We start from the raw sequence: 110,720 nt of genomic DNA, 5'->3' as shown, positions 1-110,720 counted from the left end.
TCCTGTCTTCCCGATACATGGCGGTGTAGCTCAGCTGGCTAGAGCGTCCGGTTCATACCCGGGAGGTCGGGGGTTCGATCCCCTTCGCCGCTATAATGATCTTGTCGGACCTTTAGCTCAGCTGGTTAGAGCTCTCGGCTCATAACCGAGTGGTCGTAGGTTCAAGTCCTACAAGGTCCATTTGAATATTGGAGGATTACCCAAGTCCGGCTGAAGGGAACGGTCTTGAAAACCGTCAGGCGTGTAAAAGCGTGCGTGGGTTCGAATCCCACATCCTCCTTTTATATTAACGCGGGATGGAGCAGCTCGGTAGCTCGTCGGGCTCATAACCCGAAGGTCGTAGGTTCAAATCCTGCTCCCGCAATAAGGCTCGGTAGCTCAGTTGGTAGAGCAATGGATTGAAGCTCCATGTGTCGGCGGTTCGATTCCGTCTCGCGCCATTTTATTGATAGTATTTATGCGGGTGTAGTTTAGTGGTAAAACTACAGCCTTCCAAGCTGTTGTCGCGAGTTCGATTCTCGTCACCCGCTTTGAACTTTGTTCAAATTACCAAGTTTTTAACTTGGGCGCGTAGCTCAGGTGGTTAGAGCGCACGCCTGATAAGCGTGAGGTCGGTGGTTCGAGTCCACTCGTGCCCATTAATTGGAGAATTACTCAAGAGGCTGAAGAGGACGGTTTGCTAAATCGTTAGGTCGGGTAACTGGCGCAAGGGTTCGAATCCCTTATTCTCCGTTTTATTGAGAGTTTGTAACTCTCTTTTTTACTTTTAGAGACAATAAAACTTCAGATCTGTAAAACTTAATTGAATTACTAATCTGAAGTTATTTTTATATCGTTTATATTATAATTGTGTTATTTTACTTCCAACTATTGAGAGAAATTTCTCCGCTATTGAGCCAGATTTCTTTTCCATTATCACATTGAATTAAAAGTTTTCCATTTTCTGAGATGTCTTTAGCAAGTCCCTTGTAGTCTTTTTGCTCTAGTGTGAAAGTGACTTCTTTTCCTAGAACGAATGACTGTTTTTTATATAGGTATAATAACTCCTCTGCTGGTGTTTCGAAGAAAGCACGCCATATTTCGATAATTAATTCATTTCTTGTTATAGGTGCTGATGTTTTAAATAAGCTAGCAGCTTTTTCTTTTAATTCTTGTGGAAAATCATTGATAGTGAAGTTGATTCCTACTCCAATAATAATATCTGTGACTAAGCCTGTTTCTACAGATGTCATTGCTTCAGTGAGAATTCCTCCAATTTTATGATTGTTTAGATAGATATCATTGACCCATTTTATGTCGACATCTATTAAAGTTAGGTTCTTAATGGCTTTGTAGATAGCTCCAGCTACAAGTAGTGTGTAGGATGGTAATTTGTCGTAAGGAAGATTTGGTTTAAGATGGAGTGTCATATAAATGCCACCTTGTGGGGAGTAGAAGGAGCGTTGAAAACGGCCTCGCCCTGCTGTTTGATAGGAAGCTAGATAGAGGGTGTTTGCTTCATGGCCTAAATCAATTGCTTCTTTTGCATCTAGTTGTGTTGATTTTGTTTCGGGTTTAAAGCTGACTTTAATTGGAAGATTTTCTTCTAGAATCTCTGGAAGAATAAGGTCACCATTCATCAGTTTATATCCTTTGTTTTTGATACTATCAATTTCAATGCCTTCTTGTTCTAGCCGCTTGATGGCTTTCCAAATCGATGTTCGACTGAGGGATAGTTCTTCTGCGATTTTTTCTCCGCTGATATAATCGGTTTCTTTTGCTAGAATTTGGTAGACGGCTTGGTAGGATTTCATAGTGTTTCCTTTCTCACTAGTTGGTGTTGGGAATATTCTTTTCTTGTATGACTTGGGGTCTGATTAAAGTATTGTTTATAAGCTTTCGAAAAATGGAGTGGATCTGAAAAACCTACTGAGTATGCAATTACCTTGATAGACTCTTGGGTATTTTCGAGAAGTTGTTTAGCTCGGTGCATTCGAACGTAGAGTAGGTATTCTTTGGGTGATAAGGTGTTAAATTCTTTGAATACGCTTGATAAGTAGCTTCTGTGAACGGATAGTTCTTTTGCTAAATCTTGAATTGTAAGTGATTGAGGATAGTGGCTATCAATTAATCGTTTGCATTCAAGATAGAGTTGGTAGGTTGATGAAATATTCTTTTTTTTCTGATTGGGAGCAATAGTTCCCAGATGAAACATCAGTTCATGGAGTTGTCCCATGATATGGAGTTGAGCTAATTCATTGGATTTTGTAATCTGAGCGAAGCGAACAATGTCTGAGATGAGTTTTGCAGTAGTCTGGGTATGACAAGTTTCAGATTGGATGAGATAGGCTTGGTCAAAAATTTGAGAAAGAGCAAAATAATCAGGAGCTTTCCCTCCAGTGATTCCTAACCAGTAGTAGGACCAAGGTTCTTTACTATCTGCTTGATAAAAGGTTAGTTCCTCTGGTTTTAATAGAAAGAAATCTCCTTCTTTTAAATCAACAATTTTACCCTTGTAATGAAATGTTCCTTGTCCTTTACTAATGTAATGTAGAACGTATGTATCACGAATGGCTGGACCAAAGGAGTAATTAGGTGTGCATTCCTCATATCCATAAAAGCTTAGGGAAAGGTCGATTGTTCCAGTTTGGTATTCTGAAAAAACTAGCATGTGCTACCTCCTACCTAACATTTTACCATATTCTAGAGACATTTTTCTATTTTAGAAAGCGATTTCAGATGATAAAATAGAGTCAATAAAGTGATGAGGTGAAGTAAATGGGAGTTAGGATAGAGAATAATCTATTTTATGTTGAGAGTAAAAATCTAAGTTTGATTATTGAAAATCGAAATGGGTACCTACTTTTGAAACATTTAGGAAAGACTATTAAGAACTATAAAGGTTCCAATAGTGTTTATGAACGAGATCATGCCTTTTCAGGAAATCCAACAGCTACTAATCGAACCTTTAGCTTAGATACTCAACGTCAAATTTTTGGACAACATGGTTTAGGAGATTTTAGGAAACCAACCATACAGATTCAGCATAGTGTAACTGAAGTAACAGACTTTCGATTTGTAGAAGCAAAGATTTTAAAAGATCAGAATGGTCCACAGGGCTTACCTTCTCCACATAGCATGGACGATACAGAGACTCTTGTCTTAATGTTAGAAGATTCTAAGGCTCAACTTAGTCTGAATTTGTATTATACTGCTTTTAATAATGATTCGACAATTGCTAGCTACAGTAAATTAGAGAATAATAGTAATCAGGAAGTTGTCATTCATAAAGACTTTTCTTTTATGGCTGATTTTCCAGCGGCAGCTTACGAAATAGTAACTCTGCAGGGTGCTTATGCTCGTGAAAAGACTGTTCGACGTCAACAGGTAGAACAAGGAATCTTTTCGATTAGTTCAAACCGTGGGGCTTCTGGACATGCTCAAACACCAGCTCTTCTACTATGTGATCAAGGGGTCACAGAGGATGCTGGAAATGTGTTTGCTATTCAACTAATGTATAGTGGCAACTTTGAAGCTTTTGTTGAAAAGAATCAATTGAATGAAGTTCGGCTGGCTATTGGGATTAATCCGGAAAACTTTTCTTGGAAGTTAGACCCTGAGGAATACTTTGAAACACCGGTAGCTTTAGTGACCTATTCAGATGAGGGATTAACTGGTGTTAGTCATGAAAGTCAGAATTTTGTACTGAAGCACATTATGCCAAGTAAATTTTCTAAAAAAGAACGTCCAATTCTAATCAATAACTGGGAAGCTACTTACTTTGACTTTCAGAGAGAAAAGCTGTTAGAGCTAGCTGATGAAGCTAAGAAAGTTGGAATTGAGCTTTTTGTATTAGATGATGGTTGGTTTGGCAATCGTTTTGATGATAATCGTGCTTTAGGTGATTGGGTTGTTAATGAGAAAAAACTGGGTGGAAGTCTTGAAAGTCTGATTTCAGCTATCCACGACAGAGGTTTGCAGTTTGGGCTTTGGTTAGAACCTGAGATGATTTCTGTAGATAGTGATTTGTATCGTAAACATCCTGACTGGGCTATTCAGGTTCCTGGCTATGATCATACCTATTCTCGGAATCAATTAGTACTTAATCTTGCCAATCCTCAGGTAGTAGAATACTTGAAAAATATCTTAGATCAACTCCTATCTTATCATGAGATTGATTACATTAAATGGGATATGAATCGTAATATGACTAAGCTAGGGAATGGATCGAACTATCTAGAGACAAAGATGCAATCTCATCAGTACATGCTGGGGCTTTACGAACTCGTTTTTTATCTGACAGAGAAGCACAGGCATATTCTCTTTGAGTCCTGCTCTGGTGGTGGTGGACGAAATGATCTTGGTATGATGCGTTATTTCCCACAAGTCTGGGCTAGTGATAATACTGATGCTATTGCACGTTTGCCAATTCAATACGGTTCATCCTATCTCTATCCAACCATTTCTATGGGGGCTCATGTGTCAGCAGTACCGAATCATCAGATGGGACGAATGACACCATTAGAAACACGTGGACATGTAGCAATGATGGGAAATTTGGGATATGAGCTTGATTTGACAAGTTTATCAGATGAAGAGAAAGATGAGATTGCTAATCAGGTGAACTTGTATAAAGAATTACGACCAGTAGTTCAGTTAGGACAACAGTATAGGTTAATCAATCCCGAGTCTGCATTCAATGAAGCAGCTGTACAATTTAACTACGGAAATCAAACGATTGTAACCTACGTTCGCGTTTTGTCAGTTGTAGAGACCATGGAAACAACTTTAAAATTAAAAGATTTGGATGAAGAGGGACTGTATGAATTACAGGAAAATGGAGTAGTTTACTCAGGTGCAGAACTCATGTATGCAGGTTTAACTGTTATCTTATCCCAAGGAGATTTTTTGAGTAGACAGTATATTTTTAGAAGACTATAATAAAGGTGTATAAATTTATAAAGGAGGCTTTCTAATGGAATGGTATAAAAAAATCGGACTTCTTGCAACTACAGGTTTAGCTTTGTTTGGGCTCGGCGCTTGCTCCAACTATGGTAAATCTGCGGATGGCACAGTGACCATCGAGTATTTCAACCAGAAAAAAGAAATGACCAAAACCTTGGAAGAAATCACTCGTGATTTTGAGAAGGAAAACCCTAAGATCAAGGTCAAAGTCGTCAATGTACCAAATGCTGGTGAAGTATTGAAGACACGCGTTCTCGCAGGAGATGTGCCTGATGTGGTCAATATTTACCCACAGTCCATCGAACTGCAAGAATGGGCAAAAGCAGGTGTTTTTGAAGATTTGAGCAACAAAGACTACCTGAAACGCGTGAAAAATGGCTACGCCGAAAAATATGCTGTAAACGAAAAAGTTTACAACGTTCCTTTTACAGCTAATGCTTATGGAATTTACTACAACAAAGATAAATTCGAAGAGCTGGGCTTGAAGGTTCCTGAAACCTGGGATGAATTTGAACAGTTAGTCAAAGACATCGTTACTAAAGGACAAACACCATTTGGAATTGCAGGTGCAGATGCTTGGACACTCAATGGTTACAATCAATTAGCCTTTGCGACAGCCACAGGTGGAGGAAAAGAAGCCAATCAATACCTTCGTTATTCTCAACCAAATGCCATTAAATTGTCGGATTCGATTATGAAAGATGACATCAAGGTCATGGACATCCTTCGCATCAATGGCTCTAAGCAAAAGAACTGGGAAGGTGCTGGCTATACCGATGTTATCGGAGCCTTCGCACGTGGGGATGTCCTCATGACACCAAATGGGTCTTGGGCGATCACAGCGATTAATGAACAAAAACCGAACTTTAAGATTGGGACCTTCATGATTCCAGGAAAAGAAAAAGGACAAAGCTTAACCGTTGGTGCGGGAGACTTGGCATGGTCTATCTCAGCCACCACCAAACATCCAAAAGAAGCCAATGCCTTTGTGGAATATATGACCCGTCCAGAAGTCATGCAAAAATACTACGATGTGGACGGATCTCCAACAGCGATTGAAGGGGTCAAACAAGCAGGAGAAGATTCACCGCTTGCTGGTATGACCGAATATGCCTTTACGGATCGTCACTTGGTCTGGTTGCAACAATACTGGACCAGTGAAGCAGACTTCCATACCTTGACCATGAACTATGTCTTGACCGGTGATAAACAAGGCATGGTCAATGATTTGAATGCCTTCTTTAACCCGATGAAAGCGGATGTGGATTAGGAGTAGAGAGACTATGAAAAAAGTATTACAAAAATATTGGGCATGGGCTTTTGTGGTCATTCCCCTCTTGTTACAAGCAATTTTCTTCTATGTGCCGATGTTTCAAGGAGCCTTTTACAGTTTTACTAACTGGACAGGATTGACTTATAACTACAAATTTGTCGGCTTAAACAACTTTAAGCTCCTCTTCATGGATCCAAAATTCATGAATGCGATTGGCTTTACCGCAATCATTACGATTGCCATGGTGGTTGGTGAGATTGCACTCGGGATCTTCATTGCGCGTGTCTTGAACTCTAAAATCAAAGCCCAAACCTTCTTCCGTGCTTGGTTCTTCTTCCCAGCTGTTTTGTCTGGTTTGACAGTGGCTTTGATCTTCAAGCAAGTCTTCAACTACGGTCTTCCAGCGATTGGGCATGCCCTTCATATTGAATTTCTCCAAACCAGTCTTTTAGGGACTAAGTGGGGAGCGATCTTTGCGGCTGTCTTTGTCCTTCTTTGGCAAGGGGTGGCTATGCCCATCATCATCTTCCTAGCTGGTTTGCAATCTATTCCAACTGAGATTACAGAGGCAGCAAGGATTGATGGCGCGACTAGCAAGCAAGTTTTCTGGAACATTGAATTGCCTTACTTGCTACCAAGTGTCTCTATGGTCTTTATCCTATCCCTAAAAGGTGGGCTGACTGCTTTTGACCAAGTCTTTGCCATGACCGGTGGTGGTCCAAACAATGCCACAACCTCACTTGGGCTTTTGGTTTATAACTATGCCTTTAAAAACAACCAATTCGGTTATGCCAATGCCATTGCCGTAATCTTGTTCTTCTTAATTGTAGTGATTTCGATCATCCAATTGAGAGTATCTAAGAAATTTGAAATTTAAGAGGAGAAGCATGATGAAACAAAATGAAAGAAAAGACCTGATTGGCAAATACATTCTATTGATTCTAGGATCGGTTCTGATTTTAGTGCCGCTCCTTGCTACTCTCTTTAGTTCTTTCAAACCCACTAAGGATATTGTAGACAATTTCTTTGGCTTTCCAACCAACTTCATATGGGACAACTTTAGCCGTCTCTTAGCTGATGGGATCGGAGGCTATTATTGGAACTCTGTCGTCATCACTGTCTTGTCTTTACTTGCAGTAATGATCTTTATTCCTATGGCAGCCTACTCCATCGCTCGCAATATGAGTAAAAGAAAAGCCTTTACCATCATGTATACCCTCTTAATCCTCGGAATCTTCGTACCTTTCCAAGTCATCATGATTCCGATTACGGTTATGATGAGTAAACTCGGTTTGGCTAATACCTTTGGTTTGATCTTGCTCTACTTGACCTATGCGATTCCACAGACCCTCTTTCTCTATGTTGGCTATATCAAAATCTCGATCCCAGAAAGTCTGGATGAAGCAGCAGAGATCGATGGGGCTAATAAATTTACAACCTATTTCCGCATCATCTTCCCAATGATGAAACCGATGCATGCGACAACCATGATCATCAATGCCCTTTGGTTCTGGAATGACTTCATGTTGCCACTCCTTGTCTTGAACCGGGATTCCAAAATGTGGACTCTGCCTTTGTTCCAATACAACTACGCAGGCCAATATTTCAACGACTACGGACCAAGCTTTGCCTCATACGTTGTCGGCATTATCAGTATCACCATTGTCTATCTCTTCTTCCAAAAACATATCATTTCAGGAATGAGCAACGGAGCAGTGAAGTAAGAAGAGACTAGAGAAGCTATGATTCCTGATACAGAGGAAGGGTTCAGCTAGTTGACAATTTTATGTGAAAACAAGAAAGTAGTACTTAGTTTATTGAAGTCTATATTTAGTACGAGTTTGATGATAAACAGAGATTTAATACTCAATGAAAATCAAAGAGCAAACTAGGAAGCTAGCCGCAGGCTATACTTGAGTACGGTAAGGCGACGCTGACGTGGTTTGAAGAGATTTTCGAAGAGTATAACATGAATTTGATTTACGAAGCCAAGTCATATGAGACTTGGCTTCAATTAGAAAAAGGAGAGTAATGATGCCAATTCAAAATAAAACCATGTTGATTACCTATTCTGATAGCCTTGGAAATAATCTTAAAGACTTATATGATAATTTGGAAGAGCATTTTGGAGATGCTATTGGAGGAGTTCACCTTTTACCATTTTTCCCATCAACAGGTGATCGTGGATTTGCGCCAGTTGACTACGACGAAGTGGACTCAGCTTTTGGTGATTGGGAGGATGTTAAGCGTTTAGGTGAGAAATATTATCTTATGTTTGATTTTATGATTAATCATATTTCTCGTCAATCCAAGTATTATAAGGACTATCAAGAAAAACATGAAGCCAGTGAATTTAAAGATCTCTTTTTAAACTGGGATAAGTTTTGGCCAGAAAACCGTCCGATACAGTCTGATGTAGATTTAATTTACAAGCGTAAGGATCGTGCACCAAAGCAAGAGATTGTGTTTGAAGATGGTTCAGTGGAACATTTGTGGAATACCTTTGGTGAGGAGCAGATTGATCTTGATGTGACCAAAGAAGTAACTATGGAATTTATCCGTAAGACCATTCAGCACTTGGCAAGTAATGGGTGTGATTTGATTCGTCTAGATGCCTTTGCTTATGCAGTGAAGAAATTGGATACTAATGATTTCTTTGTGGAACCAGATATTTGGGATTTATTGGACAAAGTTCGAGATATCGCTGCTGAGTATGGGACAGAGCTTTTACCTGAGATTCATGAACACTATTCGATTCAGTTTAAAATAGCAGACCATGATTACTATGTTTATGGTTTTGCTCTTCCAATGGTGACACTTTATACTCTTTATAGTTCCAGAACAGAGCGTTTGGCTAAGTGGTTAAAGATGAGCCCGATGAAGCAATTTACAACGCTAGATACCCATGATGGGATTGGAGTAGTAGATGTCAAGGATATCCTGACCGATGAGGAGATTGACTATGCTTCAAATGAACTCTATAAGGTTGGAGCTAATGTCAAACGTAAGTACTCCAGTGCCGAGTATAATAATTTAGATATCTACCAAATCAATTCAACCTACTATTCTGCGCTTGGAGATGATGATGTTAAGTATTTTCTCGCTCGTCTAATTCAAGCTTTTGCTCCAGGTATTCCTCAACTTTACTATGTAGGTCTATTAGCAAGCAAGAATGATTTGAAATTATTAGAAGAAACTAAAGAAGGTCGAAATATTAATCGTCATTACTATAGCAATGAGGAAATAGCAGAAGAAGTCCAACGTCCTGTAGTGAAGGCCCTTCTCAATCTATTTTCTTTCCGTAACCGTTCAGAAGCCTTTGAACTAGAAGGAACTATTGACGTTGAAACACCAACAGCCCACAGCATTGTAATCAAACGTCAAAATAAAGATAAGTCCGTAACAGCAGTAGCAGAAATTGATTTGCAAAATCAGACTTATCGGGTAATTGAGAATGGAGTTGAAGTAACATTTTGAAGCCTTGATATGGTTGATAAAATAGTTTTTTTATTTTAGTAAACGTTTCCCTTGTTTTCAAATTGCTAAAAAAGTGGTACAATATAGGATATCTTACTATTATCTGAATCAGCTGATTTGGAGAGAAAGGATTCATTTTGAAATCAATAGGCTTTATTGAAAAGCTGAGAGGGTTGTCTAGTAAAGAGCTGATTTTATTGGGAATTATCCTGAGTATCTTTTTACCCTTTTATCTTTTTGTAGTTGTATTCTGTTTATATATTATCAGTTTGATTTTTACAGGAGACATGAAAAGTATTCTTCAGAAAATGGGGGAGCATCCGATGCTGCTTCTTTTTCTTGGCTATAGTACTGTTATATCCATTCTTGCACAAAATTGGATGGGTCTTGTGGCTTCAGTAGGAATGTTTCTATTTACTGTTTTCTTTTTGCACTATCAGTCGATTTTATCACATAAATTCTTTCGATTGATTTTGCAGCTCGTCTTGTTTGGTAGCGTCTTGTCAGCTGCTTTTGCGAGTTTAGAACATTTCCAAATTGTGAAGAAATTCAACTATGCTTTTCTTTCACCCAATATGCAGGTGTGGCATCAGAATCGTGCAGAAGTGACCTTCTTTAATCCTAATTATTATGGAATTATTTGTTGTTTCTGTATCATGATTGCCTTCTATCTGTTTACAACGACCAAGTTGAATTGGTTGAAAGTATTCTGTGTGTTTGCAGGCTTTGTGAATCTCTTTGGATTGAACTTTACTCAAAATCGAACAGCCTTTCCTGCTATTATCGCTGGAGCCATTATCTATCTCTTTACGACCATTAAAAACTGGAAGGCCTTTTGGCTTAGTATTGGGGTCTTTGCGATTGGCTTGAGTTTCCTCTTTTCCAGTGATTTGGGAGTTCGGATGGGGACTTTAGACTCTTCTATGGAAGAACGCATTTCTATCTGGGATGCCGGGATGGCCTTGTTTAAGCAAAATCCTTTTTGGGGTGAGGGGCCATTGACCTACATGCACTCTTATCCTCGGATAAATGCTCCATATCATGAACATGCTCACAGTCTATATATCGATACGATTCTGAGTTACGGAATTGTGGGGACTATTTTATTAGTTTTGTCTTCTGTTGCTCCTGTTCGCTTGATGATGGATATGAGTCAGGAGTCGGGGAAACGTCCGATTATCGGTCTTTATCTGTCTTTCCTTACAGTGGTTGCTGTACACGGAATCTTTGACTTGGCCCTCTTTTGGATTCAGTCAGGTTTCATTTTCTTGCTAGTTATGTGCAGTATTCCATTGGAGCATCGAACTTTGGTATCGGACATGACGGATTAAGTCTTATAAGATTGAAATCTTCTACCTTGTGTAGGAGATTTTTTATATACACTGGGCATGTCGTGTATCTGAGGTGTAAGTCCTCTGTAGGGATCCACTATCGGTGAATACAATAGCTCTCCCCAAGCCTGACTATCGTGAGGTAGTGGATTAAAATGGTCTGGGGATAGATCGTTTTAAGTCTGACGCAGGAAATAAGAATTGTCAAAGGAAGGGATAGCGAAATCGTGGCACTACTAACAGGAACGTGATAGCAAGGCGTATATAGTGGATAAGGTAGCGAGAAATTTTAAAGTATAAAAGATAGTCTTAATCTATATGTGTAAATCACGAAAGTAATTGAATTCGGAATAAGGTTGGTGTGAAAAAGATATAGTAAACTGAATCTTGAATACTAGAATGATACTTCTACAATATTGTTATAATTTAGTTTGAATTCCAAAATCACATTGTTCAGTCTGTATTTCGCTTTACTATAGGTCTTCCTAAGCTCCAAAGTTTCTGCGTCAAATTTCCTATTTTCGCTGTAGCCTTTGATACTTCGAACGATAATTTGAATCATATATTCAGAAAAAATGAAAAATTTGTGTTAATAAGCCTAAATATTCTGAAAATTCGTTTACTTTTCTTGAAATATCTTAAAATATATGGTATAATCAATAATAACCTATACTTTATAAGAGGAGTAAATAAATGAAAAAAAGTCAAGTGCTTGCTGTAGCGGGAGCTACCTTATTAGCGTCAGGAGTTCTAGCTGCGTGTTCAAACACTAGTTCAAATAATGCTAAACTAGCAAAAGATTACCAATATGTTTATCAAACAGATCCAGAAACTTTGGATTATATCGTCAGCAATATCGACTCAACATCATTCGTCACAACAAATGCTGTAGATGGTTTGTTGGCTAATGATAAATATGGTAACCTGGTTCCTTCTATTGCTGAATCATGGACAGTTTCAAAAGATGGTTTGACTTATACCTATAAAATCCGTAAGGATGCTAAATGGGTGACAGCAGAGGGAGAAGAGTACGCTCCTGTCACTGCTAAAGACTTCGTTACTGGTTTGAAACACGCCGTAGATGGAAAATCAAAAGGACTTTCAATCGTTAGCTCTTCTATTAAGGGATTAGAAGCCTATATCAAGGGTGAAACAAGCGATTTTTCAACCGTTGGTGTAAAAGCACTTGATGATCAAACACTAGAATATACCTTGAACCAGCCAGAAACTTTCTGGAATGACAAGACCACTAGTGGTGTCATGATGCCGGTTAATGAAGAATTCTTAACTTCAAAAGGGGAAGGTTTTGGTGCCCCAACAGATGCTAACTCTATTCTTTATAACGGTCCATTTGTCTTAAAATCTGTAACTCCAAAATCATCTATCGAGATGGCTAAAAATGATGCTTACTGGGACAAAGAAAATGTAAAAATTGAGAACGTTAAGTTCACTTTCTGGGATGGTAAGGACCAAGATGTGATTGCCAAAGGTTTTGCCGATGGTCAATATAGCAAGGCGCGTATCTTCCCTACAAGTTCTACATATGAAAAATATGCAGCTGACTTCAAAGATAACATTTACTTTAATGAACCAGGTGCGGGTGTTGCAACTGTCAGCTTGAACTATGGCCGTACAACCTATAACCACACTGCCAAAACAAGTGATGCCCAAAAGACATCTACTCAGAAAGCATTGCTAAACAAGGAATTCCGTCAAGCCTTGAACTTTGCAGTCGATCGCAATTCTTACTCAGCTCAAACAAATGGTACTGATGGAGCTTCAGTAGCCATCCGTAATACGTTTGCACCTTATAATCTTCAAGTTGGTAAGAAGACATTTGGTGAATTGGTACAAGATAGCTTGGCTAAGACAAATTCTTCTACTTGGTCAAACGTGTCTCTAGCAGATTCTCAAAATGGACTTTACAATGAAGAAAAAGCTAAAGAAGTCTTTGCTAAAGCAAAATCAAGCCTACAAGCTGAAGGTGTTGAATTCCCAATCCACTTGGATGCCTTGGTTATCCAAGAATCAACAGCGGTTGTAAACCGTGTTCAATCATTGAAACAATCAATTGAAAAGGTATTGGGTTCAGATAATGTTGTTGTAGACTTACAACAAATGACTCAAGCAGAAGCTTTACCAATTTCATTTAGCGCTCCAACAGCTAAAGAACAAGACTGGGATATCCATACCTTGCTAGGATGGAACCCTGACTATCAAGATCCTTCTACTTTCTTGGATCAATTCGTCCTTAAGGGAGGAAGCACTCGCCTCTACCTTGGTATTGACCAAAACACAGATGCATCAGTAGTAAGCAAACTTGGTTTAGCTGACTATGGAAAATTACTTGATGACGCAAACAGCGAAAACCAAGATGTTCAAAAACGTTATGAAAAATACGCGGTGGCACAAGCTTGGTTGACTGATAATGCCTTGACAATTCCAGTAATGGCTTCTCCTAAAGAAACAGCCGTTTCATATGTTTCAAAAGTTCTACCATTTAGCTCTTCATATTCAGTAGCCGGCCTTAAAGGTGAAAATTCAGGATACTTGAAGTACACTGAAGTTGGTGAAAAAGCAATCACCAAAGAAGAGTATGAAAAAGCTCGTGAAAAATGGTTGAAAGAAAAGACTGAGTCAAACGAGAAAGCTCAAAAAGAATTGGCAAGTCATGTGAAATAAATAATTTTCAATAGAACTTTCTCTCCATGAGGAGAAGGTTCTTTTGGGATTTTTAAAGGAAATGATATGAAAAAATATATTTTTATGCGTGTTTTGCGGTCATTGGTTTCTATCTTCTTAGTAACAACCTTGACTTACACGATTATCTATACAATGGTTCCTCGAAAATTGATTTTCAAACAGGATACCAACTATAACAAGATTGCGACAACGGCTGATAAACGTGATAACTATGAAAATACTGTGTTTGAGCGTATGGGCTACATTGAGTATTACGATACTAAAGAGTTGCAAGAAAAGGCAAGTAGCATGGATTCTTCTGTAACAGTAGAGGCAAATGCGACCAATAAAGCTATTTATGAAAAGTACATCAATCAATTAGGTCATGGTTGGACTTTGGGAGAATTTACTGAAAGTGGTCAATTTTATGCTACTCGTGAAATTCCAATTTTTGAACGTGTTTTTCACTTCTATGCTAACTTGATTGACATTGACCATACAAATAAAATTCAAGATCCTGAAAATCCAGACTTGAAACGTTACCTTCGTTTCGAAAATGATCCAGCTATCGGATGGTCATTGGTCGGTTCAGGTACTAAACATAAATATCTCTTGTACTTCAACAGTCAGTTCCCATTTGTGCATCAAAATTTTGTGAATATCAATTTAGGTGACTCTTATCCAACCTATGCTAATACACCAGTTCTTCAGGTTATTACTCAAGGTCAAGGACAGACCAAAACTGCCCAAGTTCAGTTCCCAACAGGTAAGAAAACGTCTTCTGTAAATATTTACTCAAGAACCTACAAGTCACCTAGTCAGGCTGACTCTCGTGAAGTAGCTAGCTATGGGAAAGATGATCCTTATACAGCGACTGAAAGTAATTACCAATATCCATCTATGATTGTCAGCTCTGCTATTGCTGGTTTGATTGGTTTGGTGATTTCTTATGCGATTGCCGTGCCACTTGGTTCAGCCATGGCTCGTTTCAAGAACACTTGGATCGATAGCTTCTCAACAGGGGCTTTGACCTTCTTGATGGCGCTTCCAACAATCGCCCTTGTTTATATTGTTCGATTGATTGGTTCCTCAATTGGTTTACCAGATTCATTCCCTATCTTAGGGGCTGGAGATTGGCGTTCATATGTTTTACCAGCAGTTATTCTTGGTTTGTTGGGTGCTCCTGGTACAGCCATTTGGATTCGTCGTTACATGATTGACTTGCAATCACAAGACTTTGTTCGTTTTGCTCGTGCAAAAGGTTTGTCTGAAAAAGAAATTTCAAACAAACACATCTTTAAAAATGCCATGGTTCCGCTGGTTTCAGGAATTCCTGGTGCCGTTATTGGGGTTATCGGTGGTGCAACTCTTACTGAAACAGTCTTCGCCTTCCCAGGTATGGGTAAAATGTTGATTGACTCTGTAAAAGCATCTAATAACTCTATGGTCGTTGGTCTTGTCTTCATCTTTACATGTATTTCTATCTTCTCACTTCTTTTAGGAGATATTTGGATGACCATTATTGACCCACGTATTAAATTGACTGAGAAAGGAGGCAAATAATGTCTACAATCGATAAAGAAAAATTTCAGTTTGTAAAACGTGACGATTTTGCCTCTGAAACTATTGATGCGCCAGCATATTCTTACTGGAAATCAGTGTTTAGACAATTTATGAAGAAAAAATCAACTGTAGTCATGTTGGGAATCTTGGTAGCCATCATTTTGATGAGTTTCATCTACCCAATGTTTTCTAAGTTTGATTTCAATGATGTCAGCAAGGTAAACGACTTTAGTGCTCGTTATATCAAGCCAAATGCGGAGCATTGGTTCGGTACAGACAGTAATGGTAAATCTCTTTTTGACGGTGTCTGGTTTGGAGCACGTAACTCTATCCTCATTTCTGTGATTGCGACAGTGATTAACTTGGTTATCGGTGTCTTTGTCGGTGGTATTTGGGGTATTTCAAAATCAGTAGACCGTGTGATGATGGAAGTTTATAATGTCATCTCAAACATCCCATCTCTTTTGATTGTCATTGTCTTGACTTACTCAATCGGAGCTGGATTCTGGAATCTGATTTTTGCCATGAGTGTAACGACATGGATTGGGATTGCCTTCATGATTCGTGTGCAAATCTTGCGTTATCGTGATTTGGAATACAACTTGGCATCACGCACTTTGGGAACACCAACCTTGAAGATTGTTGCCAAAAACATTATGCCACAATTGGTATCTGTTATTGTGACAACCATGACTCAAATGCTTCCAAGCTTTATCTCATACGAAGCCTTCTTGTCTTTCTTCGGTCTTGGATTACCAATTACAGTGCCAAGTTTGGGTCGTTTGATTTCAGATTATTCACAAAACGTAACAACCAATGCTTACTTGTTCTGGATTCCATTGACAACTCTTGTCTTGGTATCCTTGTCCCTTTTCGTAGTTGGTCAAAACTTAGCGGATGCTAGTGATCCACGTACACATAGATAGGAGTAGAAATGACAAAAGAAAAAAATGTAATTTTGACTGCTCGCGATATTGTCGTGGAATTTGACGTTCGTGACAAAGTATTGACAGCCATTCGCGGCGTTTCCCTTGAACTAGTTGAAGGAGAAGTATTAGCCTTGGTAGGTGAGTCAGGATCAGGGAAATCTGTTTTGACAAAGACTTTCACAGGTATGCTTGAAGAAAATGGTCGCATTGCCCAAGGAAGTATTGACTACCGTGGTCAGGACTTGACATCCTTGTCTTCTCATAAAGATTGGGAACAAATTCGTGGTGCTAAGATTGCGACGATCTTCCAGGACCCAATGACTAGTTTGGACCCCATTAAAACAATTGGTAGTCAGATTACAGAAGTTATTGTAAAACACCAAGGAAAAACAGCTAAAGAAGCGAAAGAATTGGCGATTGACTACATGAATAAGGTTGGGATTCCAGACGCAGATAGACGTTTTGATGAATACCCATTCCAATATTCTGGAGGAATGCGTCAACGTATCGTTATTGCGATTGCCCTTGCCTGCCGACCTGATGTCTTAATCTGTGATGAGCCAACAACAGCCTTGGATGTGACCATCCAAGCACAGATTATTGATTTGCTCAAATCATTACAAAATGAGTATCATTTCACAACAATCTTTATCACTCACGACCTTGGTGTGGTAGCAAGTATTGCGGATAAGGTAGCGGTTATGTATGCAGGAGAAATCGTTGAATATGGAACGGTTGAGGAAGTCTTCTATGACCCTCGCCATCCATATACATGGAGTCTCTTGTCTAGCTTGCCTCAGCTTGCTGATGATAAAGGGGATCTTTACTCAATCCCAGGAACACCTCCGTCACTTTATACTGACCTGAAAGGGGATGCCTTTGCCTTGCGTTCAGACTATGCAATGCAGATTGACTTTGAACAAAAAGCTCCTCAATTCTCAGTATCAGAGACGCATTGGGCTAAAACTTGGCTTCTTCATGAGGATGCTCCAAAAGTAGAAAAACCAGCTGTGATTGCAAATCTCCACGATAAAATCCGTGAAAAAATGGGATTTGCCCATCTGGAAGACTAGGAGGAAGGAAATGTCTGAAAAATTAGTAGAAATCAAAGATTTAGAAATTTCCTTCGGTGAAGGAAGTAAGAAGTTTGTCGCAGTTAAAAATGCTAACTTCTTTATCAACAAGGGAGAAACTTTCTCGCTTGTAGGTGAGTCAGGTAGTGGGAAAACAACTATTGGTCGTGCGATAATCGGTCTAAATGATACAAGTAATGGAGATATCATTTTTGAGGGTCAAAAGATTAATGGTAAGAAATCGCGTGAACAAGCTGCGGAATTGATTCGTCGAATCCAGATGATTTTCCAAGACCCTGCTGCAAGTTTGAATGAACGTGCGACTGTTGATTATATTATTTCTGAAGGTCTTTACAATCATCATCTGTTCAAAGATGAAGAGGAACGTAAAGAGAAAGTTCAAAATATTATCCGTGAAGTGGGTCTGCTTGCTGAGCACTTGACTCGTTACCCTCATGAATTCTCAGGTGGTCAACGTCAACGTATCGGTATTGCCCGTGCCTTGGTTATGCAACCAGATTTTGTTATTGCGGATGAGCCCATTTCAGCCTTGGACGTTTCTGTGCGTGCCCAAGTCTTGAACTTGCTCAAAAAATTCCAAAAAGAACTTGGTTTGACCTATCTCTTCATCGCCCATGACTTGTCGGTCGTTCGCTTTATTTCAGATCGTATCGCAGTTATTTACAAGGGTGTTATTGTAGAGGTTGCAGAGACAGAAGAATTGTTTAACAATCCAATTCACCCATATACTCAAGCCTTACTTTCAGCGGTACCAATTCCAGATCCAATCTTGGAACGCAAGAAGGCCTTGAAGGTTTACGACCCAAGTCAACACGACTATGAGACTGACAAACCTTCTATGGTTGAAATCCGTCCAGGTCATTATGTTTGGGCGAACCAAGCCGAATTGGCACGTTATCAACAAGGATTAAACTAATAATGGTTTTATAATTTCCATGTCAACTTTTATGGAAATTATAAACCTTTTTTTGTTGGACTGATTTGAAAAAACTTTGAAAGCGGCTTGAAAGAATTTTCGAAAGAAATAGAATTCTTAGAAAATCATTGAATTATAGTGAGATGAAATAAAATCTGAACAACTTTATTAGGAAAGTCAAATTCATTTCTAGAAAAGGTTTAGAAGTCGCGGCGTATTACTCTAGCTTCAATCTACTATAGTCTAATACTCTTCGAAAATCTCTTCAAACCACGTCAGCTCTATCTGCCACCTCAAAACAGTGTTTTGAGCAACCTGAGGTTAGCTTCCTAGTTTGCTTTTTGATTTTCATTGAGTCTAATATCTACAATGTAAAAAACTCTAGCTATCAGTTCATTGATAGTTAGAGTTTTTTCTATTCATATGATTTAAGGAGATTAAATAAGGCTTCTACTTCTGATGACGGTGTAGCTGATTTAAGGTAAGCGTAATAAACTGTAAAAGTTATCTTGTCCTTCGGTATAAGAGGAATTTTTATTAAATCATCATCTTCATCAGAAAGTGCGATATCAGCCAGTAAACTAAGGCCAATCCCTTTCTTTAAAAGTTCTTTAAGGATGGCAATGTCATCAGTCTTAAAGAATATTTCTGCCTTGTTTTGATACTTTTGATTAAGCGTTTCAAAAGCTTTCAGGTGAACAAAGTGTTCGTCTAAGAGTATAAAGGATTGATCTGCTAATTCTTCAAAAGCGAGTGAAGGAGCAGTGGCAAAAGGATGATTCTTAGATAAAACGACATATAGTTCTTTATGAAATAGCTCGTGTGTCTCTATTGAAGGATAGTTGAGAGGTTCAATCAAACCGAGTAGACTTGCATCAAGGTCTCCTTTGATGAGAAGGTTTAATAACTCCACTGAGCCACCACGAATAGGGCGTACCTTTTTTAAAAAATCGAATTTATCTTTTTCGTTTAAGGCAGCCAAGAGATACTGAATGATAATAGGAGGGAATCCGACAGTAGAGTATTGTGCCAAGGAGCGATTAATTTCTTTGCGAGTAGAAATGACCTCAGGTAAAATCAGTTCTGTATGCTTTAGAAGGATTTGTCCTTGAGGAGTTAGCTTGAAGGAACGATGCGAGGGGTCATGGTGAATCAATTTGCAGTTAAAGGATTCCTCTAAGCGCTTGATAGCATAAGAAATAGATGGTTGGCTGACTTTATGTTGTTTTGCTACTTCCGTATAGGATTGAAGCTGGCAGAGGTCATAAAAATATTGTAGATCTTTTAAATTCATATGGGCTCACTTTCATTAGTTGGAGAAGGAAAATAAGTGGAAAACAGCAGATAAATAATTTTTATCCGTATCCTACAATTTGACTATACGAGTATTCACCAGTTAAAATGTAAGTGAGTCAGGGATCTCAAAGATTATCTAAGATACTCTCAAAAATGACCAACATCTTTTCTCGTTTATCAATAGGGAGCTGTTTAATCTTCATGTTGATTCTTTTGAGTGAAAGATTGTCACTCTTATCAGAGGTTGATTCAAGGCTATCAAAATTGAAAAATTCCTCTGGGGTCATTTTTAGTGCGTCAATCACTTTTTCAAGACTGTGAACGGTCAGATTCACATTTTGGTTTTCAAGTTGATTGATATACTTTAGCCCGAGTCCTGCTTGTTCCGAAAGTTCTTCCTGGCTCATTTTATTCTGAGTTCGAAAATATTTCACTTTTTGGGAAATATATTGTTGTAAATAGTTTTTAGTTGTCATATAAATAGAATACAAGTTTTATATGACAAAAAACACCTTAAAAAATACAAAGTATTACACAGCATACTTATATGATATTTATTTTAATTAGGATTGTCAATTTGTATGATTGCTTTATTTTACTCGAAACTTTTAGTAAAGAGTGATCATCGAGAATTTGATGAGTTCAGAAATTTATAAAATATAATAACTTAAAATATCATCAATAATAGTGTTTTGAGTATAAAAGAGTTTATTAGAAATTGTTCTCGTAGACTCATTATAACATATGCGTATACAATTGTATTATTTAAACAACAACGTTTTACGAACAATTCGTTTCATGTGGTATAATATAAATAAAAAGGAGGTTGCACTATGACTGCACATGATATTTTAAACAATCCTTTCCTCAATAAAGGTACTGCCTTTACCTTAGAGGAGCGAAAGGAACTAGGCCTTATTGGTTTACTGCCACCGTATGTTCAAACGATTGAAGAACAAGCGGCGCAAACTTATGCACAAATGCAAACGAAAGCCAATGATTTGGAAAAACGTCTTTTCCTAATGGAAATTTTTAATACCAACAGGACTCTTTTCTATTACCTCTTTTCTCAACATTTGGAAGAATTCAATCCAATTGTATATGATCCAACCATTGCAGATACCATTGAAGGCTATAGTGATCTTTTTGTAGATCCCCAATATGCGGGATATCTTGATATAAATCATCCTGAAAATATTGAAGCCACTTTGAAAAATGCTGCCGGGGGTCGCGAGATTCGTCTCATTGTTGTAACAGATGCAGAAGGAATCCTTGGAATTGGCGACTGGGGAACAAATGGTGTCGATATTTCTGTTGGGAAATTGATGGTCTATACAGGTGCTGCTGGAATCGATCCTTCGATGGTCCTTCCTTTAGTCATTGATGCAGGGACTAACCGTGAAGAACTTCGTAACAATCCTAATTATTTAGGAAATCGTCACGAACGGGTTCGCGGAGATCGTTACTACGATTTCATTGACCAATTTGTTCAAACAGCAGAACGTCTCTTTCCTAAACTCTACCTTCACTGGGAAGATTTTGGTCGCTTGAATGCAGCCAATATTCTTGAAAAATACCGGAAACAAATTCCGACCTTTAATGATGATATTCAAGGTACAGGAATCGTTACCTTGGGTGGTATCTTTGGTTCGCTGGATATTAGTGGTGAAAAATTAACAGATCAAGTTTATCTCTGCTATGGTGGTGGTACTGCGGGTGCAGGAATTGCCTCTCGTGTTCTTCGTGAAATGGTAAGTGAAGGTCTTTCTGAAGAAGAAGCCTATAAACGTTTCTTTATGGTTGATAAACAAGGTCTTCTCTTTGATGACATGGATGACTTGACACCAGAGCAAAAACCATTTGCTAAGAAACGTACTGACTTTAGTAACACAGATAAGTTGACTGACCTGCTTGAAGTAGTGAAGACTGTGAAGCCAACCATTCTTGTAGGAACTTCAACTCAGCCTAATACCTTCACTAAAGAAATAGTAGAAGCTATGTGTGAAAACACAGAACGTCCAATGATCTTCCCTTTGTCAAACCCAACTAAATTGGCAGAAGCTAGTGCCAAAGATTTGATTGAATGGTCAGATGGCAAAGCTTTTGTCGCAACAGGAATTCCTGCTGATACGGTTTCTTATAAAGGTGTAGACTATGTGATTGGTCAAGCAAATAATGCCTTGATTTACCCAGGTCTTGGTCTAGGTATGCTGGCTTCTGAAGCAAGTCTTTTGACTGATGAAATGATTGGAGCGGTGGCGCATTCATTGAGTGGTATTGTCAATCCAGGCCAACCAGGAGCTCCTGTCTTGCCACCATTCAAGTATGTAGCAGATGTTTCTATTAAAGTAGCAGAAGCAGTCGCTAAAAAAGCACAAGAGCAAGGTCTTGCACGCGCTAAGGAAACAGATATGGCCAAAGCAGTTCGTGATTTGAAGTGGTATCCAGAGTATAAATAATTCATTTCTGCTGCTATCCTCGGGATACTTGGCTTATTTTGGATATGTTAGCAATCTACAGAGTTGATAACCGAAAAGTAAAGAGATTGTCGTATTGACTATTGGTGTTAAACAGTATAAAATAACTGTCGATTTTTTGTCCGACTGCTAATAGTCAGTTTAATACTATACTAAAATCAAAACGCATTATATAATAGTGATATGAAATCAACCAAAGAAGAAATACAAGCCATCAAAACACTTTTAAAAGACTCTAGTACAACTAAATACCATAAAAGTCTTCAAATCGTTCTATTTTGTCTAATGGGCAAATTTTTGAAATTATCCTAAAAGAATTTGAAAGCTCTCTGAAAGAATTTTCGAAAAATTTTAAAAAATTCTGAAATATTCTTGACAGGTGATGAAAAAGGTGGTAAGATAGGAAACATCAAAAAAGAAAGCAGAAAAAGAAATGAATAAGAAACAAGCTGTAACGATGAATCAAAACTTTTACTTTAGCTACTTTAGATAGTGTTTGTAGACATGTCACCATGGATGCAAACAGTTCAAGCAATTTGTTTGTATCTATGTGGCTAAGATTTTTGATTGTGGTCCATATAGATGAATATCTAAATGGACTAGCTAAGTTGTAACTTGTTAGATTATTTCAAGCATCCGTTTAGGTATTATCTAGGCGGTTTTTTGTTTTATACTCTTCGAAAATCTCTTCAAACCACGTCAACGTCGCCTTGCCGTACTCAAGTACAGCCTGCGGCTAGTTTCCTAGTTTGCTCTTTGATTTTCATTGAGTTTTATCTTTTCTGAGAAGGAGTTTCATTATGAAAGTTGTTCGAAAATTACTAGCACCCCTCTTGGTAGTGGGGATCCTCTTGACCTCTCTGATCAGTTTGCATCAGTTGAAGGCAGATAAGAAAAAAGATGTGTTTCGTATCGGGATTTCGCAGTTTATTACCCACCAGTCCCTAGACGCTACTAGAGAAGGTTTTGTGGATGAGCTGGCCAAACAAGGCTATGTGGAAGGGAAAAATATTGAGATTGATTTGCAAAATGCACAGGGAGAACAAAGAAATCTAAAAACCATTTCCCAGCAACTAGCAGAATCTAGTGATGTCGTTCTAGCCATCGCAACGCCTTCTGCTCAGAGCTTGGCTAATACAACACAAACGACTCCTGTTATCTTTTCAGCGGTAACAGATCCTGTCAGTGCCAAGTTGGTTAAGTCAAGAGAGCATCCTGGGAGCAATGTAACTGGGACAAGCGATCAGTCATCAGATGCCATTTCAACCCAAATCAATTTGATAAAGAAAGTGTTACCAAGGGCTAAAACGATTGGAATTCTCTATACTCAGAGCGAGCCAAACTCAGTTGTCCAAAAGGATGAAGCTAAGCGCCTTCTGGAGGAAAAAGGCTTTACCGTTGTTGAAAAAACAATCTTGGACAGTAACAACGTCAAGGCGGTTGCAGAAAGCTTGATGGCAGAGGTGGATATGGTTTTTGTACCAACGGATAATATCATTTCATCAACCATGGAAACAGTCAAGCAGGTTTCTATTAAACACAAGGTTCCAGTATTTGGTGGTTCAACAGAAATGGTTGCGGTTGGTGGCTTGTATAACTACGGAACAAATTATGAAGAATTGGGACGTCAGACAGCACGAATGCTGGTTCGTGTTTTAAAAGGTGAGAATCCAGAAAATATAGCAGTTGAGTTGCCTGAAAAACTGGAATTGCATACCAATCAAGAAATGGCAGACGCATTGGGAATTGATATTAGTAAGTTAGAAGGCAAGGAATAAGGAGGTTTGAGATGAATTTTGTATTATCTAGTTTATCAGAAGGTTTGTTGTGGTCGATTATGGCGATTGGGGTCTACTTGACTTTCCGTATTTTGGATATTGCGGATATGACTGCTGAGGGGGCCTTTCCACTGGGGGCGGCTGTCGTCGTATCTCAGATACAGGCAGGGACAAATTCTTGGATTGCGACTTTACTTGCTTTGTTCGCAGGTATGGTAGCAGGTCTAGTATCAGGAATGCTCCACACCAAGATGAAAATTCCAGCTCTCTTGACAGGGATTGTGACCTTGACAGGGCTTTATTCCATCAATATTAAAATCATGGGAAGTGTGCCTAATCTTTCCTTGGGAGATTCTGCAACCATCTTTAAACAATTGGCAAGCTTGGGTCTAACAAATGAAGAAGCTGTTTTCTCTTTCAGTTTAGCTTGTCTCTTCCTTGTTTGTCTAGTCTTGACCCTCTTGATGAAAACAGAGATTGGCTTGGTCTTGCGTTCGACTGGGGACAATATTCCGATGAGTGAGGCCAATGGGGTCAATGTAGACACCATGAAGATTGTTGGTTACATGATTTCAAACGGCTTGATTGCCTTATGTGGTTCCTTGTTTGCCCAAAATGATGGATTTTCAGATGTGACTTCTGGGACAGGAACCATCGTTGTTGGTTTGAGTGCAGTTATTATTGCGGAAGTTTTGATACACGATTTGACCATTGGAGGCCGCTTGTTATCCATCGGAATCGGTGCTATTGTTTACCGTTTGATTATTTTAAATATCTATGAAATTCCAAATCTAGATCAAAATTTGGTACGTCTCTTTAATGCAATTTTGTTAGCCTTGGTTTTATTTGCACCAGAATTACAAAAGAGATTAAAGATTCGTGGTCTGAAATTGAGAAATGAATAGGAGGAGAAAGTTATGGCAAGTTTGTTAACACTTGAAAATATTCACAAAACCTTTGAAGCAGGGACGGTCAATGAGAACCATGTCCTCAAAGGATTAGATTTAGAAGTTGAAGAGGGAGATTTTATCTCTGTGATTGGTGGAAATGGAGCAGGAAAATCCACTTTGATGAATATCTTGGCTGGCAATCTATCGGTGGACGAAGGGGACCTTTTATTGGCAGGGAAATCCATTAAAAATCTGAGTGTAAGAAAGAGAGCCAAGGATATCGCCCGTGTTTTTCAAGATCCTAAGATGGGAACAGCCTCTCGTTTGACGATTGAGGAGAATATGGCTATTGCCTTGAGACGTGGACAAAAAAGAGGACTTGGCTGGGGCGTGAAGGAGAAGGACAGAATCCAGTTCCAAGAGGCCTTGAAGGAGTTGAATATTGGTCTTGAAAACCGCTTGAAAGTGGATACTCAATACCTCTCAGGAGGACAAAGACAGGCCTTGACCCTAGTCATGGCAGCTCTGGTGAAACCCAAACTTTTGCTTTTGGATGAACATACTGCGGCACTTGACCCGAAAACGAGTCAAATGGTGATGGATTTGACGCAAAAGATTGTGGAACACCATCAGTTGACGACTTTGATGATTACCCACGATATGAACCATGCGATTGAGTATGGTAATCGTCTCATTATGCTCTATCAAGGCAAGATAGTGGTAGATGTCAAAGGAGAAGAGAAAAAGCATCTGACAGTTGAAGATCTCATGCATCTTTTCCAGAAAAATAGTGGCCAAAGTCTGGTCAGTGATGAATTAGTTTTGGGATAAAGAAAAAGGCTGAGATGTGGCTCAATAATTTTTATGCCACAGAAGTGGAAATCGATTTACCAGTAGCCTACCAAAATGGACAGATTTTGCTTTCAAACTATGAAGATGCAGAAGTGTCTGAAAAAATTCTACTCAAACCGTATCAAACGCTGGCTATCTATGTAAATTAAACTCAGCAAGGAACCCTCTTTCGCAGAAAAGCAGGGTTTTTTTGCTGTCTATTCCATCTATGAAAGCGTAAAACAAACTAGTCAGGGTGGCTAGTTTGTGGTATAATGAAAGAGACTCAAAAAGAAACAGGAGAAAAATGATGGATTTACTTTTAGCAATTGTATTGATTGTGCTAGCTTTTCTAGGAGGAGCTCTTGGAGGAATGTACTTGGTTCGTAAGCAAATAGAAAAAGAATTTGCTGACAACCCACGTTTGAATGCTGAAGCAGTTCGTACTCTTTTGAGTGCAAATGGTCAAAAACCAAGCGAAGCTAAGGTACAACAAGTTTACCACCAAATCATTCGCCAACAAAAAGCAGCCCTTGCCAACAATAAAAAGAAAAAATAAATAAGGAAAAGTCTGGGATGAAAGTTCCAGACTTCTCACTATGTTGGTTATGTTTAGGGATGAGACTTTTTCCTTGCATTCTATTGATATTTGATTATGATTAAGAGAGATAGTTATTGATTAGACTGTCATTCAGTTCATAAGGATAAATAATCATAATGAACTATCAATCAGAAAAAAGACTAGAAAGAAGACTGTATGGATAATCGACCAATTGGTTTTTTGGATTCGGGTGTCGGGGGCTTGACCGTTGTGCGCGAGCTCATGCGCCAGCTTCCCCATGAAGAAATCGTCTATATTGGAGATTCGGCACGGGCGCCCTATGGTCCCCGTCCTGCTGAGCAAATTCGTGAATATACTTGGCAGTTGGTCAACTTTCTCTTGACCAAGGATGTCAAGATGATTGTCATTGCTTGTAACACTGCGACTGCGGTCGTCTGGGAAGAAATCAAGGCTCAACTAGATATTCCTGTCTTGGGTGTGATTTTGCCAGGAGCTTCAGCAGCCATCAAGTCCAGCCAAGGTGGGAAAATCGGAGTGATTGGAACACCCATGACGGTCCAATCTGGCATTTATCGCCAGAAAATCCATGATCTGGATCCGGACTTACAGGTGGAGAGCTTGGCCTGTCCCAAGTTTGCTCCCTTGGTGGAGTCTGGTGCCCTGTCAACCAGTGTCACCAAGAAAGTGGTCTATGAAACCCTGCGTCCCTTGGTTGGCAAGGTGGATAGCCTGATTTTGGGTTGTACCCATTATCCACTGCTCAGACCTATTATTCAAAATGTCATGGGGCCCAAGGTTCAGCTCATCGATAGTGGAGCAGAGTGTGTACGGGACATCTCAGTCCTACTCAATTATTTTGAAATCAATCGTGGTCGCGATGCCGGACCACTCCATCACCGTTTTTACACAACAGCCAGTAGCCAAAGTTTTGCACAAATTGGTGAAGAATGGCTGGAAAAAGAGATTCATGTGGAGCATGTAGAATTATGACAAATAAAATTTATGAATATAAGGATGAACAGGACTGGTATGTCGGGTCCTATGGTATTTTTGGTGGCGTCCGGACGTTGACGGATGATGACTTGGATTTTCCTCTATTGGAGTTTGCCCAAAGATTTCGAGATGAGGATCGAGGTTTTCCTGTTTCTGTTACTGTTTTACGCTATGGTTCTCTCTACCGTTTATTGTCTTTTGTGGTAGATATCCTCAACCAAGAAATGGGACGAAATGTGGAAGTCATTCAACGTCAGGGGGTTTTTCTCTTAGTTGAAAATGGGCAACTCCTGCATGTAGAATTGCCTAAAGAAGGTGTTGATGTAGAAGCATTCTTTGAGACAAACAAGGTCAGAGAAACCTTATTGATTGCGACTCGTAACGAGGGCAAGACCAAGGAATTCCGAGCTATCTTTGACAAGCTAGGCTACGATGTGGAAAATCTTAATGATTATCCAGACCTGCCTGAAGTAGCAGAAACAGGTATGACCTTTGAAGAAAATGCCCGCCTCAAGGCAGAAACCATTTCCCAATTAACGGGCAAGATGGTTCTGGCAGATGACTCAGGTCTCAAAGTCGATGTCCTTGGTGGCTTGCCAGGTGTCTGGTCAGCTCGTTTCGCAGGAGTGGGAGCTACTGACCGTGAAAACAATGCTAAACTCTTGCACGAATTGGCCATGGTCTTTGAACTCAAGGACCGCTCGGCTCAATTCCATACAACCCTAGTCGTAGCCAGTCCCAACAAGGAAAGTTTGGTTGTTGAAGCAGACTGGCCAGGCTACATTAACTTTGAACCTAAGGGTGAAAATGGCTTCGGCTATGACCCTCTCTTCCTTGTAGGAGAGACAGGCAAGTCCTCAGCTGAATTAACCCTTGAAGAAAAAAATAGTCAATCTCACCGTGCCTTAGCCGTTAAGAAACTTTTGGAGGTATTTCCATCATGGCAAAGCAAACCATCATTGTAATGAGCGATTCCCATGGCGATAGCTTGATTGTGGAAGAAATCCGTGATCGTTATGTGGGCAAAGTTGACGCCGTTTTTCATAACGGCGATTCTGAACTGCGTCCAGATTCTCCCCTTTGGGAAGGCATACGCGTTGTTAAAGGGAACATGGACTTCTACGCCGGCTACCCAGAACGTTTGGTGACTGAGCTTGGTTCGACCAAGATTATCCAAACCCATGGTCACTTGTTTGACATCAATTTCAACTTTCAAAAGTTGGACTACTGGGCTCAGGAAGAAGAGGCCGATATCTGCCTTTATGGTCACTTGCATGTGCCAAGCGCTTGGATGGAAGGCAAGACCCTCTTTCTAAATCCAGGTTCCATCAGTCAACCACGTGGGACCATCAGAGAGTGTCTCTATGCTCGTGTGGAGATTGATGACAGTTATTTTAAAGTGGACTTTTTGACACGAGTCCATGAGGTGTATCCGGGCTTGTCCAAGGAGTTTAGCCGATGATTGCCAAGGAGTTTGAGACTTTCTTGTTGGGGCAGGAGGAAACTTTTTTGACCCCTGCTGAAAATCTAGCCGTGTTGATTGATACTCACAATGCGGATCATGCAACCCTCTTGCTCAGTCAGATGACCTATACCCGTGTTCCCGTTGTGACAGATGAAAAACAGTTTGTTGGGACGATTGGGCTCAGAGATATTATGGCTTATCAGATGGAGCATGATTTGAGTCAAGAAATCATGGCAGATACGGATATCGTTCATATGACGAGAACGGACGTAGCGGTCGTCTCGCCTGATTTTACCATTACGGAGGTCTTGCACAAGCTGGTAGATGAGTCCTTCTTGCCGGTTGTGGATGCGTCTGGTATTTTCCAAGGAATTATCACGCGCAAGTCTATCCTCAAGGCAGTCAATGCCCTCTTGCATGACTTTAGTAAGGAATATGAGATTCGATGCAAATAAAAGACAGGATTTCAGACTTTTTAGAGGAAAAGCAGGGTCTGTCTGCCAATTCCAAGCAGTCCTATAGGTATGATTTGGAGCAATTTTTAGACATTGTAGGCGAGCGGATTTCTGAGACCAGTCTCAAGATTTACCAAGCCCAGCTAGTCAATCTAAAAATCAGCGCTCAGAAGCGAAAGACTTCGACCTGTAACCAATTTCTCTACTTTCTCTATCAAAAAGGAGAAGTGGATAGCTTTTACCGCTTGGAATTAGCTAAACAAGCTGAAAAGAAGACCGAAAAGCCAGAACTGTTAGACTTAGACTCTTTTTGGCAGGAAAGCGACTATCCAGAGGGCCGCTTACTGGCTCTCCTGATTTTGGAAATGGGGCTCTTGCCCAGTGAGATTTTAGCCATCAAGGTTGCAGATATCAATCTGGATTTTCAGGTGTTGCGAATCAAGAAGGCTTCCCAACAGAGGATTGTCACCATTCCCACGACCTTGCTTTCAGAATTAGAACCCTTGATGGGGCAGACTTATCTCTTTGAAAGGGGAGGGAAAGCCTATTCTCGTCAGTGGGCCTTTCGTCAGCTAGAATCCTTTGTCAAGGAGAAAGGTTTTCCGGCCTTATCAGCCCAAGCCTTGCGGGAACAGTTCATTCTACGACAAATAGAAAACAAGGTCGATTTGTACGAAATTGCAAAAAAATTAGGATTAAAAACAGTCCTGACTTTAGAAAAATATAGATAATGGATATTAAACTAAAAGATTTTGAAGGGCCTCTAGACTTGCTCTTGCACCTGGTTTCTAAGTACCAGATGGATATCTACGATGTGCCTATCACAGAAGTCATCGAACAGTATCTAGCCTATGTCTCAACCCTGCAGGCCATGCGTCTGGAAGTGACGGGGGAGTACATGGTCATGGCCAGTCAGCTCATGCTGATCAAGAGTCGCAAACTACTTCCAAAGGTAGCAGAAGTGACAGACTTGGAGGATGACCTAGAGCAGGATCTTCTCTCTCAAATCGAAGAATACCGCAAATTCAAGCTCTTAGGGGAGCGCTTGGAAGCCAAGCACCAAGAACGGGCCCAGTACTATTCCAAAGCACCGACAGAGTTGATTTACGAAGATGCGGAGCTTGTGCATGACAAGACGACCATTGACCTCTTTTTGGCTTTTTCAAATATCCTAGCCAAGAAAAAAGAGGAGTTTACTCAGAACCACACGACCATCTTGCGGGATGAGTATAAGATTGAGGACATGATGATTATCGTGAAAGAGTCCTTGACTGGACGAGACCAGTTGCGCTTGCAGGATTTGTTTAAGGAAGCCCAGAATCTCCAAGAGGTCATTACCCTCTTTTTGGCAACCCTAGAGTTAATCAAAACCCAGGAGCTGATTCTCGTGCAAGAGGAGAGTTTCGGAGATATCTATCTCATGGAAAAGAAGGAAGAAAGTCAAGTGGCCCAAAACTAGACTTGATAGAGAGGAAAGATGAGTACTTTAGCAAAAATAGAAGCGCTCTTGTTTGTAGCGGGTGAGGATGGGATTAGAGTCCGCCAGTTAGCTGAACTCCTCTCTCTGCCACCGACAGGCATCCAACAGAGTTTAGAAAAATTAGCCCAGAAGTATGAAAAGGACCCAGATTCCAGTTTGGATCTGATTGAGACTGGGGGCGCTTATAGATTGGTGACCAAGCCTCAATTTGCAGAGATTTTGAAGGAATACTCTAAAGCACCTATCAACCAGAGTTTATCTCGGGCTGCCCTTGAGACCTTGTCCATCATTGCCTACAAACAGCCCATTACGCGGATAGAAATTGATGCCATCCGTGGGGTCAACTCGAGTGGGGCCTTGGCAAAGTTGCAGGCCTTTGACTTGATACGAGAAGACGGGAAAAAAGAAGTGTTGGGTCGCCCCAACCTCTATGTGACTACAGATTATTTCCTAGATTACATGGGAATTAACCATTTGGAAGAATTACCAGTGATTGATGAGCTTGAGATTCAAGCCCAAGAAAGCCAATTATTTGGTGAAAGGATAGAAGAAGATGAGAATCAATAAGTATATTGCCCACGCAGGTGTGGCCAGTAGGAGAAAAGCAGAAGAGCTGATCAAGCAAGGCTTGGTGACGATTAACGGCCAAGTGGTACGTGAACTAGCAACCACTATCAAGTCAGGCGACAAGGTTGAAGTTGAAGGTCAACCTATCTACAACGAAGAAAAGGTCTACTATCTGCTTAACAAACCACGTGGTGTTATTTCCAGTGTGACAGATGACAAGGGGCGCAAGACGGTTGTCGACCTCTTGCCCAATGTCAAAGAGCGCATCTATCCTGTAGGTCGTTTGGACTGGGATACATCAGGAGTCTTGATTTTGACCAATGACGGGGATTTTACAGATGAGATGATTCACCCACGTAATGAGATTGATAAGGTTTATGTTGCGCGTGTTAAAGGTGTGGCCAATAAGGATAATCTCCGCCCTTTGACCCGTGGAGTTGAGATTGATGGCAAGAAAACCAAGCCGGCTGTCTATGAGATTCTCAAAGTGGACCCAGTTAAAAACCGCTCTGTGGTACAGTTGACCATCCATGAAGGACGTAACCATCAGGTTAAAAAGATGTTTGAAGCTGTTGGTCTCCAAGTGGACAAGTTGTCTCGGACCCGTTTTGGACATCTAGACTTGACAGGACTCCGTCCAGGAGAATCTCGTCGTCTTAATAAAAAAGAAATCAGCCAACTACACACCATGGCTGTAACCAAGAAATAATGAAACGAATTTTAATAGCGCCTGTGCGCTTTTACCAACGTTTTATCTCACCAGCCTTTCCACCCTCTTGTCGCTTTGAGCCTACCTGTTCAAACTATATGATTGAGGCTATTGAAAAACATGGCTTCAAGGGTGTTTTGATGGGTTTGGTTCGGATTTTACGTTGCCATCCCTGGTCGAAAACAGGTAAGGACCCCGTCCCAGACCATTTTTCTTTAAAGAGAAATGCAAAATAATACTCAATGAAAATCAAAGAGCAAACTAGGAAACTAGCCGCAGGCTGCTCAAAACAGTGTTTTGAGGTGGTGGATAGAACTGACGAAGTCAGTAACATCTATACGGCAAGGTGACGTTGACGTGCTTTGAAGAGATTTTCGAAGAGTATAAATTGGATTCTAATGTATAAAACACAGATAGATGATACTTGGTATTTATCAAGTGCCATCTATCTGTGTTTTTATTTATGATTGATGTTTCTGCTATTTATTCTAAAATGTTTTTGCCTTCTTTAACACGCCAATGATAATCCGATAAAATAATATCTTCGAGGGAGTAGCTAGCCTTCCAATCAAGATATTTTTTAGCTTTTGATGCGTCTGCTAGGACGCTGGCTGGGTCCCCAGCACGGCGAGCAACAATTTCGTGTGGTATTTTTTGATTCAGTAGTTCTTCAGCAGTTTTAAAGATTTCTTTGACGGTATAGCCTTTTTCAGTTCCCAAGTTAAAGATTTGAGAAGAACTGTTTTCTTGAAATAGGTAGTTTATTCCTTTAACATGAGCCTGTGCAAGGTCCAAGACATGAATGTAATCCCGAATACATGATCCGTCACGTGTATCGTAGTCATCTCCAAATATTTTTAGGCTATCATTTTGTCCCAATGCGGTCTTGTTGATGTTGGGAATGATGTGAGTTGGATTTTTCACGCGCAGACCGTTTGAAGCATCCATTTCAGCCCCAGCTACATTAAAGTAACGGAAAATGACATATTTCCAATCGTAGCGATTGGCCATCCAGTAAATCATTCGTTCACCCATCAGTTTTGTTTCTGCATAAGGGTTGACAGGGTCGAGCAGGGTATCTTCAGTTGCAGGCTTGTCAATACAGTTATTACCATAGAGGGAAGCAGTCGAAGAGAACATGATTTTTTGAATGCCAACTTCAGATAAGACTTTGAGAACTTGGTTCATACCAGCAACATTGGCAGTGAAGTATTTGCTTGGATTTTCAATACTTTCGCTCACAACAATTTCACCTGCACAATGGAGAACAGCATCAATCTGATTTTCTTCTAAGTAAGCTTTTAGGGCGCTAGCATCATAAACATCCAGTTGTTTAAAGCTAGCACGACTATCTACAGCCGAACGATTTCCTGTAGAGAGATTATCGAGGACATGCACCTGATAGCCAGCATTTAAAAGAGCTTTAACGGTATGGGAGCCAATGTAGCCAGCTCCACCTGTAACAAGAATTGTTTTGGTCATGATTTTTTCCTTTTTTTATTTTTTACTAGTTGGAAAATTCTTTTTGATTTAAAAAATTAAATACTTCTAATAACGTATTTGTTCGATCTCCAATCAATACTCCATCAAATCCTAATTTAATAATTTCAGGGATGTCTTTACATTGTAGACCTCCTCCAAATACTAATTTATATTTAAAATTATATATTTGACTAGATATGAACAAATACCTTTTTAGCATAGTTAAATGATTAGAAATTTCTTCTAAACTGTAGTCCTTTTTTCCACTCAATGTTGCACTTAGAATTTCATATGCTATAATAATTTCTTTTCCTTGAAATTGAATTCCTGATAAAAGTTGATGTATCTCAGCAATATAATTTTTATTTTTGCCAAAACAAATAATAGGAGTTATATTTCCAACTATTGTCTGTTTTATTTTTGAACGAATGATATTTTTAGTTTCATTTAAGAATTTTTGTCGTTCTAGACGGCCGACAAATGCATATTTTATATTATAGTAATTGAGATGTTCACAGGTTAAATCACCAACATTTCGCCCCTTTATAGCAATATTTTGCGAAGCAATTGAAAAAGAATATTCATTGTCGTTAACAGGTATTATTGGCGAAATAATTAATTCTGTTTTAACATTTCCTTCATTGAAAAGTTTTAACAGATCTAATTGTTCATGAATACTTAATTTATTTTTAAAGTTGAATATTGTTAACATTTTCACCTTTTTAATATTAAAACTAATTATTTGTTAATTTTGTCATCAATGTATTGTTCTAGTTTTGCTTTGTATTGTTCAAAGTTAGGTTTCTTTACTACATTATGAAATGATAAAGTTTCTCTTTGTGTAAATCCGCAAAACTCCATTGCTTTATGAAATGATATTAGAATTTCGTCTACACTTTTACCATTAAAAAATTCATTGGAATCATTAAAAGTATATTCTGGTGCATTCCATGTTGAAGATATAATATATTCTTTCCCTTTCATGAGTCCACCAGTTCCATATTTATCAGCAAATGAGTAAAACTGCCCATATTCAAATACATTATCAAGATACAATTTTAATTTTCCTGGAACATTAAACCAATAAATTGGGAATTGAAAAATAATTAGGTCAGCCCATAAAAACTTATTTCTTTCATCAATAATATCATATGATTCTACTGAAGATAGCTGTACATTATGATGATGCCGTAATTTATTTAAAAAAATATTGTATAAGCTAAAGTTAAGTTCGCCTTTACAGAAATCATGTTTTTGATATCCGTTTATCAATAAGATGTTCATATTTAATTCCTCCTTGTATTAAAAATATCATTATTTAATATTTTTGTCAATATTTTTATTGAAAACAATTGAAAAACAACCGAAAATATTCTGTAAATCATGAAAATATGAACGTTTTTATTATAAATTATTTTTTTGTACGTTTATTTATAATTAGGTTTGTCTTGGAATAGTTCTTAGATTTCAGCTCACATGCAAGAAAATACAAGCTTTTTCTAAGATAGAGCAGGACTAAGATACTAATTTAGAAATCCACCTTCCCGCTATCCTTCTCCTATAAAAAGTGGTAAAATGGATGAAAGAAAGAAGGAACTGAAATGACAACATTATTTTCAAAAATCAAAGAAGTAACAGAACTTGCTGCGATCTCAGGTCATGAAGCACCTGTTCGTGCTTATCTTCGTGAAAAGTTGACACCGCACGTAGATGAAGTGGTGACAGATGGCTTGGGTGGTATTTTCGGGATTAAACATTCAGAAGCTGCAGATGCACCGCGCGTCTTGGTCGCTTCTCACATGGATGAAGTTGGTTTTATGGTCAGCGAGATTAAGCCAGATGGTACCTTCCGTGTGGTAGAAATCGGTGGCTGGAACCCTATGGTGGTTAGTAGCCAACGTTTCAAACTCCTGACTCGTGATGGTCGTGAAATTCCTGTGATTTCGGGTTCTGTCCCGCCACATTTGACTCGTGGAAAGGGTGGACCAACCATGCCAGCCATTGCAGATATTGTTTTTGATGGTGGTTTTGCGGACAAGGCTGAGGCAGAAAGTTTTGGCATCCGTCCTGGTGACACTATTGTCCCAGATAGTTCCGCTATCTTGACAGCCAATGAAAAAAATATCATCTCAAAAGCTTGGGATAACCGCTACGGTGTTCTCATGGTTAGCGAGTTGGCGGAAGCTATGTCAGGTCAAAAACTTGGCAATGAACTCTATCTTGGCTCTAACGTCCAAGAAGAAGTTGGTCTCCGCGGTGCTCATACATCTACAACCAAGTTTGACCCAGAAGTCTTCCTCGCAGTTGATTGCTCCCCAGCAGGTGATGTCTACGGTGGTCAAGGCAAGATTGGAGATGGAACCTTGATTCGTTTCTACGATCCAGGTCACTTGCTTCTCCCAGGTATGAAGGATTTCCTTTTGACAACAGCTGAAGAAGCTGGTATCAAGTACCAATACTATTGTGGTAAAGGCGGAACAGACGCTGGCGCAGCTCATCTGAAAAATGGTGGTGTCCCATCTACAACAATCGGAGTCTGTGCTCGTTATATCCATTCTCACCAAACACTTTATGCAATGGATGACTTCCTAGAAGCGCAAGCCTTCTTACAAGCCTTGGTGAAAAAATTGGATCGTTCAACGGTTGACTTGATTAAAAATTATTAAACTTAAGGAGGTGGTAGGGATGGTAGAACCAAACCTAGAAAGCCTTGTAAAAGATCTTTACAATCATGCTCGACATGATTTGAGTGAAGATTTAGTTGCTGCTCTCCTAGAGACTGCTAAAAAACTGCCTACTACAAATGAGCAATTGCTGGCAGTTCGTCTCTCAGGTCTGGTCAATCGTGAATTGCTCAAGAATCCCAGACATCCGGCACCTGAGTTGCTCAACTTGGCCCGCTTTATCAAAAGAGAAGAAGCTAAGTACAGAGGAACCGCAGCTTCTGCGCTTATGTATGGGGAGATTTTTAAAATGCTTTGATTCCATTGTGGATCAAAGCATTTTTTATAAGACCTATCTCGTGAGCGCTCAGATAGTAGTAACAAGGAATCATGAGAAGTTAGCTGAAGCAATAGTAGTGAAGAAACTTCTGTAATGGAAGTGGAGCGAAGTGAGGAATCGTCAAACGGTAGGGTATAGGCGGTTTGAAGGGTGCTATGAGAAAGATAGGGTAAGGTGAAATTAATACTCTTCGAAAATCTCTTCAAACCACGTCAGCGTCGCCTTACCGTATATATGTGACTGACNNAGCAACCTGCGGCTAGTTTGCTCTTTGATTTTCATTGAGTATAAATACGAACAAATTGATTGGGAAATTCAAATCGCTTTCTATCAATGTTTTAGAAGATACAGTGCCCTAGTCCAACTTCAATATACTATAAAAGAACAGATGGAAGCAATTATGATTTACTTCTATCTTTAAAATAAATTGTCTGATAGGAAAAACGTGTCCCCTCATAAAATATAGGATAGTACGGATGAAAGGCTTTTGTAGACTGGAGGACGAGGGAGTTTAGAAACTCTCGTTAAAAGTTAGTTGAGCCGGAGTATGGTGGTGTGAATCATTAACAAAAATTATTTCTATATCGAAATAGTTGACAGTTGAAAGAACAAGTGTTACAATTATTCTATTCATTTCGATATGGAAATAAATTGGAGGTGTTATGAAAGATAGTCATTTGCTAGCCCATCATATTCGTTTGTTGAATGGGCGGATTTTTCAAAAGTTACTGAGTCAAGACCCTGAAGCTCTTTATAGGGGTGAACAGGGCAAGATTTTAGCGGTTTTATGGAATAGTGAAACTGGCTGTGCAACTGCGACAGATATTGCGCTTGCGACTGGGCTTGCGAATAATACGCTGACGACTATGATAAAAAAGCTAGAGGAACAAAAACTTGTAATTGTTAGTCCGTGTGGAAAAGACAAGCGTAAGAAGTATTTAGTTTTAACGGAGTTGGGCAAGTCCCAGAAAGAAGTGGGACATCGTGTCAGTCAGAAATTGGATACGGTTTTTTACAAAGGTTTTTCAGAGGAAGAAATTCGGCAATTTGAATCCTTTCAAGAAAGAATTTTGGCTAATCTGAAAGAGAAGGCAAATGAGGATTAAAATAGATCAAATTAGCTGTTTATAAGTAAATGCCACTTTTGACTTTGTTTTCCAACTCTTAGGACAAGGAAACTATGTGGTTAGCTATGGTCAGACTCAGATTGATTGCCTTGCCTATGCCCAGTACGATATCTTCCGTCTAGAAAACGGGAAAATTGTGGAGCATTGGGACAATAAGGAAGTCATGCCTAAGGTAGAAGACTTGACCAATCGAGGGAAGTTTTAAATGAGGATACAGAATGATTGAATACAAAAATGTAGCTTTACGTTACACAGAAAAAGATGTTTTGAGAGATGTCAATTTACGGATTGAGAATGGGGAATTTATGGTTTTAGTTGGACCTTCTGGATCCGGTAAGACGACCATGATTAAGATGATTAACCGTCTCTTGGAACCGACTGATGGAAATATTTATATGGATGGCAAGCGCATCAAAGACTATGACGAGCGGGAGCTTCGTCTGTCTACTGGTTATGTTTTACAGGCCATTGCTCTCTTTCCCAATCTAACGGTTGCGGAAAATATTGCCTTGATTCCTGAGATGAAGGGCTGGACTAAGGAAGAAATTGCTCAGAAAACTGAAGAGCTTTTGGCTAAGGTTGGTTTACCAGTAGCCGAGTATGGGCATCGACTTCCGAGTGAATTATCTGGTGGAGAACAGCAACGGGTCGGTATTGTCCGAGCCATGATTGGTCAGCCTAAGATTCTCCTCATGGATGAACCTTTTTCAGCCTTGGATGCTATTTCGAGAAAACAGTTGCAGGTTCTGACAAAAGAATTGCATAAAGAATTTGGGATGACAACGATTTTTGTGACCCATGATACGGATGAAGCTTTGAAATTGGCGGACCGTATTGCTGTCTTGCAGGATGGAGAAATTCGCCAGGTAGCGAATCCCGAGACCATTTTAAAAGCGCCTGCCACAGACTTTGTAGCAGACTTGTTTGGAGGTGGTGTTCATGACTAATTTAATTGCAACTTTTGAGGATCGTTTTAGTGATTGGTTGACAGCTCTATCTCAACATTTGCAGTTGTCACTTTTGACCCTGTTACTAGCTATTTTTATCTCAATTCCCTTGGCTGTTTCTCTTCGCTATCATGAGAAGTTGGCCGACTGGGTCTTGCAGATTGCAGGGATTTTCCAGACCATCCCGTCTCTGGCCTTGTTGGGACTCTTCATTCCCTTGATGGGAATTGGAACTTTGCCTGCATTGACAGCTCTAGTGATTTATGCGATTTTTCCGATTTTGCAAAATACAATCACTGGGCTAAAGGGAATTGATCCGAGTCTGCAAGAGGCTGGGATTGCCTTTGGGATGACTAGGTGGGAGCGACTCAAGAAGTTTGAAATTCCGCTTGCTATGCCCGTTATCATGTCTGGGATTCGGACGGCAGCGGTCTTGATTATTGGTACGGCAACCTTGGCGGCCTTGATTGGTGCAGGGGGACTGGGTTCCTTTATCCTTTTGGGAATTGACCGTAATAATGCCAGTCTAATTTTGATTGGGGCACTTTCTTCTGCAGTGCTGGCCATTGCCTTTAACTTCCTACTAAAAGTGATGGAAAAAGCAAAATTGCGGATGATTTTTTCTGGTTTTGCCTTGGTGGCAATATTGCTCGGTCTATCTTATAGTCCAGCCCTCTTAGTTCAAAAAGAGAAAGAGAACTTGATCATTGCTGGGAAATTGGGACCGGAACCAGAAATTTTGGCCAATATGTATAAGTTGCTGATTGAAGAAAATACCAGTATGACCGCGACTGTTAAACCGAATTTTGGGAAGACAAGTTTCCTTTATGAAGCTCTGAAAAAAGGTGATATTGACATCTATCCTGAATTTACTGGTACGGTGACTGAAAGTTTACTTCAACCATCACCGAAAGTAAGTCATGAGCCAGAGCAGGTTTATAATGTGGCGCGTGATGGCATTGCCAAACAGGATCATCTAGCCTATCTCAAACCCATGTCTTATCAAAATACCTATGCTGTAGCTGTTCCGAAAAAGATTGCTCAAGAATATGGCTTGAAGACCATTTCGAACTTGAAAAAAGTGGAAGGGCAGTTGAAGGCAGGCTTTACACTTGAGTTTAATGACCGTGAAGATGGAAATAAGGGCTTGCAATCAATGTATGGTCTCAAGCTTAATGTAGCGACCATGGAGCCAGCCCTTCGCTATCAGGCAATTCAGTCAGGTGATATTCAAATCACGGATGCCTATTCGACTGATGCGGAATTGGCACGTTATGATTTACAGGTATTGGAAGATGACAAACAACTCTTCCCACCTTATCAAGGGGCTCCACTAATGAAAGAAGCTCTTCTCAAGAAACATCCAGAGTTGGAAACGGTTCTCAATAAATTGGCTGGTAAAATTACTGAAAGCCAGATGAGCCAGCTCAACTACCAAGTCGGTGTTGAAGGCAAGTCAGCAGAACAAGTAGCCAAGGAATTTCTACAAGAACAAGGTTTGTTGAAGAAATGATGGGGCAGAGACTTTAAGCATACTGAACTAAACTTCCTTAAACGACTAGATAAAAGAATGCTCAGACAATTTCGTCTGGGCTTTTTGATTATTGAAAAGATAAGAAACTCAGTAGCCTAGAAATAAGGCAACCGAGCTTTAATCTGTATTCAATTTTTAGGAATGAGAAGGTCTAGATAAAATTGGACAACTTCCTGTTCTGTGAAATCTTGCCCTTTTTTGAGCCACCAGGTCAATGTCTCGATAAAGTTGGATACGATTAAGTGTTGGAGGTAAGAAGTAGGCAGACTTGGGTGAGATTCTTTCAACTCATCAGCCAACATGGGATAGACATGGTGCTCCAGTTCTTTATGAAGTTGGCGAAGGAAGTAGTCATTTTTGGAGAATAGCAGACTGGTGATATGGTCTTGGTTTTTCTGAAAATGAAGAAAGAGATGGGCGAGATAAACCTTAGTTGAAATGGATTTTTCTCTTTCAAAGAGGTGATGGAAGAGGTAGCGGCAGAGCTCGTCCAGAAGCAGCTCCTTACTCTCATAGTGACAGTAAAAGGTGGAGCGTCCCACATCTGCAAGATCAATGATATCCTGAACAGTAGTGGTCTCGTAGCCCTTAGCATTCAAAAGTTGTAGAAAAGCTTGATAGATGGCTTTTTTTGTTTTACTGATACGGCGGTCAATGTTAGTCATATGGACACTTGGGGCAAATTGTTCAGAACTGAATAAAGCTGACCTTTTGCTTCTATCCTTTCTTTGAGTTTTAGTGGATAATGATAATGAACAAGATGTTCATAAATCTATTATAACAAAGGAATGAGAAATATGAAGGCAAAATATACTGTTTGGCTAGCTTTTTTCTTAAATTTGACTTATGCCATTGTCGAGTTTATCGCTGGTGGAGTGTTTGGGTCCAGTGCAGTTCTTGCTGATTCTGTCCATGACTTGGGAGATGCTATAGCCATTGGCATATCGGCCTTTTTAGAAACAATCTCTAATCGTGAAGAAGACAGCCACTATACCTTGGGCTACAAGCGTTTTAGCCTTTTAGGGGCTATGGTAACGGCTGTGATTCTTATGACAGGGTCCGTTTTGGTCATTTTGGAAAATATAGCGAAAATCTTTCATCCACAACCGGTCAATGATGAGGGGATTCTCTGGTTAGGAATTATTGCGATTACTATCAATGTGCTAGCGAGTCTCGTCATTCGCAAAGGACAAACCAAGAACGAATCCATTCTCAGCCTGCACTTTCTGGAAGATACCTTGGGTTGGGTGACTGTCATCCTGATGGCCATTGTTCTTCGATTTACCGATTGGTATATCTTGGATCCGCTCTTGTCTCTTGTTATTTCCTTCTTTATTCTGTCAAAAGCCCTTCCACGTTTTTGGAGCACGCTCAAGATATTCCTCGATGCAGTGCCAGAAGGAGTAGATATCCAGAAGATCAAGACGGATTTAGCAGAATTGGACCATGTCGCTAGTATCAATCAGCTTAATCTCTGGACTATGGATGGTTTGGAAAAAAATGCCATTGTCCATGTTTGTTTAAAAGAGATGGAGCATATGGAAACTTGTAAAGAATCTATTCGAATTTTCCTCAAAAATTGTGGCTTTCAAAATATTACCATTGAAGTTGATGCAGACCTAGAAAGTCACCAAGCACATAAGCGAAAGGTGTGAGTTGGAGCAGAATCATAGAGATTATTAGAGAAACAGCCTTGCTAGAGGTCGTTTTGTAATCCTAATCATTCCTTGTACTCTCTCTCAATGTCAGTCTGGTTCCCAGCATAGTCAGGCTAGGGATTTTGCGACCGTGGAGTACTTCCTTATTAAGAATATCCATGCCTGCTCTGCCCATTTCTTCGGTATAGACGGTGATGCTGGAGAGGGGAGGATAGACTTGCTTGGTCAGGCTAGTATCGTTAAAGGAAATGAGGCTGACGCGGTCTGGCAGGCTGATTCCAGCTTCTTGGAGGGCACGGAGAGCACCGATAGCTAAACTATCGCTGGCTGCAAAAAATGCTGGCGGGAGTTGGTCTCCCAAGAACTGAATGGCCTCCTTCATCAAGTCATAGCCAGACTGGGCAGTAAAGCTTCCTTGAAAGACCAGTTCATCATGATAGATTTCCTTCGCTTGACTGTAGTTTCTGAAATTTTCCAGCCGCTTATCCTGAATGATTTCTTCTTGGTCAGTTGTTTCTTCAAGGCCTGTTAGAATCCCGATACGGTCCATTCCTTGGCTGAGGAAATAATCGACAACCTGTTTCATGGCAGTATAAAAGTCCGTGATAATACAGGTGTGTCCTAGTGAAAGAGTATCACTGTCTAGAAAGACAAGGGGCTTTTGGTATTCTTCAAAGGCAGAAATCTGAGCTCGACTAAACTTTCCGATGCAGAGAATTCCAATCACTTCCTCGCTCAGGGTAAAAGGATGGTCATTAAAATAGCGCAAGATATCATAGTCCAACTCTTGGGCTCTTTTTTCGATGCCTAGGCGAATCTGGTAGTAGTAGAGGTCGTCTAGCTCCCCTTGTTCGCTGACCCATTGAATAATGGCAATCTTTTGCTTGGGCTTATGGGACTCGCCTGTTTTGAGGTGCTTGGTGTAGCCTAGCTCTTCAGCAACAGTTAAAATACGGTGTCTGGTTTCTTCTGTAACAGATAGGCTCTGGTCGCGATTGAGGACGCGGGATACGGTCGCGATAGAGACAGAGGCTAGCTGTGCAATGTCTTTTAAGGTAGCCATAAATCCTCCTTCTTTAAGGTTAGTATATCATATTTTTCTGCTTTTTACTGATAGTTTAGTAAAATTTTAGTAAAAAGGATTGACCTTAGGAAATCCCTTGGATACAATAGAAGAAAACGATTACACGTTAAGGTGACTTAACGGACAGTCAAAGGAGAAATCATATGACACAACATCTTACTGCAGAAGCTCTTCGTAAAGACTTTCTTGCTGTTTTTGGTCAAGAAGCAGACCAAACATTCTTTTCACCAGGTCGTATCAACTTGATTGGTGAGCACACAGACTATAATGGTGGACATGTATTTCCAGCAGCTATTTCCTTAGGAACTTATGGGGCTGCTCGTAAGCGTGACGACCAAGTTTTACGTTTCTACTCAGCTAACTTTGAGGACAAGGGCATTATCGAAGTGCCTCTCGCTGACCTCAAATTTGAAAAAGAGCACAACTGGACCAACTATCCAAAAGGGGTTCTTCATTTCTTGCAAGAAGCTGGGCACGTGATTGATAAAGGTTTTGATTTTTATGTTTATGGGAATATCCCAAATGGTGCTGGCCTGTCTTCTTCAGCATCCTTGGAACTTTTGACAGGGGTCGTGGCAGAGCATCTCTTTGATTTAAAACTAGAGCGTCTCGATTTGGTTAAAATCGGAAAACAAACAGAAAATAACTTTATCGGAGTAAATTCTGGCATTATGGACCAGTTTGCTATCGGTATGGGGGCTGACCAACGTGCTATTTACTTAGATACCAATACTTTAGAATACGACTTGGTGCCACTTGATTTGAAGGACAATGTCGTTGTTATCATGAACACCAATAAACGTCGTGAATTGGCGGACTCTAAATACAATGAACGTCGTGCTGAGTGTGAAAAAGCAGTGGAAGAATTGCAAGCAGCTTTGGATATTCAGACCTTGGGTGAATTGGATGAGTGGGCCTTTGACCAATACAGCTATCTGATTAAAGATGAAAATCGTTTGAAACGTGCTCGCCATGCTGTGCTTGAAAACCAACGTACCCTCAAAGCTCAAGCAACCCTTCGAGCAGGTGATTTGGAAACATTCGGTCGTTTGATGAATGCGTCACACGTTTCTCTAGAGCATGACTATGAAGTAACTGGTTTGGAATTGGATACTCTTGTTCACACAGCTTGGGCACAAGAAGGTGTTCTCGGTGCTCGCATGACAGGGGCAGGTTTTGGCGGCTGTGCCATTGCCTTGGTGCAAAAAGATACTGTTGAGGCCTTTAAGGAAGCTGTTGGCAAACACTACGAGAAAGTAGTTGGCTACGCTCCAAGCTTCTATATCGCTGAAGTTGCAGGTGGCACTCGCGTCCTTGATTAGTCAGAAGGAGGCTCTATAGTGACCTTAGTAGATAAATTTGTAACACACGTTATTGCTGAAAGTTCATTTGAGGAAATGGATCGAATCTACCTGACCAATCGTGTCTTGTCACGAGTGGGAGACGGTGTTTTGGAAGTTGAGACCAATCTGGATAAATTGATTGACCTCAAGGATCAGTTAGTTGAGGAAGCCGTTCGATTAGAGATGATTGAGGATAGTCAGACTGCGCGTGAAATCCTCGGTGCTGAACTGATGGATTTGGTGCTCCCTTGTCCAAGTCAGGTCAATCGTGACTTCTGGGAAACCTATGCCTACTCTCCTGAGCAAGCGGTAGAGGATTTTTACCAACTCAGTCAGAAGAATGACTACATCAAACTCAAGGCCATTGCTAAAAATATTGCTTATCGTGTTCCATCTGATTACGGAGAGCTTGAGATTACCATCAATCTCTCTAAGCCTGAAAAGGATCCTAAGGAGATTGCGGCAGCTAAGTTGGTGCAAGCTAGTAATTATCCTCAGTGTCAACTTTGTCTAGAGAATGAAGGCTACCATGGTCGAGTTAACCACCCAGCCCGTAGCAATCACCGGATTATCCGTTTTGAAATGGCTGGTCAGGAGTGGGGCTTCCAGTATTCGCCCTATGCTTATTTTAATGAGCATTGTATCTTTTTAGATGGCCAGCATCGTCCCATGGCCATTAGTCGTCAGAGTTTTGAACGTCTGCTGGCTATCGTAGAGCGGTTTCCAGGATATTTTGCTGGCTCTAATGCCGACCTGCCGATTGTTGGGGGCTCTATTCTAACTCATGACCACTATCAGGGAGGCCGTCACGTATTTCCTATGGAATTGGCTCCCTTGCAAAAGACCTTCCGATTTGCTGGTTTTGAGCAAGTCAAGGCTGGAATTGTCAAGTGGCCTATGTCAGTGTTGCGTCTGACTTCGGATTCCACAGAGGATTTGATCAACTTGGCTGACAAGATTTTGCAGGAATGGCGCCAGTATTCAGACCCTACAGTGCAGATTTTAGCAGAGACTGATGGAACACCGCATCACACCATCACACCTATTGCCCGTAAACGCGATGGACAGTTTGAGTTGGACTTGGTCTTGCGAGACAATCAGACTTCTGCAGAACATCCTGATGGCATCTATCATCCTCACAAGGATGTCCAACATATCAAGAAGGAAAATATCGGCTTGATTGAGGTCATGGGCTTGGCAATCTTGCCACCACGTCTGAAAGAAGAAGTGGAGCAAGTTGCTAGCTATCTTGTAGGAGAAGCTGTTACAGTTGCCGATTATCATCAGGAATGGGCAGACCAACTTAGAGCCCAATATCTAGACCTAACAGATAAAGAAAAAGCCCTTGAAATCGTCAAGGACTCTGTTGGTGCTATCTTTGCGCGTGTACTTGAGGATGCAGGAGTCTACAAGCAGACGGAACAAGGACAGGCGGCCTTTATGCGCTTTGTGGAGCAGGTCGGAATTTTGCCAGACTAAGAGCTTTCTCCTTGCACAGTCCTATAAAAAGTAGTATCATAGTGTCGTTTGAAATATCAGGAGGAAACGATGAAAGATTTTCATTTTGACGCTATATCTGCCTTTGAAAATTACGAAATTGAAAAAATGAGAGATGGTCACGTTGTGGTGACGACAAAAGTAGTGAACTCGTCGCTCAACTACTATGGCAATGCCCATGGTGGCTATCTATTCACACTATGTGACCAAATCAGTGGTTTGGTGGTTATCTCGCTAGGACTTGATGGAGTGACTCTCCAATCTTCTATCAACTACCTCAAAGCAGGAAAACTCGACGATGTGCTGACCATCAAAGGAGAATGTGTCCATCAAGGTCGCACAACCTGCGTAGTGGATGTCGATATTACCAATCAAGAAGGCAGAAATGTCTGCAAAGCAACCTTTACCATGTTTGTCACAGGCCAACGGTCAGAAGACAGACAGGTAAGGATATAGAAAAACAAAAAAGAGGCTCGCACCTCTTTTTTAGTTTCAGATAAATCAATCAATTTCTTTAATAAACTCAGCAATTTCTTTTACAATTTCAGTAACTAAAGCATTTCCCATAAAAAACATTCTCATTTTATCAGATACCTCTACAATAGAATCGTCAGATAGTTTCTTTTTAGCTGTCCAATCATCTGGGAAATCCTGAAGGCGTTCAGCTTCAATGGGTGTAATTAATCTATATTTATTGTTTACAAATAATAAATGTGTAGAACGATTAACAGTCCCTTCGGATGTAAGCATTGTTCTTCCAGGAAGGTTTAAATCATCATAAGGTGACATTCCTCCTTCTGAATAGATGTATTGATGCCCGTCAGAGGATGTTCGTTCAATTTTTTTAGGTCCTCTTAGATATTGAAATTTTTCCAATTTTGACTGATCAGTTAAAAAATATTTTTCAGGTACTTCAGACTCATCTTGAAGAATTTCTCCTAGAGTGATAGGATTACCATTGTAGTTGGGTTCTGTATCAATAGAATAGTATTTTCCATGTCTCATAATTCCTGTATTCCAAACAGTACCAGTAAAAGTATCTGAAACTTCAACTATATCATTTGGTAACTTATAAAAAACATGACGATTTTTAACTGCTATAGGTTTAATAGGAAATTGTTTTGCAAATAGACCTTGATTGAAAATATAGTCATCATACCTATTATCTTCAAAGATTTCTTCATTTTTTTCGTAAAGATTGTCAATTTTTTGGGCAAAGACTGTATCATTTCGATATACGAAAAAGAATACACGACGTCTTCGTTGGCTTCTTCCATACTCAGCAGCATTAATAACTCTCCACTCTACAGAATATCCAAGATTATTAAAAGCTGTGAGCATGATTGCAAAATCGCGTCCTCGTTGTTTTGAAGGTGCTTTTAAAAGTCTATCTACATTTTCTAGAATTAAGTATTTGGGTTTAATGATTTCTGTTGCTCTAATGATTTCCCAAAATAAAACTCCTTTTTTTCCTTCAATGCCTTTTTCATTTTTCTTGCTACGCGCAACAGAGTAATCTTGGCAAGGAAAACCACCGACAATCATATCGGCATCCATTTTGGAAAATTGTTCGTCTGTTATATCAGAGATACTAATATTGATGTTTTCGCTATTGGGGAAGTGATAATCATAGACCTCAAATGCGTCTTGAGATTTACGAGATGGTTCCCATTGGTTTGCCCATTTTGTTTTAAAGAGTTGCTTATCGGCATTTTCTAATCCTATCCGAAAACCGCCAACTCCAGCAAATAGTTCGAGAACTTTCATCTTTTCTCCTTCATTTTTTTACAGTTTAATCCATTATATACTATTTTCAATGATTGATCAAGTATTAATGTTTGCTTTAGTTTAATTTGATATAATATAAAAGATAGGAGAAGAAAATGGATCAAAACTTATTTAACTATAACGATGAAGATATCGATAGTGTTATTGAATATTCTCACAAACTATTAAATAGAAAATTTTCCGATGTTATGGAAGAGTATAATCGTTCGCTTTATAAATCATATGACGATTATAATGATAGAGTAGTCTCTGAGGTACAAGATAAAACAATTAGTATGAAGTCAAAAGGGCAGTATGGAAATTATATTGAAAAATATTTCTATGGTTACCAGCCAAATAGTGACTCGGAAGCTGACTTTGAAAAAATAGGTGTAGAATTAAAAGTTACTCCTTTTAAGATAAACAAAAATGGGACACTTAGTGCAAAAGAACGACTTGTATTAACAATACTAAACTATATGGAGGAAAATTTAGAGGATTTTTACTCCACTCATTTATGGAAAAAATGTGCAAAGATTTTGTTGTTGTTTTACAATGGCTTAATTCCTAATCAAACAATGAAGGACTATGTCATTGAAAAAATATTTTTATATGAATGGTTTGAGGAGGATATGGCAGTCATCCTTGAAGACTATCAGAAGATTACAGATAAAATCAAAAATGGAAGGGCACATGAATTATCAGAATCAGATGGAAACTATTTATCAACTTGTACAAAAGGTGCAGGTAAAGGAAAGGATTTAAGACAGCAACCATTTAGTCATGAATTAGCAAAACAAAGAGCTTGGGAATTAAAATCAAGTTATATGACCTATCTGATTAATCATAAAATCTTTAATCAATCAGATCAAGAGAGTGTTCTGGCTAATTTCAGGGGTGAGAAAAAATCATTTACTGAGGTTATTGCAGAGAAGATTCTCTCCTATAAAGGTTTCTCTGAACAAGAGTTATATGATAGATTTGAAGTGAATCCAAAAGCCAAAGGTAAGAATAGTACTCTGATTAGAAAAATTTTAGGATTAACAGGGGATTTAGATAAGACAAAAGAATTTCAAAAAGCAAACATGAATTTGAGAGTTATTCGAGTAGATAAGAATAATTTACCTAAGGAAGACTCTCCATTTAAAACTTATTGTTTTAAAGAATTAGCAGAAACAGATAGTTGGGAATCGTCACATGTTTATAATGAAATTTATAATAAACGATTCCTCTTCGTTATTTTTAAGGAAATTGAACCTAAGCTATTTGTATTAGATTCTATCAAATTTTGGGGATTTCAGGATAGACAATTAGAAGAAATCCAAAGAGTGTGGCAGGAAACTAGACAAATTATTTCTGACGGAGTTAAATTAACTCAAAATGGTAATAAAGTTTCAACTAATTTCCCTCAAAGTAAGATAAATAGAATCCTATTTACGAAATTACATGCTACCAATGCTTATTATGAAATTGAAAAAGGAAAATTTGTTGGGAAAGGCTCATTATCTGATACGGATGAGCTTCCAGATGGGCGTAGGATTACAAAACACTCCTTTTGGATGCCTAAGAAGTTTATAAAAGAAATATTAGATGGGAATTGGGATTGATTATATTTATAATCAACTTGTGATAAACAAAAAAGAGGCTCGCACCTCTTTTTCTTATTTCTTTTTATGATTCAGTACCGCATTGAGGACAATGGCGAGTAGGCTGGCTACGACGATTCCGTTTGAGAAGAACATTTGGAAGGCTGTCGGCATGCTGACAAAGAGATTACTATTGTTGAGTCCGACACCTGCAGCGATGGAGACTGCTGCGATAAGGAAGTTGTGTTCATTGTTAGCAAAGTCAACACGAGCGAGGATTTGCATCCCTTGAATGGATACAAAACCAAACATCACCAGCATAGCACCACCGAGGACAGGGCTCGGAATGATTTGGGCAAGGGCACCAAACTTAGGAAGGAGTCCAAGGAGAACCAGGAAACCAGCTGCGTAGTAGATTGGTAGGCGAGTCTTGATACCTGACAATTTAACCAAACCAACGTTTTGTGAAAATCCGGTGTAAGGGAAGGTGTTAAAGATTCCTCCGAGAAGTACGGCCAAGCCTTCTGCGCGATAACCGTTGCGCAGGCGCGTGCTGTCGATTGGGTCTTTCGTGATATCAGACAAGGCTAGGTAAACACCAGTAGACTCAACCATAGACACTGTTGCGATGATACACATCATGACAATAGATGAGATTTCAAAGGTTGGCATCCCAAAGTAGAGTGGAGTTGGGACATGGACAAGTGGTGCTGCCGCAACAGGAGAGAAATCAACCAAGCCCATAGTAGCAGCAATGGCAGTTCCAACAACTAGACCAATTAAAATGGAGATAGACTTGATAAATCCTTTGGTAAAGATGTTGATCAAGAGGATAATCAGAACAGTGATAGCAGCAAGTAGGAGACTTTGACCAGTTGGTTCTGGAACGTTATTTCCCATATTTCCAATAGCGACAGGAATCAAGGTTAAACCAATCGTGGTAATAACAGAGCCTGTTACGATAGAAGGGAAGAGATTGGCTACTTTTGAGAAAATGCCTGAAACAAGAACCACGTAAATCCCTGATGCGATAAGGGCACCAAACATAGCACCACTGCCATGACTTTGTCCAATCATAATCAAGGGAGCGACCGACTGGAAGGCAACTCCGAGAACGACTGGTAGTCCAATTCCAAAGTATTTGTTGAGTTGGAGTTGGAGGAAGGTTGCCACCCCACACATGAAGATATCTGTGGAAATCAGGTAGGTCAACTGCTCAGCTGAATAGCCAAGGGCTGTCGCAATCATGATGGGAACTAGGATAGATCCTGAGTACATGGCTAGTAAGTGCTGCAAGCCAAGAACGGCTGCTTGCGAGTGTTTTTCTTGAGTTTGCATTAGAGATCTGCCTCCTTAAATACGACCTGGCCATTTTCAAAACGATCCAAACGAGCAAGTGATAGGACAGGATAACCTGCTTTTTCAAGCAAATCACGGCCATCTTGGAAGGATTTTTCAATCACAATACCGATAGCTTCGACTGTTGCTCCAGCTTGTTCAATGATTTGAATCAAGCCTTTGGCAGCTTGGCCATTAGCAAGGAAATCGTCGATAATCAAGACCTTGTCCTCTGGTGAGAGGAATTTTCCAGCGATAGAAACGGTACTGGTCACTTGCTTGGTAAAGGAGTAAACTTCGGCAGTTAAGATTCCTTCGTTCATAGTGATGTTTTTAGCTTTTTTAGCGAAAATCATGGGAACGTTTAAGGCTTCAGCTGTAAAAATGGCTGGGGCAATACCTGACGCTTCAATGGTCACGACTTTGGTAATACCAGCAGAAGCAAATTTTTCCGCAAAAACCTTACCAATCTCTCGCATCAAGCTAAAGTCAACTTGGTGGGTTAAAAAAGAATCCACCTTGAGGATGTTATCACCCAAGATATGCCCATCCTTGAGGATGCGCTCTTCTAATAATTTCATAAGACCTCCTAAAGTCTAAAAGCCAGTTTACTTGTTGGTTAAATGTTTCTATAGTGATCCGGTTTGCTAGTACTATGTATTTGATAAAACTAGTACGAGCGAAGCGAGTTTTATCAAATATTTCCCGCCGTAGTGGTAGCATAGACAATAATCTTGTTATTGTCTATGACGGGATTTTTGAGACTTTTGGCTCAAAAATTAGGGATGAAATTCCGAAGGAAGTTGCTCCCGTCCGCACTAATTAAGGGAAATATTAAAAATATTCAAAAAGGACCTACTTAATCTCTAAGTAAGTCCCCAAAATAGGCATGGCAAAAACGACCATACCTCACTGCTAACTTACTTATTGTTAGGTGTTCCGGCACCTTGTAGAAACGTCGTGCCAATTCACGACATAAACAAGTAAAATGATATTTAATTTAAAATAGGCTTGTGCCAATGTTTTTATTTTACACTAAATAACTTTAGAAATCAACTGTTTTGTTAGTGTTTTGGTTTAAAAAGCGAACGAATATAATAAAAATGGGCAAAAGTTAACTTATTAGCTAACATTTAGAAGGTTTTTCCATAATAAAAAGGGCATATTATCAAGATTTTTAAACACCTGACAATATGCCTTTTTCTAACTTTAAAGACTTTTTCCCAATCTTTATTATTCTACTCGCTAAATCTTAAAAAATAGCCATCTGGATCCAAAACTGCAAATTCATGGGGATATATAAAGCTATCTCCTACTCGAAATTCTCTTTTTGTCAGGGGACGATGGATAGGATAGTCAGCTTCCAGCAGTTTTTGGTGGAGCTGAGGAACATCTGCAATGCCAAAGGAAATATTGACACCGCGACCAAATGGGTAGGTCAGTTCAACTAATTCATCCTTTGTTCCCTCCTCTAACATTAGCTGGCAGTCTTCAAGCGAGAGGAAGAGAAATTTCTCCTCTGGACGCTCGTATTCGACAGAGAATCCTAGCAGGTTGCAGTAGAAGTGGCGTGATTTTTCGATGTCAGATACTACAAATTCAGGAATGACAGCTTGATAGTCCATTCGTTTTCTCCTTAGAGTTCAATCTCCATGACAATGGGTGTGTGGTCTTGGCGCGCACCGGAGTCAATCATATCAGATTTAGTGACCTTGTCAGCGATACGGTTACTTGTGAGCCAGTAGTCGATTCTCCAGCCTGTATTGTTGATTTTAGAAGTCTTGCTGCGTTGTGCCCACCAAGTGTAGCGTTCGGGAACATCGCCGTGAACATGACGGAAAGTATCGGTAAATCCAGTTGCCAAGAGGTTGGTAAATCCAGCACGTTCCTCGTCTGTAAATCCTGGTGAACGGCGGTTGCTGGCAGGATTTGCAAGGTCGATTTCATTGTGGGCTACATTGTAGTCACCGGTTGCAAGGACTGGTTTTTCTTTGTCTAGTTGAGCCAAGTACTCAGCATATTTGACATCCCAGACTTGGCGTTCTTCCAAGCGTTTGAGGCCATCGCCAGCGTTTGGAGTGTAAACTTGCGTTACGAAAAAATCATCAAATTCTAGCGTGATGATACGGCCTTCCAAGTCCATGGTAGAAGGGGCACCGATTTCTGGGAAGCTGATAGTAGGCGTAAGTTCTTTCTTATAAAGGAACATGGTTCCAGCATAGCCTTTACGGGCAGGCTCTTGGGAAGAGCGCCACATGTTTTTGTAGCCTGGGAAGAGCTCTTCTAAAATTTCCAGATGTCTCTTTGTAGGACCCTTGGCAGAAAGCTTGGTTTCTTGGATAGCGATAATGTCAGCATTTTCAGCGACCAAGGTTTGTAGGACTTCTTGGGACAATTTGGCACGAGCTGAATCACTAGTTAGGGCAGCATTGAGGGAATCAATATTCCATGAGATAAGTTTCATAAAGTTACCTTTTTCATTCAGATTATAGATTTTATTATACCAAAAAAAGGACTATTTCCCCAACGTATGGTTTGAAAAATTACTCTTTAGACTTTATCCTGAGAAAATAAAAATCCCCTAAACTATTTAGAAAAAAATCTAAATAGCTCTTGTGTTTAGAATAGAAAGGTGTATAATGTTATTTAGAAAAACATCTAAATAGAAAGTGAAGTTACATATATGTCAAATAAAAGAACAATCCTTCTTTTTGTGGTCTTGGCTTATGCCCTTGCTTGGATAATATGGCTGGCACTATGGCTAAGTGGTGTTGGTCTAAATTCTCCATGGAGTCAACTTGCTAGTATTGTAGCTATGTGGATGCCTGCACTTGCAGTCTTTATTTTAGGGAAAATCACGAATCAACCTAGTGGAATCAAATCTAAATTAGTTGTGAATCTCAAGAGGAACTGGAGCTTTTACTTACTAGCTATCTGGTTACCAGCAGTCATCAGTTTTTTAGGAGCGGGACTTTATTTTCTTGTATTCCCTAGTAATTTCAGCCTTGGTTTTGAATCTATTCAAGCTATTTTACAAGAAAAAGGAGTCCTTCAATCACCGATTCCCTTATCTTTCTTGGCTTTGATTCAAATCCTATCTAGTTTGACCTACGCTCCTTTTCTTAATAGTTTCTTTGCATTGGGAGAGGAAATTGGTTGGCGTGGCTATCTTTACCCAGTGCTAAGAGAACGCTTTTCACTAGTTCAGACTCATGTCTTACTTGCTCTCATTTGGAGTCTATGGCATTTACCAATCAATTTGCAAGGATATAATTATGGCCTTACTTATTTTGCTTATCCCGTTTTGGGAGTTGTTGCTATGTTTCTATCTTGTTTTAGCCTAGGAATATTGTTGAGCTGGTTGTTGGAAAAGACAGGTTCTATCTGGGCTTCTGCCCTATTTCATGGGGCAATCAATGCAACTGCAGGTATTGGGTTACTCTTCCAATTACCAGGAGAAAAAGTTTCAAGCCTCTTGATTTTAGGCCCATCACCGACAGGAATGCTATCAGTTCTACCTTGCTTAGTCCTAGCCCTACTAATATTACAAAGGGAAAGGAGTCATTATGAGTTTTGCAAATAGTTTTAAAGCCTTATCTCATCCAGTGAGGAGAGAGATTTTAAATTTACTCAAAGCAGGTAGATTATCTGCAGGAGAAATTGCCAGTCAATTTGAGTTGACTAGTGCAACTATTTCACACCATCTCACGATTTTGAAAGCAGCGGATTTGATTCATGAAATGAAAGAAAAAAACTTTATTTATTATGAGTTAAATACATCGGTTTTAGAGGATATAATGGTTTGGTTAGCAGATCTGAAAGGAGATCATTTTGATGAAGATAAAAATCAATAAGAAATTGGTATTATTTACGAGCATTCTCATCCTACTACCTTCCCTTGTAGGTTGTGTTTTCTGGAATCAATTACCAGAGGAGATACCCACTCATTTTAATCTACTGGGTCAAGCAGATGGCTACAATCATAAAATGTCTGCTATCTTTGGATTACCGACTCTCATGCTTTTGATGCATTGGTTGCTTCTATTTTTAATGATTAAGGATCCTAAATCTAGCAATATCAGTTCAAAAATACAAGTTTTGATTTACTGGATTATTCCTTTTGTATCTTGTCTATTAATGATTTCTATCTTCGGAGAATCTTTGGGTTATTCCATGATGAGTGGGCTACTAGCTCAGATTTTTATGGGAGTCGTGATGATCGTAATTGGAAATTATCTACCAAAAACACACCGAAATTATATAATCGGTATTCGACTACCGTGGACCTTGGAAAATGATGAAAACTGGAGAAAAACGCATCGCCTAGCTGGAAAAATTTGGGTATTAGGAGGATTGTTATTGTTTCTAAATTCCTTTGTGCAACTATATGTTTACTGGGTATTCTTCTTGACACTTTTCTTTGTAGTGATAATTCCTAGTGTCTATTCTTATCAATTATCAAAATCAGAATCTTGAAATAGCTACTGGAGTCATTAGTTTGAGAAGTTGGTCTGATATGTCTATTTCCCCAACGTATGGTTTGAAAAATCACCCTCTTTCGTTTATAATGAAGAATGATTTTATGAAAAGGAGTGAAAATAAATGAAATTTTACTCATATGACTATGTGCTTAGCCAAATCAGTCAGCAAAATGGAATCATGATTGGCTTTGGGATTGTGCTCCTAGCTATCACAGGATTTTTTGCTTTTAAGGCTTATCGCGATAAAAAGGGGACTAAGTTTCGGGAATTGGTCATGATTTTGGCCTTGACTTTAGTAGCCATGCTTTTGGTGACGATTTCAAAATACCAGACCAATCAAGCCTCTAACAATCAATTTCAAACCTCCCTTCATTTTATAGAGGTCGTTTCCAAAGACTTGGGAGTGGATAAATCAGAAGTTTACGTCAATACTTCAGCTACCACTGATGGAGCGCTTGTCAAGGTAGGTCCAAATTTCTACCGCGCTATGAACGGGAGTCAACCGGACAAGTATCTTTTAGAGAAATTAGAATTGCATCAAACAGATGCTATTGAATTGGTGGAGGTAAACAAATGACACTCAACTATATGGAAATTTTAATCAAACTGGCCTTGGGTCTTTTCTCTCTTGTTTTTGTTATTAATGTGACAGGAAAGGGGAACCTAGCACCTAACTCTGCGACAGACCAAATTCAAAACTATGTTCTTGGTGGTATCATCGGTGGGGTGATTTACAATAGTTCAATTAGTATTCTGCAATACGCAGTGATTTTGATGATGTGGACGATTTTGGTCTTGACCCTCAAATGGCTCAACAATAATGTTCGTTTTGTCAAACGCTTGATTGATGGGAAACCAACTCTCCTCATCAAAAATGGGCAGATCGACCCAGAAGCCTGTCGTTCAGTTGGCTTGTCTGCGGCAGATGTTGCTCTCAAACTTCGTAGCCAAGGGATTTTCCAGATGAAGCAAGTTAAACGAGCTGTGCAAGAGCAAAATGGCCAACTCATCGTGGTCCAAATGGGGGATGAAAATCCTAAGTATCCAGTTGTGACTGACGGTGTGATCCAAGTCGATGTTTTGGAATCGATTGGTCGTAGCGAAGAGTGGTTGCTTGATAACCTCAGCAAACAAGGACATGACAATGTTGCCAATATCTTTATCGCTGAGTATGACAAGGGTGCTGTTACAGTCGTAACCTATGAATAAGAAAAACCTGGGGTCTTGGCCTCAGGTTTCCATTTGCAATCAGAAAGGGATTTTATGTCCATTATTCAAAAACTTTGGTGGTTTTTCAAGTTAGAAAAACGCCGTTATCTAGTCGGAATTGTGGCCTTGGTCTTGGTTTCCGTCCTCAATCTCATTCCACCTATGGTCATGGGGCGGGTCATTGATGCCATCACATCGGGGCAATTAACCCAGCAGGACCTCCTTCTTGACCTATTTTACTTGCTTCTTGCGGCCTTTGGGATGTACTATCTGCGCTATGTTTGGCGTATGTATATTCTTGGGACTTCCTACCGTTTGGGACAGATTATGCGCTCTCGCTTATTTGAGCATTTCACAAAAATGTCTCCAGCTTTTTATCAAACCTATCGGACGGGGGATCTGATGGCACACGCAACCAATGATATCAACGCCTTGACTCGTCTCGCAGGGGGTGGTGTTATGTCTGCCGTGGATGCCTCTATCACGGCTCTGGTGACCTTGCTGACTATGCTCTTTAGCATTTCATGGCAAATGACCCTAGTTGCCATTTTACCCTTACCTTTCATGGCTTATGCGACCAGTCGTCTAGGGAGAAAGACCCACAAGGCCTTTGGCGAATCACAGGCTGCCTTTTCTGAACTCAATAACAAGGTACAGGAGTCCGTATCAGGTATTAAAGTGACCAAGTCTTTCGGTTATCAGGCGGACGAGCTCAAGTCTTTCCAGGCAGTCAATGAATTGACCTTCCAAAAGAACCTCCAAACCATGAAATACGATAGTCTCTTTGACCCCATGGTTCTCTTATTTGTTGGTTCCTCCTATGTTTTAACCCTCTTGGTCGGCTCCTTGATGGTTCAGGAAGGGCAGATTACAGTTGGGAATTTAGTTACCTTTATCAGCTACTTGGATATGCTGGTTTGGCCTCTCATGGCCATCGGCTTCCTCTTTAATATTACCCAGCGAGGGAAGGTTTCTTACCAGCGAATTGAGGAACTTTTGTCTCAGGAACCACCTGTACAAGACCCTGAGTTTCCTCTAGATAGTATTGAAAATGGGCGCTTGCAGTATGCCATTGATAGTTTTGCCTTTGAAAATGAGGAAACACTGACAAATGTTCACTTTAGTTTGGAAAAAGGGCAAACACTGGGCTTGGTTGGGCAGACAGGTTCTGGGAAAACATCCTTGATCAAACTCCTCTTGCGTGAATACGATGTGGATAAGGGAGCTATTTATCTGAATGGCCACGATATTCGGGACTATTGTCTGACAGACCTTCGCAGTCTCATGGGCTATGTTCCTCAGGACCAGTTCCTCTTTGCGACTTCGATTTTAGATAATATCCGCTTTGGCAATCCTAATTTGCCCCTTTCAGCGGTCGAGGAAGCGACCAAGCTAGCTCAAGTTTATCAAGATATTGTAGCTATGCCTCAGGGATTTGATACGCTGATTGGTGAAAAGGGAGTCAGTCTTTCTGGTGGTCAAAAGCAGCGTCTGGCCATGAGTCGGGCGATGATTTTAGACCCTGATATCTTGATTTTGGATGATTCTTTGTCAGCTGTGGATGCCAAGACGGAGTATGCGATTATCGACAACCTCAAGGAGACGCGAAAGGACAAAACAACCATTATCACAGCCCATCGCCTCAGTGCGGTTGTTCATGCAGATTTGATTTTAGTCCTGCAAAATGGTCAGATTATCGAACGAGGCAGGCACGAAGACCTACTAGCCATGGATGGCTGGTATGCCCAAACCTACCAGTCTCAGCAGCTGGAAATGAAGGGAGAAGAAGATGCAGAATAAGAAAGAACAATGGACTGTATTGAAGCGCTTGGTGTCTTATCTCAAGCCTTATGGTCTTCTGACCTTTTTGGCACTCAGCTTGCTCCTAGCAACGACGGTCATTAAAAGTGTCATTCCCCTTGTGGCTTCCCACTTTATTGACCAGTATCTCAGCAATCTTAACCAACTCGCTGTGACCGTTTTGCTGGCCTACTATGGTCTTTATCTCCTACAAACTCTAGTTCAGTATGTCGGCAATCTTCTCTTTGCGCGGGTGTCCTACAGTATTGTCAGAGATATTCGTCGCGATGCCTTTGCCAATATGGAGAAACTAGGCATGTCTTATTTTGATAAGACGCCAGCAGGCTCCATCGTCTCTCGTTTGACAAATGATACCGAAACCATCAGTGATATGTTTTCGGGAATTTTGTCCAGCTTTATCTCAGCAGTTTTCATTTTTCTGACAACTCTTTATACTATGTTGGTGTTGGATTTTCGTTTGACAGCTTTAGTCTTGCTCTTTCTACCCTTGATTTTCCTTCTGGTCAATCTCTATCGGAAAAAGTCAGTGAAAATCATCGAAAAAACCAGAAGTCTCTTGTCGGATATCAATAGTAAGCTGGCTGAAAATATCGAGGGAATCAGGATTATCCAGGCCTTTAATCAAGAGAAGCGCCTACAGTCAGAGTTTGATGAAATCAACCAAGAACACTTGGTCTATGCCAACCGTTCTGTAGCCTTGGATGCCCTCTTTTTGAGACCTGCCATGAGTTTGCTGAAACTTCTAGGCTATGCAGTCTTAATGGCCTATTTTGGCTACCGTGGTCTTTCTATCGGGATAACGGCCGGAACCATGTATGCCTTTATCCAGTACATAAACCGCCTCTTTGATCCCTTGATTGAGGTGACGCAAAACTTTTCAACCCTTCAAACGTCCATGATTTCTGCAGGCCGTGTCTTTGCCTTAATCGATGAGAGGACCTATGAGCCTCATCAAAAAGATGGGCAAGCCAAAGTCCAAGAGGGCAATATCCGTTTTGAACATGTGTGCTTCTCATATGATGGCAAACATCCGATTCTGGATGACATTTCTTTCTCCGTTAATAAGGGTGAAACCATTGCCTTTGTGGGGCATACAGGTTCAGGGAAATCTTCGATTATCAATGTCCTCATGCGTTTTTATGAATTTCAGTCAGGCCGAGTTCTCTTGGATGGTGTGGATATTAGGGACTACAGTCAGGAAGAGCTGAGAAAGAACATCGGTCTGGTCTTGCAGGATCCCTTCCTCTATCATGGGACCATTAAGTCCAATATCGCCATGTACCAAGAAATCAGTGATGAGCAGGTAAAGGACGCAGCTAGCTTCGTGGATGCAGATTCCTTTATTCAAGAACTTCCTCAGGGATATGACGCCCCTGTTTCTGAGCGTGGCTCCAGTTTTTCAACAGGTCAGCGTCAGCTTCTTGCCTTTGCTAGAACAGTCGCCAGTCAGCCTAAAATTCTGATTTTGGATGAAGCGACAGCCAATATTGACTCTGAAACAGAAAGTTTGGTTCAAGCTTCACTGGCTAAGATGAGACAGGGACGAACAACCATTGCCATCGCCCATCGTCTTTCGACCATACAAGATGCCAACTGTATCTATGTTTTGGACAAGGGGCGCATTATCGAGAGCGGATCCCATGAGGAACTTTTGGCCTTGGGAGGAACCTATCACAAGATGTATAGCTTGCAGGCAGGGGCCATGGCCTAATACTCTTTGATTTTCATTGAGTGTAAGAAGGAAATCCTTCAAATTGCAGATTTCTTTCACCGCCTTTTCCATTTTGTGGTATAATGAAAAATGTTGACAAATAGTATAATAAAAACAAAGGAGAAACAGCATGCTGAAATGGGAAGACTTGCCCGTGGAAATGAAATCAAGCGAGGTTGAGTCTTACTACCAGCTTGTTTCTAAAAGGAAGGGTTCGCTGATTTTCAAGCGTTGTTTGGACTGGGTTCTAGCCTTGGTCTTACTGGTTCTGGCCTCTCCCATCTTTCTCATCTTGAGCATTTGGATCAAGTTGGATAGCAAGGGGCCAGTGATTTACAAACAAGAGCGCGTGACCCAGTACAATCGATCTTTCAAGATTTGGAAGTTCCGTACCATGGTGACGGATGCGGATAAAAAAGGCAGTCTGGTGACTTCTGCTAACGATAGTCGCATTACCAAGGTTGGCAATTTCATCCGCCGTGTGCGTTTGGACGAACTGCCTCAGCTGGTCAATGTCCTGAAAGGCGAAATGTCCTTTGTAGGGACGCGTCCTGAAGTGCCACGCTACACGGAGCAGTATAGCCCTGAAATGATGGCGACCTTGCTTTTACCAGCAGGGATTACCTCTCCAGCCAGCATCAACTACAAGGATGAGGACACTATCATCAGTCAAATGACGGAGAAAGGTCTGTCGGTTGACCAAGCCTATGTCGAACACGTCCTTCCTGAAAAGATGCGCTATAACCTTTCTTATCTCCGAGAATTTAGTTTCCTTGGAGACATCAAAATCATGTTTCAAACCGTGTTTGAAGTGCTAAAATAAAGTAGTCATGAGAAAATGAGTACAGATAAAAGGAGCAAATCAATGCCAAATTACAATATTCCATTTTCACCTCCCGATATTACAGAAGCAGAAATTGCTGAAGTAGCGGATACCCTTCGTTCTGGTTGGATTACAACAGGTCCTAAGACCAAAGAACTGGAGCGTCGCTTGTCCCAATACACACAGACGCCTAAGACTGTCTGCCTTAACTCTGCGACAGCCGCTCTGGAGTTAATTTTGCGTGTGCTTGAAGTTGGGCCTGGTGATGAAGTCATCGTTCCAGCCATGACCTATACAGCTTCATGTAGTGTTATCACTCACGTAGGGGCGACCCCTGTCATGGTGGATATCCAAGCAGATACGTTTGAAATGGACTATGACCTGCTGGAGCAAGCCATTACTGAAAAGACTAAGGTGATCATCCCAGTAGAGCTCGCAGGGATTGTTTGCGATTATGACCGTTTGTTCCAAGTTGTGGAGAAAAAACGTGATCTCTTTACCGCTTCAAGCAAGTGGCAAAAAGCCTTTAACCGTATCGTGATTGTTTCTGATAGTGCCCATGCTTTGGGATCTACTTATAAAGGACAACCAGCTGGTTCTATCGCTGACTTTACTTCATTCTCTTTCCATGCCGTTAAGAACTTTACAACGGCAGAAGGTGGAAGTGCGACTTGGAAGGCCAATCCAGCGATTGACGACGAAGAGATGTACAAGGAATTCCAAATCCTTTCCCTTCACGGGCAAACTAAGGATGCCCTTGCCAAGATGCAACTGGGTTCATGGGAATACGATATTGTCACACCAGCTTACAAGTGCAATATGACAGATATCATGGCTTCCCTTGGTTTGGTACAATTGGAGCGTTACTCTGGTTTGCTAGAACGTCGTAAGGACATTGTGGACCGCTATGATCGTGGTTTTGCAGGTTCTCGTATCCATCCATTGGCACACAAGACTGATACTGTTGAATCTTCACGCCACCTCTACATCACCCATGTAGAAGGTGCTACCCTAGAGGATCGCAATCTTATCATCCAAGAATTGGCCAAAGCAGGCATTGCAAGTAACGTACACTACAAACCGCTTCCGCTCTTGACAGCCTATAAGAACCTTGGCTTTGATATGGCGAATTATCCTAAGGCTTATGCCTTCTTTGAAAATGAAATTACGCTCCCTCTTCACACTAAATTAAGCGATGAAGAAGTGGACTATATCATTGAGACTTTCAAAACAGTTTCTGAAAAAGTACTAACTTCATCAAAAAAATTGTAAAAAAGTCTTGACAAAGAAAAAACAAAGTATTAAAATAAGTTCAACAAATCAGAAAAGTAACTATTTTTGATCTTCAGGGAGCCTGTGGTGATTGTGAACAGGTGATTGGAAGTAGTGAAAGTGGGCTGATTTTGAAAATGAATTTGAAACAATGAAAATTCGGTGCGCACACCTTACAGTGCAACTTGTTGTTAGACAAGGCAGAGATGTAAAGGGGATAGTCCCTTTATAATTGAGGTGGCACCGCGTTACCAACGCCCTCACACGGAAGTATATTCTGTGTGTGGGCTTTTTTCTATCCGTCATTTTGTTTATCTTTTATTAGGGCGTTAAGTCGCTTTGATGAACTTGAGTTCTATCTGCAGCTCCTTGCCTACTACTAAAAGCAAACAAAACGGCCGGACTAATATGAAAAAAGCTAGTAAAGGTGTACCGAGATGAACCTCTCATCATCAATGTCTCTGGTCGTGGAGACAAGGACGTAGCTGCGATTGCAGACTACCTTGAAGCTAAAAAATAAAAGATGGAAAAATTACAGTCTTTTCTCTCACAGAGAGCTTGTGGTCGCTGGAAACAAGCAGAGAAAGTTGTAAGGTTGGGTCCATCTGAAACGAGAGAAGAAAACATAATTCTCAAGGGAGTGCCCTTTATCGCACAGCCTGTTACAGGAGGTATCTGAGACAGGAATGAGAGATAGGAGAAATCCTATAATTGAGGTGGCACCGCGAATTTCGTCCTCACGCAAGTTATTTTGCGTGGGGATTTTTATATGTCTATTATAGGTTCAGCTGTTTAGTTTTAAATTATTGTTCATTATTAAATAGATTGCTACAAAAAATTTGCGAACGAAGTGAGCTTTTAAAAGATATTTCCCGCCATAGTGGTATCTTAGAGAAGCAAATATGTTTCTATAGGACGGAATTTTTGAGAGTAAAATAGTTCGGGGAACTATTTTAGCCTGAGCATAGAAATGAATGAGCGAGGAGCCCAAAAATTAGGTCTTTCATTTCATGGATTTCTAAAATCATCCACTGGATAATTTTACCTCCCGTCCGCACTATTTAAGGGAAATAGAAAAAGATAAAAAATTAAAAATAAGGAACTGAAAGGGAAATTACAATGGAACGAATCATTCATGGAGATGTCTTATCACCAATCTTGGCTTATATGCGTCTAAAGGGGCAACACAAGGTTATCTTAGAAAGTATTCCGAGAGACAAGGAAACCGCTCGTTTTTCTATCTTAGCCTATAATCCAGTTTTTGAGATTAAGTTTGAAAATGGAGTCCTTTATCAAAATGGTCAAATGATTGATCGGGATCCCTTGGATTTCCTTTATGAAGTGACTCATAAGAGCCAGCACCATTCAGACCTACCTTTTGGTGGGGGAGCCATTGGTTTTGTTGGTTACGATATGATTTCGCTTTATGAAGAAATTGGTCAAATTCCTGAAGATACAATTGGAACGCCAGACATGCATTTCTTCGTCTATGAGAGTTACATGGTCTTTGACCACAAGAAGGAAAAAATCCATGTCATCGAGGATGCTCTTTATAGTGAGCGTAGCCAAGAAGACTTGGAAGAAGCCTTGAACCAAGTGCTTGAGGAATTACGCATTCCTGCTCCAAATGAATTTGAAGATTTGGATCTATCTCCGTTAGACTTCAAACCGCATATCGCTCCTCAGAAGTTTGAGGAAATGGTGGAAACAGCTCGTGACTTGATTCGTAATGGCGATATGTTCCAATGTGTACTCAGTCAGCGCTTCTCAGCAGAAGTTACTGGAAATCCATTTGACTTCTACAGAAATCTCCGCGTGACCAATCCATCTAATTACCTCTATTTCTATGACTTTGGGGATTATCAAATCATCGGTGCCAGTCCAGAAAGTTTGGTTTCTGTCAAAAATGGCATCGTGACAACCAATCCGATTGCAGGGACACGACCAAGAGGAGCTATGGATGAAGAAGACAAGGCTTTGGCGACAGACCTGCTTTCGGATGAGAAGGAAACAGCAGAACATAGGATGTTGGTAGACTTGGGACGTAACGATATTGGCCGCATTTCTGAAACGGCCAGTGTCCAAGTAACCAAGTATATGGAAGTGGAGCTTTTCCGTTATGTCATGCATTTGACCAGTGTGGTCAAGGGGCGTTTGCTTCCAGAACTCACTGCTATGGATGCTTTGAAAGCAACACTTCCTGCTGGAACTGTTTCTGGAGCACCAAAGATTCGAGCGATGAGACGCATCTATGAACTGGAAACGGAAAAACGGGGCGTATACGCAGGAGCAATCGGCTACTTGTCTGCGACAGGTGATATGGATTTCGCCATCGCTATCCGAACTATGATTCTTAAAAATCAAAGAGCCTATGTGCAGGCTGGGGCAGGGATTGTCTACGATTCCATCGCCCAAAACGAATACCAAGAAACCATTAACAAAGCAAAATCTATGACTAGAATTGGAGAACTAAGACCATGATTTTATTGATTGACAACTATGATTCTTTTACCTATAACTTGGCGCAGTACATTGGGAATTTTGCAGAAGTGCAGATCTTGAGAAATGATGATCCCAAGCTGTATGAAGAAGCTGAAAAAGCAGATGGTCTGGTCTTTTCTCCTGGTCCTGGTTGGCCAGTTGATGCTGGAAAGATGGAAGATATGATTCGTGACTTTGCTGGCAAGAAGCCGATTCTTGGGATTTGTTTGGGCCACCAAGCCATTGCAGAAGTCTTTGGTGGTAAGTTAGGTTTGGCTCCAAAAGTCATGCATGGGAAACAGAGCAATATCAACTTTGAAGCGCCATCTGTTCTGTATCAAGGTATCGAGGATGGCCGTGCGGTCATGCGTTACCACAGTATTTTGATTGAGGAAATGCCAGAAGACTTTGAAGTGACAGCTCGTTCGACTGATGATCAAGCTATCATGGGAATTCAACACAAAAGCCTTCAAATTTATGGCTTCCAGTACCATCCAGAGAGCATTGGAACGCCAGATGGCTTGTCTTCTATTCGGAATTTTATCGAGAAGGTTGTAAAGTGAGGAAACTAGGATGAAAGAGATTATTGAAAAGCTAGCAAAATTTGAAAATTTATCAGGTGTGGAAATGACGGATGTCATTGAGCGTATCGTAACTGGGCGTGTAACGGAGGCGCAGATTGCTTCTCTCCTTTTAGCTCTTAAGATGAAGGGGGAAACACCTGAGGAACGCACAGCCATTGCCCAAGTCATGAGAGGACATGCCCAACATATTCCAACTGAAATTCATGATGCTATGGACAACTGTGGTACAGGTGGGGACAAGTCTTTCAGCTTTAACATCTCTACAACTGCAGCCTTTGTCTTGGCTGGTGGCGGTGTTCACATGGCCAAGCACGGTAACCGTTCGATTTCTTCTAAATCTGGTTCTGCAGATGTCCTCGAAGCCTTGGGTATCAATCTAGACCTCAAACCAGCTGAACTAGGTAAGGTCTTTGATAAAACTGGAATCGTCTTTCTCTTCGCTAAAAATATGCACCCAGCTATGAAATACATCATGCCAGCTCGTTTGGAATTGGGAATTCCAACGATTATGAACTTGACTGGTCCCCTGATTCATCCAATGGCTTTGGAAACACAGCTTCTTGGTATTAGTCGTCCAGAACTTCTAGAAAGTACAGCTCAGGTTTTGAAAAATATGGGCCGCAAACGTGCCATCGTGGTTGCTGGGCCAGAAGGATTGGATGAAGCTGGTTTGAATGGAACAACCAAAATTGCACTTCTTGAAAATGGCGAAATTACCTTATCAAGCTTTACTCCAGAGGATTTGGGAATGGAAGGCTACGCTATCGAAGATATTCGTGGAGGCAATGCTCAGGAAAATGCAGAAATTTTGCTTAGCGTTCTGAAAAACGAACCAAGTCCATTCTTGGAAACGACAGTCTTGAATGCTGGCCTTGGTTTCTATGCTAATGGTAAGGTTGATAGCATCAAGGAAGGAGTTGCCTTGGCCCGCCAAGTGATTGCTAGTGGCAAGGCTCTTGAAAAACTCAGACTGTTACAGGAGTACCAAAAATGAGTCAGGAATTTTTAGCACGAATTTTGGAGCAGAAAGCGCGTGAGGTTGAGCAGATGGAGCTGGAGCAAATCCAGCCCCTGCGCCAGACCTATCGTTTGGCAGAATTTTTGAAGAATCACCAGGATCGTTTACAGGTAATCGCTGAAGTTAAGAAGGCTAGCCCTAGTCTGGGAGATATCAATCTCGATGTGGATATTGTGCAACAGGCCCAGACTTATGAAGCGAACGGAGCAGTGATGATTTCTGTTCTGACAGATGAAGTTTTCTTTAAAGGGCATTTGGATTATCTGCGGGAGATTTCCAGTCAGGTACAGATTCCAACGCTCAACAAGGACTTTATCATCGATGAAAAGCAAATCATCCGAGCTCGTAATGCGGGTGCGACAGTTATCTTGCTCATCGTCGCGGCCTTGTCAGAAGAACGTCTCAAGGAACTTTATGACTATGCGACAGAGCTTGGTCTGGAAGTCTTGGTGGAAACCCACAATCTAGCTGAACTAGAGGTAGCTCACCTCCTTGGAGCTCAAATTATCGGGGTCAATAACCGCAACTTGACCACCTTTGAAGTTGACTTGCAGATCAGTGTGGACTTGGCTAAACATTTCAAAGATGATTGCTTGTACATTTCTGAATCGGCTATTTTCACAGGGCAGGATGCGGAACGAGTAGCACCATATTTTAACGGAATTTTAGTTGGGACAGCCCTTATGCAGGCAGAAGATGTAGCCCAGAGAATCAAGGAGTTGCAGATTGACAAAGGTTAAAATTTGCGGATTATCGACCAAAGAAGCAGTGGAAACAGCCGTTTCAGCAGGAGCCGACTACATCGGTTTTGTCTTCGCACCTAGTAAAAGACAGGTGACCTTGGATCAGGCTGCTGAGCTGGCAAAGATTATTCCTACAGATGTCAAAAAGGTTGGTGTATTTGTTTCACCAAGTCGTGCAGAACTGCTAGAAGTCATTGACAAAGTTGGCTTGGACTTGGTTCAAGTTCACGGTCAGGTGGCAGATGATTTATTTGAGAATTTGCCTTGTGCCAGCATTCAGGCGGTGCAGGTGGATGGAAATGGTCATGCGCCCAATTCTCAGGCAGACTATCTACTCTTTGATGCCCCTGTGGCTGGGAGTGGCCAGACCTTTGACTGGGCTCAACTGGATACGATTGGACTAACTCAGCCCTTCTTTATCGCAGGTGGGCTTAAGGAAGACAATGTAGTACAAGCAATTCAACACTTTACTCCCTATGCAGTAGATGTATCAAGCGGAGTGGAGACAGACGGACAAAAAGATCATGAAAAGATTAGAAGATTTATAGAGAGGGTAAAGAATGGCATATCAAGAACCAAATAAAGATGGATTTTACGGAAAATTCGGTGGACGTTTCGTCCCAGAAACATTGATGACAGCAGTTTTAGAGTTGGAGAAGGCCTACCGTGAAAGTCAGGCAGACCCAAGTTTCCAAGAGGAATTAAACCAACTCTTACGCCAGTATGTGGGGCGTGAAACTCCTCTTTACTACGCAAAAAACTTGACCCAGCATATTGGCGGAGCCAAGATTTATCTCAAACGTGAAGACCTCAACCATACAGGGGCCCACAAGATTAACAATGCCTTAGGACAAGTTTTGCTTGCCAAACGCATGGGTAAAAAGAAAATTATTGCTGAAACAGGTGCTGGTCAGCACGGTGTAGCAACTGCAACTGCTGCAGCCCTCTTTAACATGGAATGTACTATCTATATGGGTGAGGAAGATGTCAAACGCCAAGCCCTCAATGTCTTCCGTATGGAGCTTTTGGGAGCCAAGGTTGAGGCAGTGACAGACGGTTCGCGCGTGCTCAAGGATGCGGTCAATGCAGCTCTTCGTTCATGGGTAGCTAATATCGATGATACCCACTATATCCTTGGTTCTGCCTTGGGGCCTCATCCATTCCCAGAAATCGTTCGTGACTTCCAAAGTGTCATCGGTAGAGAAGCTAAACAACAGTACCGTGACTTAACAGGTCAAGATTTACCAGATGCCCTAGTAGCCTGTGTTGGTGGTGGTTCAAATGCCATCGGTCTCTTCCATCCCTTTGTAGAAGATGAGTCAGTAGCTATGTATGGGGCTGAAGCAGCAGGACTTGGTGTGGATACAGAGCATCACGCAGCGACTTTGACTAAGGGTCGTCCGGGTGTCCTTCACGGTTCCCTCATGGATGTGCTCCAAGATGCCCATGGTCAAATTCTTGAAGCCTTCTCTATCTCAGCAGGATTGGACTATCCTGGTATCGGTCCAGAACATTCTCACTACCACGATATCAAACGTGCCAGCTATGTCCCTGTGACAGACGAAGAAGCTTTGGAAGGATTCCAACTCTTGTCTCGTGTGGAAGGGATTATCCCAGCCTTGGAATCTAGCCATGCTATCGCTTTTGCAGTGAAATTGGCCAAAGAACTTGGACCAGACAAATCCATGATTGTCTGCCTATCAGGTCGTGGGGACAAGGATGTGGTTCAAGTCAAAGACCGCTTGGAAGCAGATGCAGCAAAGAAGGGAGAAGCTCATGCCTAAGACACTAACAGAAAAATTAAATGCTATTAAAGCAACTGGAAAAGGAATTTTCGTTCCCTATATCATGGCTGGAGACCATGAGAAAGGTTTGGATGGTCTAGCTGAAACAATCCACTTTTTAGAAGATTTGGGTGTTTCGGCTATTGAAGTGGGTATTCCCTTTTCAGATCCTGTCGCAGATGGACCTGTTATCGAAGAAGCTGGTTTGCGTAGTCTAGCCCACGGGACCTCGACACAAGCTTTGGTTGAAACCTTGAAAACCATTGAAACAGAGGTTCCGCTGGTCATCATGACCTACTTCAACCCCCTCTTTCAGTACGGTGTGGAGAACTTTGTCAAAGATTTGGCAGATACAGCGGTTAAGGGCTTGATTATTCCAGACCTACCTCATGAGCATGCCAACTTTGTAGAACCATTTTTGGCAGATACAGACATAGCTTTGATTCCTTTAGTAAGCTTGACCACAGGGATTGAGCGTCAGAAAGAGTTGATTAAAGGAGCAGAAGGCTTTGTCTATGCCGTTGCCATCAATGGAGTGACAGGAAAATCAGGCAATTACCGTGCAGACTTGGACAAGCACTTGGCACAATTGCATCAAGTAGCCGACATTCCAGTCTTGACAGGATTTGGCGTATCTAGTCAAGCCGATGTAGAACGCTTCAATGCGGTATCAGATGGTGTTATCGTTGGTTCGAAAATTGTAAAAGCTCTCCACCAAGGAGAGCCGATTGAGGACTTTATCAAACAAGCAGTAGCTTACCAAAAATAATCACACAAGCAGCAAGTAAGAGGAAAGGTACGAAAGGAAGTCTTTCCTTTTTCTTTTGTAGGAGAAAGGCTAGAATCCCTGTCGCAGAAGCAAACTGAATCAAGATGAGTAATTCGGTTGCACTAAAGACGAGAGCACAAGAAGCTAAAAAGAGGAAATCCCCTGCACCCATGCGGATATCGATAAAATGAGCCACAATTCCAAGGACAAGGAAGAAGACCATGACCAGATTCCAGCCAGAGCAGGCTATTAGGATTAGGTGGAAAGTCATCCAGACCAGTAGAGGATATTCCTGATGGCGAAAGTCGTAGATGCCCAAGGTTAAACCAGTAGTGATTAGGATGACTTGTCCCAAGGAAAGGAAGCCCCAAGAGTAAGATAGAAATAGGAGACCTAAGCCTAGTTCCAAAAGGGCATACCAGACAGGATAAGGAGCCTTGCAGTAGCGACAGCGAAAGAGATGAAAGACCTGCGAGAGAATTGGAATCAAATCTAAGGGATGCAAGCGAGTCTGACAGGAATCGCAGTGACTAGCAGGGCTTATAATGGATTGCTCTGGAAAACGGTCAATGACCAAACCAAGAAAGGAAGCGAGAATGCTCCCGACAAGAAAAAAATAAATATCAATCATATTTATCTATTCGTAAAAAATGGGAGAAGTAGTATAATGGAGAAAAATAGATAAGATAGTGAGGTCAAGATGACAATTCGTTTTGAAGAAAAGGTGAATACAGAAAACGCTCAGCTCGTATGCCAATGGTCCAACTCCCTTGGCAAATCCTTTCAAGAGCAATGGATGGGAACAATGATTCCTTTTCCCTTGACAATTCAAGCTTTGCAAGATTTGGAAGGAATCTTTTCTATCTTTGATGGACAAGAGTTTGTCGGTCTTATCCAGAAAATTAGGCTAGAAGACAGCAATCTTCATATTGGAAGATTTTTTATCAACCCCCAGAAACAGGGGCAAGGCTTAGGTAGGCAGGCTTTAAGGAAATTTGTTAGTTTGACCTTTGAAAATGGAGATATAGATAGTATTTCTCTAAATGTCTTCGAGGCAAATCAAAGAGCTCAAAATCTTTACCAAAAAGAAGGATTTGAAATCGTTCAAATGGTTGAAGCACCTGTACGAAAATACATCATGAAAAAGGGGAGATAGGAGCAAAAAAGCCATTTTGTCTAGTCTAATTGTTTAGTTATTTTTTTCGATGATTCATATCTAAATCTTTTAATAGTTTCCCAGTTAAGTGAAGAGTTTTATCCTGTTTACAGTTTGTTATAATATCAAAAAGTTCCTTTGATATTTCTTTAAAAATTTTGGATTCATCGGTTTGAAGTCTAGGAGATGTTTCTTTGGCTACATAGTAAGCCCGATTGTTTTCAACAGTTATTAAACTCAGAATTTTATTAGCAATATTCTCATCGAAATAGTATGGTTTGAAAGAATCTCCTTTTTCTTTCATAGGTAAAAACGACTCGGTTTCATCACCTATACAAGTATAAAGTTTCTTTTTATTATGTTCAGTCAAATTACCATCATAGCAATCTGGCAAGTGGTAATTCTTTATTTTGAGATTAAAGATTTCAGGAAGTATTTCTTTGTTTCTTTGCCCTTTTTCAGGCCACTCGTATAGTTTTTTAGCTTTTATAATTGTGTCAATTTCCAAGATTTCCTTATTATTTTCATCCTTAGCTTTAGATACAAATACAAAATAAACTTCCTCTTTTTCCTCTTTGGTTTCAATCCACTCTCTGACATCTTTACTTAGAGAAACATTTGTATGACAAAATGTATAAAGAAAATTATCATTCCAAATGAAGGGATCTTCATTGTGTTTCCCAGATTTAAATTCATCAAAACTAATTTCATATTCCTTATTTTCGATAGATAGAGTTTTCTTTTCTCGTTTAGGGTGCCCAATGATGATAATATGTTTCATATTTCCAACTCCTTTATTGGCAATAAATTAGATTTTAAGATGTTTCATTTTCATTGTGGGAAGATTTACTTCGTTTTCTCCTGAAATTGAGTTCCTGTCCAGTCTTTCTATTGTATTAAATTTTTAATCAAACTCAACATGTTTCTGTTTGAACAACTTAATTTTATCATTACAGTAATTGATTAAATCTTGAGCTTTTTCAAGTGTATATCCTTTTTCAGATACAGATTTTACTTTCTTCTCATCAAAATAGTAGCCAGTCAAACAAGTGACTTCTTCTGATAAGGTGAGGTAGTAGCCTGTTTTAATTTCCTCGTCTAAATTCTTAGAGAGTGACTTCATCAAGCGTCCGAAGAGAGACTTTTTCGTCTTTTCAACACTGGAATCATTCCCCAAATTGGTTGAAATCAAGCCAGGATGGTAAGAATTGACGGTGATGCTTGAACCACTTAAAAAGAACTCTCTGGCTAGATAGCGTGTCATCCAAATAGTGTAAAGTTTGGAATTATTGTAGGCCAATCCGGGATTATAGTTATTCTCAAATCCAAAGTCTAAATCCTTGACCTTGGCAAAATGATGCATATAGGAAGAAGTATTAATGACACGGCCGTCAGGAACTTTTTCTAACAAGGGACTTAGCTCAGTTGTTAAAATATAGGGAACCAGAACAGATAACATAAAGGTCAATTCGACATTTTTAGCACTCGCTTTTCGTTTTTTTCCAGCATATAGGCCTGCATTGTTAAACAAGACATCAATACTTTGAAAGTCTCGCTTGATTTCCTCTACAAATCGATAAACATCGTCTAATTTGGAAAAATCTGCAAGGTAGCTAGAAACTCTGCCTCTCAAGGAAACGGTCCGAACCTCTTGAAGCGCTAGTTCAAGTTTTTGAGGATTTCGACAATGGAGGATGACATGATGCCCTTCACTGGCCAATTTCTTTGCTAAATGTTTACCGATACCGTCAGTAGCACCTGTAATCAGAATCGTTTTGACCATATTAGTCCTCCAAGAAAGCCAGTAGTTCTTTTGAAAATTCGTCTGCATATTGGAAGATTGAACCGTGACCAGCATTTGGATAGATGATCAGCTTACTATTTTCGATTTTTGCATGCATATCGTAAGAATTTTCCGTTGGAACCTGCATATCCTTGTCCCCGTTGACGATTAAGGTTGGTTGGATGATAAATTTTAGGTCGTCTTGCGAATCTTTCCCCCAACGTTTAATAGCTTTGAGTTGAGTTAGGAATCCTGATAGGTTCATGTCTTTATCCGCAAATTCCTTTGTTCTCATCCCCATTCGTCCTAGGACTTTCAAAGCTTCAATCTTTCCTTGTTCATCATGATTATAGAAGATATAGCGTTTAGGATCGATGCGCTCGAGTCCCGCTTTAAACATATAGTTAAAGGTTTTCCCTGTTACCTTATCGACCTCTTTTCCACCTCGAGGTCCTGTTCCAGCCAAGATTAAACGATTGACTAGAGTAGGATTTATTCGGATGATTTCTTGGGCAATCATACCTCCCATAGAAAGGCCAAGAAGATTGATTTTATCGTAACCAAGCGCTTTTACAAAGTCAGTTGTCTGCTCAGCCATTCCAGGAATCGTCGAAGCAACTTTTCCTTGACTGGCTCCAACACCAGGAAGATCGACTACAATGACATGGTGTTTTTCAGCAATCAGGTCTAAGAGTTTAGGATCCCAGTTATCTAGAGTTGCTGCCAAATGGACTAGCATCAGAAGAGGCAGTTTTGATTTGCCTTTACTGAGTTCGCGATAGGCAATTTGGTTTCCTTGGACAGTGATGTATTGATTTTTTGTTGTAATATATGACATTGTGTTTTCCTTTTTATTTCTTAAAGCTGAGAACTGTTTTTCCACGTGAGCGACCATTAGCTACCTTTTCTAAGGCGCTATTTACCTCTTCAAATGGATAAACTCTATCGATAGAGGGTTTGACTTCTAATTTACTAAAAAGGTCAGCTACCTCTTGTAATTGAGTGCCATTGCTTTCTACAAAGATAAAATGGTAGTGGACGCCATATTTTTCTGCCATTTTATCAAATTTGTGACCTGCTAGTCCAAGTAAAATTTGTTTCCATTTTGGTAGATTCATACGTTTGGCAAAGGTACCGTTTGGCATGGCACGAAGTGAAACAAGCTGTCCACTTTTTTTCATGATAGACATTTGTTTTTCAGTTTCAGCTCCACCGAGAGTATCGAGGACATAATCCACCTGGCTAACAGTTTTTGTATAATCCTCTGTTTTGTAATCGATAAATCTATCTGCTCTTAGTTTCAAGACACGCTCAGCACTATCTCCAGCTCCATTTGTGATGACTTTCAATCCTTTGGCTTTGGCAATTGGAATGGCCATTCCACCGACACCTCCAGTACCACCAGAAATAAAGATCGTTTTCCCAGCTTGAGAGCCCATGAGGTCAAGAGCCTGCATGATAGTCAATGCAGTAAGCGGAACAGCAGCAGCTTCCTCGTCTGATAGATAGTCTGGAACCTTGGCTAAGGCTTGGCTATCGACAGCTAGGTATTCTGCAAAGGCGCCGATATGATCAAGTGGCAGACGGCCAAAGATACGGTCTCCTACCTGAAAGTTGTCAACTTGCTTGCCAATGCTTTCAACGATTCCAACCACTTCGTTACCTGCAGTTTGAGGAAGTTTGTAAGGAACAATCATCTTGACCTCACCACGAGAAATCATGTTATCGAGAGGATTAACACCAGCTGCGGTGACTTTCACCAAGACTTGTTTGTCTGTAATACTTGGTTTAGCGATTTCTGTGATGTTCAGTGTGATATTGTTTTTGTTATAAGTAGTGTGTTGTGCGGCTTTCATTGTCTTCTCTTTTCTTTTTATTTTATATACCTGTATCTAATACAGGTACATTCTGTTTCCAGTAAAAACTGACTTGCTATCAAATCAGTTTCGAACTTGTTTAGCTTGTTTATATAGATTGTCAATGACATCTTCTAAAGTTTGATTTGTTAATTCCTTCTCTAATTGAGATTCGGCACTAGCGAAAAGCGGTGAAACTGCTCCTTGGATATGTTTTCCAACGGGACAATCGGGATTACTATTTTGATGAACAGGAAATAAACTAATGTGATTGATTTCTTGAGTAGCATAGTAGATCTCTAGTAATGTCATTTTTTTTGGAGACTTACTGAGTTGATAGCCTGTTTTTCCTTGATGGGAATGAATCAAATCTGCATTTTTCAATAAGGCAATCACCTTTCGAATGTAACTAGCGTTAGTCCCAACACTAATAGCTAGTGCTTGAGAACTTAATGTATCCTTGCTTTCACTAATCATTGTTAAGATATGCAAAGCAACTGAGAATTTTATATCCATCTGAACTCCTCTTTTGACAAACTTGCATCAGGTACAAGAACAAGTATAGCATAAATTAAAAGAAAAGCAAGACTTTTGTATTAAATTTTTTAAAATTTTAAGTGCAATCAGATTAGAGCTGTCTGGAAAGGGTGTTTACAAAATTATATCTTTACTATCCATTGGTTGACCAAAAGTAGAACAGATATGCAAAAAAAGCCTTGAAATTAAGGCTTTTTCCTGTTGATTTAGATGCCCCCTACAGGGATCGAACCTGTGACCCACGGATTAAGAGTCCGCTGCTCTGCCAGCTGAGCTAAGGAGGCAAAGAAAAAAGCTGTATTGGTGCCGAAACTTCACGGTTTGTATTGAACCCGCGCAATTAAGCAGGTGGGCAACTCGCTCTAACTGAAGCTGTTTCCGTGTGAGACGGCCTACATGCTGTTAGAAGACTTTTGTTTCCCTAATAATACAAAAAATAGTCGGTCAACACTTAAGTGTGAAGTCGTACACCACAGCGTTTCTATGTTTATATGATACCACTTTTTCAAAAAAAATCAAGAGGAAAGTGCAATTTTTTGAAAAGGATTTCAGATTTTTCGTAAACGGTCGATAGCTTCCTTTCTTTGAGCCAAGGCCCGTTCATATTTACCAGTATCTTCTGCTTGGAAATAGTGATGATTGCGGATTTTTTCTGGCAGATAGTCTTGTTTAATCCAATTTCCAGGATAGTTGTGTGGATAGAGATAGTCTTGGGCATTCCCCAGTTCCTTGCTTCCGCTGTAGTGCCCATCACGCAAGTGTCGCGGAATAGGCAAGTGCCCTGATGTTTTGAGGTCAGCAAGTGCCTTATCCATAGCCACATAGGCTGAGTTGGATTTTGGAGAAAGGGCCAAATCAATCACGACATTGGCAATGAGAATGCGGGCTTCTGGGAATCCAATCCTTTGTGCAGCATCCAGAGCAGTCACGGTGTGAATCTGGGCTTCAGGATTGGCTAAGCCGATATCTTCATAGGCGATAACAGTCAAACGACGAGCGAGACTTGGCAAATCACCAGCCTCAATCAAGCGGGCAGCATAGTGAAGACTGGCATCAACATCTGAGCCACGGATAGACTTTTGCAGGGCTGAGAGAACATCATAGTGGCCATCTCCATCCTTATCCATAGTGATGTAGCTTCTCTGAAGACTATTTTCCATGATGTCTAGAGTGATATGGCGAATGCCCTTGTCATTCTCAGGGGTAGAAAGAACAGCCAAGTCCAGTGAGTTAAAGGCAGAACGCAGGTCTCCGTTTGTAGAGGTGGCAATGAAGTCCAGCGCATCCTCATCTAGTTCTACCGGGAAATCAAAACCACGCTCAGGACTACTTAGAGCTATCTGAAGAGCCTCTTTGACGTCTTGGTTAGACAGAGGTTCCAACTCAAAAATTTGAACACGGCTACGAATGGCAGGAGTGACAGAAAAGAAAGGATTTTCAGTCGTAGCCCCAATCATGATGACCAGACCACTTTCCAAGAGAGGCAAGAGGAAGTCTTGCTTGGTTTTATCTAGTCTATGAATCTCGTCTAGCAATAGGACGAGACCCCCAGAAAATTTAGCCTCTTCCGCGATTTCTTGCAGTCGTTTTTTACTGTCAACTGTCGCATTGAAGGTACGAAAGGCATACTTAGTAGTCCCAGCGATGGCAGAAGCAATACTGGTCTTGCCGATTCCAGGAGGTCCGTAGAGAATCATGGAAGACAGGCGGTTGGCTTCTACCATGCGGCGGATGATTTTTCCTTGTCCGACCAGATGTTCCTGACCGATGACCTGGTCGATGGTTTTAGGGCGCATGCGAAGCGCGAGATTGTCTGGCATAGCAGTCCTTTCTAACGTGGATTTTAGTGTCATATTTTTTGAGCAGTATAACTCACCAAATGTATCTTACTATGTCCATTCTAGCCTATTAGTTGTGATATTTCAATGTTTTTGTAATATTCAGGATGTGAGATAGAATCTTTTTGACTATTTAATTTAATGAGGAGAGGTATCAGCATGAGAGATTTGATTTTCCTTAAAACTCAAAATATGATAGTTGAGTCTAAAGAAGTGGAATTGCTGACTTGAGAAATAATATTGCTAAATGTTATTGCATGAACTATAATGAAAAGAGAGGTGATAAGCAATGGAAAGAATGGAATTACCAAGTCAGGAAATTTTGATTTTTACAAAACAAATTCGTCATTGGATTCTTAGTGATCAAGTTATCTCAGGAAAAAGACAATTTTTCTTCCGTGAAGATACTCCAAAAGAGATTTTAGATTTGTACGAAAACATTAAACCTAAACTTGATTTTGCTTACCAAGAAGTTCATTTTAATCATAATGGGTCGAAAAAATATGAAAAGTAGAATAATTGATGTTTTTAAAGTAGTAAATCGTCTCCTTGTAATAACTGTTGAAAATCCTGATTTGAAAGACTTGAGAGTTAATCAGTTTGTAAAAATTGGAGATAAAAAGTATAGGGTACGCAGTGTTCCTATGATTCATTCAACTCCGCCTCAGTCTGTCTTAAATCGAGATACTTTAACAATTGACTATACAGATGATGAATTGCTTGATAAAGAAGCAGTATTTACTACTCATTAGAAAAATAGGTATGGATAAATTGGCTTCCCTTAGAACCACATCTAGGGGCTTTTATGTATAAGAGAATAATACGTATCCCTTCTTTACAATACGTGTAGCACGTGCTATAATAGTGTTGTCAGGAGGTAAAAGCGCTATGCCTATGACACAAAAAGAGATGGTCAAACTCCTTACGGCCCATGGTTGGATAAAAACCAAAGGTGGTAAAGGCTCCCATATTAAAATGGAGAAGCAAGGGGAAAGACCTATCACAATCCCTCATGGTGAGCTAAATAAGTACACTGAAAGAGGGATAAGAAAGCAAGCTGGGTTGTAAAATTCAGCCCCTGCTTTTTGATATGGAGGTAGTGAGATGTTAGTTACGTATCCAGCTTTATTTTATTATGACGATACAGACGGAGCAAAAGCGACTTATTTTGTCCATTTCCCGGATTTTGAATACTCAGCTACACAAGGAGAGGGGATTTCTGAGGCTTTGGCTATGGGTTCGGAGTGGTTAGGCATAACTGTTGCAGATTTGATAGAGAGTGATGGAGATTTGCCCCAGCCGTCAGATATCAATAGCTTGTCTTTAATTGATAACGATCCATTTAAAGATGATGAAGATTTCGTGTCAACCTATAACCTTGATAAATCTTTTATTTCTATGGTGTCTGTTGATGTATCAGAATACCTAGGAAGTCAGGAACCAATTAAAAAGACCTTGACCATACCAAGATGGGCAGATAAGTTGGGACGAGAAATGGGACTTAACTTTTCTCAGACTTTGACAGACGCTATTGCAGATAAGAAAATACAAGCATAAGATTAAGTGTGGTATCGTGGGAATGGTCAATAAAAAAGCACATCTAATTGTGCTAGTTACTTGTCCATTGATTTTATAGATTTCTTAGCCCTTTCGAGGGCTTTTTTGTGTTGAGTTTTTAGAAAAAATAAGGAAATCAACCGTTTAAGAAAATCACTGATACCAAGGGTTTAAATGAGGTAATATGGTATAATTAGGACATAAAATAATTTTGTGGTAATATGGTAGTATCTATTTTAGCATATTTCCGAGCAATCGGGGCGATTTAAGAGTCGCATAGAAAGAGGACAAAATGGCAACATATGGATTTTTAGATATTTTAGAGGAAGAGTTGGAGAAGAACTTTCCCTTTGACTTTGAGATTAGTTGGGACAAACGCAACCACGCGGTTGAAGTGAGCTTTTTATTGGAAGCGCAAAACGCTACAGGTGTGGAGATGGTGGATGAGGACGGAGAGGTTTCATCAGATGACATTCTCTTTGAGGAAGCAGTGCTTTTTTACAATCCTGCCAAATCAACAATCAATGCAGAAGACTATTTGACTGTCATCCCTTACTTGCCTAAAAAAGGATTTTCTCGCGAATTTTTAGCTTATTTTGCGCTATTCCTTAAAGATACTGCCGAGGTTGGGCTGGATGCCCTTATGGACTTTTTGGAAGACCCAGAAGCAGAAGAATTCGTCATGGAATGGAACCAAGAAGTCTTTGAAGAAGGAAAAGTAGGCTTGGAAGAAGGAGAATTTTATCCTTATCCAAGATACTAGGAGTTGGTTGGAGATTTTATGAAGAAAATTGGGATTTATTTGGTTTATGTGCTAGCTATTGTCTTTATTATGCTAGCTTTTGCTTGTGGAACCATCGCATTTGCAGAGTTGGGCTATTCCGCAGTTTTAGTTTTTACTTTTGGTTATGCCTTCGCTCTTCTAAGCATGTACTTAATCTTTATTCTTCATGAGCTGGGACATGCTTTTTGTGGCTACTTGACAGGCTATCGTCTGGTGGCTTTTGGATTAGGGAACTTTCTTTTAACCCAAAAGTCAGGCAGGTTTCATCTTAGTAGAACAGCCATTCTGAAAAATGTTGGTGCTCAATACATTGGTTTAAAAGAGGATGAAAGTGATCAAAGAATCATCCTGATGCTTTCAGGAGGCTTGATAGTTCATCTTAGCTTGATTTTATTGGCGATATTGTATGGATTTTTGACAAGAAGCTGGTATTTTGCAGGGACTTGGATTTTTCTTAATTTGTCTTTCTTCCTAAATAACATTTTGCCAGTCGGCATCACCGATGGCGCAAAAATTTGGGAATTGCTACAACACCATGAAAATACGAAATACGCCTACCTGATGTTGAGGCATTCTGCCCAGACCTTGCTAGCTCCTCAAGAATATGATTTAAAAGACTTTATCATGTCTGTTGATGAGGATGTGAGAGGGAGTTTTGCAGAAAGTGTTCAGACTCTTCAGGGATTGGTATTCATATTGGATAATAATATAGAGCTTGCAAAGCAACAGTTTCAGTCTGTGCTAGAGAAAACAGATAATCCAATGTCTAAAACTATTTCTCAATTATACCTTCTTCAAATTGTTCTGATAGAAGGAGATAATAAGGAAGCGGAAGAATATGCAAGTATTCGAGGGGTCAAATCCTTTTTATCTCTAAAAACAGCAGATATGCAGGTCATTCAAGCTTGGTATCAATTTAAGGTAAAGAAAGATGTGGTTCAAACTCACAAGGCAATGACGATTGCTAGACATAAAATGAATAGTAGCCGGATGTTACGGGATGAGAAAAAATATTATGAAAACTGGTTAGCCGAGCTGGAAAAGGAATTAACCGAAGGAGTCTAATATGGAAATAGAGATTTCTGATTTCACAGGCTGTAAGATTGCTTTGTTTTGTGGGGATAAGCTCTTGACTATCTTACGAGATGATAAGGCAAACATTCCCTGGCCCAATATGTGGGAACTGCCAGGTGGTGGACGTGAAGGTGATGAAAGCCCTTTTGAGTGCGTGGCGCGTGAAGTTTTTGAGGAACTGGGAATTCATCTGACTGAGGATTGTCTGCTTTGGAGTAAGGTTTATCCAAGTATGCTCTATGAAGGTCGGCACTCTGTCTTTATGGTTGGTCAGCTAAGTCAAGAACAGTTTGACAATATCACCTTTGGAGATGAGGGACAGGGCTATCAGCTCATGAATGTCGAGGAATTTCTTAGCTCCAGTCAAGTTGTACCTCAGTTGCAGGATAGAGTGAGAGATTATATGGAGGAAAGTTTATGATAAGACTTGAACGAGCAGGAGCAGAGGATTTGGAGACCATCATTGCGATTCAAAGAGCTAGCTTTAAGGCTGTTTATAACAAATACCAAGATGAATACGATCCTTATCTGGAGGACAGTGAACGAATTAAGTGGAAACTAGTCGAGCGTCCCAATAGCTATTACTACTTTGTGAAAGAAAACGAAGATAAAATCGGATTTCTTCGAATTCAGACCAATGACGAGTTAACGAATGCTTGGTTGGGAACAGTGGCAATTTTACCTCTGTATCAAGGAAAAGGTTATGGCTCTGAGGGATTGCGCTTGCTAGAAGAGGAATTTCCAACCGTTAGACAGTGGGATTTGTGTACGGTATTACAGGATGAAGGTATGGTTGCTTTCTATGAGAAGAACGGCTACCATCAAACCCATATTGAATCTGAAAAAGAAGGCATGGATATGGTATACATGAAAAAATGCATAGAGAAATAGAAAGGATGGTTCAGTTACATTTCTAAACTGAACTCGCCCTAAACACGGTGCCAAAAAGATAAACTTCTCTTAGACACAAGCGTCTTCAGAGAATTTCCTATTTTGGTTTTGTGTTTTACGGGCTTGGTATCTTAATGATGGAAACATGGCAAGAGTTAAAAGTTACAGTTAAGCGTGAGGGAGAAGAGCTAGTCTCTAACCTCCTGATCGAGCTAGGAGCGCAAGGTGTTGCGATTGAAGACAGTATGGATTATGTGAGAAATGTGGATCGCTTCGGTGAAATTTTCCCAGAGGTCGAACAACAAGAAGAAATCGTAGTGACAGCCTACTACCCTGATACGGTTGATATAGCAACGGTTGAGGCAAATTTGCAGGCTCGCTTAGCAGAATTGACAGATTTTATGGATTTGGGAGAGGTCAAAATGGGGACGACTGCCTTGGCTGAGGAAGACTGGGCAGACAACTGGAAGAAATACTATGAGCCAGCTCGTATTACACATGACTTGACCATCGTGCCGTCTTGGACAGACTATGAGGCGACTGCGGGAGAAAAAATTATCAAGCTAGACCCTGGTATGGCCTTTGGAACGGGAACCCATCCAACCACTAAGATGAGCCTCTTTGCCTTGGAGCAGGTCCTTCGTGGTGGCGAAACGGTGCTGGATGTGGGTACTGGATCAGGCGTCCTCTCCATTGCTAGCTCGCTACTTGGAGCTAAGGAAATTTTCGCCTATGACCTAGATGATGTGGCGGTTCGTGTTGCTCAGGAAAATATTGAGCTCAACCCTGGTATGGAAAATATCCATGTTGCTGCTGGAGACTTGCTTAAGGGAGTTGAGATTGAGGCAGATGTGATTGTGGCTAATATCTTGGCGGATATTCTCATTCATCTGACGGATGATGCTTATCGCTTGGTCAAGGATGAAGGCTACCTCATCATGAGTGGCATTATCAAGGACAAGTGGGATATGGTGCGCGAGTCGGCTGAGTCAGCTGGATTTTTCCTCGAAACTCACATGGTTCAAGGGGAATGGAATGCCTGTGTCTTTAAGAAAACCAAGGATATTTCCGGTGTGATTGGAGGCTAGCATGCAACAGTATTTTGTCAAAGGCAGTGCTATCTCTCCTGTCACCATCGAGGACAAGGAAACCAGCAAGCATATGTTTCAGGTTATGCGCTTGAAAGAAGATGATGAGGTGACCTTGGTCTTTGATGATGGAATTAAGCGCTTGGCGCGTGTGCTGGATGTGGAAGCCCGTCAGTTTGAGTTGGTTCAAGAATTAACTGACAATGTGGAATTACCAATCCAAGTGACCATCGCATCCGGCTTTCCCAAAGGGGACAAGCTGGAGTTTATTACTCAAAAAGTAACCGAGCTCGGAGCCAGCCAAATCTGGGCCTTTCCTGCTGATTGGTCGGTCGCCAAATGGGATGGCAAGAAATTGGGTAAAAAGGTTGAAAAACTAGAAAAAATCGCCCTTGGAGCAGCAGAGCAAAGCAAGCGTAATATGGTTCCAAGTATCAAGCTTTTCGAGAAAAAATCAGACTTTCTAGCCCAACTTGACCAATTTGACCGCGTCGTAGTGGCTTATGAAGAGTCGGCCAAAGAAGGAGAAAGCGCTGCGCTTTTACAAGCAGTCACTGGACTCGAGAAGGGAGCCAAATTGCTCTTTATATTTGGTCCAGAAGGTGGTCTTTCACCTGCAGAAATCGAAAGTTTTGAAGCTAAAGGAGCAATCTTGGCAGGGCTTGGCCCTCGTATTTTACGAGCAGAAACAGCACCACTTTACGCCTTATCAGCCCTTAGTGTTTTATTAGAATTAGAGAAATAAGAGGAAGAAAATGGAACAAAAACACCGTTCAGAATTTCCAGAGAAGGAACTTTGGGATTTAACAGCCCTATACCAAGACCGTGAGGATTTCTTGCGTGCAATCGAGAAGGCTCGCGAAGACATCAACCAGTTTAGCCGTGATTACAAGGGCAATCTTCATACTTTTGAGGATTTTGAAAAAGCCTTTGCGGAATTGGAACAAATCTACATTCAGATGAGCCATATTGGCAACTATGGCTTTATGCCTCAGACGACAGACTATAGCAATGACGAATTTGCCAATATTGCCCAAGCTGGGATGGAATTCGAAACAGATGCCAGTGTAGCCTTGACCTTCTTTGACGATGCCTTGGTGGAAGCTGATGAGGAAGTCTTAGACCGTTTGGGTAAATTGCCACATTTAACAGCTGCCATTCGTCAGGCTAAAATCAAAAAAGTCCATTATCTAGGGGCTGATGTGGAGAAGGCCTTGACCAATCTCGGTGAAGTTTTCTACAGTCCGCAGGACATTTATACTAAGATGCGAGCTGGGGATTTCGAAATGGCTGACTTTGAAGCTCATGGTAAGACCTACAAAAACAGCTTTGTGACTTATGAGAATTTCTACCAAAACCATGAGGACGCTGAGGTTCGTGAGAAATCATTCCGTTCCTTTTCAGAAGGACTGCGTAAGCACCAAAATACGGCTGCAGCAGCCTATTTAGCCCAAGTCAAGTCTGAAAAACTCTTGGCAGATATGAAGGGATACGACTCTGTCTTTGATTATCTTCTGGCTGAGCAAGAAGTGGACCGTGCCATGTTTGACCGACAGATTGACCTCATCATGAAGGATTTTGCACCCGTTGCTCAGAGATACCTCAAGCACGTTGCCAAGGTCAATGGTCTTGAAAAGATGAGCTTTGCAGACTGGAAATTGGACTTGGATAGTGCCCTCAATCCTCAAGTGACTATTGACGACGCCTATGATTTGGTCATGAAGTCAGTAGAACCTTTGGGGCAAGAATATTGTCAGGAAGTTGCTCGCTATCAAGAAGAGCGCTGGGTGGACTTTGCTGCTAACAGTGACAAGGATTCTGGCGGATATGCGGCGGACCCATATCGCGTGCACCCATATGTCCTCATGAGCTGGACAGGTCGTTTGAGCGATGTCTATACCTTGATTCATGAAATCGGGCATTCTGGTCAATTCATCTTTTCAGATAATCATCAGAGTTACTTCAATGCTCACATGTCGACCTACTATGTCGAAGCACCGTCAACTTTCAATGAATTGCTTCTCAGTGACTACTTGGAGCACCAATCTGACGACCCACGTCAAAAACGCTTCGCTCTGGCTCACCGCTTGACAGACACCTACTTCCATAACTTTATTACCCACCTCTTGGAAGCAGCCTTCCAGCGTAAAGTGTATACATTGATTGAAGAAGGAGAAACTTTCGGAGCAAGTAAGCTCAACAGTATTATGAAGGAAGTTTTGACGGATTTCTGGGGAGATGCCATTGAAATCGATGATGATGCGGCTTTGACTTGGATGCGCCAAGCTCACTACTACATGGGCTTGTATAGCTATACTTATTCTGCAGGTCTTGTAATCTCGACTGCTGGTTACCTTCATCTGAAACATTCTGAAACTGGAGCTGAAGATTGGTTCAATCTTCTCAAATCAGGTGGTAGCAAGACACCACTTGAGTCAGCTATGATTATCGGTGCTGATATTTCAACAGACAAACCACTCCGTGATACGATTCAGTTCTTGTCTGACACAGTTGACCAGATTATCGCCTACAGTGCCCAGTTGGGAGAATAAATTAAAAGAGTCTGGGACAAAAGTTTAACCTTAAATATAAAAAGCGAACAAAACGAGTTATCTGAAACTCAGAATTCTGTCTTGTTCGCTTTTTTTCTAATCTATTGCTTTAAAAAACTTATAATAAAGAATTCCTAAAATCAGAATTTTTTGTCCTGGCCTCTTAAATTATCCCCAAAAGCTATCTTCTTCAGCTTGATCTGAAGAGAAGAGCCAAACTTCTTTGATTTTTCCGTCTTCAATGCGGAAGAGGTCAATCCCGTTCATATTGAGTTCAGTACCATCAGCCCGTGTTCCAAGAAAAGTAACATTGGCTGCGATTAAATCCTCATTGTCAGAAACCCAATTTGTTACCACCTTAAAGGTTCCATTAGTTTTCTCAGCAAATGTAGCCAAGTGAGGTCCTAGCTTGTCCCTACCAACAACTGTACCAGATATACTATGAGTACCAGGTTGATGCCAGACAATATCGTCTGCCATCGTTTCAAAGACACCAGGAAAGTCACCAGCAATTAAAGCTTGGTTATAAGCATTGAAAATTTCTAAGTTTGTTGACATATCTATTCTCCATTTCTTTTTTATGATATAATTGTAACAGTTACAAACAACAAAACAAGTAGACACTTTTTTGATAGCTAGTATCAAAAGTAGTACTATTATTGATATTAAAAGATAAATTTTTTTAAAAAATAGAAAGAAGATATTTTATGACAAATAAAGTGAGTGAGTATGGTATTTGTCCATTTGCGACAACGCAGAGGGTTTTAACGGGGAAATGGGCACTGGTAATCATTTATCAGTTGAGTACGGGGACCAAACGATTTAAAGAATTGCAGAGATTATTGCCTGGGATTACTCAAACTATTTTGACCCGTCATCTCCGTCAATTAGAAAAGGATAAGATTGTTCAACGAAAGGTCTATGCCGAAGTTCCCCCACGAGTTGAGTACAGCTTAACCGAAATGGGGCAGGAATTCAGAGTTGTTTTAGATGCTGTCGAGAAATGGGGTCTAGATTATATCAAGCTGCTAGAAATGTAGAGGTATTGACCATGTATCAAGAGTTACTTAGAAAAATAGCAGATGAAAAACCAAGTTATGACCAGGAAGAAATCCAATGGTTGCTTGATCATTTGGGAGATTCTTCTCCAGAAATTCGCGATGACCTTGTTTTTACAAGCTTTGCTAGGGGGATTCAGGAAGAGTTGTTTTCACAGGAGCAATTTCATTTCATTGCTGAGGTTGTCTTAGCTGATGGAGGACTAGATAAAGAAATTGATAAGGTAGGTCTGCCAACCCTTGAACGTTCTTTTAGGGCGCTTATTTATGCAAATCTCTTGTCTGCTGATGCCAACCAGCAATCGATTTTTTATCAGGAATTAAATGCAGGAATTCGTAATGTCCTTTTAAATCAAGGTTTGTATTATCTTTCAAAAGAAAAGGATACAAGGGGTTTTTCAAGTCAGTATGGTTGGGTTCATGCTTTTGCACATGGAGCCGATTTACTGACAGAGGTGGTTTGTCATCCAGACTTTCCTAAAAACAGAGTTCATGAAGTATTTGAGATACTTGGCCAACTATTTAAAAGAATTTCCATTCGTTTTACAGATGATGAGGATTGGCGTTTAGCAAGAGTGATCTATGAACCTATTTTACAAGGGAAGTTGGAGCAAGAGCAAGTAGCTTCTTGGATAAAAGCTGTTGATTTTCCGATAGAAGAAAGGGAGGATTTTTACAAATTTTCCAACTTCAGATCCTGTCTGTTGGAAGTCTATGTCCAACTTGACCAGAGAAATAGTTTACAAGATGACTTGAAAGAAGCTATCCAGTCTTTTCAATACTAGGGATAAGCTAATAGTTCTATGATTTTCAAAAAATTTCCAATCAATTTTCTTGAAACCCTTTCCCTCTTTTGATAGACTAGTATCTAGTTTTTGAAAAAAGGAGAAAGAAAATGAAAAAATTTGTTGCTGAGTTAATCGGTACGTTCATGCTTGTGTTCATCGGAACAGGAGCTGCTGTTTTTGGAAATGCTCTTGATGGCCTAGGTCACCTTGGAATCGCCTTTGCCTTTGGTCTGGCAATCGTAGTTGCAGCTTACTCAATCGGAACTGTTTCAGGTGCTCACTTGAATCCAGCTGTTTCGATTGCTATGTTTGTCAATAAACGTTTGTCATCGTCAGAGCTTGTAAACTACATCCTTGGACAAGTAGTTGGTGCTTTTATTGCTTCTGGAGCTGTCTTCTTCCTCTTGGCTAACTCAGGTATGTCAACTGCTAGTCTTGGTGAAAATGCTTTGGCAAACGGTGTCACTGTCTTTGGTGGTTTCTTGTTTGAAGTTATCGCAACTTTCTTGTTTGTATTAGTTATCATGACTGTGACATCAGCAAGCAAGGGCAATGGAGCAATTGCTGGTTTGGTAATCGGTTTGTCCTTGATGGCGATGATTCTTGTGGGCTTGAACATTACTGGACTATCAGTAAACCCAGCTCGTAGCTTGGCACCAGCTGTTTTGGTAGGTGGTGCAGCCCTTCAACAAGTATGGATTTTCATCCTTGCACCAATTGTTGGTGGAGTTCTTGCAGCTCTTGTTGCGAAAAACTTCCTTGGAACAGAAGAATAATTGAAACTCAAAAAGCCTTGCTCCTCATCTCGAGGAACAGGGCTTTTTCGTATGATACTCTTCGAAAATCTCTTCAAACCACGTCAGCTTCCATCTGCAATCTCAAAGCAGTGCTTTGAGCAACTTGCGGCTAGCTTCCTAGTTTGCTATTTGATTTTCATTGAGTATGAGTTTAACGGTTGTCAACTTTTTCTGGATAAAGGTCGTGTTGGAAGAGGCGTTGTTCTGCCAAGCCTTCATACTTAGTTCCAGGCTTACCGTAGTTGTAGTAGGGGTCAATTGAGATGCCACCGCGCGGAGTGAATTTTCCCCAAACCTCTAAATAGCGAGGGTCTAGCAAGTTGACCAAGTCTTTACCGATGGTGTTGATACAGTTTTCGTGAAAATCTCCATGATTTCGGTAGCTAAAGAGGTAGAGTTTGAGGGATTTTGACTCAACACAGAGCTTGTCAGGAATGTAGGAAATATAAATAGTTGCAAAGTCTGGTTGAGCAGTGATTGGACACAGTGAGGTAAATTCAGGGCAGTTAAATTTGATAAAATAGTCATTTTCCACATGACGATTGTCAAAGGATTCGAGGACTTCTGGTTGGTACTCGAAAATGTAGTTGGTTTCTTTGTTGCCTAGTAGGCTGAGGTTTTTCATTTCTTCTTGTTGTGACATGATTTTTTCTTTCTAATCTTAAACACCACGTTGGTTATCGTAGAGGAGGGTATGGAGTTGAGGAAGGACGCGGACATTGCCCCAGCTATCGTCGGCAGCGATGCGTTCCCAAAGTTCTTTGAGTCGGTCTAGTTGGTCTTGGACGATATTGCCTGTAGCCTTGGGCTCAGGGTTTCCAGTCGATAAGAAAAGGACATCTGGTTGGTAGCGCTCTTGAATCCCTTTGGCAAAGGCCAAATCTGCATCGTCAAAGACAGGGATTTTAAAGGTGACCCTGTCTGGATCCAGTTGGGAAACGATAAAGTCCAAGGTCTCAAAGTTGACTTCCATCTTGGATGAAGGAGGTTTTGGACTCAGAGTGACCTGGTCGATATCTTTTAACCAGTTTTGCCAGCGAGAACCTTGGGTCTCAACAGCTAGAGTGACACCACGTTCCTTGAGTTTGGTGACCAATTCGGCCATGTTGGCTGCTAGGATAGCAGGATTTCCCCCAGATAGGGTTACATAGTCGTAGCTCCCCAATTTATCCAAGGCAGCAATGACCTCGTCAGCTGTCATACGAGTCGGTTTTTCAGAGCCATCCCATGTAAAGGCAGAATCGCACCAGTCGCAGTGGTAGTCGCAACCTGCAGTGCGGACAAACATGGTTTTCTGTCCAATAGCACGGCCTTCGCCTTGAAAGGTTGGGCCAAAAATTTCTAGAACTGGTAGTTTGAGGACACGTTCCCTAGTCATCTAACCACTCCCGTCTAAACTCTGCAAAGGCAGTCGGAGTTTCATAGAGGCGAACATATTCCAAACGGAGACCACGCTCATCTGGTAACTTTTGGTTCATGGTTTGGAAAATCCAGTAAACCATATTTTCAGCAGTCGTGTTCATATAGGGAAGAGTTTCATTGAGATAGCGATGATCCAAGTGGGGCTCTAAGTAGTTCTTGTAGATCGCTTTGATATCTCCGAAATCGTAGGTCATGCCACGTTCATCTAAAAATCCACTGACAGCAATCTGCAGATGATAGGTGTGACCATGAAGGGATTTGCATTTTCCCTCATAGTGAAAGAGGTGGTGGGCAGCATCAAAGGTAAATTCTTTTGATACCAAGGTTCTGTGAGGATTGTAGACAAGAGACTCTCCAGTTTCCTGTTTGATTTCTTTGGGTGCAAAAAACATTAGGCCTCTCCTTTCTGTGAGAGATAAACATCTAGACCATGCTGACGTAGGTGGCAGGCTGGGCAATCTCCACAGCCACTTCCGATAATCCCGTTGTAGCAGGTTAGAGTTTTTTCACGAACATAGTCAAAGGCATCGAGTTGATCAGCCAACTCCCAAGTTTCAGCCTTGTCCAGCCACATAAGAGGTGTTTGGATAACGAAGTCGTAATCCATGGCCAGGTTGAGGGTAACATTAAGAGATTTGACAAAGACATCCCGACAATCGGGGTAGCCTGAGAAGTCTGTTTCGCAGACACCTGTCACGATATCTTTAATGCCTCGTTGCTTAGCAAGAACTGCCGCAAAGGACAGAAAGAGGTGGTTGCGACCGTCAACGAAGGTATTGGGCACCTCTCCCTCTTTTTGCTCAATCTCTAGATCAGAAGTCAAGGCATTTTCAGTGATTTGCCCCAGCAGAGACATATCTAGGATATGATGACGAATCCCCTGTTCCTTAGCGATTTCTCTAGCGACTTGAATTTCGAGATGATGGCGTTGGCCGTAGGCAAAGGTGACGGCTTCGACCGTTTCATAGTGTTCTTTAGCCCAAAAGAGGCAGGTTGTAGAATCTTGACCGCCACTAAAGACGACCAAGGCTGATTGACGTTTCATAGTACTCCTTCCAAAATGGGAAATGTTCAGAGCACGCAAAAAGCTCCCATGAGGGAGCTAAAAAATACCAAGTCAAGGTTTTTTTTAGCGATGGCATGTCCCAAACATCGTAATATTCTACATACAGTCTAGCATATTTTTTGAAAAATGGCAAAGGGCAAGAAAAAAGAGACCAAAGCAAGTACTTGGTCTCTAATGTGATTAGCTCAATTCAGCAACGATGGCCTTGATTTGTTCTGCAGTATGAACACCTGCAACTTGTTTCACCACTTGGCCGTCTTTTTTGAAGAGAAGAGTTGGGATAGACATGATTCCAAAAGCACGAGCTGTGTTTGGATTTTCATCAACGTCCATTTTAACGATTTTCAAGACATCTTCTGAGAGTTCTTCAGACAATTTATCCAAGATTGGACCTTGCATACGACATGGACCACACCAAGTTGCCCAGAAGTCTACCAAGACCAAACCGTCTTTTGTTTCTTGTTCGAATGTTGCATCTGTAATTGCTTTTGCCATTGTATTTCTCCTTTTTTAGTTATATTGGCTTAAATCTTGTTTCATGAGATAGAAGAAGACATCTCCATAAGTCCCATGGTAGTCCAAATCATGACCCTTGTAAGTTAATTTTTGGACAGGGTAGTAGTCTGCGACGCCGATAAGACAAGCTTGTTGTGAACGATCAAAGTCTTCATAAGACTCGAAAGTCACAGTTCTTTCATTCTTGCTGGCATCTAGATAGGTAATTTCAATCATGTTTAAAACTCCTTTGTTTGATGATGATTTTATTTTACTCCTTGTAAAAGAGAATGTCAAGAAAAATGATTGCGCACGCAACTTTTTTCTAAAATCATCTTAAACCCAGAAATCCAAACCAGTTTCCAAGCTTGCTTCGACAGCCTTTTGTAGCGAGGCCAGTGTTTTTTGCCCATCACTTGTCAGGCAGATAAAACTAGAGCGTCTATCTTGATGGCAACACATGCGACTGAGTAGACCGCAATTTTTAGCTTCCAAGCGAGCCACCATCCTAGAAACTGCGCTCGGGCTCAGATGAAGTTTATCTGGCAGGTCAATCTGGCGTAGAGATTTTTCTTCAGCCAAGTCCAGATAGTAGAGCAGGTAGAACTCTTTCAAGGTCAGACTTTGCTCGCTCTGTTGGGCAACGGTCTCTTCCAAGAGACTTTCAATTTCTTTCTGACGCCGATTGAAGTCAAACCATTTTTCCAAATAGGTCATAGTGTCTCCTTTCTTTTTAGAGTTTTAAATAGAAGAAAGTCCATTAACGGGCAGTCTCTGCGTCACAAGATGATTGCGCATGCAATAATTATACTACTTTTCAAAAGAGCTGGCAAGTTCTGTTTTTTAGTGGTTTTATTTTTTACTGTCCATATTTTTGGTAAAAGTCAACTTTTACTTGGATGAAAGTTTTGGCTTCACGTAGGAGTTGAAGAAGAGTGGCACGGGTTTCAAATTCTTCTCTTGTCTTGGGCAGACTGCGGTTCCGAAAGACTTCTAGATAGCGTTCTATTTCATCTAGCAAATCAGAAGCAGGATTGGTCTGGCTCAGTTGACCTGCAATTTTTGAAAAGAGCTGCGCTAAGATCAGGCTTTCACTGGCAGCTAGGTGACAGGTGTTGATTTGCTGAGCCATATTTCGCAGGATACGACTTTGTCGCTGTCTCATCTCAAAGTAGTGAATATGGTAATCAGTCTGGTGAAAGAGGTGGTCTGAGTGATCCAAATAGACCAGTCTGAGGGCTTCTTCCAAAAGAGTGTCTAATTCTTCCACCAGCTGTGCTCGGTTACGTCCATCCCCTCTGGATAAATAATATTTGAAGCGCTGGAGAATATCTTTTAACTTTTCTTCTACCAATGTGTGGTAGTGCTGGATTTCCTCTTCTCGTGAAGGCATATAGAGATTAACAAGCAAGGCAAATCCTGTACCGATAGCAAAGAGAAAGAGTTCATTGACTAGAAGATCTGGAGAGGTTGACTCTTGCACCAAGAGATGGCTAACCAAAACGCTACTTGGTGTGATGCCAATTTCCCAGCCCATCTTGTAGGCCAGAGGAACGTATAGGGCTAGATAGAGGCCGAGGCTCCAGATATGAAATCCGCTCAAGTGAAAAGTCAAAACACCAATAGTTAGAGCTAGAAGCATGGAAAAGAGGCGATTGCGGGCCAGTTTTAAGGTACTTCTACGCGTATCAGATAGGCTCAAGAGGGCGATGATTCCAGCCGAGACAGCTGAGGAGAGATTGAGAAAATAAGCAAGAAGGCAGGCAAGACAGGTAGCTAAGATGAGCTTGGTCGTACGTTGACTAATAGACATAAGAATTTCCTGGTAAGTTAGAATAAAAGCGTAAAAGACAAGACCTGAGCAGGCTTGTCTTTATGCGCTATTTTTTACGGGCTGCTGCGTATTCGGCAACGGCAGTAAAGAGGACGTCTGTAGAAGAGTTAAGGGCTGTTTCACATGAGTCTTGGATGACACCAATCACAAAACCAACTCCGACAACTTGCATGGCAATATCGTTAGAAATACCGAAAAGGCTACAAGCAACTGGGATAAGAAGGAGGGAACCTCCCGCAATACCAGAAGCACCACAGGCTGAGATAGCTGCCACTACACTGAGGACAAAGGCTGTGGCGAAGTCAACGGGGATTCCAAGAGTATTTACTGCAGCAAGGGTCAAAACGTTAATGGTAATCGCTGCTCCGGCCATGTTGATAGTAGAACCAAGTGGGATAGAAACAGAATAGGTATCTGGATCCAGACCGAGGTCGTGGCAAAGTTTCATATTGACAGGGATATTAGCCGCAGAACTACGAGTAAAGAAGGCTGTCACACCGCTGACACGCAAACATTTCCAAACGAGGGGATAAGGGTTTCTCTTCATAAAGAGGAAGGCAATTAGCGGATTGACTACCAGAGCCACAAAGAACATGGTTGTCACCAAGAGGGCAAGCAAGATTCCGTAGTTGGCTAGGCTTCCGATTCCCTTATCAGAAATAGTTTTGAAGACAAGGCCAAGGATTCCAAATGGAGCCAGGTTGATAATCCATTCGACAATTTTAGAAGTCACATCAGCCATAGTTTTCAGTAATTCTTTACTATTTTTGCTGGCTTCTCTCATAGCAATCCCGAAAACAACTGCCCAAGATAGGATACCGATGTAGTTGGCAGTAATGAGGGCATTAACTGGATTGTCAACTAGTTTGAGCAAGAGGTTGCTGAGGACTTGTCCAATCCCATCTGGTGGAGCAATATCGGTATTAGCGCTATTTAGGGTAATTTCAACAGGTACGATGAAACTTGCTAGTACAGCGATAAGGGCAGCCGCAAAGGTTCCCACCAAGTAAAGGAAGATAACGGTTTTCATATTGCTATCTTGTCCCTTTTGATGTTGGGAAAGGGCATTGGCAACGAGGGCAAAGACCAGAATCGGTGCGATGGCTTTGAGGCCACCAACAAAGAGATCTCCTAGCAGGCCAATTCCTGAAATATTAGGAAATGTCAGTCCTAGGGTTCCTCCAATAAGCATGCCAATCAAAATTCGTTTGATTAGGCTTGCCTTATTCCAAGCATGAATGAATTTTTTCATAACAATCTCCTTTGTTGTGTAATGTTTATGATTATAGTATAAATATGAACTAAAATCAAGAATTTTCTGTCTATTTTTGAAATTATTTTTGAATATTTATGGAGAATGACACTTTATGAAAGTATGGTATAATAAATGAAAGGAGTTTTCTATGCAAGAATTTATTCAAACCTATCTCAATAAGCTTGATGTTACAGCGATTATCGAGAATATCTTAACCAAGTTACTTTCTCTTTTATTCTTATTTTTACTCTTTTATATAGCTAAGAAATTGCTCCATGCCATGGTGCAGAGAATTGTTAAACCTTCTCTAAAAATGTCTCGTCACGATGTCGGGCGTCAGAAAACCATCTCACGTCTGTTAGAAAATGTGTTTAATTATACCCTTTATTTCTTTTTGCTTTACTGCATTTTGTCGATTTTAGGTTTGCCAGTTTCTAGTTTGCTGGCAGGTGCTGGAATCGCTGGGGTGGCTATTGGGATGGGAGCCCAAGGTTTTCTGTCTGATGTTATCAATGGCTTTTTCATCCTCTTCGAACGTCAACTGGATGTGGGGGATGAGGTTGTTCTGACAAATGGGCCTATTACTGTCTCGGGCAAGGTCGTCAGCGTTGGTATTCGAACAACACAACTCAGAGGAGAAGATCAGGTTCTGCACTTCGTCCCCAATCGGAATATTACCGTTGTCAGCAATTTCTCTCGTACAGACCAGGCCTGAAATTTTAGCAGATTTATGGTACAATAGAAAGAGTTTAATAAAGGAGAAAAGATGGTTTTAGAAAAGCAGTTGGGCAATGGTTGTACCTGGATAGACCTTGATGTGGATAAGATTAAAAATATGGAAGATCTTTCTGACATCTATGGATTGGACAAGGAAACCATTGAGTATGCTCTGGATAGAAATGAACGAGCTCATATGGATTATAACCGTGAAACGGAGACGGTAACCTTTATTTATAATGTTCTTGATTTAGAAAAAGACAAAGAATATTATGAAGCGATTCCGATGACCTTTATCGTCGAAAGACAACGAATGATTACCATCAGCAACCATAAGAATGCTTATGTCATTGATCAGATGTCAGCTTATCTGGATAGCCATGAGTCGCTTTCTATTTACAAGTTTCTCTTTGCTGGTTTAGAGATTATCAGTAACGCTTATTATCCTGTCATTGAAGAGATGGATAAAAGTAAGGACGAAATTAGTGCCTTGCTACGTCAAACTACAACAAAGAAAAATCTCTTCGCCCTCTCTGACTTGGAGACAGGTATGGTTTACTTGACAGCAGCAGCAAAACAAAATCGACTCCTCTTGGAACATATCCAGGGCCATGCTCTTTATCGGAGATTTAATGATGTCGAACGAGAGCAGTTTGATGATGCCATGATTGAAGCCCATCAGTTGGTGTCTATGACAGACTTGATTTCTCAAGTCTTGCAACAACTCTCAGCTTCTTACAACAACATCCTAAACAATAACTTGAATGATAGTTTGTCAATTTTGACTATTATCTCCGTCTTACTAGCAGTACTTGCGGTTATTACAGGTTTCTTCGGAATGAATGTTCCTCTACCATTTACAGAAGAGCCAAATGCTTGGATTTATATCTTAATGGCTAGCTTGATTTTATGGGCAGCCTTATCTCAATGGATGAAGAAAATTACTAGAAAATAAAAGAGAAGGAGCCAGAATGGCGATTGAAAATTACATGCCAGATTTTGCTGTGGAAGCAGTTTATGATCTGACAGTCCCAAGCCTGCAGGCGCAGGGAATCAAGGCTGTTTTGGTCGATTTGGATAATACCCTCATTGCTTGGAACAACCCTGATGGGACGCCAGAGATGAAGCAATGGCTACATGATCTTCGGGACGCGGGCATTCGCATTATCGTAGTCTCAAATAACACTAAGAAACGCGTCCAAAGAGCAGTTGAGAAGTTTGGAATTGATTACGTCTATTGGGCTCTGAAACCCTTCACATTTGGGATTGACCGTGCCATGAAGGAATTCCACTATGAGAAAAGCGAAGTGGTCATGGTTGGCGACCAGCTCATGACAGATATACGAGCAGCCCACCGTGCTGGCATTCGCTCGATTTTAGTCAAACCCTTGGTCCAACATGACTCGATTAAAACACAGATTAACCGAGCTCGTGAGCGTCGTGTCATGCGAAAAATCACTGAAAAGTACGGGCCGATTACATATAAAAAAGGAATTTAACTATGGAAGAAATTCTCTGTATTGGTTGTGGAGCAACCATTCAGACGACAGACAAGGCTGGACTTGGATTTACTCCCCAGTCGGCACTTGAAAAAGGTTTGGAGACTGGCGAAGTCTATTGCCAACGCTGTTTCCGTCTCCGTCACTACAATGAAATCACGGATGTCCAGTTGACGGACGATGATTTCCTCAAACTCTTGCACGAGGTGGGAGATAGTGATGCCTTGGTGGTAAATGTCATTGACATCTTTGACTTTAATGGCTCTGTTATCCCAGGTTTGCCACGCTTTGTATCGGGCAATGATGTCCTCTTGGTAGGAAATAAAAAAGATATCCTGCCCAAGTCTGTTAAAACGGGCAAGATTAGCCAGTGGCTCATGGAGCGTGCCCACGAAGAAGGGCTTCGTCCAGTTGATGTCGTCCTAACTTCAGCCCAAAACAAACATGCTATTAAGGAAGTCATTGACAAGATTGAGCACTACCGTAAGAGCCGCGATGTCTATGTGGTCGGTGTAACCAACGTTGGAAAATCAACTCTTATCAATGCTATTATCCAAGAAATCACGGGTGACCAAAATGTCATCACGACTTCGCGCTTCCCAGGGACAACCTTGGACAAGATCGAGATTCCGCTTGATGATGGTTCTTATATCTACGATACGCCGGGAATCATCCACCGTCACCAAATGGCCCATTACTTGACGGCTAAAAATCTCAAGTATGTCAGCCCTAAAAAGGAAATCAAGCCAAAAACCTATCAGCTCAATCCTGAACAAACCCTGTTTTTGGGTGGTCTCGGACGATTTGATTTCATTGCAGGTGACAAGCAAGGATTCACAGCCTTCTTTGATAATGAACTCAAACTACACCGTACCAAACTAGAAGGCGCTAGTGCTTTCTATGACAAGCATCTTGGAAGCCTTCTGACACCACCAAATAGCAAGGAAAAAGAAGATTTTCCTAAACTGGTTGAGCATGTATTTAACATCAAGGATAAGACAGACCTAGTTATCTCAGGCCTAGGCTGGATTCGCGTAACAGGCACAGCAAAAGTCGCTGTCTGGGCACCAGAAGGCGTCGCCGTCGTCACACGAAAAGCAATTATTTAAACACAGAAAGGAAAGGGTTGTCTTTATTGAGGCGAGCGTTGCGAGCTCGTAGAGAATACTTTTCGCCGTGGTGTCAGTTGGTACAAGTGATTGTACCAACTGCAGAAAATTTGAGACCTTAGGCTCAAATTTTAGTCATGAAAGTCCAAAGGACTTTGCTGACGTCCGTCACCACTTCAGAAAAGTATAAAAAGAAACTCTTTTAAGAAATTATGTCATTAACATCAAAACAACGTGCCTTCCTCAACAGCCAGGCACATACCCTCAAACCCATCATCCAAATCGGGAAAAATGGACTTAACGACCAAATCAAAACCAGCGTTCGTCAGGCACTTGACGCTCGTGAATTGATCAAGGTTACTCTTTTGCAAAACACCGATGAAAATATCCATGAAGTAGCTGAAATTTTGGAAGAAGAAATCGGTGTGGACACAGTCCAAAAAATCGGACGCATCTTGATTTTGTTTAAACAATCTAGCAAGAAAGAAAATCGCAAGATTTCTAAAAAAGTCAAAGAAATCTAAAAACCTACTCCAAATAACTGTTTTTACAGAGAAATAAAGGAGACTAGCCTATGGCAATCGAACTATTGACTCCCTTTACCAAGGTAGAGTTGGAGCCAGAAATCAAGGAGAAAAAACGCAAACAAGTCGGGATTTTAGGGGGGAATTTTAACCCTGTTCACAATGCCCATCTCATTGTTGCGGACCAAGTGCGGCAACAGTTGGGACTGGACCAAGTTCTGCTCATGCCTGAGTACCAACCTCCTCATGTAGATAAAAAGGAAACAATCCCTGAATACCATCGTCTCAAGATGCTTGAGTTGGCTATTGAGGGGATTGAAGGACTAGCCATTGAAACCATTGAGTTGGAGCGCAAGGGCATTTCTTACACCTATGACACCATGAAGATTTTGACAGAGCAACATCCAGATACGGATTATTACTTTATCATCGGTGCCGATATGGTGGACTATCTGCCTAAGTGGTACCGAATTGATGAGCTAGTCGACATGGTTCAGTTTGTGGGAGTTCAGCGCCCACGCTACAAGGCAGGGACTTCCTATCCAGTTATCTGGGTGGATGTGCCTCTCATGGATATCTCGTCCAGCATGGTGCGTGCCTTCCTTGCCCAAGGTCGGAAACCCAACTTTCTCCTACCTCAGCCGGTGATAGACTACATCGAGAAGGAGGGGCTTTACTGATGTCCTATCAAGACTATATCAACTGTTCCCGTGAGGCTTTGTTGGAAAAAATGGCAGAGCTTCTACCCGAGAAACGGTTAATCCATTGCTTGGGTGTGGAGCGTGCAGCCATAGAACTAGCAGAGAGATTTGGAGTAGATGTCGAGAAGGCAGGTCTAGCAGGCCTTCTTCATGACTATGCTAAAAAGTTGTCAGATCAGGAATTTTTAGACTTGATTGACCGTTATCAGCTAGATTCCGACCTCAAAAACTGGGGCAATAATGTCTGGCATGGCATGGTTGGTATCTACAAGATTCAGGAAGATTTGAATTTACATGATTCTGAAATTCTACGAGCCATTGAAATCCATACAGTCGGTGCTGGTCAGATGACAGATCTTGATAAGATAATCTACGTCGCAGACTATATCGAGCACAATCGTGTCTTTCCAGGAGTGGATGTAGCACGTGAGATTGCAAGTCTATCACTTAATAAGGCAGTAGCTTATGAGACAGCTCGCACTGTGGAGCATCTAGCTCATCAGGGATTCCCCATCTATCCCCAAACCCTTGAAACCTATAACGCCTTTGTGCACTATTTGAAAGAGGACTAAATGAACGAAAAAGAATTACTAGAACTAGTCGTGAAAGCGGCTGATGAGAAACGCGCGGAGGATATCCTCGCACTTGACGTACAAGATTTGACTAGCGTGACGGACTATTTTGTTATCACTAGCTCAATGAATAGCCGTCAGTTGGACGCTATCGCTGACAATATCCGTGAAAAAGTAGCGGAAGCTGGTTTTAAAGGCAGCCATATCGAAGGCGATGCAGCTGGAGGGTGGGTTTTATTGGACCTCGGTGCTGTTGTCGTGCATATCTTTTCAGAAGAAATGCGTGCCCACTATAATCTGGAAAAACTATGGCATGAGGCGGATTCTGTAGATATTTCAGAAGCTCTTGCTTAGAAGATGAACTCAGTTGTAGTCAACTGGGTTTCTTTGCTTATTTTAGAAAAAAATTGATAGAAAGGTGAGGGCGAGTGGTGTTTGCCATGGAGGCTCTTGGTATCATGATTATGGCAACTTATGAAACCTTTGCGGCTGTTTACGATGCTGTGATGGATGATAGTTTATATGACAAATGGACTGATTTTTCTCTGCGTCATTTGCCAAAAACTAAGGAGAGAAAGAAACTCTTGGAATTGGCTTGTGGTACAGGAATTCAATCAGTGCGCTTCTCTCAGGCTGGTTTTGATGTGACTGGACTGGACTTGAGCGCGGATATGTTGAAGATTGCGGAGAAGAGAGCGACTTCAGCCAAGCAAAAGATTGCTTTTATAGAAGGCAATATGCTGAATTTATCCAAGGCAGGTAAATATGACTTTGTCACGTGTTACTCGGACTCAATCTGCTACATGCAGGATGAGGTAGAAGTAGGGGACGTTTTTAAGGAAGTCTATAATGCCCTCAACGAAGATGGTGTCTTCATCTTTGATGTGCATTCGACTTACCAGACGGATGAGGTTTTTCCAGGCTATTCCTACCATGAAAATGCGGAAGATTTCGCCATGCTTTGGGATACCTATGAGGATGCGGCGCCTCACTCCATCGTGCATGAGCTGACTTTCTTTGTCAAGGAAGCGGATGGCTCCTTTAGTCGTCACGATGAAGTGCATGAGGAGCGGACTTATGAGGTCTTGACCTATGATATTTTGCTGGAGCAGGCTGGATTTAAGTCTTTCAAACTCTATGCAGACTTTGAGGACAAGGAGCCGACAGAGACAAGTACCCGTTGGTTTTTTGTCGCGCAGAAGTAGGAGATTATCATGACCATCACAGGTATTATCGCGGAGTTTAATCCTTTTCATAATGGGCATAAATACCTGCTAAATCAAGCTGAGGGGCTGAAAATCGTGGCTATGTCAGGGAATTTCATGCAGCGTGGAGAACCTGCTATCGTAGACAAGTGGACAAGGGCCCAGATGGCTCTGGAAAATGGCGCAGATTTGGTAGTAGAATTGCCTTTTTTAGTCAGTGTTCAGGCAGCGGACTTTTTTGGTCAAGGGGCAGTGAATATTCTGGCTCGGTTGGGCATTGATAGCCTCGCATTTGGGACGGAGGAAGTTCTGGATTATCAAAAAATCGTTGACTTATACACAGAGCAAGCTACTGAGATGGAGAAATTTGTGGAAAAACTGCCTGATTCTCTCTCCTATCCTCAGAAAACTCAGGCCATGTGGAAGGAATTTGCAGGTCTTGATTTTTCAGGAAATACCCCCAATCATGTCCTTGCTCTCGCCTATGCCAAGGCAGTTGCAGGACGAAACATCAAGCTTGAGCCAATTCAGCGTCAGGGGGCGGGTTACCATTCTGTGGACAAGGATGTGGACTTTGCCTCGGCGACAGCCCTGCGTCAGCACCAGAAGGACCAAGATTTCTTGGAACGCTTTATGCCTTCTGTTACCCTTTTTGAGCAGAGCAGTAAGGTGAGCTGGGAAGACTATTTTCCTATGCTACGCTATCAAATCTTGTCCAATCCAGACCTAACCACTATCTATCAGGTCAATCAAGAAATGGCAGTGCGCATCAAGGATGCCATCAAGACAGCCCAGTCTGTGGAAGACTTGGTTGAGGCGGTTGCCACCAAACGCTACACCAAGGCGCGTGTCAGACGTCTTTTGACCTATATTTTGGTGCAAACTAGAGAAAGTGACTTGCCAGAAGGAATTCATGTCCTTGGATTTACTGAAAAAGGCAGACAACACCTTAAGTCTCTGAAAGAACAGGTCAATCTAGTCAGCCGAATTGGCAGAGAACCTTGGGATGCTATAACCCAAAAGGCAGACCAGATTTACCAACTGAGAAATCCAAGTATAGCAGAACAGAATTTTGGAAGAGTGCCGATAAGAATAGAAACAAACTAAGTCTACTGCGAAGTAGGCTTTTTCTCAAGTCTCTCCTAAACAACTATTTCTAAGTAACAATTTTATTTTAGCAAACGCGTTCCAATTTCCCCAAAACATATTCTATTTTAGGTTTGTGAAAATCACTTTTTTATGGTAGAATGTAAAAGAATGTATGTCATTCGGAATAACAATAAAATGAGGTAAAAACATGGAAATCATGTCGCTTGCGATTGCTGTTTTTGCCGTCATCATTGGTTTAGTCATTGGATATGTCAGCATCTCAGCTAAGATGAAATCATCTCAGGAAGCTGCAGAGTTGATGCTTTTAAATGCTGAACAAGAAGCAACTAATTTACGTGGACAAGCTGAGCGTGAAGCAGATTTACTTGTTAATGAAGCCAAGCGTGAAAGCAAGTCTCTTAAAAAAGAAGCACTATTGGAGGCCAAAGAAGAAGCCAGAAAATACCGTGAAGAAGTGGACGTTGAATTCAAATCAGAACGTCAAGAACTCAAACAAATCGAAAGTCGTTTGACTGAGAGAGCTACTAGCCTCGACCGTAAGGACGACAATTTGACGAGTAAAGAACAAACACTTGAACAAAAAGAACAAAGTATTTCTGATAGAGCGAAAAACCTTGATGCGCGTGAAGAGCAATTAGAGGAAGTCGAAAGACAAAAAGAAGCAGAGCTAGAGCGTATTGGTGCCCTGTCTCAGGCAGAAGCACGAGATATTATCTTGGCTCAGACAGAGGAAAACTTGACCAAGGAGATTGCCAGCCGTATTCGTGAAGCTGAGCAAGAGGTTAAGGAACGTTCTGACAAAATGGCCAAGGACATCTTAGTTCAAGCTATGCAACGTATCGCTGGTGAATATGTAGCGGAGTCAACAAACTCAACGGTTCATCTACCAGACGATACTATGAAGGGACGCATTATTGGTCGTGAAGGTCGTAACATTCGTACCTTTGAAAGTTTGACAGGGGTTGATGTGATTATCGACGATACGCCAGAAGTGGTGACCTTGTCAGGATTTGATCCAATTCGTCGTGAGATTGCCCGTATGACTATGGAAATGTTGCTCAAAGATGGTCGTATCCACCCAGCTCGTATCGAAGAGTTGGTTGAGAAAAACCGTCAAGAGATCGACAATAAAATCCGTGAATACGGTGAGGCCGCTGCCTATGAGATTGGTGCGCCAAACCTTCATCCAGACTTGATGAAGATTATGGGTCGTTTGCAATTCCGCACTTCTTATGGACAAAATGTTTTGCGCCATTCGATTGAGGTTGCTAAATTGGCTGGTATTATGGCTAGTGAGCTTGGTGAAAATGCGGCTCTTGCCCGTCGTGCTGGATTCCTTCACGATATTGGAAAAGCCATTGACCGCGAAGTTGAAGGTAGCCACGTTGAAATCGGTATGGAATTGGCTCGTAAATATAAGGAACACCCAGTTGTGGTGAATACGATCGCTAGCCACCACGGCGATGTTGAAGCTGAGAGCGTGATTGCAGTTATCGTCGCTGCAGCAGATGCCTTGAGCGCGGCACGTCCAGGTGCTCGTAGTGAGTCTCTTGAAAGCTACATCAAGCGTCTCCATGATTTGGAAGAAATTGCTAACGGCTTTGAAGGGGTACAAAATAGCTTTGCCCTTCAAGCAGGACGTGAAATCCGCATCATGGTCAATCCAGGACAAATCAAGGACGACAAAGTCACAATCTTGGCTCACAAAGTTCGTGAGAAAATTGAAAACAATCTCGATTATCCAGGAAATATCAAGGTAACCGTGATTCGCGAGCTTCGTGCAGTAGATTATGCTAAATAAATAAGAAAGAGCAGTTGAAAAATTACTGCTTTTTTGTTACACTAGATAGAAAGACTGTAAAGGATAATCTGGCTTTTTGCCATTATTCTAGAGAAATGTTATTTCACAGACTGACTAAAAGGAGACACAATGGCAGACCGAGGCTTACTAATCGTTTTTTCTGGTCCTTCAGGGGTTGGCAAAGGAACGGTTAGAAGAGAGATTTTTGAGAGTTCTGAAAATCAATTTCAATACTCTGTATCGATGACGACACGCGCACAACGTCCTGGAGAAGTGGACGGTGTTGACTATTTCTTCCGTACTCGTGAAGAGTTTGAAGAGCTGATTCGTCAAGGACAGATGTTGGAATACGCAGAATATGTCGACAACTACTATGGAACTCCTCTGACCTACGTCAATGAAACCTTGGACAAGGGAATCGATGTTTTCCTTGAAATTGAAGTTCAGGGCGCTCTTCAGGTCAAGAAAAAGGTTCCAGATGCTGTCTTTATCTTCCTGACACCACCAGATTTGGATGAATTGCAAGATCGTTTGGTAGGACGTGGAACAGACAGTGCAGAAGTGATTGCCCAACGAATCGAAAAAGCCAAGGAAGAAATTGCCCTTATGCGTGAGTATGATTATGCGATTGTCAACGATCAGGTGCCCCTAGCTGCTGAGCGTGTCAAACGTGTGATCGAAGCAGAGCACTTCCGTGTGGATCGTGTCATTGGTCACTATCAGGAGATGTTACCAAAATCTCCAACTAGCCGATAAAATTTAGAAAATAGGTACAAGCAAATGATGTTAAAACCCTCTATTGATACCTTGCTCGACAAGGTTCCATCAAAATATTCACTCGTAATCTTGGAAGCAAAACGTGCCCACGAATTGGAAGCAGGTGCGCCAGCAACTCAAGGTTTCAAATCTGAAAAATCAACTCTTCGCGCTTTAGAAGAAATCGAATCAGGAAACGTTACAATTCACCCAGATCCAGAAGGAAAACGTGAAGCAGTGCGTCGCCGTATCGAAGAAGAAAAACGCCGCAAAGAAGAAGAAGAAAAGAAAATCAAAGAGCAAATCGCTAAAGAAAAAGAAGATGGTGAAAAAATTTAAGGTTGGGGGGACTCAATCTTATTTTTTCTATTGCAAGAATGTACTGACAAGGAGGAGGTGAGAAGATGGCTATAGCTAAGATTATTGTAGATGTTCCCTTGATGCAGACGGACCAGCCCTATAGTTACAGGATTCCTGAGGAGTTTGAGGGAATGTTGGAAGTTGGGATGCGGGTCCACGTACCTTTTGGTAAGGGCAATCGCCTGATTCAAGGGATTGTTCTTGATTTGGATTCTCAATCAGCTGAAGAAGAGGCAAATAAAGATTTAAAAGATATTGCAGAGGTGCTGGATTTTTCTCCTGTTCTCACGCAAGAACAACTCTGGCTGGCTGAGGAGCTCCGCAAATCTGTATTTTCTTACAAAATCTCTATTCTCAAGGCTATGCTACCGGGATTTCTGAACTCCAGTTATGATAAGATTCTCTATCCTCTGGAAGGCTTGAGTCAGGAAGACCGAGAGCGCTTGTTTGGTTCAGAAGATTCGCTAGCCTTTTCTTCTCTAGATTTAGGTAAGCAAGCTCAAATGATGCGTTTGACTAGAAAAGGCTTGCTTGGTCTAGAATATCAGGCTATTGATCAAAAGAAGGTCAAGACTCAGTCTTGGTATGAGGTAGACCTTGTTCAGTTAGAAGGTGTAGAGATTTCTGCGCGCGCCAAGAAAAAGTTGGAATTGAGAGACTATTTACTGTCTCATCCTGAGAGTGCTTCCTTGGCTAGTTTGTTAGAGTCTTACTCGCGAGAGCAAGTCAACTTCTTTGTCGAACAAGGTGCTGTGACCATAGTCCAAAAGGAAGTTCAACGCTCGGCTGCTTATTTTGAAGGGATTGAGGCAAGTAGACCTTTGGAACTGAATCCAGAACAAAGACAGGCGCGTGATGCGGTTGTGAGTGCGATTGGCAGTCATCAGCCTCCCTTCCTCCTTCAAGGGATTACAGGAAGTGGGAAGACCGAGGTTTATTTGCAGATTATCCAAGGAGCCTTGGACAAGGGCAAGACAGCTATTTTGCTGGTGCCTGAGATTTCCTTGACTCCTCAGATGACGGAGCGTTTTATTGCTCGATTTGGTGAGAAAGTGGCCATTCTTCACTCAGGCTTGTCTAATGGTGAAAAGTATGATGAATGGCGCAAGGTTGAGCGTGGAGACGCTCAAGTTGTTGTTGGTGCTAGATCGGCCATCTTTGCTCCGCTGAAAAATCTGGGTGTCATGATTATCGATGAAGAGCATGAAGCGACTTATAAGCAGGACAGCAATCCCCGTTATCATGCTAGAGAGGTAGCCATTTTACGGGCTCAGTATAATCAAGCGGCTCTGGTGCTTGGGTCTGCAACGCCGAGCTTAGAGAGCCGGGCGCGTGCTGGCAAAGGCGTCTATCAACACTTACGTCTAACCCAGCGTGCCAATCCTTTGGCTACAATCCCTGAGGTTCAAGTGATTGATTTTCGGGATTATATCGGACAGAATGAGACGTCAAACTTTACGCCACCTTTGCTAGAGGCGATCCAAGACCGTCTGGCTAAAAAAGAGCAGGTAGTTCTTATGCTCAATCGTCGTGGTTATTCTAGCTTTGTTATGTGTCGGGAGTGTGGGACAGTGGATACTTGTCCTAACTGTGACATTTCCCTGACCTTGCACATGGATACCAAGACCATGAACTGCCATTATTGTGGTTTCTCGAAGGATATTCCTCAGGTCTGTCCTAACTGTAAGAGCCGCAGTATTCGTTACTATGGGACGGGAACTCAGAAGGCTTATGACGAGCTGGCAGAACTCTTTCCCCATGCACGCATTCTGCGCATGGATGTGGATACGACTCGTAAAAAAGGTAGTCACCAAGCTCTACTTGACCAGTTTGGGCGAGGGGAAGCGGATATTTTACTTGGTACTCAGATGATTGCAAAGGGTTTGGATTTTCCCAATGTTACCCTAGTCGGAGTTCTAAATGCGGATACGGCCTTGAATCTGCCTGATTTCCGTTCTTCTGAGAGAACCTTCCAGCTCTTGACTCAGGTGGCAGGTCGATCAGGTCGGGCTGAAAAAGCAGGTCAAGTCTTGATCCAGTCCTACAATCCGCAGCACTATGCTATTCGATTTGCCAAGGATCAAGATTACGAAGGCTTTTATGCCTATGAAATGGGAATCAGACGACAACTCGGCTATCCACCTTACTATTTCACGATTGGCATTACCCTTTCTCATAAGAAAGAAGAAGAGGTGGTCAAACGTGCCTATGAAGTGATGAACATTTTGCGGTCAGGTTTGTCTGAAACCAGTAACATTCTTGGGCCGACGCCCAAACCCATCGCCCGTACCCACAACCTTTATCATTACCAGATTTTAATTAAATACCGTTTAGAAGATGAGCTGGAGCCGACTCTAAATCAGGTTCTGGCCTTGACTCAAGAACGGGAAAATAGTGAGCTCCGTCTCAGTATTGACCATGAGCCACAGCAATTTTTATAAGAAGGAGAAGATATGACAAAATTAATCTTTATGGGAACCCCCGACTTTTCAGCAACAGTTTTAAAAGGGCTTTTGACAGATGACCGTTACGAAATTCTAGCCGTTGTGACCCAGCCAGACCGTGCTGTTGGTCGTAAAAAAGTGATCCAAGAAACCCCGGTCAAGCAGGCTGCTAAAGAAGCGGGTCTTCCAATCTACCAACCTGAAAAACTATCTGGAAGTCCAGAGATGGAAACTATTATGCAACTAGGAGCAGATGGAATTGTGACTGCTGCTTTTGGGCAGTTTCTTCCAACTAAACTCCTTGATAGCATGGACTTTGCTGTCAATGTTCACGCCTCCCTTCTTCCAAAACACCGTGGTGGAGCCCCTATCCATTATGCCTTGATTCAAGGGGATGAGGAAGCTGGTGTGACCATTATGGAAATGGTTAAGGAAATGGATGCAGGAGATATGATTTCTCGTCGTAGTATTCCAATCACAGATGAGGACAATGTTGGCACCTTGTTTGAGAAATTAGCTCTTGTTGGTCGTGATTTGCTTTTGGACACTTTGCCTGCCTATATTGCTGGTGACATCAAACCTGAACCACAAGATCCAAGTCAGGTCACCTTCTCGCCAAATATCAAGCCAGAGGAAGAAAAACTGGACTGGCACAAAACCAATCGTCAACTCTTTAACCAAATCCGAGGCATGAACCCCTGGCCTGTTGCCTATACTTTCCTTAAGGGTGACCGCTTTAAGATTTATGAAGCCCTACCAGTAGAAGGTCAGGGAAATCCAGGAGAGATTCTCTCTATCGGCAAGAAAGAATTGATTGTCGCAACGGCTCAAGGAGCTCTATCCCTCAAACAAGTTCAGCCTGCTGGTAAACCTAAGATGGACATCGCTTCCTTCCTCAACGGAGTTGGACGGACATTGACTGTAGGAGAACGATTTGGTGACTAAAGTAGAAACGGCTAGAAGTCTAGCCTTAGCAGTATTAGAGGATGTTTTTATCAATCAAGCATACTCAAATATCGCCTTAAATAAGCATCTCAAGGGAAGTCAACTTTCGGAAGCAGACAAGGGCTTGGTGACCGAGCTGGTCTATGGAACGGTAGCCCGTAAACTGACTCTGGAATGGTACCTATCCCACTTTATCGAAGACAGAGACCAGTTAGACAGTTGGCTTTATGTCCTTCTTCTCATGAGTGCCTACCAACTCCGTTATCTGGATAAGATTCCAGACCATGCTGTGGTTAATGAAGCAGTAGAATTAGCCAAAGTCTGTAAAAAAGGCAGTGAAAAATTGGTCAACGCTGTCCTTCGCCGTATCTTGCGTGAAGGCTGGCCAGATATTGCCAGCATCAAGCGAAAAAACAAGCGTGATTCCATTGCCTATTCTCTCCCGGTTTGGCTAGTTGCCAAGCTCAAGGAAGAATACGGAGAAGAGCGAGCACAAGCTATCTTTGAAAGTCTTTTGGTGCGAAACAAGGCCAGCATCCGAGTGACTGACTTAAGCCGAAAAGAGGAAATCCAAACCTTGTTAGAGGCTAGTGATTCATCCTTATCTCCTTCTGGTCTGGTTAAGGAGCAAGGACATTTTGCAGGTCATGATTTGTTTGCGGAGGGAGCCATTACCATCCAAGATGAGTCTAGTCAGCTGGTTGCTCCGACGCTTGATTTACAAGGTGATGAACGAGTGCTTGATGCCTGTGCGGCTCCGGGTGGGAAAACAGCCCATATAGCCTCTTATCTCACGACAGGTCAGGTTACTGCTCTGGACCTTTACGATCACAAGTTGGACTTAATCCAAGAAAATGCCCAACGTCTGGGAGTTGCAGATCGGGTTCAAAGGCAAAAATTGGATGCCAGAAAGGTGCATGAGTTTTTTGGGCAGGATTCATTTGATAAGATTTTGGTGGATGCTCCCTGTTCAGGAATCGGTCTTTTGCGCCGAAAACCAGATATCAAATACAATAAAGAAACGGCAGATTTCGCGTCCTTACAGGAAATTCAGCTAGAAATATTAGGTAGTGTTTGTCAAACACTAGGCAAAGGTGGTATAATAACTTATAGTACCTGTACTATTGTCTCAGAGGAGAATTTTCAAGTCGTTGAGGCGTTTTTAGAAAGTCATCCTGAGTTCGAGCAGGTAAGACTAGAACATGAATGTAAGGATATCATGAAAGACGGCTGTATCCTCATTACACCTGAATTGTATGGAAGTGATGGATTCTTCATCAGTCAATTTCGCAAGATATCGGATTAGGAAGGAACTGACACATGGAAATTTCATTATTAACAGATGTTGGTCAGAAACGGACAAATAACCAAGACTATGTCAACCACTATGTCAATAGAGCTGGACGTACCATGATTATTTTAGCTGATGGGATGGGAGGTCATCGCGCAGGGAATATCGCTAGTGAAATGGCGGTAACAGACCTAGGTATAGCTTGGGTCGATACCCAAATCGATACAGTCAATGAAGTGCGTGAATGGTTCGCCCATTACCTAGAAATTGAAAATCAAAAGATTCACCAGCTTGGTCAGGATGAAGCTTACAGAGGCATGGGAACTACTTTGGAAGTCCTTGCTATTATTGATAATCAGGCTATCTATGCTCATATTGGTGATTCGCGTATCGGCTTGATTCGTGGAGAAGAATACCATCAGTTGACGAGCGACCATTCTTTGGTCAATGAATTGCTCAAGGCTGGTCAATTGACACCAGAAGAGGCAGAAGCTCATCCGCAAAAAAATATTATCACCCAGTCTATTGGTCAAAAAGATGAAATTCAGCCTGATTTTGGGACAGTTATCCTTGAGTCAGGCGACTATCTCTTGCTCAATAGTGACGGCTTGACTAACATGATTTCAGGCAGTGAGATTCGTGATATTGTAACCAGCGATATTCCTTTAGCAGATAAGACGGAGACACTTGTTCGTTTTGCTAACAATGCAGGAGGTTTAGATAACATTACGGTTGCCCTTGTTTCTATGAACGAGGAGGATGCAGAATGATCCAAATCGGCAAGATTTTTGCCGGACGCTATCGGATTGTCAAACAGATTGGTCGAGGAGGCATGGCGGATGTCTACCTAGCCAAAGACTTAATCTTAGATGGGGAAGAAGTGGCAGTGAAGGTTCTGAGAACCAACTACCAGACAGACCCGATAGCTGTGGCTCGTTTTCAGCGTGAAGCGAGAGCTATGGCAGATTTAGACCATCCTCATATCGTTCGGATAACAGATATTGGCGAGGAAGACGGTCAACAGTACCTAGCTATGGAGTATGTGGCTGGACTTGACCTTAAACGCTATATCAAGGAACATTATCCTCTTTCTAATGAAGAAGCCGTCCGTATCATGGGACAAATCCTCCTAGCCATGCGTTTGGCCCATACCAGAGGAATTGTTCACAGGGACTTGAAACCTCAAAACATCCTCTTGACACCAGATGGGACTGTCAAGGTTACAGACTTTGGGATTGCAGTAGCCTTTGCTGAGACGAGTCTGACTCAGACTAACTCGATGCTGGGTTCAGTTCATTACTTGTCACCAGAGCAGGCGCGTGGTTCGAAGGCGACTGTACAAAGTGATATCTATGCAATGGGGATTATTTTCTATGAGATGCTGACAGGCCATATCCCTTATGATGGGGATAGTGCAGTGACCATCGCCCTCCAGCATTTCCAAAAACCACTGCCGTCCGTTATTGCTGAGAATCCATCTGTGCCCCAGGCTTTGGAGAATGTTGTTATCAAGGCAACTGCTAAAAAATTGACAGATCGCTATAAATCAGTTGCTGAAATGTATGTAGATTTGTCTAGTAGTTTGTCTTATAATCGTCGTAATGAACCAAAACTGGTCTTTGACGATGCGACTAAGGCGGACACCAAGACTCTACCAAAAGTATCCCAGAGCACCTTGACTTCGATTCCTAAGGTTCAAGCGCAGACAGAACACAAACCAATCAAAAAAACAAGCCAGGCTGTGACAGAGGAAACTTACCAACCACAAGCACCGAAAAAACGTAGATTTAAGATGCGTTACCTGATTTTTTTGGCTAGCCTTGTATTGGTGGCAGCCTCTCTGATTTGGATCTTATCCAGAACTGCTGCAACCATTGCCATTCCAAATGTGGCAGGTCAGACAGTTGCGGAGGCCAAGGAAACCCTCAAGAAAGCCAATTTTGAGATTGGCGAGGAGAAGACAGAGGCTAGTGAAAAGGTGGAAGAGGGGCGGATTATCCGTACAGATCCTGGCGCTGGAACTGGTCGAAAAGAAGGAACGAAAATCAATTTGGTTGTCTCATCAGGCAAGCAATCTTTCCAATTGAGTAACTATATCGGCCGTAAATCGACAGATGTTATTGCAGAATTAAAAGATAAAAAAGTTCCAGATAATTTGATTAAAATTGAGGAAGAAGAGTCGAATGAGAGTGAGGCTGGAACGGTCATGAAGCAAAGTCTACCAGAAGGTACGACCTATGACTTGAGCAAGGCAACTCAAATCGTCTTGACAGTAGCTAAAAAAGCTACGACGATTCAATTAGGGAACTATATTGGACGGAACTCTACAGAAGTCATCTCAGAACTCAAGCAGAAGAAGGTTCCTGAGAATTTGATTAAGATAGAGGAAGAAGAGTCCAGCGAAAGCGAACCAGGAACGATTATGAAACAAAGTCCAGGTGCAGGTGTTCCTTATGATTTGAGTAAACCTACTCAAATTGTCTTGACAGTAGCTAAAAAAGTTACAAGTGTTGCCATGCCGAGTTACATTGGTTCCAGCTTGGAGTTTACTAAGAATAATTTGATTCAAATTGTTGGGATTAAGGAAGCTAATATAGAAGTGGTAGAAGTGACGACAGCGCCTGCAGGTAGTGCAGAAGGCATGGTTGTTGAACAAAGTCCTAGAGCAGGTGAAAAGGTAGACCTCAATAAGACTAGAGTCAAGATTTCAATCTACAAACCTAAAACAAGTTCAGCTACTCCTTAAGAGTAGATGGATAATCAAAATGAGTAATCAATCTTTGTCATGATTTCATGGCAAAGATTTTTTTTGAGTCCTAATTTGTGATAGAATAGAGGAAGTTGATAAAAGGAGGTAAGCATGGAAGAATCAAAAGAATTAAATGCCGTCATCGATGTGATTATGCTAGCGGGGACTATTCTCCTCAAAAGTGGTTCAGAGATTCATCGTGTAGAAGATACCATGATCCGGATTGCGCATTCGCAGGGGATTGTGGATTGCAATGTTCTTGCCATGCCTGCAGCCATCTTTTTCTCCATTGAAAATACCAATATTTCGCGCATGAAGCGTGTGACCTCCTC

116 protein-coding genes, 9 tRNA genes, 3 pseudogenes, 1 riboswitch and 1 other annotated feature (1 of these 130 cut by a window edge) are annotated in these 110,720 nt (G+C 41.1%); of the genes and pseudogenes, 96 read left to right on the top strand and 32 right to left on the bottom strand.

Annotated features, from left to right (window positions below; genetic code table 11):
• The first annotated feature begins 19 nt into the window (after positions 1–19).
• The 8 genes from HT720_RS04045 (at position 20) to HT720_RS04010 (ending at position 732) form a co-directional block, all read left to right on the top strand.
• Positions 20–93: transfer RNA gene (locus HT720_RS04045), tRNA-Met, on the top strand.
• A 13-nt stretch (positions 94–106) separates the two neighbouring features.
• A tRNA-Ile gene (locus tag HT720_RS04040) sits at positions 107–180 on the top strand.
• 10 nt (positions 181–190) lie between these two features.
• Positions 191–280, top strand: a tRNA-Ser gene (locus HT720_RS04035).
• 10 nt (positions 281–290) lie between these two features.
• A tRNA-Met gene (locus HT720_RS04030) sits at positions 291–364 on the top strand.
• A 3-nt stretch (positions 365–367) separates the two neighbouring features.
• Positions 368–440 (top strand) — tRNA-Phe (locus HT720_RS04025).
• 19 nt (positions 441–459) lie between these two features.
• Positions 460–530, top strand: a tRNA-Gly gene (locus tag HT720_RS04020).
• A 34-nt stretch (positions 531–564) separates the two neighbouring features.
• Positions 565–638 (top strand) — tRNA-Ile (locus tag HT720_RS04015).
• A 6-nt stretch (positions 639–644) separates the two neighbouring features.
• Positions 645–732 (top strand) — tRNA-Ser (locus HT720_RS04010).
• Between the two features lie 125 nt (positions 733–857).
• Here the strand turns inward: HT720_RS04010 and birA are convergent.
• The gene (birA, locus tag HT720_RS04005) at positions 858–1,793 is read right to left on the bottom strand and encodes a bifunctional biotin--[acetyl-CoA-carboxylase] ligase/biotin operon repressor BirA (protein WP_173274786.1); all 936 of its coding nucleotides are present in this window, start codon (positions 1,791–1,793) and stop codon (positions 858–860) included.
• Positions 1,790–2,650, bottom strand: a complete 861-nt coding sequence (locus HT720_RS04000) for an AraC family ligand binding domain-containing protein (protein ID WP_173274785.1) — start codon at positions 2,648–2,650, stop codon at positions 1,790–1,792. Before HT720_RS04000 ends, birA begins: the two co-directional genes overlap by 4 nt.
• A gap of 107 nt (positions 2,651–2,757) precedes the next feature.
• Here HT720_RS04000 and HT720_RS03995 point away from each other — a divergent pair, with 107 nt between their 5' ends.
• The 11 genes from HT720_RS03995 to HT720_RS03945 all read left to right on the top strand — a co-directional run bounded on the left by HT720_RS03995 (position 2,758) and on the right by HT720_RS03945 (position 18,209).
• Positions 2,758–4,920: an alpha-galactosidase gene (locus HT720_RS03995; RefSeq protein WP_173274784.1), complete on the top strand. Its 2,163-nt coding sequence runs from the start codon at positions 2,758–2,760 to the stop codon at positions 4,918–4,920.
• 34 nt (positions 4,921–4,954) lie between these two features.
• Positions 4,955–6,214 carry an extracellular solute-binding protein gene (locus HT720_RS03990; protein ID WP_173274783.1) on the top strand — a complete coding sequence of 420 codons (1,260 nt, stop codon included), beginning with the start codon at positions 4,955–4,957 and terminating at the stop codon, positions 6,212–6,214.
• Positions 6,215–6,227: 13 nt separating this feature from the next.
• The gene (locus HT720_RS03985) at positions 6,228–7,094 is read left to right on the top strand and encodes a sugar ABC transporter permease (protein WP_173274782.1); all 867 of its coding nucleotides are present in this window, start codon (positions 6,228–6,230) and stop codon (positions 7,092–7,094) included.
• Between the two features lie 13 nt (positions 7,095–7,107).
• Positions 7,108–7,941, top strand: a complete 834-nt coding sequence (locus tag HT720_RS03980) for a carbohydrate ABC transporter permease (protein ID WP_173274781.1) — start codon at positions 7,108–7,110, stop codon at positions 7,939–7,941.
• Between the two features lie 310 nt (positions 7,942–8,251).
• Positions 8,252–9,694 (top strand): sucrose phosphorylase, encoded by a 1,443-nt coding sequence (gtfA, locus tag HT720_RS03975; RefSeq protein WP_173274780.1) that lies wholly within the window; start codon positions 8,252–8,254, stop codon positions 9,692–9,694.
• A 137-nt stretch (positions 9,695–9,831) separates the two neighbouring features.
• Positions 9,832–11,025 carry an O-antigen ligase gene (locus HT720_RS03970; RefSeq protein ID WP_173274779.1) on the top strand — a complete coding sequence of 398 codons (1,194 nt, stop codon included), beginning with the start codon at positions 9,832–9,834 and terminating at the stop codon, positions 11,023–11,025.
• A gap of 693 nt (positions 11,026–11,718) precedes the next feature.
• Positions 11,719–13,707 carry a peptide ABC transporter substrate-binding protein gene (locus HT720_RS03965; RefSeq protein WP_173274778.1) on the top strand — a complete coding sequence of 663 codons (1,989 nt, stop codon included), beginning with the start codon at positions 11,719–11,721 and terminating at the stop codon, positions 13,705–13,707.
• Between the two features lie 66 nt (positions 13,708–13,773).
• Complete coding sequence (locus tag HT720_RS03960; protein ID WP_173274777.1) at positions 13,774–15,270, top strand: ABC transporter permease; 1,497 nt, start codon at positions 13,774–13,776, stop codon at positions 15,268–15,270.
• A complete protein-coding gene (oppC, locus tag HT720_RS03955) occupies positions 15,270–16,196 on the top strand; it encodes an oligopeptide ABC transporter permease OppC (protein WP_000103703.1) in 927 nt (308 codons plus the stop codon). The genes HT720_RS03960 and oppC overlap by 1 nt, the downstream gene beginning before the upstream one ends.
• Positions 16,197–16,204: 8 nt before the next feature.
• Complete coding sequence (locus HT720_RS03950) at positions 16,205–17,272, top strand: ABC transporter ATP-binding protein (protein ID WP_173274776.1); 1,068 nt, start codon at positions 16,205–16,207, stop codon at positions 17,270–17,272.
• A 10-nt stretch (positions 17,273–17,282) separates the two neighbouring features.
• Positions 17,283–18,209, top strand: coding sequence for an ATP-binding cassette domain-containing protein (locus tag HT720_RS03945; RefSeq protein ID WP_173274775.1), 927 nt, complete (start codon positions 17,283–17,285; stop codon positions 18,207–18,209).
• 415 nt (positions 18,210–18,624) lie between these two features.
• On the opposite strand, the gene HT720_RS03940 is transcribed toward HT720_RS03945, so the two are convergent.
• Together HT720_RS03940 and HT720_RS03935 are read right to left on the bottom strand one after the other, a co-directional pair.
• A complete protein-coding gene (locus HT720_RS03940; protein WP_173274774.1) occupies positions 18,625–19,503 on the bottom strand; it encodes a LysR family transcriptional regulator in 879 nt (292 codons plus the stop codon).
• Positions 19,504–19,630: 127 nt separating this feature from the next.
• The gene (locus tag HT720_RS03935) at positions 19,631–19,981 is read right to left on the bottom strand and encodes a helix-turn-helix transcriptional regulator (protein ID WP_173274794.1); all 351 of its coding nucleotides are present in this window, start codon (positions 19,979–19,981) and stop codon (positions 19,631–19,633) included.
• Between the two features lie 357 nt (positions 19,982–20,338).
• Between HT720_RS03935 and HT720_RS03930 the strand changes: the two genes are divergently transcribed.
• The 16 genes and pseudogenes from HT720_RS03930 (at position 20,339) to yidD (ending at position 31,948) form a co-directional block, all read left to right on the top strand.
• The gene (locus HT720_RS03930) at positions 20,339–21,964 is read left to right on the top strand and encodes a malolactic enzyme (protein WP_173274773.1); all 1,626 of its coding nucleotides are present in this window, start codon (positions 20,339–20,341) and stop codon (positions 21,962–21,964) included.
• Between the two features lie 201 nt (positions 21,965–22,165).
• A pseudogene (locus HT720_RS03925) lies at positions 22,166–22,276 on the top strand (IS630 family transposase); the annotation flags it as partial.
• A gap of 506 nt (positions 22,277–22,782) precedes the next feature.
• Entirely contained in the window at positions 22,783–23,760 is a 978-nt protein-coding gene (locus HT720_RS03920) for an ABC transporter substrate-binding protein (protein ID WP_173274772.1), read from the top strand.
• A gap of 11 nt (positions 23,761–23,771) precedes the next feature.
• Positions 23,772–24,665, top strand: a complete 894-nt coding sequence (locus HT720_RS03915) for an ABC transporter permease (RefSeq protein ID WP_173233257.1) — start codon at positions 23,772–23,774, stop codon at positions 24,663–24,665.
• 12 nt (positions 24,666–24,677) lie between these two features.
• Entirely contained in the window at positions 24,678–25,481 is an 804-nt protein-coding gene (locus HT720_RS03910; RefSeq protein WP_000157661.1) for an ATP-binding cassette domain-containing protein, read from the top strand.
• Positions 25,482–25,495: 14 nt separating this feature from the next.
• A pseudogene (locus HT720_RS03905) lies at positions 25,496–25,651 on the top strand (alpha,alpha-phosphotrehalase); the annotation flags it as partial.
• Between the two features lie 140 nt (positions 25,652–25,791).
• Positions 25,792–26,040 (top strand): YneF family protein, encoded by a 249-nt coding sequence (locus HT720_RS03900; protein WP_000364990.1) that lies wholly within the window; start codon positions 25,792–25,794, stop codon positions 26,038–26,040.
• A gap of 198 nt (positions 26,041–26,238) precedes the next feature.
• Positions 26,239–27,033, top strand: a complete 795-nt coding sequence (racE, locus tag HT720_RS03895; protein WP_173274771.1) for a glutamate racemase — start codon at positions 26,239–26,241, stop codon at positions 27,031–27,033.
• Positions 27,030–28,001, top strand: coding sequence for a nucleoside-triphosphate diphosphatase (locus HT720_RS03890; protein ID WP_173274770.1), 972 nt, complete (start codon positions 27,030–27,032; stop codon positions 27,999–28,001). The genes racE and HT720_RS03890 overlap by 4 nt, the downstream gene beginning before the upstream one ends.
• Entirely contained in the window at positions 27,977–28,498 is a 522-nt protein-coding gene (locus HT720_RS03885; protein ID WP_164226033.1) for a metallophosphoesterase, read from the top strand. The genes HT720_RS03890 and HT720_RS03885 overlap by 25 nt, the downstream gene beginning before the upstream one ends.
• Positions 28,495–28,956: a cyclic-di-AMP-binding protein CbpB gene (gene cbpB, locus HT720_RS03880; protein ID WP_004260968.1), complete on the top strand. Its 462-nt coding sequence runs from the start codon at positions 28,495–28,497 to the stop codon at positions 28,954–28,956. The genes HT720_RS03885 and cbpB overlap by 4 nt, the downstream gene beginning before the upstream one ends.
• Positions 28,953–29,687 carry a site-specific tyrosine recombinase XerD gene (gene xerD, locus HT720_RS03875; protein WP_316043873.1) on the top strand — a complete coding sequence of 245 codons (735 nt, stop codon included), beginning with the start codon at positions 28,953–28,955 and terminating at the stop codon, positions 29,685–29,687. Before cbpB ends, xerD begins: the two co-directional genes overlap by 4 nt.
• Positions 29,687–30,415 carry a segregation/condensation protein A gene (locus HT720_RS03870; RefSeq protein WP_173274769.1) on the top strand — a complete coding sequence of 243 codons (729 nt, stop codon included), beginning with the start codon at positions 29,687–29,689 and terminating at the stop codon, positions 30,413–30,415. The genes xerD and HT720_RS03870 overlap by 1 nt, the downstream gene beginning before the upstream one ends.
• An 18-nt stretch (positions 30,416–30,433) precedes the next feature.
• A complete protein-coding gene (scpB, locus tag HT720_RS03865) occupies positions 30,434–31,003 on the top strand; it encodes an SMC-Scp complex subunit ScpB (RefSeq protein ID WP_023933648.1) in 570 nt (189 codons plus the stop codon).
• On the top strand, positions 30,990–31,712 hold the full coding sequence (locus HT720_RS03860) for a pseudouridine synthase (RefSeq protein ID WP_173274768.1): 723 nt from the start codon (positions 30,990–30,992) through the stop codon (positions 31,710–31,712). Before scpB ends, HT720_RS03860 begins: the two co-directional genes overlap by 14 nt.
• Positions 31,712–31,948, top strand: coding sequence for a membrane protein insertion efficiency factor YidD (yidD, locus tag HT720_RS03855; RefSeq protein WP_173274767.1), 237 nt, complete (start codon positions 31,712–31,714; stop codon positions 31,946–31,948). Before HT720_RS03860 ends, yidD begins: the two co-directional genes overlap by 1 nt.
• Positions 31,949–32,195: 247 nt before the next feature.
• On the opposite strand, the gene galE is transcribed toward yidD, so the two are convergent.
• Genes galE through HT720_RS03840 form a run of 3 tightly spaced genes read right to left on the bottom strand, consistent with a single transcriptional unit; the run spans position 32,196 to position 34,478 of the window.
• A complete protein-coding gene (gene galE / locus HT720_RS03850) occupies positions 32,196–33,194 on the bottom strand; it encodes a UDP-glucose 4-epimerase GalE (RefSeq protein ID WP_173274766.1) in 999 nt (332 codons plus the stop codon).
• Positions 33,195–33,219: 25 nt separating this feature from the next.
• Positions 33,220–33,906 carry a triose-phosphate isomerase gene (locus tag HT720_RS03845; protein WP_173274765.1) on the bottom strand — a complete coding sequence of 229 codons (687 nt, stop codon included), beginning with the start codon at positions 33,904–33,906 and terminating at the stop codon, positions 33,220–33,222.
• Positions 33,907–33,932: 26 nt separating this feature from the next.
• The gene (locus HT720_RS03840; protein ID WP_164226040.1) at positions 33,933–34,478 is read right to left on the bottom strand and encodes an NAD(P)H-dependent oxidoreductase; all 546 of its coding nucleotides are present in this window, start codon (positions 34,476–34,478) and stop codon (positions 33,933–33,935) included.
• A 317-nt stretch (positions 34,479–34,795) separates the two neighbouring features.
• Between HT720_RS03840 and pepA the strand changes: the two genes are divergently transcribed.
• The 6 genes and pseudogenes from pepA (at position 34,796) to HT720_RS03810 (ending at position 39,784) form a co-directional block, all read left to right on the top strand.
• Entirely contained in the window at positions 34,796–35,860 is a 1,065-nt protein-coding gene (gene pepA / locus HT720_RS03835) for a glutamyl aminopeptidase (protein ID WP_164226041.1), read from the top strand.
• A 19-nt stretch (positions 35,861–35,879) separates the two neighbouring features.
• Positions 35,880–36,176, top strand: a complete 297-nt coding sequence (locus HT720_RS03830) for an enterocin immunity protein (protein ID WP_057487917.1) — start codon at positions 35,880–35,882, stop codon at positions 36,174–36,176.
• 683 nt (positions 36,177–36,859) lie between these two features.
• Complete coding sequence (locus HT720_RS03825; protein WP_173233251.1) at positions 36,860–37,303, top strand: MarR family transcriptional regulator; 444 nt, start codon at positions 36,860–36,862, stop codon at positions 37,301–37,303.
• Between the two features lie 34 nt (positions 37,304–37,337).
• A pseudogene (locus HT720_RS03820) lies at positions 37,338–37,529 on the top strand (polyketide cyclase); the annotation flags it as partial.
• A gap of 13 nt (positions 37,530–37,542) precedes the next feature.
• Complete coding sequence (locus HT720_RS03815) at positions 37,543–38,271, top strand: ABC transporter ATP-binding protein (protein WP_173274764.1); 729 nt, start codon at positions 37,543–37,545, stop codon at positions 38,269–38,271.
• Positions 38,264–39,784, top strand: a complete 1,521-nt coding sequence (locus tag HT720_RS03810) for an ABC transporter permease/substrate-binding protein (RefSeq protein ID WP_173274763.1) — start codon at positions 38,264–38,266, stop codon at positions 39,782–39,784. The genes HT720_RS03815 and HT720_RS03810 overlap by 8 nt, the downstream gene beginning before the upstream one ends.
• Before the next feature lie 149 nt (positions 39,785–39,933).
• Here the strand turns inward: HT720_RS03810 and HT720_RS03805 are convergent, their stop codons facing one another.
• Positions 39,934–40,470, bottom strand: coding sequence for a TetR/AcrR family transcriptional regulator (locus HT720_RS03805; protein ID WP_173274762.1), 537 nt, complete (start codon positions 40,468–40,470; stop codon positions 39,934–39,936).
• 132 nt (positions 40,471–40,602) lie between these two features.
• Between HT720_RS03805 and HT720_RS03800 the strand changes: the two genes are divergently transcribed.
• Positions 40,603–41,460: a cation diffusion facilitator family transporter gene (locus HT720_RS03800; RefSeq protein ID WP_173274761.1), complete on the top strand. Its 858-nt coding sequence runs from the start codon at positions 40,603–40,605 to the stop codon at positions 41,458–41,460.
• Between the two features lie 61 nt (positions 41,461–41,521).
• On the opposite strand, the gene galR is transcribed toward HT720_RS03800, so the two are convergent.
• A complete protein-coding gene (gene galR, locus HT720_RS03795; protein WP_049511520.1) occupies positions 41,522–42,526 on the bottom strand; it encodes a DNA-binding transcriptional regulator GalR in 1,005 nt (334 codons plus the stop codon).
• A gap of 164 nt (positions 42,527–42,690) precedes the next feature.
• Here galR and HT720_RS03790 point away from each other — a divergent pair, with 164 nt between their 5' ends.
• The 3 genes from HT720_RS03790 (at position 42,691) to HT720_RS03780 (ending at position 45,843) form a co-directional block, all read left to right on the top strand.
• Positions 42,691–43,869, top strand: coding sequence for a galactokinase (locus tag HT720_RS03790; protein ID WP_173274760.1), 1,179 nt, complete (start codon positions 42,691–42,693; stop codon positions 43,867–43,869).
• 18 nt (positions 43,870–43,887) lie between these two features.
• Positions 43,888–45,369: a UDP-glucose--hexose-1-phosphate uridylyltransferase gene (locus HT720_RS03785; RefSeq protein WP_173274759.1), complete on the top strand. Its 1,482-nt coding sequence runs from the start codon at positions 43,888–43,890 to the stop codon at positions 45,367–45,369.
• Positions 45,370–45,438: 69 nt separating this feature from the next.
• Complete coding sequence (locus tag HT720_RS03780; RefSeq protein WP_125453198.1) at positions 45,439–45,843, top strand: PaaI family thioesterase; 405 nt, start codon at positions 45,439–45,441, stop codon at positions 45,841–45,843.
• Positions 45,844–45,888: 45 nt separating this feature from the next.
• Here the strand turns inward: HT720_RS03780 and dcm are convergent, their stop codons facing one another.
• On the bottom strand, positions 45,889–47,154 hold the full coding sequence (gene dcm, locus HT720_RS03775) for a DNA (cytosine-5-)-methyltransferase (RefSeq protein WP_173274758.1): 1,266 nt from the start codon (positions 47,152–47,154) through the stop codon (positions 45,889–45,891).
• A gap of 116 nt (positions 47,155–47,270) precedes the next feature.
• On the opposite strand from dcm, the gene HT720_RS03770 reads away from it, so the two are divergent.
• The gene (locus HT720_RS03770; RefSeq protein WP_173274757.1) at positions 47,271–48,761 is read left to right on the top strand and encodes a Sau3AI family type II restriction endonuclease; all 1,491 of its coding nucleotides are present in this window, start codon (positions 47,271–47,273) and stop codon (positions 48,759–48,761) included.
• 54 nt (positions 48,762–48,815) lie between these two features.
• Here HT720_RS03770 and HT720_RS03765 read toward each other — a convergent pair whose 3' ends face one another.
• The 4 genes from HT720_RS03765 to HT720_RS03750 form a co-directional block, all read right to left on the bottom strand.
• A complete protein-coding gene (locus tag HT720_RS03765) occupies positions 48,816–50,078 on the bottom strand; it encodes a nucleobase:cation symporter-2 family protein (RefSeq protein ID WP_050252708.1) in 1,263 nt (420 codons plus the stop codon).
• A complete protein-coding gene (locus HT720_RS03760) occupies positions 50,078–50,659 on the bottom strand; it encodes a xanthine phosphoribosyltransferase (protein WP_000770411.1) in 582 nt (193 codons plus the stop codon). Before HT720_RS03760 ends, HT720_RS03765 begins: the two co-directional genes overlap by 1 nt.
• 326 nt (positions 50,660–50,985) lie before the next feature.
• Positions 50,986–51,081: riboswitch (purine riboswitch) on the bottom strand.
• 235 nt (positions 51,082–51,316) lie between these two features.
• Entirely contained in the window at positions 51,317–51,703 is a 387-nt protein-coding gene (locus HT720_RS03755) for a VOC family protein (protein WP_173274756.1), read from the bottom strand.
• Positions 51,704–51,714: 11 nt separating this feature from the next.
• Positions 51,715–52,542 (bottom strand): exodeoxyribonuclease III, encoded by an 828-nt coding sequence (locus HT720_RS03750; protein WP_173274755.1) that lies wholly within the window; start codon positions 52,540–52,542, stop codon positions 51,715–51,717.
• A 219-nt stretch (positions 52,543–52,761) separates the two neighbouring features.
• Between HT720_RS03750 and HT720_RS03745 the strand changes: the two genes are divergently transcribed.
• The 16 genes from HT720_RS03745 (at position 52,762) to trpA (ending at position 68,774) form a co-directional block, all read left to right on the top strand.
• The gene (locus HT720_RS03745) at positions 52,762–53,661 is read left to right on the top strand and encodes a type II CAAX endopeptidase family protein (RefSeq protein ID WP_173274754.1); all 900 of its coding nucleotides are present in this window, start codon (positions 52,762–52,764) and stop codon (positions 53,659–53,661) included.
• On the top strand, positions 53,645–53,932 hold the full coding sequence (locus HT720_RS03740; RefSeq protein WP_000006510.1) for an autorepressor SdpR family transcription factor: 288 nt from the start codon (positions 53,645–53,647) through the stop codon (positions 53,930–53,932). Before HT720_RS03745 ends, HT720_RS03740 begins: the two co-directional genes overlap by 17 nt.
• Positions 53,913–54,554, top strand: a complete 642-nt coding sequence (locus tag HT720_RS03735; protein ID WP_164226056.1) for an SdpI family protein — start codon at positions 53,913–53,915, stop codon at positions 54,552–54,554. The genes HT720_RS03740 and HT720_RS03735 overlap by 20 nt, the downstream gene beginning before the upstream one ends.
• A gap of 126 nt (positions 54,555–54,680) precedes the next feature.
• Positions 54,681–55,136, top strand: coding sequence for a DUF3290 family protein (locus HT720_RS03730; RefSeq protein WP_173274753.1), 456 nt, complete (start codon positions 54,681–54,683; stop codon positions 55,134–55,136).
• A complete protein-coding gene (locus HT720_RS03725; protein ID WP_000174448.1) occupies positions 55,133–55,768 on the top strand; it encodes a DUF421 domain-containing protein in 636 nt (211 codons plus the stop codon). Before HT720_RS03730 ends, HT720_RS03725 begins: the two co-directional genes overlap by 4 nt.
• A gap of 54 nt (positions 55,769–55,822) precedes the next feature.
• Positions 55,823–57,568, top strand: a complete 1,746-nt coding sequence (locus HT720_RS03720; protein ID WP_173274752.1) for an ABC transporter transmembrane domain-containing protein — start codon at positions 55,823–55,825, stop codon at positions 57,566–57,568.
• Positions 57,558–59,300: an ABC transporter ATP-binding protein gene (locus HT720_RS03715; RefSeq protein ID WP_173274751.1), complete on the top strand. Its 1,743-nt coding sequence runs from the start codon at positions 57,558–57,560 to the stop codon at positions 59,298–59,300. The genes HT720_RS03720 and HT720_RS03715 overlap by 11 nt, the downstream gene beginning before the upstream one ends.
• Positions 59,301–59,430: 130 nt before the next feature.
• Positions 59,431–60,123 (top strand): sugar transferase, encoded by a 693-nt coding sequence (locus HT720_RS03710; protein WP_173274750.1) that lies wholly within the window; start codon positions 59,431–59,433, stop codon positions 60,121–60,123.
• Between the two features lie 42 nt (positions 60,124–60,165).
• Entirely contained in the window at positions 60,166–61,395 is a 1,230-nt protein-coding gene (locus tag HT720_RS03705) for a DegT/DnrJ/EryC1/StrS aminotransferase family protein (RefSeq protein ID WP_173274749.1), read from the top strand.
• Between the two features lie 34 nt (positions 61,396–61,429).
• Positions 61,430–61,660: a binding site (T-box leader), on the top strand.
• Positions 61,661–62,514: 854 nt separating this feature from the next.
• Positions 62,515–63,876 carry an anthranilate synthase component I gene (gene trpE, locus HT720_RS03700; RefSeq protein ID WP_173274748.1) on the top strand — a complete coding sequence of 454 codons (1,362 nt, stop codon included), beginning with the start codon at positions 62,515–62,517 and terminating at the stop codon, positions 63,874–63,876.
• Entirely contained in the window at positions 63,873–64,439 is a 567-nt protein-coding gene (locus HT720_RS03695) for an aminodeoxychorismate/anthranilate synthase component II (RefSeq protein WP_173274747.1), read from the top strand. The genes trpE and HT720_RS03695 overlap by 4 nt, the downstream gene beginning before the upstream one ends.
• Positions 64,440–64,449: 10 nt before the next feature.
• Complete coding sequence (gene trpD / locus HT720_RS03690; protein ID WP_173274746.1) at positions 64,450–65,454, top strand: anthranilate phosphoribosyltransferase; 1,005 nt, start codon at positions 64,450–64,452, stop codon at positions 65,452–65,454.
• Positions 65,451–66,218, top strand: a complete 768-nt coding sequence (gene trpC / locus HT720_RS03685) for an indole-3-glycerol phosphate synthase TrpC (protein WP_173274745.1) — start codon at positions 65,451–65,453, stop codon at positions 66,216–66,218. The genes trpD and trpC overlap by 4 nt, the downstream gene beginning before the upstream one ends.
• Complete coding sequence (locus HT720_RS03680) at positions 66,205–66,804, top strand: phosphoribosylanthranilate isomerase (RefSeq protein ID WP_173274744.1); 600 nt, start codon at positions 66,205–66,207, stop codon at positions 66,802–66,804. The genes trpC and HT720_RS03680 overlap by 14 nt, the downstream gene beginning before the upstream one ends.
• Positions 66,782–68,005 carry a tryptophan synthase subunit beta gene (gene trpB, locus HT720_RS03675; protein ID WP_000331265.1) on the top strand — a complete coding sequence of 408 codons (1,224 nt, stop codon included), beginning with the start codon at positions 66,782–66,784 and terminating at the stop codon, positions 68,003–68,005. Before HT720_RS03680 ends, trpB begins: the two co-directional genes overlap by 23 nt.
• Complete coding sequence (gene trpA / locus HT720_RS03670; RefSeq protein ID WP_173274743.1) at positions 67,998–68,774, top strand: tryptophan synthase subunit alpha; 777 nt, start codon at positions 67,998–68,000, stop codon at positions 68,772–68,774. The genes trpB and trpA overlap by 8 nt, the downstream gene beginning before the upstream one ends.
• On the opposite strand, the gene HT720_RS03665 is transcribed toward trpA, so the two are convergent.
• Entirely contained in the window at positions 68,746–69,405 is a 660-nt protein-coding gene (locus HT720_RS03665) for an A24 family peptidase (RefSeq protein WP_049511498.1), read from the bottom strand. The genes trpA and HT720_RS03665 overlap by 29 nt on opposite strands.
• A gap of 69 nt (positions 69,406–69,474) precedes the next feature.
• On the opposite strand from HT720_RS03665, the gene HT720_RS03660 reads away from it, so the two are divergent.
• Positions 69,475–69,930: a GNAT family N-acetyltransferase gene (locus HT720_RS03660; RefSeq protein WP_173274742.1), complete on the top strand. Its 456-nt coding sequence runs from the start codon at positions 69,475–69,477 to the stop codon at positions 69,928–69,930.
• Between the two features lie 37 nt (positions 69,931–69,967).
• On the opposite strand, the gene HT720_RS03655 is transcribed toward HT720_RS03660, so the two are convergent.
• The 7 genes from HT720_RS03655 to HT720_RS03625 form a co-directional block, all read right to left on the bottom strand.
• Entirely contained in the window at positions 69,968–70,711 is a 744-nt protein-coding gene (locus tag HT720_RS03655; protein WP_173274741.1) for a hypothetical protein, read from the bottom strand.
• Between the two features lie 123 nt (positions 70,712–70,834).
• Complete coding sequence (locus HT720_RS03650; RefSeq protein WP_173274740.1) at positions 70,835–71,713, bottom strand: SDR family NAD(P)-dependent oxidoreductase; 879 nt, start codon at positions 71,711–71,713, stop codon at positions 70,835–70,837.
• A gap of 1 nt (position 71,714) precedes the next feature.
• Positions 71,715–72,551 carry an alpha/beta hydrolase gene (locus HT720_RS03645; RefSeq protein ID WP_173274739.1) on the bottom strand — a complete coding sequence of 279 codons (837 nt, stop codon included), beginning with the start codon at positions 72,549–72,551 and terminating at the stop codon, positions 71,715–71,717.
• Between the two features lie 13 nt (positions 72,552–72,564).
• Complete coding sequence (locus HT720_RS03640) at positions 72,565–73,569, bottom strand: NADP-dependent oxidoreductase (protein WP_173274738.1); 1,005 nt, start codon at positions 73,567–73,569, stop codon at positions 72,565–72,567.
• An 84-nt stretch (positions 73,570–73,653) separates the two neighbouring features.
• A complete protein-coding gene (locus HT720_RS03635) occupies positions 73,654–74,085 on the bottom strand; it encodes an Rrf2 family transcriptional regulator (protein ID WP_173274737.1) in 432 nt (143 codons plus the stop codon).
• A 232-nt stretch (positions 74,086–74,317) separates the two neighbouring features.
• Positions 74,318–74,390: transfer RNA gene (locus HT720_RS03630), tRNA-Lys, on the bottom strand.
• Positions 74,391–74,654: 264 nt separating this feature from the next.
• On the bottom strand, positions 74,655–75,926 hold the full coding sequence (locus HT720_RS03625; protein ID WP_173274736.1) for a replication-associated recombination protein A: 1,272 nt from the start codon (positions 75,924–75,926) through the stop codon (positions 74,655–74,657).
• A gap of 307 nt (positions 75,927–76,233) precedes the next feature.
• On the opposite strand from HT720_RS03625, the gene HT720_RS03620 reads away from it, so the two are divergent.
• The 11 genes from HT720_RS03620 (at position 76,234) to pepF (ending at position 83,890) form a co-directional block, all read left to right on the top strand.
• The gene (locus HT720_RS03620; protein WP_225904797.1) at positions 76,234–76,458 is read left to right on the top strand and encodes a hypothetical protein; all 225 of its coding nucleotides are present in this window, start codon (positions 76,234–76,236) and stop codon (positions 76,456–76,458) included.
• On the top strand, positions 76,448–76,696 hold the full coding sequence (locus HT720_RS03615; protein WP_173274591.1) for a hypothetical protein: 249 nt from the start codon (positions 76,448–76,450) through the stop codon (positions 76,694–76,696). The genes HT720_RS03620 and HT720_RS03615 overlap by 11 nt, the downstream gene beginning before the upstream one ends.
• Positions 76,697–76,832: 136 nt before the next feature.
• Positions 76,833–77,012 (top strand): type II toxin-antitoxin system HicA family toxin, encoded by a 180-nt coding sequence (locus HT720_RS03610; RefSeq protein WP_001132279.1) that lies wholly within the window; start codon positions 76,833–76,835, stop codon positions 77,010–77,012.
• Positions 77,013–77,048: 36 nt separating this feature from the next.
• A complete protein-coding gene (locus HT720_RS03605; RefSeq protein WP_173219580.1) occupies positions 77,049–77,501 on the top strand; it encodes a type II toxin-antitoxin system HicB family antitoxin in 453 nt (150 codons plus the stop codon).
• A 292-nt stretch (positions 77,502–77,793) separates the two neighbouring features.
• Positions 77,794–78,264, top strand: coding sequence for a DUF3013 family protein (locus HT720_RS03600; protein ID WP_173274735.1), 471 nt, complete (start codon positions 77,794–77,796; stop codon positions 78,262–78,264).
• Positions 78,265–78,282: 18 nt separating this feature from the next.
• Positions 78,283–79,350: a M50 family metallopeptidase gene (locus tag HT720_RS03595; protein ID WP_173274734.1), complete on the top strand. Its 1,068-nt coding sequence runs from the start codon at positions 78,283–78,285 to the stop codon at positions 79,348–79,350.
• A gap of 1 nt (position 79,351) precedes the next feature.
• Complete coding sequence (locus tag HT720_RS03590; RefSeq protein ID WP_173274733.1) at positions 79,352–79,780, top strand: NUDIX hydrolase; 429 nt, start codon at positions 79,352–79,354, stop codon at positions 79,778–79,780.
• Positions 79,777–80,250: a GNAT family N-acetyltransferase gene (locus HT720_RS03585; RefSeq protein ID WP_173274732.1), complete on the top strand. Its 474-nt coding sequence runs from the start codon at positions 79,777–79,779 to the stop codon at positions 80,248–80,250. The genes HT720_RS03590 and HT720_RS03585 overlap by 4 nt, the downstream gene beginning before the upstream one ends.
• A gap of 137 nt (positions 80,251–80,387) precedes the next feature.
• Complete coding sequence (gene prmA, locus HT720_RS03580; RefSeq protein ID WP_173274793.1) at positions 80,388–81,338, top strand: 50S ribosomal protein L11 methyltransferase; 951 nt, start codon at positions 80,388–80,390, stop codon at positions 81,336–81,338.
• Position 81,339: 1 nt separating this feature from the next.
• Positions 81,340–82,083: a 16S rRNA (uracil(1498)-N(3))-methyltransferase gene (locus HT720_RS03575; RefSeq protein ID WP_173274731.1), complete on the top strand. Its 744-nt coding sequence runs from the start codon at positions 81,340–81,342 to the stop codon at positions 82,081–82,083.
• Between the two features lie 10 nt (positions 82,084–82,093).
• Entirely contained in the window at positions 82,094–83,890 is a 1,797-nt protein-coding gene (gene pepF / locus HT720_RS03570) for an oligoendopeptidase F (RefSeq protein WP_173274730.1), read from the top strand.
• A 168-nt stretch (positions 83,891–84,058) separates the two neighbouring features.
• On the opposite strand, the gene HT720_RS03565 is transcribed toward pepF, so the two are convergent.
• Positions 84,059–84,448, bottom strand: coding sequence for a nuclear transport factor 2 family protein (locus HT720_RS03565; protein ID WP_173274729.1), 390 nt, complete (start codon positions 84,446–84,448; stop codon positions 84,059–84,061).
• A 149-nt stretch (positions 84,449–84,597) separates the two neighbouring features.
• On the opposite strand from HT720_RS03565, the gene HT720_RS03560 reads away from it, so the two are divergent.
• The 3 genes from HT720_RS03560 (at position 84,598) to HT720_RS03550 (ending at position 86,512) form a co-directional block, all read left to right on the top strand.
• On the top strand, positions 84,598–84,930 hold the full coding sequence (locus HT720_RS03560; protein WP_000182730.1) for a helix-turn-helix domain-containing protein: 333 nt from the start codon (positions 84,598–84,600) through the stop codon (positions 84,928–84,930).
• A gap of 11 nt (positions 84,931–84,941) precedes the next feature.
• The gene (locus tag HT720_RS03555) at positions 84,942–85,733 is read left to right on the top strand and encodes a DUF2785 domain-containing protein (protein WP_173274792.1); all 792 of its coding nucleotides are present in this window, start codon (positions 84,942–84,944) and stop codon (positions 85,731–85,733) included.
• 110 nt (positions 85,734–85,843) lie between these two features.
• Positions 85,844–86,512, top strand: a complete 669-nt coding sequence (locus HT720_RS03550; RefSeq protein ID WP_173274728.1) for an aquaporin — start codon at positions 85,844–85,846, stop codon at positions 86,510–86,512.
• 172 nt (positions 86,513–86,684) lie between these two features.
• Here HT720_RS03550 and queF read toward each other — a convergent pair whose 3' ends face one another.
• The 9 genes from queF to sstT all read right to left on the bottom strand — a co-directional run bounded on the left by queF (position 86,685) and on the right by sstT (position 92,602).
• Positions 86,685–87,176 (bottom strand): preQ(1) synthase, encoded by a 492-nt coding sequence (queF, locus tag HT720_RS03545; protein ID WP_000082588.1) that lies wholly within the window; start codon positions 87,174–87,176, stop codon positions 86,685–86,687.
• Positions 87,177–87,194: 18 nt separating this feature from the next.
• The gene (gene queE / locus HT720_RS03540) at positions 87,195–87,911 is read right to left on the bottom strand and encodes a 7-carboxy-7-deazaguanine synthase QueE (protein ID WP_173274727.1); all 717 of its coding nucleotides are present in this window, start codon (positions 87,909–87,911) and stop codon (positions 87,195–87,197) included.
• Positions 87,904–88,347 carry a 6-carboxytetrahydropterin synthase QueD gene (gene queD, locus HT720_RS03535; RefSeq protein WP_173274726.1) on the bottom strand — a complete coding sequence of 148 codons (444 nt, stop codon included), beginning with the start codon at positions 88,345–88,347 and terminating at the stop codon, positions 87,904–87,906. Before queD ends, queE begins: the two co-directional genes overlap by 8 nt.
• Positions 88,347–89,000: a 7-cyano-7-deazaguanine synthase QueC gene (gene queC, locus HT720_RS03530; protein ID WP_173274725.1), complete on the bottom strand. Its 654-nt coding sequence runs from the start codon at positions 88,998–89,000 to the stop codon at positions 88,347–88,349. The genes queD and queC overlap by 1 nt, the downstream gene beginning before the upstream one ends.
• A gap of 201 nt (positions 89,001–89,201) precedes the next feature.
• Entirely contained in the window at positions 89,202–89,516 is a 315-nt protein-coding gene (trxA, locus tag HT720_RS03525) for a thioredoxin (RefSeq protein ID WP_001029581.1), read from the bottom strand.
• Between the two features lie 15 nt (positions 89,517–89,531).
• Positions 89,532–89,753: a DUF4649 family protein gene (locus HT720_RS03520; protein WP_057487854.1), complete on the bottom strand. Its 222-nt coding sequence runs from the start codon at positions 89,751–89,753 to the stop codon at positions 89,532–89,534.
• Positions 89,754–89,852: 99 nt separating this feature from the next.
• Positions 89,853–90,233, bottom strand: a complete 381-nt coding sequence (locus HT720_RS03515; protein ID WP_173274724.1) for a MarR family transcriptional regulator — start codon at positions 90,231–90,233, stop codon at positions 89,853–89,855.
• A 142-nt stretch (positions 90,234–90,375) separates the two neighbouring features.
• Positions 90,376–91,329: an aromatic acid exporter family protein gene (locus HT720_RS03510; protein ID WP_173274723.1), complete on the bottom strand. Its 954-nt coding sequence runs from the start codon at positions 91,327–91,329 to the stop codon at positions 90,376–90,378.
• Positions 91,330–91,396: 67 nt separating this feature from the next.
• The gene (gene sstT / locus HT720_RS03505; protein WP_000713439.1) at positions 91,397–92,602 is read right to left on the bottom strand and encodes a serine/threonine transporter SstT; all 1,206 of its coding nucleotides are present in this window, start codon (positions 92,600–92,602) and stop codon (positions 91,397–91,399) included.
• 151 nt (positions 92,603–92,753) lie between these two features.
• On the opposite strand from sstT, the gene HT720_RS03500 reads away from it, so the two are divergent.
• The 19 genes from HT720_RS03500 to HT720_RS03410 all read left to right on the top strand — a co-directional run.
• Entirely contained in the window at positions 92,754–93,320 is a 567-nt protein-coding gene (locus tag HT720_RS03500) for a mechanosensitive ion channel domain-containing protein (protein WP_001154852.1), read from the top strand.
• Positions 93,321–93,371: 51 nt separating this feature from the next.
• Positions 93,372–94,277 (top strand): magnesium transporter CorA family protein, encoded by a 906-nt coding sequence (locus HT720_RS03495; RefSeq protein WP_173274722.1) that lies wholly within the window; start codon positions 93,372–93,374, stop codon positions 94,275–94,277.
• Between the two features lie 16 nt (positions 94,278–94,293).
• On the top strand, positions 94,294–94,821 hold the full coding sequence (locus tag HT720_RS03490; protein ID WP_000963748.1) for a YqeG family HAD IIIA-type phosphatase: 528 nt from the start codon (positions 94,294–94,296) through the stop codon (positions 94,819–94,821).
• Positions 94,822–94,823: 2 nt separating this feature from the next.
• On the top strand, positions 94,824–95,930 hold the full coding sequence (gene yqeH, locus HT720_RS03485) for a ribosome biogenesis GTPase YqeH (protein ID WP_173274721.1): 1,107 nt from the start codon (positions 94,824–94,826) through the stop codon (positions 95,928–95,930).
• A gap of 212 nt (positions 95,931–96,142) precedes the next feature.
• Positions 96,143–96,454, top strand: a complete 312-nt coding sequence (gene yhbY / locus HT720_RS03480; RefSeq protein ID WP_000060169.1) for a ribosome assembly RNA-binding protein YhbY — start codon at positions 96,143–96,145, stop codon at positions 96,452–96,454.
• A 50-nt stretch (positions 96,455–96,504) separates the two neighbouring features.
• The gene (locus HT720_RS03475; RefSeq protein WP_173274720.1) at positions 96,505–97,134 is read left to right on the top strand and encodes a nicotinate-nucleotide adenylyltransferase; all 630 of its coding nucleotides are present in this window, start codon (positions 96,505–96,507) and stop codon (positions 97,132–97,134) included.
• Positions 97,134–97,727 carry a bis(5'-nucleosyl)-tetraphosphatase (symmetrical) YqeK gene (gene yqeK, locus HT720_RS03470; protein WP_173274719.1) on the top strand — a complete coding sequence of 198 codons (594 nt, stop codon included), beginning with the start codon at positions 97,134–97,136 and terminating at the stop codon, positions 97,725–97,727. Before HT720_RS03475 ends, yqeK begins: the two co-directional genes overlap by 1 nt.
• Entirely contained in the window at positions 97,728–98,081 is a 354-nt protein-coding gene (gene rsfS, locus HT720_RS03465) for a ribosome silencing factor (RefSeq protein WP_173274718.1), read from the top strand.
• Positions 98,082–98,191: 110 nt separating this feature from the next.
• Positions 98,192–98,932: a class I SAM-dependent methyltransferase gene (locus tag HT720_RS03460; protein ID WP_345890274.1), complete on the top strand. Its 741-nt coding sequence runs from the start codon at positions 98,192–98,194 to the stop codon at positions 98,930–98,932.
• Between the two features lie 9 nt (positions 98,933–98,941).
• The gene (locus HT720_RS03455) at positions 98,942–100,039 is read left to right on the top strand and encodes a nucleotidyltransferase (protein ID WP_173274717.1); all 1,098 of its coding nucleotides are present in this window, start codon (positions 98,942–98,944) and stop codon (positions 100,037–100,039) included.
• A 190-nt stretch (positions 100,040–100,229) separates the two neighbouring features.
• On the top strand, positions 100,230–101,843 hold the full coding sequence (locus HT720_RS03450) for a ribonuclease Y (RefSeq protein ID WP_173274716.1): 1,614 nt from the start codon (positions 100,230–100,232) through the stop codon (positions 101,841–101,843).
• Positions 101,844–101,972: 129 nt separating this feature from the next.
• Positions 101,973–102,599: a guanylate kinase gene (gmk, locus tag HT720_RS03445; RefSeq protein WP_173274715.1), complete on the top strand. Its 627-nt coding sequence runs from the start codon at positions 101,973–101,975 to the stop codon at positions 102,597–102,599.
• A gap of 24 nt (positions 102,600–102,623) precedes the next feature.
• Complete coding sequence (rpoZ, locus tag HT720_RS03440; protein ID WP_000979235.1) at positions 102,624–102,938, top strand: DNA-directed RNA polymerase subunit omega; 315 nt, start codon at positions 102,624–102,626, stop codon at positions 102,936–102,938.
• Between the two features lie 65 nt (positions 102,939–103,003).
• The gene (locus HT720_RS03435) at positions 103,004–105,400 is read left to right on the top strand and encodes a primosomal protein N' (RefSeq protein ID WP_173274714.1); all 2,397 of its coding nucleotides are present in this window, start codon (positions 103,004–103,006) and stop codon (positions 105,398–105,400) included.
• A 12-nt stretch (positions 105,401–105,412) separates the two neighbouring features.
• Positions 105,413–106,348, top strand: coding sequence for a methionyl-tRNA formyltransferase (fmt, locus tag HT720_RS03430; protein WP_173274713.1), 936 nt, complete (start codon positions 105,413–105,415; stop codon positions 106,346–106,348).
• Positions 106,341–107,654, top strand: a complete 1,314-nt coding sequence (rsmB, locus tag HT720_RS03425; RefSeq protein ID WP_173274712.1) for a 16S rRNA (cytosine(967)-C(5))-methyltransferase RsmB — start codon at positions 106,341–106,343, stop codon at positions 107,652–107,654. Before fmt ends, rsmB begins: the two co-directional genes overlap by 8 nt.
• Positions 107,655–107,668: 14 nt before the next feature.
• A complete protein-coding gene (locus HT720_RS03420; RefSeq protein WP_000406237.1) occupies positions 107,669–108,409 on the top strand; it encodes a Stp1/IreP family PP2C-type Ser/Thr phosphatase in 741 nt (246 codons plus the stop codon).
• Positions 108,406–110,385: a serine/threonine-protein kinase StkP gene (gene stkP / locus HT720_RS03415; protein WP_173274711.1), complete on the top strand. Its 1,980-nt coding sequence runs from the start codon at positions 108,406–108,408 to the stop codon at positions 110,383–110,385. The genes HT720_RS03420 and stkP overlap by 4 nt, the downstream gene beginning before the upstream one ends.
• Before the next feature lie 114 nt (positions 110,386–110,499).
• On the top strand, positions 110,500–110,720 hold the 5' end (the start) of the coding sequence (locus tag HT720_RS03410; protein WP_173274710.1) for a threonine/serine exporter family protein. The gene runs 538 nt beyond the window's last position; 221 of the gene's 759 nt are visible here — the first part of the coding sequence; it begins with the start codon at positions 110,500–110,502; its stop codon lies off the right edge, out of view.

The sequence above is a fragment of the Streptococcus sp. 68 genome (genome assembly GCF_013277415.1).
Taxonomy (GTDB): Bacteria; Bacillota; Bacilli; order Lactobacillales; family Streptococcaceae; genus Streptococcus.
Note: the sequence above shows the minus strand (reverse complement) of the source record. Positions and strands in the feature narration are given on the sequence as shown.

Coding starts and splice junctions, on each gene's coding strand:
- birA (WP_173274786.1), bottom strand. CDS start 1,793: ATGAAATCCTACCAAGCCGTCTACCAAATTCTAGCAAAAGAAACCGAT.
- HT720_RS04000 (WP_173274785.1), bottom strand. CDS start 2,650: ATGCTAGTTTTTTCAGAATACCAAACTGGAACAATCGACCTTTCCCTA.
- HT720_RS03995 (WP_173274784.1), top strand. CDS start 2,758: ATGGGAGTTAGGATAGAGAATAATCTATTTTATGTTGAGAGTAAAAAT.
- HT720_RS03990 (WP_173274783.1), top strand. CDS start 4,955: ATGGAATGGTATAAAAAAATCGGACTTCTTGCAACTACAGGTTTAGCT.
- HT720_RS03985 (WP_173274782.1), top strand. CDS start 6,228: ATGAAAAAAGTATTACAAAAATATTGGGCATGGGCTTTTGTGGTCATT.
- HT720_RS03980 (WP_173274781.1), top strand. CDS start 7,108: ATGAAACAAAATGAAAGAAAAGACCTGATTGGCAAATACATTCTATTG.
- gtfA (WP_173274780.1), top strand. CDS start 8,252: ATGCCAATTCAAAATAAAACCATGTTGATTACCTATTCTGATAGCCTT.
- HT720_RS03965 (WP_173274778.1), top strand. CDS start 11,719: ATGAAAAAAAGTCAAGTGCTTGCTGTAGCGGGAGCTACCTTATTAGCG.
- HT720_RS03960 (WP_173274777.1), top strand. CDS start 13,774: ATGAAAAAATATATTTTTATGCGTGTTTTGCGGTCATTGGTTTCTATC.
- oppC (WP_000103703.1), top strand. CDS start 15,270: ATGTCTACAATCGATAAAGAAAAATTTCAGTTTGTAAAACGTGACGAT.
- HT720_RS03950 (WP_173274776.1), top strand. CDS start 16,205: ATGACAAAAGAAAAAAATGTAATTTTGACTGCTCGCGATATTGTCGTG.
- HT720_RS03945 (WP_173274775.1), top strand. CDS start 17,283: ATGTCTGAAAAATTAGTAGAAATCAAAGATTTAGAAATTTCCTTCGGT.
- HT720_RS03940 (WP_173274774.1), bottom strand. CDS start 19,503: ATGAATTTAAAAGATCTACAATATTTTTATGACCTCTGCCAGCTTCAA.
- HT720_RS03935 (WP_173274794.1), bottom strand. CDS start 19,981: ATGACAACTAAAAACTATTTACAACAATATATTTCCCAAAAAGTGAAA.
- HT720_RS03930 (WP_173274773.1), top strand. CDS start 20,339: ATGACTGCACATGATATTTTAAACAATCCTTTCCTCAATAAAGGTACT.
- HT720_RS03920 (WP_173274772.1), top strand. CDS start 22,783: ATGAAAGTTGTTCGAAAATTACTAGCACCCCTCTTGGTAGTGGGGATC.
- HT720_RS03915 (WP_173233257.1), top strand. CDS start 23,772: ATGAATTTTGTATTATCTAGTTTATCAGAAGGTTTGTTGTGGTCGATT.
- HT720_RS03910 (WP_000157661.1), top strand. CDS start 24,678: ATGGCAAGTTTGTTAACACTTGAAAATATTCACAAAACCTTTGAAGCA.
- HT720_RS03900 (WP_000364990.1), top strand. CDS start 25,792: ATGGATTTACTTTTAGCAATTGTATTGATTGTGCTAGCTTTTCTAGGA.
- racE (WP_173274771.1), top strand. CDS start 26,239: ATGGATAATCGACCAATTGGTTTTTTGGATTCGGGTGTCGGGGGCTTG.
- HT720_RS03890 (WP_173274770.1), top strand. CDS start 27,030: ATGACAAATAAAATTTATGAATATAAGGATGAACAGGACTGGTATGTC.
- HT720_RS03885 (WP_164226033.1), top strand. CDS start 27,977: ATGGCAAAGCAAACCATCATTGTAATGAGCGATTCCCATGGCGATAGC.
- cbpB (WP_004260968.1), top strand. CDS start 28,495: ATGATTGCCAAGGAGTTTGAGACTTTCTTGTTGGGGCAGGAGGAAACT.
- HT720_RS03870 (WP_173274769.1), top strand. CDS start 29,687: ATGGATATTAAACTAAAAGATTTTGAAGGGCCTCTAGACTTGCTCTTG.
- scpB (WP_023933648.1), top strand. CDS start 30,434: ATGAGTACTTTAGCAAAAATAGAAGCGCTCTTGTTTGTAGCGGGTGAG.
- HT720_RS03860 (WP_173274768.1), top strand. CDS start 30,990: ATGAGAATCAATAAGTATATTGCCCACGCAGGTGTGGCCAGTAGGAGA.
- yidD (WP_173274767.1), top strand. CDS start 31,712: ATGAAACGAATTTTAATAGCGCCTGTGCGCTTTTACCAACGTTTTATC.
- galE (WP_173274766.1), bottom strand. CDS start 33,194: ATGACCAAAACAATTCTTGTTACAGGTGGAGCTGGCTACATTGGCTCC.
- HT720_RS03845 (WP_173274765.1), bottom strand. CDS start 33,906: ATGTTAACAATATTCAACTTTAAAAATAAATTAAGTATTCATGAACAA.
- HT720_RS03840 (WP_164226040.1), bottom strand. CDS start 34,478: ATGAACATCTTATTGATAAACGGATATCAAAAACATGATTTCTGTAAA.
- pepA (WP_164226041.1), top strand. CDS start 34,796: ATGACAACATTATTTTCAAAAATCAAAGAAGTAACAGAACTTGCTGCG.
- HT720_RS03830 (WP_057487917.1), top strand. CDS start 35,880: ATGGTAGAACCAAACCTAGAAAGCCTTGTAAAAGATCTTTACAATCAT.
- HT720_RS03825 (WP_173233251.1), top strand. CDS start 36,860: ATGAAAGATAGTCATTTGCTAGCCCATCATATTCGTTTGTTGAATGGG.
- HT720_RS03815 (WP_173274764.1), top strand. CDS start 37,543: ATGATTGAATACAAAAATGTAGCTTTACGTTACACAGAAAAAGATGTT.
- HT720_RS03810 (WP_173274763.1), top strand. CDS start 38,264: ATGACTAATTTAATTGCAACTTTTGAGGATCGTTTTAGTGATTGGTTG.
- HT720_RS03805 (WP_173274762.1), bottom strand. CDS start 40,470: ATGACTAACATTGACCGCCGTATCAGTAAAACAAAAAAAGCCATCTAT.
- HT720_RS03800 (WP_173274761.1), top strand. CDS start 40,603: ATGAAGGCAAAATATACTGTTTGGCTAGCTTTTTTCTTAAATTTGACT.
- galR (WP_049511520.1), bottom strand. CDS start 42,526: ATGGCTACCTTAAAAGACATTGCACAGCTAGCCTCTGTCTCTATCGCG.
- HT720_RS03790 (WP_173274760.1), top strand. CDS start 42,691: ATGACACAACATCTTACTGCAGAAGCTCTTCGTAAAGACTTTCTTGCT.
- HT720_RS03780 (WP_125453198.1), top strand. CDS start 45,439: ATGAAAGATTTTCATTTTGACGCTATATCTGCCTTTGAAAATTACGAA.
- dcm (WP_173274758.1), bottom strand. CDS start 47,154: ATGAAAGTTCTCGAACTATTTGCTGGAGTTGGCGGTTTTCGGATAGGA.
- HT720_RS03770 (WP_173274757.1), top strand. CDS start 47,271: ATGGATCAAAACTTATTTAACTATAACGATGAAGATATCGATAGTGTT.
- HT720_RS03765 (WP_050252708.1), bottom strand. CDS start 50,078: ATGCAAACTCAAGAAAAACACTCGCAAGCAGCCGTTCTTGGCTTGCAG.
- HT720_RS03760 (WP_000770411.1), bottom strand. CDS start 50,659: ATGAAATTATTAGAAGAGCGCATCCTCAAGGATGGGCATATCTTGGGT.
- HT720_RS03755 (WP_173274756.1), bottom strand. CDS start 51,703: ATGGACTATCAAGCTGTCATTCCTGAATTTGTAGTATCTGACATCGAA.
- HT720_RS03750 (WP_173274755.1), bottom strand. CDS start 52,542: ATGAAACTTATCTCATGGAATATTGATTCCCTCAATGCTGCCCTAACT.
- HT720_RS03745 (WP_173274754.1), top strand. CDS start 52,762: ATGTCAAATAAAAGAACAATCCTTCTTTTTGTGGTCTTGGCTTATGCC.
- HT720_RS03740 (WP_000006510.1), top strand. CDS start 53,645: ATGAGTTTTGCAAATAGTTTTAAAGCCTTATCTCATCCAGTGAGGAGA.
- HT720_RS03735 (WP_164226056.1), top strand. CDS start 53,913: ATGAAGATAAAAATCAATAAGAAATTGGTATTATTTACGAGCATTCTC.
- HT720_RS03730 (WP_173274753.1), top strand. CDS start 54,681: ATGAAATTTTACTCATATGACTATGTGCTTAGCCAAATCAGTCAGCAA.
- HT720_RS03725 (WP_000174448.1), top strand. CDS start 55,133: ATGACACTCAACTATATGGAAATTTTAATCAAACTGGCCTTGGGTCTT.
- HT720_RS03720 (WP_173274752.1), top strand. CDS start 55,823: ATGTCCATTATTCAAAAACTTTGGTGGTTTTTCAAGTTAGAAAAACGC.
- HT720_RS03715 (WP_173274751.1), top strand. CDS start 57,558: ATGCAGAATAAGAAAGAACAATGGACTGTATTGAAGCGCTTGGTGTCT.
- HT720_RS03710 (WP_173274750.1), top strand. CDS start 59,431: ATGCTGAAATGGGAAGACTTGCCCGTGGAAATGAAATCAAGCGAGGTT.
- HT720_RS03705 (WP_173274749.1), top strand. CDS start 60,166: ATGCCAAATTACAATATTCCATTTTCACCTCCCGATATTACAGAAGCA.
- trpE (WP_173274748.1), top strand. CDS start 62,515: ATGGAACGAATCATTCATGGAGATGTCTTATCACCAATCTTGGCTTAT.
- HT720_RS03695 (WP_173274747.1), top strand. CDS start 63,873: ATGATTTTATTGATTGACAACTATGATTCTTTTACCTATAACTTGGCG.
- trpD (WP_173274746.1), top strand. CDS start 64,450: ATGAAAGAGATTATTGAAAAGCTAGCAAAATTTGAAAATTTATCAGGT.
- trpC (WP_173274745.1), top strand. CDS start 65,451: ATGAGTCAGGAATTTTTAGCACGAATTTTGGAGCAGAAAGCGCGTGAG.
- trpB (WP_000331265.1), top strand. CDS start 66,782: ATGGCATATCAAGAACCAAATAAAGATGGATTTTACGGAAAATTCGGT.
- trpA (WP_173274743.1), top strand. CDS start 67,998: ATGCCTAAGACACTAACAGAAAAATTAAATGCTATTAAAGCAACTGGA.
- HT720_RS03665 (WP_049511498.1), bottom strand. CDS start 69,405: ATGATTGATATTTATTTTTTTCTTGTCGGGAGCATTCTCGCTTCCTTT.
- HT720_RS03660 (WP_173274742.1), top strand. CDS start 69,475: ATGACAATTCGTTTTGAAGAAAAGGTGAATACAGAAAACGCTCAGCTC.
- HT720_RS03655 (WP_173274741.1), bottom strand. CDS start 70,711: ATGAAACATATTATCATCATTGGGCACCCTAAACGAGAAAAGAAAACT.
- HT720_RS03650 (WP_173274740.1), bottom strand. CDS start 71,713: ATGGTCAAAACGATTCTGATTACAGGTGCTACTGACGGTATCGGTAAA.
- HT720_RS03645 (WP_173274739.1), bottom strand. CDS start 72,551: ATGTCATATATTACAACAAAAAATCAATACATCACTGTCCAAGGAAAC.
- HT720_RS03640 (WP_173274738.1), bottom strand. CDS start 73,569: ATGAAAGCCGCACAACACACTACTTATAACAAAAACAATATCACACTG.
- HT720_RS03635 (WP_173274737.1), bottom strand. CDS start 74,085: ATGGATATAAAATTCTCAGTTGCTTTGCATATCTTAACAATGATTAGT.
- HT720_RS03625 (WP_173274736.1), bottom strand. CDS start 75,926: ATGCCAGACAATCTCGCGCTTCGCATGCGCCCTAAAACCATCGACCAG.
- HT720_RS03620 (WP_225904797.1), top strand. CDS start 76,234: ATGGAAAGAATGGAATTACCAAGTCAGGAAATTTTGATTTTTACAAAA.
- HT720_RS03615 (WP_173274591.1), top strand. CDS start 76,448: ATGAAAAGTAGAATAATTGATGTTTTTAAAGTAGTAAATCGTCTCCTT.
- HT720_RS03610 (WP_001132279.1), top strand. CDS start 76,833: ATGCCTATGACACAAAAAGAGATGGTCAAACTCCTTACGGCCCATGGT.
- HT720_RS03605 (WP_173219580.1), top strand. CDS start 77,049: ATGTTAGTTACGTATCCAGCTTTATTTTATTATGACGATACAGACGGA.
- HT720_RS03600 (WP_173274735.1), top strand. CDS start 77,794: ATGGCAACATATGGATTTTTAGATATTTTAGAGGAAGAGTTGGAGAAG.
- HT720_RS03595 (WP_173274734.1), top strand. CDS start 78,283: ATGAAGAAAATTGGGATTTATTTGGTTTATGTGCTAGCTATTGTCTTT.
- HT720_RS03590 (WP_173274733.1), top strand. CDS start 79,352: ATGGAAATAGAGATTTCTGATTTCACAGGCTGTAAGATTGCTTTGTTT.
- HT720_RS03585 (WP_173274732.1), top strand. CDS start 79,777: ATGATAAGACTTGAACGAGCAGGAGCAGAGGATTTGGAGACCATCATT.
- prmA (WP_173274793.1), top strand. CDS start 80,388: ATGGAAACATGGCAAGAGTTAAAAGTTACAGTTAAGCGTGAGGGAGAA.
- HT720_RS03575 (WP_173274731.1), top strand. CDS start 81,340: ATGCAACAGTATTTTGTCAAAGGCAGTGCTATCTCTCCTGTCACCATC.
- pepF (WP_173274730.1), top strand. CDS start 82,094: ATGGAACAAAAACACCGTTCAGAATTTCCAGAGAAGGAACTTTGGGAT.
- HT720_RS03565 (WP_173274729.1), bottom strand. CDS start 84,448: ATGTCAACAAACTTAGAAATTTTCAATGCTTATAACCAAGCTTTAATT.
- HT720_RS03560 (WP_000182730.1), top strand. CDS start 84,598: ATGACAAATAAAGTGAGTGAGTATGGTATTTGTCCATTTGCGACAACG.
- HT720_RS03555 (WP_173274792.1), top strand. CDS start 84,942: ATGTATCAAGAGTTACTTAGAAAAATAGCAGATGAAAAACCAAGTTAT.
- HT720_RS03550 (WP_173274728.1), top strand. CDS start 85,844: ATGAAAAAATTTGTTGCTGAGTTAATCGGTACGTTCATGCTTGTGTTC.
- queF (WP_000082588.1), bottom strand. CDS start 87,176: ATGTCACAACAAGAAGAAATGAAAAACCTCAGCCTACTAGGCAACAAA.
- queE (WP_173274727.1), bottom strand. CDS start 87,911: ATGACTAGGGAACGTGTCCTCAAACTACCAGTTCTAGAAATTTTTGGC.
- queD (WP_173274726.1), bottom strand. CDS start 88,347: ATGTTTTTTGCACCCAAAGAAATCAAACAGGAAACTGGAGAGTCTCTT.
- queC (WP_173274725.1), bottom strand. CDS start 89,000: ATGAAACGTCAATCAGCCTTGGTCGTCTTTAGTGGCGGTCAAGATTCT.
- trxA (WP_001029581.1), bottom strand. CDS start 89,516: ATGGCAAAAGCAATTACAGATGCAACATTCGAACAAGAAACAAAAGAC.
- HT720_RS03520 (WP_057487854.1), bottom strand. CDS start 89,753: ATGATTGAAATTACCTATCTAGATGCCAGCAAGAATGAAAGAACTGTG.
- HT720_RS03515 (WP_173274724.1), bottom strand. CDS start 90,233: ATGACCTATTTGGAAAAATGGTTTGACTTCAATCGGCGTCAGAAAGAA.
- HT720_RS03510 (WP_173274723.1), bottom strand. CDS start 91,329: ATGTCTATTAGTCAACGTACGACCAAGCTCATCTTAGCTACCTGTCTT.
- sstT (WP_000713439.1), bottom strand. CDS start 92,602: ATGAAAAAATTCATTCATGCTTGGAATAAGGCAAGCCTAATCAAACGA.
- HT720_RS03500 (WP_001154852.1), top strand. CDS start 92,754: ATGCAAGAATTTATTCAAACCTATCTCAATAAGCTTGATGTTACAGCG.
- HT720_RS03495 (WP_173274722.1), top strand. CDS start 93,372: ATGGTTTTAGAAAAGCAGTTGGGCAATGGTTGTACCTGGATAGACCTT.
- HT720_RS03490 (WP_000963748.1), top strand. CDS start 94,294: ATGGCGATTGAAAATTACATGCCAGATTTTGCTGTGGAAGCAGTTTAT.
- yqeH (WP_173274721.1), top strand. CDS start 94,824: ATGGAAGAAATTCTCTGTATTGGTTGTGGAGCAACCATTCAGACGACA.
- yhbY (WP_000060169.1), top strand. CDS start 96,143: ATGTCATTAACATCAAAACAACGTGCCTTCCTCAACAGCCAGGCACAT.
- HT720_RS03475 (WP_173274720.1), top strand. CDS start 96,505: ATGGCAATCGAACTATTGACTCCCTTTACCAAGGTAGAGTTGGAGCCA.
- yqeK (WP_173274719.1), top strand. CDS start 97,134: ATGTCCTATCAAGACTATATCAACTGTTCCCGTGAGGCTTTGTTGGAA.
- rsfS (WP_173274718.1), top strand. CDS start 97,728: ATGAACGAAAAAGAATTACTAGAACTAGTCGTGAAAGCGGCTGATGAG.
- HT720_RS03460 (WP_345890274.1), top strand. CDS start 98,192: ATGGCAACTTATGAAACCTTTGCGGCTGTTTACGATGCTGTGATGGAT.
- HT720_RS03455 (WP_173274717.1), top strand. CDS start 98,942: ATGACCATCACAGGTATTATCGCGGAGTTTAATCCTTTTCATAATGGG.
- HT720_RS03450 (WP_173274716.1), top strand. CDS start 100,230: ATGGAAATCATGTCGCTTGCGATTGCTGTTTTTGCCGTCATCATTGGT.
- gmk (WP_173274715.1), top strand. CDS start 101,973: ATGGCAGACCGAGGCTTACTAATCGTTTTTTCTGGTCCTTCAGGGGTT.
- rpoZ (WP_000979235.1), top strand. CDS start 102,624: ATGATGTTAAAACCCTCTATTGATACCTTGCTCGACAAGGTTCCATCA.
- HT720_RS03435 (WP_173274714.1), top strand. CDS start 103,004: ATGGCTATAGCTAAGATTATTGTAGATGTTCCCTTGATGCAGACGGAC.
- fmt (WP_173274713.1), top strand. CDS start 105,413: ATGACAAAATTAATCTTTATGGGAACCCCCGACTTTTCAGCAACAGTT.
- HT720_RS03420 (WP_000406237.1), top strand. CDS start 107,669: ATGGAAATTTCATTATTAACAGATGTTGGTCAGAAACGGACAAATAAC.
- stkP (WP_173274711.1), top strand. CDS start 108,406: ATGATCCAAATCGGCAAGATTTTTGCCGGACGCTATCGGATTGTCAAA.